The following is a 115,343-nucleotide window of genomic DNA, read 5'->3' on the forward strand; positions in this document are numbered from 1 at the left end:
ATATTGAAACCGTCGAATTCGTAGATAGCGGTGAGCGTATCAGGGGTTTCGGCTGCGTCATCCGGATAGGCGAATTTGCCGCCGGCAGCTACTACGGATTTAGGATTGGAGGCTTTCATACCGTACAGGGCATAATCGATCAGGTGTACGCCCCAGTCTGTCATTAAACCGCCTGCATAATCCCAGTACCAGCGAAAGTTAAAGTGAAAACGGTTCGGGTCAAAGGGGCGCTTTTGGGCGGGGCCCAGCCAGGTGGTATAATCTACACCTGCAGGAACAGCTGTAATAGCCTGTTTAGGCACGGGTTTCATCCAACCCATATAAGCCCAGGCTTTTACCAGCCTTACATTTCCGAGTTTGCCGGAATGCACAAAATCGATCGCATCCTGGAAGTGCTGCATGCTGCGTTGCCACTGGCCCACCTGTACAACCCGGTTATGACGTTGCTGGGCAGCTACCATAGCACGGCATTCCAGAATGGAATTACCGATCGGTTTTTCCACATAAACATCCTTACCGGCGGAACAGGCATCCGTCATTTGCAGGCAATGCCAATGGTCCGGCGTACCTATCACCACTGCGTCAATGTCTTTATCTTCCAGCAGTTTGCGGTAATCTCCGTAGAGTTTTACCTTGATATTCTTTGCCGCCAGTTCAGCCGCGCGTTTGTCCAGCACGTTTTTGTCAACATCACAAAGGGCTACGCATTCTGCCTCGGGGTGATTAAGCAGGGCGTTCAGGTCGCTCCAGCCCATGCCATTGATGCCAATGGCGGCAAAACGGATCCGGTCGCTGGGAGCTATTGCCCGCAGTGAGGAGGGTAACAATGCTGAACCTGCCAGGAAAGCGGAGGTGTTGAGCAGGAAATTCCTTCTGTGCATAAAGTTTTCATTTGGTTAATGACGTGGAAAAATCCTAACCAAGATATAAAATTCAATCAGACAATTATAATTCTTCCTCAGTATCTTCTTCCGTTGTGCTGAAGTTCATCATGGTACCCAGCAGGTCGGAAAAGCGGGTGGAATTTTCAATGGTCTTTTTGCTCAGCAGGGAATAGGCAGAAAGGCCATGTAGTACCATTTCCATCATCAGCAGCGACTCCTGTTTATTGGCTTTCGGGAAAAGCTGTTTAACCAGGTCCGGCAGGCCGGCCACGTTCTGCAAAGCGGCTTCGTACTGTTTATCCGTAGTATCCTGCAGCAGCTGAACGCTGTTGCCTTTATCGAACCACTGAATGATGCCGCGGTATGGGTTTACATCCGCCGCACCTGCTTTGCGTTTCTTGAAAGCATCCGGGTTGGGGAAGTATTGGGCAAAAAGAGTGCGTACGCTCTTTTCCAGCAGGTTTAAAGCTACCTGCAGCGGGCCTTCCTGTTCCCCTTCGTACACCAGTTCTATTTTACCGGTAATGGCTGGTATAATGCCCTGCAGATCGTTGATCCGCACAAAAGTGCTTTTCTCTTTATTGATAATGGCCCTGCGTTCCGCTGCACTGATGGCATTCTCAAAGGCTGCAATGGTGAGCCTTGCGGAAACACCGCTCTTTTTATCCACCCATTCACTGCTACGTGCTTCAAAAGCCACCTGCTCTATCAGTCTTTTAATGATATCCGGCATTTGCACCAGGCCCTGCTGTTCCGCATGCACATTGGCTTCCTGTTCAGTGATCAGCAGGGAGTTTTCCAGTGTTTTGGGATAGTGGGTGATGATCTGGCTTTCTATCCGGTCTTTCAGTGGTGTAACAATGGCGCCACGGTTCGTGTAATCCTCGGGGTTAGCGGTGAACACAAAAAGGATATCCAGGGGCATCCTTACTTTGAATCCGCGGATCTGGATGTCTCCTTCCTGCAGGATGTTGAAGAGTGCTACCTGTATACGGGCCTGCAGATCGGGCAGTTCATTGATCACAAAAATACCGCGGTTGGAGCGGGGGATAATGCCGAAGTGGATCACCCTTTCATCTGCGTAGGTCAGTTTTTCATTAGCTGCCTTAATGGGGTCCACATCGCCGATCAGGTCCGCTACGGACACATCCGGTGTGGCCAGTTTCTCTCCGTAACGTGCTGCGCGGGGCAACCAGTCGATCGGTGTTTTATCGCCCATTTTGGCCACCATGTCCCGCCCGTAATGGGAGAGAGGAGCAAAAGGATTATCGTTTATTTCGGAACCGGCAATGATGGGGATGAATTCATCCAGTAGCTCCGTCATTTGCCTGGCCATACGCGTTTTGGCCTGTCCCCTTAAACCCAGGAACAGGATGTTGTGCCGGCTGAGGATGGCTCTTTCCGTATCGGGGATCACCGTATCATCGTAACCGATGATGCCGGGGAAGGTGCTTTCTTTTCCTTTTAATTTCTCTATGAGGTTCTGGCGGATCTCTTCCTTTACAGTTCTGTATACGTAACCGCTCTTTTTGAGATCGCCGAGTGTTTTGATCTTTTCCATGTCTCGTGTTTCTTGTGATTATACTTTTTTCCTTTTCCCGCTTTCAAAATCATAGAACAGGAACTGCCCTAGCTGATCTGTACCGGAGAAGAAAGCTTTACCATTATTGGTTTCGGTGAATTCATTCACAAACTGCTGCAGCCAGGGATCGGTAGCCACCATAAAAGTAGTGATGGGGATCTTCAGTTTTTTGCACTGTGCTGCGAGGTTCAGCGTACGGTTCAGGATCTTGCGGTCCAGCCCGAAGCTGTTCTTGTAATAGGATTTGCCCTGTTTGAGGCAGGTGGGCTTTCCGTCTGTGATCATAAAGATCTGTTTGTTGGGATTGCGCCGCCTCCGCAGGATGTCCATGGCCAGTTCCAGACCGGCTACGGTATTGGTGTGGTAAGGGCCTACCTGTAGATAAGGGAGGTCTTTGATCTCTATCTGCCAGGCATCGTTGCCGAACACGATAATATCCAGTGTGTCTTTGGGATAGCGGGTGGTGATCAGCTCGCTGAGCGCCATGGCCACTTTTTTAGCGGGTGTGATCCGGTCTTCCCCGTAGAGGATCATGGAATGGGAGATATCTATCATCAGGGCAGTGGAGGTCTGGGTTTTGAAGTCTGTTTCCCTGATCTCCAGGTCGTCCTGCTGCATGGAAAAGGCATCTATGCCATGATTGATCTGGGCGTTACGGATGGAAGCCGTCATATCTATCTGCTCCAGCGGGTCCCCGAACTCATAGGGGCGTGTTTCCGCATTCATTTCATCGCCCATACCGGATTTACGGATGTTATGGTCGCCGATGGAAGATTTCTTCAGTTTCCCGAATATTTCGTCCAACGCGCGCTTTCGGATGGTTTGTTCTGTTTTGGATGTTATTGCAAAATTGCCGTTCTCCTCGTTTTCACGAATAAAACCCTTGTCTTTCAGATCCTGTATAAAGTCCCCTATGCCATACTCGTTGTTGCTCAGCTGGTATTCTTTATCTAACTCAGTGAGCCACTGTAGTGCTTCTGCTACATCACCGCTGGTGTAAGTGAGCAGCTGGGTAAAAATGTCCAGCAGCTTTTCAAACGGCGACTGGCTATTTTCGGACGGATCGTACCTGGAGAAAATAAAGCCTTTCATATCAGGACTAAAATTACGATAAAATGAGTTACCACACCTTTTCTGCTGTTATCCTTGCATTACTGAAAAAAGCCGCTTAATTTTCCAGCATCTTTCATTACGGAAAAATTGATCACGTCTATGATTTCACTGAAAAAAGGCTTGCTGGCAATGGGTTTGATGGCTGCTATGTATGCCATGCCTGCCACCGCGCAGAAAAAAGAAGCTAAATTGGGCTGGAAATTTGGCGCCCAGGCTTATTCATTCAGACTTTTTACCCTGGCGGAGGCCCTGGATAAAATGGATTCCTGCGGACTGCAGTATGTGGAATGTTATCCCGGCCAAAAGATCGGCGGTGGCATTGAAGGGAATATGGATTACAAAATGGACGCCGCCAAGCGTGCCCAGGTGCTGGACCTCCTGAAAAGCAAAAAGAAAACCCTGGTGGCTTTTGGTGTGGTGAACGGCAATAATGAAACAGAGTGGAGGCAGATCTTTGAATTTGCTAAAGCCATGGGCATTAAGAGCATCACTTCAGAACCAGCCCGCAAGGACCTGGACATCGTGTCCAGCCTCTGCGATGAGTACAAGATCAAGCTGGCCATCCACGATCACCCGAAACCGAGCCATTACTGGCATCCGGACAGTGTGCTGGCAGCTATTAACGGCCGCAGCAAATACATGGGTGCCTGCGCGGATATCGGTCACTGGGTACGCTCAGGCCTGGATCCGGTAGAGTGCATCCAGAAACTGAACGGTAAAGTGTACAGCCTGCACTTCAAAGACCTGAACGAAAAGTCGCCTAAAGCGCATGATGTGATCTGGACCACCGGTGTTTCCAATATGGAAGGGGTGTTAAAGGAACTGAAAAAGCAGAAGTTCCAGGGGCTTTTCTCTGCGGAGTATGAGCATAACTGGCAGAACAGCGTACCGGATATCACGCAAAGCGTGAAGAATATCAGGGCTGTGGTCGAGAAATTATAATCTTTTTAAAAGCCATCCTCCGGGGTGGCTTTTTTGTTTAGAAGCGTTCCATAAATTCATTCGGAACAATACGCCAGCCCACTTCATAGAGCTGCCCTCCCAACCTGATATCTTCACATACATACACTCTCGGGCCTCTTTCATTCCCGGTATTATGCCCATGGAAATGTAACTGACCAGCCACCAGCGCCTGGTAAGTAAGCGCAAAAGCGTCGCCGGAAGGGTTATCATGGGCTAGTTGCCTGCCCATCCGCTGATTGTACACATCTTCTGCATAACTGTTATGATCGTGAATGCCCAATGTTACATAACGCATTACTTCCCGCGCATTCTCGTAAGCTTCTCCATAAAAGGCCGTGGCTTCCTCTCCGCATTCCTGTGTACCCCGGCAACCTATCCAGCAATGACCAAAGGCATCTGAACGGTCTTCCGGGATGTATTTGAGACCGGAGAGCGTGGTGAGGTAATTGCCATCCCGGGCAGCAGCATGCAGGTAATCCCATGTTCGGGTACTCATTTCTGCAAAGAGGCCACGCAGGCAGGCAATGTCTTCTCCGGCACCTTCAAAAAGCCCTTCGAAAGGATGAGGGTAAGCCGGGAAAAAAGATGGAGTGCCGCCACCGGAAGGGGTAGGGCCTCCAAAGAAACGGGCAACGGAGAGGCCTGTTTCTGATGTAGCAGAGGTGGATTGTCTTGGGGCGAACATATTGTAATATACGAAATCGGATGATCAGGATAAGATGAAATGTAAACCGGACAGCAACTGTTCGTATCCGGACAAATATATAAATTTGTTACTGTTTAAGCTCGTTATTCAGAATGCCTTCAAATATGGCAGTCTTGTTGTTGTTACCTCAGCACAAAATCAGCCGGAATGTTTAAAAACTACCTAAAGATCGCTTTCAGGAACCTGTTAAAGAACAAGGTGTATTCTTTGATCAACATTTTTGGATTGGCCATAGGTATGGCTGCCTGTTTTTTCATCTTTCAATATATACGTTTTGAATTAAGCTACGATAAATTCCACGTGAACGGGAACAACATATACCGCGTGCCCATCACTTACGCCGGCGGTTTTTCACAAGGCACCAATATCCTGAACCACCCGGCTGTAGGCCCTGCCATGAAAGCAGAATTCCCGGAAGTAGTGGCGCAGGCAAGGATCACACCTACCAGTACCTTTGAAAAGACCATCACTGTTTCGAAAGATGATGGAAATGGAAATGTGATACGGTTTAATGAAAGCAGGATCTTCTCCGCAGACCCTTCTTTCCTCACCATGTTCTCCTTTCCTTTCCTGGAAGGAGACCCTGCCACGGCGTTGAATGATCCGGGGAATACAGTGATCTCGGAAAGTATTGCCCGGAAATATTTTGGTAACAGCAGCGCACTTAATCAAACGTTGAACTTCAACGGATTTCCTTTAAAGGTGGCAGGTGTTTTCAAAGATGTGCCTGAAAACTCGCATATTAAATTTGATCTGCTGGTTAAAATGGGTATGGGCGATGCTAATTTCGGCTTAACAGAATGGGGCTGGCCGGAGTTTTACAACTATGTTCAGTTAGCGCCGGGTACTGATCCTAAAAAGGTAGAGGCAAAATTTCCGGCCTTCGTGAGTAAATACCTGGGTGCAAAAATGAAGGAGCTGAATTTCCAGGTTACATACAGTTTGCAGTCGCTGGGAGATATACATCTCAGATCCAAAAATTCAGGAGAACTGGAAGTGAACGGCAGCCAGAGCATTATTTACTTCCTGGGCATCCTGGGTGTTTTTATCATTGTCATTGCCTGGATCAATTATATCAACCTTTCCACCGCCAAGTCTATGGAGCGTGCCAGGGAAGTAGGGCTGCGGAAAGTGGTAGGTGCTACACGCATGCAACTCACCGCACAGTTCATTTTTGAATCCCTGATCATCAACTGCATTGCACTGCTGATGGCGATGGTACTGGTGATTGCTTTCACGCCGTATTTTGAGCAATTCATAGGCAAACATATCGGAGAAGCTTTCTTTGCTTCCGGTTTGTGGAAACGCTGGTATTTCTGGGCTATCTTCTTCGCTGTTTTTATTGCAGGCGCATTACAGGTAGGGGCTTATCCTGCATTCATCCTATCCTCTTTCAAGCCAATCATTGTATTAAAAGGAAAACTCCTGCCGGCAAAAGGAGGTATCTCTCTCCGTAAAGCATTGGTGGCATTTCAGTTTGTGCTCTCTATCATATTGATTGCAGGTACTATCACGATGTACAGCCAGCTTTCCTATATGCGTAACCAGGAGCTGGGATATAAGCAGGATCAGTTGTTTGTTGTGAAAGTACCTCCACCGGGAGATTCAACCTTTTTTTCAAAAATAAGTTTCTTTAAATCGGAGATAGAAAGGAATCCTGCTATCGGCAGTATGACGGCTTCCAAGGATATACCCGGCAGCCGCATCTATGGGCGTAACGGCGTAAGAAAAGCAGGGGAGGACAAAACAAAGAATTTTGTAATTGGGCTAACGGAAATAGATAAGGACTTTATACCGGTGTACCAAATGAAACTGGCGGCAGGTACCAATATCCCGGAAGATGGGAAAACGAACGTATTCGAAACCAAACAGGCCAAAGTATTGATCAACGAAACGCTGGTAACTAAACTGGGCTATCCAAACAATGAGGCTGCCCTTCATGAAAGAGTGATCTTCACATCCTGGTTTGGTGATATTAACTGCGAGATAGTAGGGGTGGTGAAGAATTATCACCAAAGGTCTTTGAAGGATAAATACGAATCCACGCTCTTTTACTATACCAGCGGCGCTACACCGAATTATTTTTCCATGAATGTGGGTACAAAAGACCTGGCTAAAAACCTCGCTTACGTAGAAGGATTATATAAGAAAACATTTCCCAGCGCTGCATACGAAAGTTTTTTCCTGGATGACCATTTCAACAGGCAATACCAGGCAGACCAGCAGTTTGGCAATATATTCGGCCTCTTTACCATACTGGCTATCATTGTAGCCTGCCTGGGACTCATAGGGCTTTCTACCTATGCCATTAAACTCCGTACCAAAGAGATCGGCATCAGAAAAGTACTGGGTTCCACTACTTATGCTATTGTGTATCTTTTCTCCAAAGACTTCATTCAGCTGGTAGGTATTGCAGCGGTTGTGGCTTTCCCGATCATTTACCTGGGAGCCAATGAATGGCTCAGCAATTTTGCTTTCCATATCAGCCTGAGCTGGTTCATCTTTGCAGGGCCTCCTTTATTACTGCTCATGATCTCTTTGCTCACTATCGGCTGGCAGAGCTTTAAAGCTGCATTAGCCAATCCCGTGAATAGTTTGCGGAATGAGTAATCGGATAGTCCATCAAACTAAAATGATAATCTATTGGATCGGGTAGCGTGGCATCCTAACTTTATCGGATGATGAAAAGGATCTCCACGCTACTCTTTATTGCCTGCCTCAGTTGCAGCGCCATTGCCCAGCAAACTTCCAGGGCCGTTATGGATGGCTTTATGGACAAACGTTTTGGAATGTTCATTCACTGGGGCCCGGTTGCCCTCCGGGGAGAAGAAATAGGCTGGTCCCGCGATAAACAAATATCCAAAGCGGATTACGACCAGTTGTATAAAGAATTTAACCCCGTTTTGTTCAACGCAGATGAATGGGTGAAAACTGCAAAAGATGCAGGCATGAAATATCTCACTATCACTGCCCGCCATCACGATGGTTTTTGTTTGTGGCCTTCTGCCTTTACGGAGTATGATATCGCCGCCACGCCTTATAAGAAGGATATTGTGGGCGCACTGGCCAAAGCCTGTAAAAAAGCAGGCATCAGGTTCTGTATCTATTATTCCGTGCTGGACTGGTACCATCCTGAATACCCGATCCACTCCGCACATGATCAAACGCCGGACCCCAAATCTGATATCAATAAATACATCGTTTTCATGAAGGCACAGCTGAAAGAACTGCTGACCAATTATGATCCCTATATGTTATGGTTCGATGGTGGCTGGGAAAAGCCCTGGACGAATGAAATGGGGAAGGATATGTATGCTTACCTGAAATCGATCAAACCTGATGTGATCATCAATAACCGCCTGGGTAAAGAGATCGCCGCGGTGGAAAATAAAAAGATAGATGCTGCTGCCATGGTTGGTGATTATGATACGCCGGAACAGGTGGTGGGCAGGATGAATATGAACATGCCCTGGGAAAGTTGCTTCACCATCTGCAGGCAATGGGCCTGGAAGCCAAACGATAAAATGAAATCATTGAAGGAATGCCTCTTCATTCTCGAAAAAACAGCCGGTGGTAATGGTAACCTGTTATTTAACGTAGGCCCTATGCCCGATGGCCGTATAGAGGCACGGCAGGTAGCCCGTTTGAAAGAAATGGGAGACTGGCTGCAAAAGAACGGATCAGCAATTTATGGTACCTGGGGCGGCCCTTTTTCACCTACTGATCAATACGCTGCTACCCGGAACGGAAACAAAATATTTATCCATGTCCTGAAAACAGATACTACGCAACTTTCTTTACCTGTTATCGAAGGCCGGAAAATAAATAAAGCTTTTGTGCTGGGCACACAGCAAGCGGTTACGTATAGCCAGCAGGAAGGAAAGATCAATTTAACCCTTACACCTGCTACGCTGAACTATGTGATCGTACTGGAAATGGACGGGGATGTAATGAAAGCGCCTGTTATCTGATCAGGAAGCCTGCCCACTTGTAAAAGCCGCAAATACCAATACGTTTTTTGGTTATAAATTTACAGCAAGGCAGACCTACTATTATATGAAGGATGTGTTATAACAGCAGTTAGCAGATGGTCAGTCATCCGCTTTTACTACTATTTATAATGATTATTATCCCGAATTGTATTTCCATATTGGCATATTAAAATGGAATAATTGAATATGGTATTATATGCAAGAAGCCTGCAACAGATAAAAAACTTATAATACAAAAAATAATTACGAACCGGTATTTTTTTAATACCGGTTCTTCCTTTTTATATGTCTTGATAAAATAGTATCCTAAAACAATTAAATGTAATATAGTACCCGGCAAATATGCATAACTTTCATACTTATAATGATCACCAGCACCCATTCCTAACAAAAAAGCACTTAACAGCGAAACATATCTTATTACAATAAAAAGCGCAATATTAATTATACACAACAATAGAAAAGGCATATATTAATTATTTTACAGTTACTTTAATCCCATATTTTGCCATATTTGAAACAAAATTATTTATGACCTTCTTACTATCTCCTTTATTATTTTGCCAGGATTGAAGAAAAGCGCCCACCTCTTTTGTAAAAGAAGCAGTAGAATGTGCTTCAATCACTTTTTTACCAACATCAGTTGTAAATGCTGCTTTCAATCCTTTCATATTCTTTCCTGAAAGGCCATCAGCTTCATGATCCATTGAGTAGCTATTATCAACGAAAGTATGAAGAAAGCTAGATTGATGAGGGGCAAGATTTAAAACAAACTCAATGACATTATTTGCATCTGCGAATTTATCTAAAGTTTAATTGTTTTATCCTAGACATAGGGTAAGGGTATTGTTTATTTAGGTAAAGATTTTTCGAATTGTAAGTTTACGAGCTTTATTAGATGGTAAAATCATCAAAGGTCCAGGAACAACATTAACAATGTTGAGTGAATAGTAGAAAAAAATTAGGTATGGGTTATTCATTCACTAGATTGTCCGTATTATTGATTTTAGAAATCCGGGTTATTAATCATACTTAAAAATAGTACAAAACCAATAAAAATAGTGCAGGGCCTTAATATTAATTGTAGTGGAATTAAAAAAAGGCCGTCTCAAATAAAGAGACGGCCTTTCCATTTTATTTCTTAGTGCTATCAGGCACCGTGCTGAACTGCTGCCCGGTTTCCTGTTGCTTCAGTGTATCCTTATTACTGAAATCTACTTTAAGCTGTTTCAGCATACCGAGGAATTGCTCGGCACGTTGTGCATCATCCTGCAGATCGTTGGTAAAGAGCCTTGCAGGCAGGCTGCGGTAGTAACGCAGCTGTTGCTCCAGGTCTTTTGTGATCTCTGCAGAGATAGCATCCGCTTTCTTCGCATTACCGGCTATATAGTAAGCATATACTATTTCCATGCTCCAGAGGTTATGCATGTTACCCGGAGAGGTCATGGCATAAGGCATATTGCCGGGCAGGAATACAGAATCCTGCCTGTCCAGCACCTGCAGTGCTTTATCTTTTTTACCTTCTTTTACGAGGGCAACACCGAGTTTGGTATAAGCATTCCGCACGCTTTGCAGCATACGGCGATTAGGCTCGTCGAAATAAACGCCGGCAATGTCCACACTACCATACACGAACTTATCCATGAGGTTGTTGTACATTTTGCGGGTTTGCACCTGGTCGTTCAGGCCGGGCAGCATTTCGTTGGAAGGCAGCCTGCGTGTTGGCACCAGGCGATAGGTCAATCCTTCCACCTGCAGGAACTCGTTAAATCCGAGGTCTACCGGGCTGGTGAAATAGATCGGACGTTTAAAGGCGTTGGCTGCAATGATATCATATACGGCCAGGTCGTTCTTATAGATCACGTTTTTCTTCTCAGGCAGTACGATGGGCACCTGCGGCATAATGCGGCCACTATCCTGGATATCTACCGTACCATTTTTTACCACTTCATTTACATCTACGGGGATGAAGAATTTCTGTGTAGGCAGGTAGTTCACTTTTTCACCATTCTGTAAAGGCACCTTGGCGCCATCATTGTCTTCTCCCACGAACTGGATCACTTCTTTCAGGTTAAAGAAGCTGTTCTGCGGGATCTTACCGTTGTCGTAGTGCATCACGTAATTGCGGTTTTCACCACGGTATTTTTCAGGTCCCAGGATCATTTCAATGGCCGGACTTTGGTTTACAGCTTTACGTTGCTGATCAATGTACCAGTCAACACCCAGTAAGCTGAGGTTGATCACCCGTACATCCGGACGAATGCCTTCTACCTCCTGTGCATACCAGAGCGGGTAAGTATCGTTATCACCCACAGTAAAGAGGATGGCATTTTTATCGCAGGATTCCAGGTAATCGCGGGCTACGTCGCGGGCGATCACTTTCTTGGAACGATCGTGATCATCCCATCCCTGCGCACCCATTAATACGGGTGCAGCGAGAAGGCCGAGGCCTATTGCAACAGGGGCTGCAACGGTCTTTTGTTTCTTCACGATGAAGTTATAGATGCTTAATACACCCAAACCTATCCAGATGGCAAATGCGTAGAAGGAACCCACAAAGGCGTAATCCCTTTCACGCGGCTGGTTACCGGCCTGGTTCAGGTATACTACAATGGCCAAACCGGTAAACAGGAAGAGCAATGCTACAATGATCGCATCTTTCCTGTGGCGGTTGTAATGGAAGAAGAATCCAATGAGGCCAAGGATCAGCGGGAGGAAATAGAATGTATTACGAGCCTTATTGTTCTTCAGGCTGTCCGGCATTTCAGACTGGTCGCCATACAACACATTGTCCAGGGGAGCTATACCGGAAATGGTATTACCATCGCGGGGATTACCAAAGCCCTGCACATCATTTTGTTTACCGATGAAGTTCCAGCCAAAGTAACGCAGGTACATGAAGCTTACCTGGTATTTGAGGAAGAAGTAAATATTATCACCAAAAGAAGGCGCTTCGCCATCTTTTAATCCCAGGAATGCTTTGTAGTAATCAGCATGGCCCTGGTCGTTGCTGGCATCCCATACGCGGGGGAACAGCATTTTATCCTTGGCAGCATATACGGGTACCTGTTTTTTACCCACCACTACATATTCTTTGTTACCACGGGCATACAGGTTGCCTTGCTCTTCGTAAGATTCAGGGCGGGCAGTGAACACCTGGCCATAGATCAGCGGGAAATCGCCATACTGCTCACGGCCCAGGTAACCTACCAGGGATACAGGATTGTCCACATTATACATATCCACGGAAGGGTTCGCGGAAGAGCGCACCATAGTGGTTACGTAAGTGGAGTAACCCATCAGCAGGAACAGGATGCAGGAATTCGCCAGCTGCACCACGTGCCGCAGTTTCTGTGCATTCAGTTCTATGCCGAATAATTTGATGAAGTAAGGGATCAGCAGCACACCAATGCCCACCACAAAGCGGAAAATGAGTACTGCGGCACTGTCACCACCTGTGAAGGCCGGGATCAGCACTACGGTGGCTACAATGATCAGCGGTACATACAAACCGAATTTAGGTTTATAGTAACCGTAGATCAGTAAAGCGATGATGGCTATGAAGTAGAATGCGAAACCGGAGAAGAAAGGCAGGCTCAGGCTGTTCACAAAGAACACGTCCATCATACCGGATGCCTTGATAGTGTCCTGGATGATGAACTTCTGTACCATACCGGTGAGCGCACAACCTATAATAAAGGCCCAGATAGCCCCTGCGGTAGTAGGGGTTTTGGTGCGCTTGTAATAATAGATCATTACAATGGCGGGAATGGTCAGGAGGTTCAGCAAGTGTACCCCGATGGACAGCCCCATCATGTAAGCGATGAAAACGATCCAGCGGTCGCCGTACTTGGTATCTGCTTCATGTTCCCATTTGAGCATGGCCCAGAATACCAGTGCGGTGAAGAGGGAGGAAAATGCGTACACCTCACCTTCCACGGCGGAGAACCAGAAAGAATCGGAGAAAGTATATGCCAAAGCGCCTACAACGCCGGCACCCATTACGGCCAGCAATTGCTGGCTGGAAAGTTCTTCACCGGTTGTGGTGAACATACGGCGTGCAAAGTGGGTAATGGTCCAGAATAAGAACAGGATGGTAAAACCACTGGCCAGGGCGCTCATGATATTTACACCCAGGGCTGCTTCAGAAGGAGAGAAGGGAAGGGTAAAGAGCCTGCCCAGCAATACAAATAAAGGAGCTCCCGGAGGGTGAGGTACCTGTACCCTATAGGCCGCGGAAATGAACTCGCCGCAATCCCACAGGCTTCCCGTGGCTTCCATGGTCATTAAATACACACTACAGGCAATTATACACACGATCCAGCCTGTAATGTTATTAATCCTGTTAAAATTCATAAGGTTGTTTTATATAATTCCGACAAAAATAGAAAAAGTAACCAATTAAGCTAATGTGAACAACAGTTTTAACTTTTTATAAATATTTTAACAATTGGATGGATTGGGGCGATCGGAGGGAAGTACGGTAAATCAGGCTGTTATGGTGTTCTGTTTTCCAGGCTCCAGGCTTCGGGTTTTCCGGTGAACCAGCCTTTAATGGCCGTCCAGGTGTCTGCAAATATCTCCGAGTGGCGGTAAACATCCAGGGCTTCGGTATTTTCCCAGTGGCTGTAGGTGAAATATACCCCGATATGGGTTTTGTCTTTCCAAAGCTCGAGGTGAGTACATCCCGGGAAATGGCGGATATCCGCCTGGCGTTCCGCAAAAAGCTGTTCAAAAGCAGTGGTTTGCGCGGGGTCGAAGGTCAGTTTCACGATCCGGATCATTATTCAAAGATGATTTTCACGGTTTGGTAAAAGGACAGTTGCTGGTAAACACCTTGCTGCAACTGATCTCTCCGGAAGCCCTGCAGGCCAAACAGCCCGGCGGCGTTCCCTTTATTCACAGCTATTTCAAGATACCCGGCAGCATTGAAGAGCGCCAGTTTCTGGCCTTCCGGCACATCTGCATAGGTTTCACTGATATGGGTGATCATTTCATCCCTGCGGAAGAATATGGCGAACTTGCGTCCCTGCTGCTGGGCAATGAATTGTTCCCGGGTGATGTTCACCACTACGTTCTCAAAATTATCGATGTGTATGATCTGCCCTTCGATATAGTCTTCCCCGGTCAGCGGCTGCAGGTTATTTTTCACTGTCAGCTCCGTAACCGGTGTACCTACCTGTTCCATGGATGCGCCTTTTATCATGGCAGCAATGGCCAGGGCCATCACCTTTACCATGTTCAGGGTGTGTTTGTTCTCACCCGCTACCAGGGGCAGGCGTACCACCTGTGTTGGCTTTTCCCCGGCTATCATGGTCACAATACCATTATCTGCACAGCAGATGAACTGGTTATTGTGCCGGGCCATCAGCAGGTAATCTGCTTTACGGTCGAACAGGTTATTCAGCACCAGGTGAAAGGTATCTTCCGGAAAGTATTTAAATGCGCTGCGGCAGATATATGTGGCCTGCGGCAGGTTGAAAGGAGAGATATGATGAGAGATGTCCACTACCTGAGCATCCGCGCAGTGTTGCAGCAGCAGGCCCTTAATGGCGCCTGCGAGGTAATCCTGCAAACCGATATCGGATGTTAGTGTGATAATGGGCATGTTATAGTTTGGGCGCTAAAACCCACAAGGGTATTGCAAATCCTGTGCAAAGAAAGTCATTTTCAATGAGAGTAAGAGAATGTGGAAATTAAAAATTATTCACTTTTTAAAGGAGAGCCCGGTTCCTTTTTAAAGTGATTGAACACCAGCTTATCTGCCAGGCCGGGTAAAAGCTTGCTCAGCAGTACGGTGATCTTGCCTTGTGAAGTTAGTACCAGGCTGCGTTTGCGTTTTAATATAGCCTTGAGCGTATGTTGCGCAACGGTTGCTGCACTCATCAGTTTGTTCTCATTCAAAGGTGTTTCCTGTTGGGATTGCCCGCTTTTATCCAGCGCCGTATTGCGGATATTGGAGGCAGTGAAACCCGGGCAGATCCACATTACATTTATACCTGTATGCAAATTCTCCGTACGTAAAGCTTCCAGGAATCCCTGCATGGCGAACTTAGAAGCGGAATAACCGGTCCTGCCCGGTAAACCCCTGTATCCTGCAATGGAAGAGATACCCACTACGGTACCTTTGTTAGCCAGGATAGAAGGGAAAGCATATTTGGTACAGTATACCGTTCCCCAGAAATTAATATCCACCAGTGTTTTGAGTACTTCCACATCCGCATCATGGAACAATGCCCGCATACTGATGCCGGCGTTATTGATCAGCACGTCTATCTTCCCGAACCGGGCCAGTGCATTTTCTATAAAGGCTTTGCAATCTGCTTCTTTGCTTACATCGGCGGGAAAGGTATGTAAGGCAGGATGGTTCAGTTCCTGCTGCAGGGCATCGAGGGTGCTTTGTTTGCGGCCACATACGGATACATTGGCGCCGGCCTGTAAAAATGCGATGGCCAGTGCCTTTCCGATACCAGAGGTAGCGCCGGTGATCACAACAGTTTTATGCTGAAAGGAATTTTGCATGGCGCAAAAATAGACAGATTTGTTATTATATTTGCATTTCATGAACATTGCCTGACATACCCTCTCTGCCTGTCTCTAACGGCCTGCCTTACATGTAAACATGGAGAGGGTTACCCCTATTTTCAGCAGATATAGACTTTATCATTCAGGAATTATTTAAACATGCAACCTAACTCAGTTATCATTCAACAGGAAACTAAAGTTGATCATAAATTCGTTTTTGAAATACATAAGCAGGCGTTCAGGGGGGAAGAGGAGGCCATCCTTGTAGACCGTTTGCGCACAAGCCCTGTGTATGTTCCGTCACTTTCACTCGTTGCCATCATTGGTCACCGCATCGCAGGGCATATACTTTTTACGGAGATTAAGATCGGTAAAAGGAATGTGCATGCCCTGGCATTAGCACCGCTTGCTGTGTTACCGGAATTTCAGCATCAGGGCATCGGCGGGATGCTGATCAGGGAAGGACTGTCTAAAGCAGCGGAGGCCGGCTATGGTTCCGTGATCGTACTGGGGCACGAACATTACTATCCGAAGTTCGGATTTGTACCTGCTTCCAGGTGGGGGATCACATCACCCTTTGATGTGCCGGATAATGTTTTTATGGGGATGGAATTGTTCCCCGGGGCATTGGATGGTGTTTCCGGCATGGTGGAGTATGCACCGGAATTTTTGCATTAAGGTGCGATTTTTGCACTACATAATACCTCACTAAAATTCAACACCATGTTGCAGGATTTCGTAGTTACCAAGGCACTGGACATTAAAGCACCTGTTTCCAAAGTGTGGAAATTTCTCACCACTCCGGAAGGGATAAAGGAATATCTTTTTGGCACCAATGTAACCAGTGAGTGGAAAGTGGGCAGCCTGATCCGTTTTACCGGGGAGTATGAAGGCAAACCTTATGAAGATAAAGGTACTATTGAAGTGTTCGATAAAGAAAAGGTGTTTGAATATACCTATTACAGCAGCTTCAGTGGTGTGCCGGATCAGGCGGAGAATTATTCCCTGGTACGGATGGAACTGGAGCCGATCGAAGAAGGAACGCGGCTGAAAGTGAAACACAGCAATTTCCCTACGGAAACGGTTTATCAGAACAATGAGAAACAATGGGATATTGTAATGGATACGATTAAGGATAAAACAGAAGAGCGCTATTAGCGCTCTTCTGTGGTTTTAGAATGGTGGATGGAATGATCATGTGGATCATCTGTTAGTCTTTTATTCATTCTATCTTTTTTACATTATCCTCCCGGTTCTTCTCCAACCGCAGTATATCAGGATCCACCACCGCGAGTGCAGGTTTCTCTTTCAGCACAATACGTGTTTGATAACCTTTATACACCATTTTACCTGTATCATCATACAAAGCAATACCCAACCTTTCCTCCGGTGCATTACTCTTTACCTGCAGCTTCACTTCATATTCCCCGGAAGGTAATTTTTTCATGCCGGCCTCCTCTAAGCTAAGGTCATACAGGAACTTTGTTTCCCACCAGCGATGTATCAGTTGGCGTTGTGAAGGTGTGGCAACTGCATAGAAGTTACTAAGCAGGTCTGCAGTAGCAGGCCTTGTTCCCGGCCAGCTATGTGCCTTCAGTAGTCCGCGTAATGCGGCATTGATGGTATCGCTTCCCATTTCAGCCATCATAGCCTGCATAACGATGCTGCCTTTCTGATAATGCACATAACTTTCAGTACGGCTTTCTTTCAATGTTGTTTCCTTATTTGCCCGGGAAGAGATATAAATATTATGTTCGACCAGGTGATACTTCGTGAGCCAATCTTTGCCTTGCAGTTGCTCCGTGATGATCGCCTCTGCATAATTGGCCAGTGTTTCCGTGAGCACTTTGCTGCCTGCTATGCCCAACGGCTCCACCTGGTAAGCCCACCACTGGTGCGCTATTTCATGCGCGGTAACAGAAGTGGCATAATCCATCTTTTTCAGATCAGTACCGAAAATGAAATTCTCTTTAAGGAATACAATACCCGGGTATGCTGTACCTGCACCGGGGTAATGCGGTATTTCCACTATCCTTAGTGTTTTATACTGGTAAGGGCCAAAGATGCGGTTATATGTTGCAAGGGATTGCCGGGCGGCAGTAAGTATTACCGGAACATTCTGCCCGTGATAATAATAGATCTCCACACCATTCACCTGCTGTTGCTGATACTTCCCGGAGGCCAGTGCGAACATGAAGGCAATGGGGCCCTCTGTTTTGTAGTGAAAATATTTTCGCCCGTTCTGTTCCCATTGTTTTTCCAATGTACCTACTGTAAGGGCTGTTTGATCGATAGCAGTACCGATAGTGGTTTCGTAATGCACCCAGCTGTAATGCAGCGCACTATCATCCGGTTCGGTATCATACTCTTTGGTTAAACCCAGGGAAGGGGCATAACCGATGTAGGGAATGTTCTTTTCCAGTTCTATATAAGCACTGTTCTCCTGCACGGAGTTCTCCGGGTTGTAAGGTGTAAAGGCAGATGTGGAGGCTGCGAGAGAAAAGGAGAGTTCGATGGAATCTCCCGGTTGCAAAACGCGTTGTAACCTGAAGCGCCGGAACTTATAATGATCGTCGTTTTCAAGCAGCGTTGCGCCAGGTATGGAAATGTTTATACTGCTCACGCCTGGTGTAATACCTGTGAGTATTTCAGGGATAGGCGCTGCTGTGTTGTTGAGCAGGTGGTAAGTACCCTTTACCGTATATCTTTTTTCCGCAGGATATAACTCAACAGCAGTTTTAACAGAAGTGATCACCGGCTGCGGCAGAGTGGAATAGCGCATATATTTCTCCCGGTATACGTTGCCCCAGTTATCGTCAGAAGATGGGGTCTGGTAAAAGATATAACCGGCAACAAGCAGTGCCGCAATACCTGTTATATACCGCCATACACCAGCCGCCAGCAGCGCGATGCAAACTCCCATCAGCATATACCAGTGGAATGCAGTTTTGTAATGTCCCCATCCGTTCAATGCATCATACTTCATTTTAAATGGTGCAGCAAAATGCCAGAGCGGATGTTTAAGGCCGAAATTATCTCCTTCCAGCAAGAGGTACAAGACAAAAGCAGATAACACCATGCCGATGTATTTGTTGGGAACATGCCGTTGTATGACGAGGAATAATATGCCGAATATGGCCATAGGTACACCACTGTAGTAATAAAGTGATAAATAAGTACCTAAAGCATAATCAGTATAGCCCACGGTGGTTTGCATGATAACTGCAGCTGCAATATTCACTGTAACCAGTAACCCCGCCATCGTGATCATGGTCAGGCATTTGGAGAAGAATAATACACGCCGTGGTGCAGCAGTAGCATCTATCAGATCCTGCATACCTGCCTGTTTTTCCCGCCAGCTGATCTCTGCAGCATAATAGAGCAGTAACAATTCCAGCAGGTGTGTGTCGCGCAGCCGGGCTGCTATTTCTCCCGAATAGGGAATGAACCGCATGCCAAACATGCCCTGCAGAATGGTCTGGTAAAATTCCATGCCCATCATAAAAAGCCATAACAGCACCATGATCAGGAACGGCAGGCTTTTTAGCACGCTTTTGGTACCCAGCCGCCAGGATTCCAGCAGCACGGCCTTTCGGTTACCGGCAGATAAAACCACTGGTGCATAAGGTATGCCCGGTGCAGCAGCCGCTATTTGTTTTTTCTCTTTGCCGGATGCAGTAAAGGAAGCAAAAGAAAACCGGAAATAAGTAAGCGTGAGCAGCAACAGGGAAACGAGTATCCAGCAGATCCTGTTCGCGGTGAAATGAAGGTCCGGCACAATGGTCAGCGTATTCATTTCATCTTCCGTCCATCCTTTGGTTTGGGCTAAGAAAGGCACAAAGCCAAAAGGGTCTGCTAAGGCATATAACAGCGCATGTTCTGTACCTGTGGGAGAAGAGCCTGCCATCAGGGGGGAATTACCGGCCAGCGAAGCCACGAAATACAGGATGTACAGTAATATGCCACCCGCATACACGGATGCCGTACTGCGGAACAGGTTAGCGATCAGGAAGAGGCTGGCAGCACTGAATAACACATTAGGTACGCCTATCAGGCAGAAAGCCTGGAAGTAATAAAGCAACTGCACCGGCCCGCCGGGCTTCACCATTCCGCCAGCGATCATGCCTGCAATACTGGCCAGCAGTATACAGAGCCCGGCTATCATCAATCCTGAAAAGCGTGTAACCAGGTAGGCCTGTTTTGTTATACCGGTAGCATATATGATCTCCTGCATGCGGTATTCGCTATCGCGTAAAACGGCACTGGCGCAGAGGATGGTCATGGCGAATAATGCGGTGATGCTCACAAAGCAGAGGATGAAATGGATGGCATAAGGCCCGTTGTTCCATACTTCTGCCGGGCCAATGTTAGCCTGTGTTATCGCAAAGCCCAGTACGGAGAAGAACAGTATGGCAAAGAGGAACAGCTTCTTTTTATACTGATACGTCCATTCAAATAAGATCAGCATGGTACAGGAGTTTTGGGATAACCATAACGTTCGGAGAAATACACATCTTCAAGAGAAACTTCGGCAGGAGAGAACCCTTCTCCCGGATCATCCGCTGCATATATATGCAGCAGTGTTCTGCCGGATACCATGCGGGCTGTAATAACCGGGTATGCTTTTTCATAATGGGGCAGCGCTGCTTTTGCAATGGTCTTCTGCCATACTTTGCCGGCAAGTGCCGCTATCAGCTCATCCGGCACGCCTTCCTGTATCACTTTGCCATGGCCCAGTATGGCCATACGCGGACAAAGCTCTTTCACATCTTCCACAATATGCGTGGAAAGGATCACTACTACCTGTTCACCGATCTCTCCGAGCAGATTGTGAAAGCGATTGCGTTCTTCCGGATCTAATCCTGCGGTAGGTTCATCTGCAATGATCAGCTGCGGATTACCCAGCAAGGCCTGCGCAATGCCAAAACGTTGCTTCATCCCACCGGAATAGGTACTCACGGCCTTGCGCCTTACAGGGTATAGGTTGGTCAGTTCCAGCAGGGATAAGATCTGTGCCCTGCGTTCCCCCTTGTTATGTATGCCTTTGAGGATAGCAATATGCTGCAACAGGTCATACGCAGAGATGCCGGGGTAAACGCCGAATTCCTGCGGCAGAAACCCCAGTTGCTTTTTATTGACAAGGCCGCCGTTAAAGGTAACGGTGCCACTGTCTGGCAATTGAAGGGTGGCAATGGTACGCATCAGTGTACTCTTGCCTGCACCATTGGGCCCCAGCAGGCCAAACATGCCTTTAGGGATGCTGAGGGTGATGTTGTCCATCGCTTTCACCCCGTTAGAATAGATCTTGGTCAGGTGTTGTATCTCCAGCATTTTTTTATGGCAAGCTACAGGTATGCAGCTCCGCCGGAAAGTAAAAATGATCAGGGTTGTAATTGGGATGATGAAACGTTCATCCGCAAAAATGATCCCTTCATCTCCGGCAGGGGCACCTTAGGCATTTATTTTTTGCTCAACCCATCCGCAGGGCTTATTTTCAATGTTCATGAAACGGGATACCTGGATATACCTTGTAGTGACGATCTGGGCAGCCATCTGGTTTGCAACCTCCTGGCAGCAGTACTTTTCTTCACTGGCCTGTTACGCAGTGCTGCTGTTGCCGCTGATGGCATTTGCATGGTTCAGGCAGGCGCTGAAAACAAAACTCTTATGGTGGCAATATATCGCAGTATGGCTGACCGTATTTGTGGGCTACGCTATGGCAGCAGTTACCATAAAAGGAGGCAATGCGGAGCTGGGCACTTTATTCATCACCTGCTTCTGGCTGGACCTTGTGCTGGAAGCCAACGGGTATATCCATCATTTTAAAGGCCTCCGTAAGATCAGCCTGGACCTGGCCATTCTGCTGGGGATTGTGTTGCTCACAGGCCTGGGTGCTGCGATGGCAGTATCCGGCATAGGAGATCCCCGCTTTGATCACGATGGCATTTTACTGATAGGCGGTGTGTTTGATGCCGGGAAGATCATGGATAATTTTGGCCTGTTCCTGGGCTTCTGGTTGCAGTTCTTCCTGCTTTGGCTGGCCGGCTTCCTCATCTACTATATCAATCATTACTTCCTGGTGCCGCGTTTGCTGAAAGAACGGGGGATAGTATATTATGCTGCAGGGGTTGCAGGAACTGTTGTGGTATTGTATCCTGTATTGGCGCAGCTCATTATCTGGCTGCCTTTTAATGAACGTTTCCAGGTTATCAGTTCACAGCCATTTGATGCAGAGAATGCCTGGGGGGTATTTGCTGTACTCATCGCCACCCTGCCTGTGATCGTAGCTATTCATTGGTTCCGCCAGCACAGCAGGATAGCCACATTGGAAAAACAACAGGTACAGGCAGAACTGGATGTACTGAAGCAACAGATCAATCCGCATTTCTTCTTCAATACATTAAACAACCTTTACGCCCTCAGCCTTACACGCTCTGCTAAAACGCCGGAAGTGATCTTACAGCTTTCTGAGCTGATGCGGTATGTGATCTACGAAGGGCAGAAAGAGCAGGTAACACTCCGTGCGGAAGTGAAGTATATGGAAGATTACCTCCACCTGCAAAAGATCCGCATGCATAAATCCGTGGATGTACAGCTGGACTATGAGGGCTATGATCCTTCCCTGCCGGTTTCCCCGCTCTTGCTGATCATTTTAATTGAAAATGCTTTTAAACATGGTGTGGAACCTGCAGAAGGTGCTTCCTTCCTGCATATTAAACTGCAAACTGAAAAAGATGAAGTATATTTCAGTTGCAGGAATTCTGTAGAGCCTGCAGTAAAAGGAACTGCAAAAGGAATAGGGTTGGAGAACCTGCGCCGCAGATTGCAATTATTATATCCCGGCAATCATACGCTGCATACTGAAACAGATGGCCATACATTTTTCGCTTCCTTAAAATTACAACTGCATGCCGCTGCAAGCCCTCATCATTGACGACGAACCACTGGCCCACGAGGTGATCAGCCTGTATGCCAGGGACATTCCTTTCCTGCAGATAACCGGGCATTGCTATCAGGCCACAGAAGCCCTGGAATACCTCAGTAAACACCATATAGACCTTCTTTTCCTGGACATACAAATGCCCCGCATCAAAGGCCTTGATCTCTTAAAGATCCTGAAGAAGAAACCGCTGGTGATCATCACCTCCGCATATGGAGAATTTGCACTGGAGAGCTTTGAACTGGATGTATGTGATTACCTGTTAAAGCCCTTTGCATTTGAACGTTTCCTTAAAGCCGTGAACAAAGCCATGGAGCAATACCGCCTGCAGCAACCCGCAGAAGTGGCCGTGGAAAAAAGCACAGCACCGGACCAGTTGTTCATTAAAACGGATAAACGTTTTGTGCAGCTGGAGGTGAAGGAGATCTTCTATCTTGAAAGCGCCGGAAACTATGTAAAGCTTTGGCTGAAGGATGCGTTCCTGCTTACACCCCGCACCCTCACCAGCTTTGAGGAGCAATTACCGGCGGGAGATTTTATCCGTATCCATAAATCCTTTATTGTTAATAAACTGCACGTGAATTACCTGGAAGGGAATATGGTAGTGCTGAAGAACGGGAAAACATTACTGGTGGGAAAGAATTATAAGAATGCTTTTAAGTTGTTCACCTAATAGCGTATATTTAATATAGTACTATCCTATCCCTGCTATGACCAACTGCAAGAACTGCCAAACAGCCTTCACCGGCAATTTCTGTCCCCAATGCGGGCAAAAGGCAGACACCCATCGATTTACCACGCATCACCTTGTGCATGAACTGATCCATGCTGTTACACACGCCGATAAAAGTATCTTCGGCTTTATAAAGGCCATGCTTACCTATCCGGGGAAGACTGTTAAGAACTACCTGGAAGGGCAGCGTAAACGTTATTTTTCTCCGTTCACGGCATTCATCCTGATGATCGGTTTTCAATTGCTGGTGCTGAGCCTTACCAAACAACCGGTAAAGCCGGATGCTGATGCATTGAGGGCAGTAAGGATAACGGCGTTCATTCACCATCACCTGAAGTTGTTATTCGTTTTCCTGCTGCCGCTTATATCGCTGCTTACCTGGTTGTTTTACCGCCGGTATAACTATGCGGAACATTTTGTGCTGAACATCTTCAATGCAGGTATGATCTCTTTGCTCTTCGCGCTCCTATATGCCATAGCTGCGCTGGTGTTCCATGTAGATGGAAGGGCGCTGGGGTACTTTAATTTCGCGATCTCGTTTTTGTACCCGGTATGGGTGATGTGGGGCCTCTTTCCTGATATGCCTAAGTGGAAGGTGGTGCTCTACGAATTCCTGATCAGTATTATCTATTACACCTTCAATATGTTACTGGTTTGGGCGATGGTCAGTTTATTTATGCGATAAAAAAAACCGTAAATGATTACGGTCTGTTCTTTTTTGCACCTGGCTGATGATGGAATTTGCGTTTGCCGCCTCCGCCTCCGCTATGATGACCGTGCCTCGGTTTGCCACCACCGCCGCCGGATCTTCTCATCTTGGGCGTATACTGTGGAGCAGGTCCGAGTTCTTCCGGTACAGGTGCTTTTACTACGGGGTGGCCCAGCAGTTCTTCGATCCTTACAAAGCGGTTTTGCTCTTTAGGGCCAATGAACGTATAAGCGGTACCATCTGTAGCAGCCCTGGCCGTGCGGCCAATACGGTGGATGTAATCCTCTCCGTCGTTAGGCACATCATAGTTGATCACCAGGTCAATATCTTCCACATCGATACCGCGGCTCAGGATGTCCGTTGCCACCAGTATCTTCAGTTTGCGGTTTTTAAAGTCAAGGAGCGCCTGTTCTCTTTTTTCCTGTTCAAGGTCTGAATGGATCTCTTCCACGGAAAACCTGGCCCGTTTAAGCACTTGTGTAAGTTGTTTTACACTTTGCTTGCGGGAACAGAAAATGATCACCGTTTCCGTTTTCCTTTTTTCCAGGATCATTTTGATCAGGGGCACCTTTTGTTCTTCATTCACTACAAAGGCTTCCTGGATGATCTTTTCAGGTGGTTTGGAAATAGCAATATTGATCTGCGCAGGGTTCTGCAGGATCTTTAAGGCAAGGTTCCGCATCTTCACCGGCATGGTAGCCGAAAAGAGGAGCGTCTGGCGGTTCCTGGGCAGGAAAGAGATGATCTTCTCAATATCATCGTAAAAGCCCATGTCCAGCATACGGTCTGCTTCGTCCAGGATCAGGTATTTCAACCCTTCCAGTTTCACATATCCCATGTTGAGATGCGCGATCATGCGCCCGGGTGTGCAGATCACAATATCTGCCCCGGAAGAAAGCGCTTTTTTCTCCAGTGCAAAAGAAGCCCCGTCTCCGCCACCATAAACCGCAATAGAGCTGATATTGGTGAAGTAGGACATTCCTTCCAGTGTTTGTGCTATCTGAACAGCCAGTTCCCTTGTAGGCACAATGATCATGGAATTGATCTGCTGTGCATCATGGGTATGCGTGAGGAGATTTTGTATAGTGGGAAGCAGGAAAGCAGCGGTTTTACCGGTACCGGTCTGTGCAGAGGCGATGAGGTCTCTACCGGATAATATGATGGGAATTACTTCTTCCTGTACTGGTGTAGCTGTGGTATAGCCCATTGCATCTATTCCGTCCAGTAAGTCATCGTCAAAATCAAATTCGTGAAAATACAAGTTAATTATGCTTTATTTTTAATATAGGTGTCAGGTAAAGATAACGATAATATGTCAGCATGATAAATAAAAGAGAATTCTTATATTTAGCGCCACAATCCCTAACTATTTAACCCGTATGAAAAAGCTACTCACATCCGCAGTATTGTTCCTGTTGATCTGCAATACCGGCAAAACACAGCAATTCACTCCCAAAAAGGGAAGTGAAGGTTATTACAAGATCACTACTCAGTTGAAACATCGTACAGGAAGCGAAAAAAATACTGCCACCTGGTACTTTAAGGTATTGGAAGTAGCAAAAGACAGCATGGTACTCAATTGTACCCTGCTTAATTATGATGGAGAAGCGGGCGGGCGGCTATTTAATACTGCGCAGCCAGATAAAAGCAGGACCAATAATACAAGGGACCTGGAGGTGCTGGCCTTGCTGAACAGGCCATTCCTGTACCACTATAAGTTTGAGAAAATGAATGAGCAGCCTGGGATCAGGTCCATTTTTAATGAGCGTATTAAAGACTGGCAGCTGGATAAGAACGTGGCAGGAAACATGAAGGGGAATGAAAGGTCGTACCTGGTAAATGAGCTATATTGGATCGTACCATCCCTGCCCGTTACGCCTGATAAATTGCCTGATAGCTGGTTATCCACCGATAGCCTGTCGGTATTTACCGTGCTGGACCGGGACGCTTCTTCTTTGCAATATGGTTTGGCACGGGAAGAGAAGGAGCATAAGATGAAAATTACAGGCCGCCTCTCTTTAGATCTTTCTACCGGAATGATAAGGTCTGCCACCATTGAGAATCACATTGGCGATGATGTTCATTTTGAAAGGTCCTTCAACCGGGTAACTGCGTCTGAAGCAGGAGCCTCTCCGCTCAGCGAGGATGCAAAGGCAGCTATTGCTAAAATGTCCGACTTCAGCGAAGCGTTAAAGAATGAAGATGGGTATGATTCCCTGAAGCTGGAGAAATATTTTGCGCAATACGATCCGCTCATGGGGAATATTACTTTTTACAAGATTGCAAAGGCAGGCATGTTGCAGGGCTCCAATATGAACGATAAGTATTCAAGGTATAATGAAATATTAACACGGATTGAAGACGCTGCTTTGGCAGCCTACCCGCATCATTTACACAATAAACTCCAGGAGGTTAAGTCTATCAGCGTAGACAGTGCTTACAATACCATTCGTTATCTCAGCCGCATGAAGAAGAGTTATGGGGATTGGGTACAATATACCTTCGCGCAGGAATTCCTTCACCAGAGACCCATTGAAGAACTGCAGAGAGCCTGGAGAAAACAAGGCGTTCCTGAAAAGAAGATAGACAAACTAACAAAAGATGTGATCAATGGAAGGCGCATCGCTGATCCGTTGATGGAGAAACTGGCCAATGATGAAGATACGCTGATCCGTAATGAAGTATACCCCATGTACCTGTGGGTACAGGCCATGAAACATTCATCCAGTAAAGATTCCCTGTTAAGGATCGCGCATGAGCTGGAGAATATGAATGGAAGTAAAAGGTATAGTAACCATCATCGTTATGCCTTGCTGGTGTACCGGCAATTGCTGGCATCCGGGCATACTAAAGAGGCGGGCATGCTGCTCAGCCGGCAGATCACAGCCATGGAAAAGAACAGGCTGGATAGTTTGGATGCGGACCGTTTTACAGAACAGAATATGCTGGCATATGCCTGTAAATTAAAAAGCGATGAACTGGCTGCCACCGATAAAAAGCAGGCGATGGCATATTTGTCTAAAGCGGCGATGTATTCTCCTAAAAATGTAAAGGAACGCGCACATTCCAGCTTTTACGATCGTGTGCTCCTGGAATCGAAAGAGAGTTACCGGGCTGACTTTGCGGAAGCGCTGATTGCACAGGGCAACAGCAAAGAAGCCATGAAAGTATTAAGCGAACAACTGAATGCTGATCCTTCAATCTTTGAAGACCTGAAAGCTTCTTTTTCAAAGAACTTTCCCCAACTGGATTTTTACAACTTCTTTCATAATTATATAATAAAGTCCTGGAAAACGGCGCCTGATTTTACCCTGAAAAGCCCCGATGCTAAAACAACATATAAGTTGGCTGACTATCGCGGGAAATGGCTGTTGCTGGACTTCTGGGGCACCTGGTGCCCGCCCTGCAGGGAAGAAATGCCAAAGATCAATGCATTTGCGCAAAAGATAAAAGGCCGTAATGACCTGGCTTTCCTTTCCATTGCCTGCCGTGATCAGCCGGAGACGGTGATCAGCTATCTTGCTGCGCATAATTATGATATGCCTGCTTCCATGTCTGATAACCAGGTACAAAAAAAGTATGAGGTGCCGGGTTATCCCGCCAAGTTCCTGATCAGCCCATCCGGTACAGTATTCAATATCCCTTTTGGGAAAGATTGGGAAAAGGCGGTAGAACAATTCACCGGTCTTCAGGAAAAGAGCAGGGAGGCTAAAGTGCAGACCCACAAGGATTGATGATCCGTTCCGCGTAGGTTTTGATCCGTTTGGCGTAGTATCCGGCATTTGAGGCCGTACTATCTTTGCGGCGTCAAAAGGATAAAAAATGAAAAAGTTAATTCAGTTGTTTGTTTGGCTCGCCTGCTCGCTTACGGTTATTATAGCCGCCGCCAGGCATAGTGATAGAACCCGGCCAACCCCCAAAGCCCCTGTATTGAAGTTGAATATGGATACTAAAAAAGGAATGGGCACCTCTGTTGAGTATCCCACAGGCGCTGCCTATAAATTACCCAAAGGTATTGCGCTGAACATTTCCGGAACAGATAATAAGCGTTGCCAGCTTGGCGCCGGTAGCCTTGTAAGGCTCTGCCTGGCAATGCACAATAAAACACGGGAGCCGGTTACGGTTACACTTCCTGCCGGCCTTATATTCGTTTCCCGGGATGAAAAGATCCAGAACGGCCTGCTGATCAGGGACGAAGCATTTGTACTGGCGGCAGGGGAAACCTTCATTTTCAACCTGGCGTTGTTTTGCCTGAATGAAGACAGAGCAGTGACCAAAGCAAAAGATAAATATAAGATCGGCCCTGTTTCAGAAGACGTGGACATTAAAGCCCTCATAGAACAATTGCAGGATAAGGACCTGGAGGATGAACATTACCAGGCAGCAGCACAGAAAGCTATCTGGAACATTACAAAAGGGTTTGCGCTCACTGCTGCGCAACACAGAGCGATTGCACAGATACCGGGTATCTGATGTGATCGGGTTTAGAAAGGCAATGGCTGCTCCTGTTACCGGGGCAGTCATTTTTATTTTGGAAAGGAGTAACGGTGCAGGATGCTGAGATGATCTTATATAAGTATAAACCAAAATCTCCCCGCACATGCCTAGAATTCTACACGTTATCCTCCTGTGTTGTTTAATGCCGTTCCTGGTTAAAGCCCAGCAGGCTCCCAAAAGGGAATTGCGCGGCGCATGGATAGCTACCTACTTAGGTATAGACTGGCCCAACCGCACGCAAACGCCTGCGCAGCAAAGGGCCGCATTCATCACTATTGCAGATCATCACAAAGCTACCGGGCTCAACGTGTTATACGTACAGGTACGCAGCCAGTGCGATGCGATGTATAACAGTCCTATTGAACCCTGGTCTGCCGACCTTACCGGTACACAGGGTGTTGCACCCGGTACCCCCTGGGACCCCATGGAATTTGCTATTGAAGAATGCCATAAACGCGGTATGGAATTCCATGCCTGGCTTAACCCTTACCGCGCCGTTGGTAACTCCGCCAACCTGCCGGCTTTTGCCGCTACCCACGTAGCTAAACAACACCCGGAATGGCTGCTGAGCCAGGGTACGCTAAGGGTACTCGATCCCGGTTTGCCACAGGTAAGGGATTACATCACCACCGTGGTAGATGACATTGTTACCCGCTATGATGTGGATGGTATTCACTTCGACGATTATTTCTATCCACCTGCCGCACCGGCCGGTACAACACCGTATAACGATTCTGCTTCCTTTGCCGCAGACCCACGTGGTTTTACAGTGAAGGCAGACTGGCGAAGGGATAATGTAAGCCTGCTGATCAAAAGGATCTACGACAGCATCCGTGCTATTAAACCGTGGGTGAAATTCGGTGTATCTCCTTCCGGTATCTACAGGAACAGTACCAATCCTGCTATTGGTACCCCTACATCCGGTCTTGAACATTACACCACACTTTTTGCAGATACCCGCAAATGGTTACAGGAAGGCTGGGTGGATTATATCATGCCGCAGGTATATTGGTACATCGGCCAGCCGGGTGCAAATTATGCCGCCATTGTGCCCTGGTGGAATAACAATGCTTATGGCCGCCATATCTACATTGGCATGGCAGGATATAAGGTGAATGATGCCGCACAGGCAGCACCATGGATGGACCCTAAACAGATCCCCAACGAAGTAAGGATGAACCGGGACAGTCTGTATACGAATATCTTCGGGCAGTCCATTTACAATACCTCCAGCCTGCGTGCCACTACGCGTTTAGGTTTCAGGGATTCCCTGCGGCTGGATTTCTATAAAAAGCCGGCATTACAGCCGGTGATGTTGTGGCGTGATAATGTTGCACCATCAGCACCCATCGCTTTGAATGCCACACCCTACGGCCCGGATTCCGTTGCATTAACCTGGACCAATACCGCCAGCACAACTGATGAAATGGATAAAGCCCGCCAGTTTGTGATCTACCGTTCTGAAGATCCGGTGATCGACACTACTTCTGCGGATAACATCCTTTTTATCACCACAAGGGATCAGACTACTTTTACGGATAAGACCATTGTGCCCAATACCACTTATTACTACGCTGTAACGGCGGTGGACAGGTTTCACAATGAGAGCGGCCTGTCTAACCTCTCTGCTAACCAGGCCCCGGATATCCTTTGCCCGGGCGACCAGGAGTTAACCGCAGATGCATCCTGTACCGCAGCTTTGCCGGACTACCGCTCACTGGCTGTAGTAAATGATCCAAGAGGAGTAACACTTACACAGTTACCTGCCCCGGGAAGTGCTGTGCAACATAACGATATCATCCGCCTGATTGCTACCAATGCAGGGGGCAAAGCAGATACCTGCTCTTTTGCCGTGATCGTGAAAGATACTATTCCGCCACAGATCGCCGGTTTAGCCGCAGATCCGTTCATCATCGCCAATGCGAACAACCAGATGAAGGCGGTAACGCTGAATTACACAGTAGCTGAATGTGGTGCTGTTACAAATGTGATCACCATTACCAGCAACGAAGCGGTGAATGGTGCGCCTGACTGGGAAGTGATAGACGATCATCATATCAGGCTGCGTGCGGAACGTGATATCTTTGGTAATGGACGTATCTACACCATTAAGGTAACTTCAACGGATGCTGCAGGTAATGTAAGTACACAATCAACAGATGTACTGGTGCCATCCAATAAACCGTGGACGCATGGCGATGGCCTGGCAGTGGTAGCAATGCCTAACCCAACCCTTCACCAGTTTGTATTACTGATGGCAAGCAAAGATCCGTTGCCATTGACTATCAGGGTGTACAACAATAATGGTCAGCTGGTTGAGACCCGGAATAATATTGCGCCAAACAGTCTTATTACGATCGGTGCTAATTATCACGGCGGTATCTATTACGCAGAGATCACGCAGGGTACTAAACGTCAGATCCTGAAACTCCTGAAGTTAGGGAACTAAGAGATCTTGAATAAAGCAAAGGCTGCCCGTACATGCGGGCAGCCTTTTTTTTGAAAGGAAAACAGTATCTTCCAAAACATATGTCAGCAGTTCATTTTTCAAAACGCCAGATCTGGGTGGCTGTGATGGCGGCTATCACCAGCTTTGCTGCTTACACTGCCATCTTTGCTTTCCGCAAGGCCTTCAACGTGGCGTCTTATAGCGGGCATACATTATTCGGCATGGACTTCAAAACGGTGCTGGTAGTAACGCAGGTGTTAGGATATATGGCCAGTAAATTCTATGGCATCCGTTTTATATCCGAACTCAAACGTGTCCGCCGTCACTGGCTGATCATTGGGCTTGTTGGTATCTCCTGGCTGGCCTGGCTTTTATTCGCGCTGTTACCTGCTCCCTATAATTTCTGGTGCCTCTTTCTGAATGGTTTTCCATTGGGGTTATTATGGGGTATTGTGTTCTCTTATGTGGAAGGCCGCAGAACAACAGACCTGATCAGCGCAGCGCTGGCGGTAAGTTTCATCTTTGCCTCAGGGCTTGCTAAAAGCACGGCGCAATGGGTGATGAACAGCTTTCATGTAACGGAATACTGGATGCCTTTTGTAGTGGGCTGCATCTTTATGCCGGCCTTGTTCCTGTTTGTATTCCTGCTGGAAAAGATCCCCGCGCCGGATGAAGAAGATGTGGCGCAAAGGATGCACCGGCAGCCGATGTTGAAGGAAGACAGGAAGGCTTTGCTGAAAGGTTTCTTACCCGGCATTGTAGTACTCGTGATCATCTATATACTTGTTACCATCTTAAGGGAAGTGCGGGATAATTTCATGGCGGATATGTGGCGGGAGTCCGGCGAAGTATTCCAGGCGGGTGTATTTGCCAAAACAGAAACTTCTATCTCTATCATCATCCTGGTATTGATTGCCGTGATGATCTGGTTAAGGAACAGCTTTACAGCATTTATGCTGGCCCAGTGCATTATGCTTGCAGGGTTTATTATCTCATTGATCACTACCTGGTTATATGCAAGGCAGCAGCTGCCCATGTATCACTGGATGCTCTTTGTTGGCCTGGGCCTGTACATGGTATACATTCCCTTTAACAGCATCCTGTTCGACCGGTTCATTGCTGCATTCAGGTTTGCGGGGAATGTAGGTTTCCTGATCTATATCGCAGACTCTTTCGGGTACCTGGGAAGTGTGGGTGTTATGCTTGCTAAAACCGTGTTGCAGATACAGACCAACTGGCTGCATTTCTATATGCAGTTAGTAATGGTCACGGGTATAACAGGGGTGGTGGGCACCATTGCCTCCATGTTATATTTTATGCGCAAAATGCATCAGTATCAAAGTGATCAGCGCCGGTAAAGCCTGCACATAGAAGATCTTTTTACTGGCAGTGGCTGCACCATAGATCCCTGCAACAATCACACAGGAAAGGAAGAATACTGCTACATTGAATGCCCAGTGATGGTCCCGGATGCAGAGGCTCCAGATCAGGCCTGCAGCGAGGAAGCCGTTATACAATCCCTGGTTGGCGGCCAGTACTTTGGTAGGTTCAAAGAGATGTTTGGGAATAGAGGAGAAGGACTTAGGGCCTTTGGTGGTCCAGGCAAACATTTCAAGCCAGAGGATATACAGGTGAATGAAAGCCACCAGGCCAATGAGGATCATAACAATGATATGCATATGGTTCTTTTGCCAGCGAATATAATGAATGTTCGGAACCGGACACTTCCTGTACCATAAGCGGACATGATCATCATGTTAATCGTTTGGCAATTAATTCATTATACTTTGACCCGCTTTTTGCTGTGCAGGGAATATAATCCTTAACCTCATGCTGTATAATAACCTTAAGATCGCTTTCCGTTCCCTCTGGCGGAAAAAAACATTTTCTCTCCTGAATATCCTGGGCCTGGCTATTGGGGTGGCTGCCAGCCTGCTGATCTTTTCTGTGATCCGGAACGAAATGAGCTATGATAATTATCACGAAAAAAAGGACAGGATCTTCAGGGTAACCACTACTATTAAAAGTAAAAGTAACGGCGAGGTGGTAACCAGGGAACCAAATGTGCCTAATGCTTTGCCCGAAGCTTTCCGGAATGATTTTCCGCAATTTGAGCAGATCGCTTCCTGCTGGTTTATCGGGCAGGCGCAGTTTTATGTTCCGGGTAAAGAAGAGAAAAGGTTCAAAGAGTACCAGGGCCTTGCCTGGGCAGATCCCGGTTTGTTTGAGATGTTTGACTTCACCTGGCTGGAAGGGAATGGAAAGGAGTTAAAAAATCCCAATACGGTGGTGATCACGGAAAGTGTTGCAAAAGCATTTTTCGGAGGGCATGAGGAAGCTATTGGCAAAACCATCCAGTTATATTCTTTTCGTATACCCCTGAAGGTAGTAGGGGTATTTAAAGATCTGCCGGGGAATACAGATCTCCGGCTCAGGATCTGCCCATCAATTATAACCGCAAGAAAAAGAGAGCCGGGGCTGTTTAGCGATTGGTCCGGTTTAAATGATCATGGCTTGTATGTAATGCTGAAAGAAGGTGTGGCGCCGGAAACCATGATAAAACAGTTCCCAGCCTTTGTGAAAAAGTATTACAAAGAAGAACAGCGGGAACCGCATAACTATAGTACGCTGGGCCTGCAGTCAATAGAGAACATGCACCTCGATAAAAACTTCCGGGTGCCTGCAGGTAGTGCTATTTCCATCCGGGAACTATGGTCCATCGGGTTGATCGGCATCTTTTTACTTTTGGTGGCCTGCATCAACTTTATCAACCTGGCCACCGCACAATCTATCAGCAGGGCCAAAGAGATCGGCGTTCGCAAAGTGCTGGGGAGCAACCGTACACAACTGGTGCGCCAGTTCCTCAATGAAACCGCCGTGATCACTTTCTTTTCCCTGGTCCTGGGTGTAATGATCGCTGTAGCGGCTATACGGCCGCTGGGGCAGTTAATAGGCCGGGAGCTCACTTTTAATCATCCTTCGGTTATCGTGTTCCTGCTGGCTATTGGTGTGGTGGTTACATTGCTTGCAGGATTTTACCCGGCGGTTGTACTCTCCGGTTTTAATCCTGTTGCAGCCATCAAAAGCAAGATCAGCACCCGTACCATCGGCGGCATCTCTTTGCGCAGGGGATTGGTGGTAGTGCAATTTGTGATTGCACAGCTGCTGGTGATAGGAACATTGGTGGTAGTGCAGCAAATGAAATATTTCCGTGAAAAGCCTATGGGCTTTGATAAAGAATCTACCGTACTGATTAATCTGCCCAGCGACAGTGCGCTGGCTACCCGGTATGATTACCTGAAAAACCGGCTGGCATCCGTTAAGGGCGTAGAGAACGTGAGCCTCTGCCTGGAAGGGCCATCCAACAACTGGGGCTGGCAGTCCGATTTCTATTTCGATAACTCAGCAGAAAAACAGACCTTCCTGGCCACCCGGATGTATGGGGACAGTAGTTATCTTGAAACGTTCCAGATTGGGCTGGTAGCAGGCAGAAAACCATTTCGTAGCGATACTGCGGCAGAAGTGATGGTGAATGAAACCATGGTGAGGAAATTAGGCTTATCATCGCCGGAAGCTATACTGGGGAAAACAGTAGCGTTAAGTAATACCGGGAAAATACCGGTAGTAGGTGTATTCCGGGACTTCAACAACAGAACGCTGCGGGAAGAGATCAAACCTATGATATTGTTTTCAGGCAATTATTATGAATATGCTGCCCTGCAGATCCGCCCGGAACAAATGCCGGCCACGCTGCCCGAAGTACAAAAGGTATTTACAGAAGTATACCCTACCTATATGTATGATCTTACTTATATGGACGAAAGGGTGGGTGATTATTATAAAGCAGAAGCCATAACGGGCCTGCTGTTTGAGGTCTTTGCCTTTCTTGCGGTACTGATCTCCTGCCTGGGTTTATATGGCCTGGTTTCCTTTATGGCAGTACAGAAAACAAAAGAAGTGGGTGTGCGTAAAGTGCTGGGAGCTTCCGTGCAAAATATTGTATATCTCTTCTCTAAGGAGTTTACCGTTTTAATAGGTATCGCCTTTTTGATCTCTGCTCCCCTGGGTTATTATTTTATGCAGGGATGGCTGGAAGATTTTCATTACCACATTAATTTAGGCTGGGACGTGTTTGCATCCGCCATGGTGTTGTCCATTGGCATCGCATGGATAACGGTAGGGTATAAGGCCGTGAATGCGGCTCTTGCCAACCCGGTAAAGAGTTTACGCGCAGAATAAAAAATAACCCGCAGGTTTCGCCTGCGGGTTAAAGCATTACTTTTTGCCGAAGAACTTGTGTTTATCACTCTTTGCCGGCAGTAAAGGTTTGATAGCTTCTGCCGCTTCAATGGAAAGATCTGCCTCTATAAAGCTGGCGCCATCTTTAATAATATCCTGGAAGATCTTTTTACGTTGTGCTGCATCAGGCAGTTTGTCTGAACTGGAGGCCGTGGAGATAAAGCACATCACCCCGCGTTTGTTCAGCTCAGCATATAATGGTTTCAGTTCCGGTTTATTATCCGGGCCTACATAAGCCATCATATGCGTAAAGGGTACCTTTGCCGCTTCGTATTCTTCCAATGCTTTCTGTGTTTTCACAAAGGCTTCGAAAAAGATATCCTTGTTGCGTTCATGATAATAAAGGGCTTCTTTGGCAGAATGCACCGTTACCATCACATATCCTTCCGCGTTATTCCTTTTGATGATCGCCAGCGTGGTATCGAAGGGCACATCTTTTTTATCCAGGCTTAGTACTGTTTTACCTTTGGCCCACCTGATCGCTTCTTCCAAAGTAGGAATGCGGGCTTTGGTAACATTGCCATCCACGTCTTTCAGGTAGAGTTGTTTAAGTTCTGCCAGCGTGTAATCGCCTACTTTGCCTTTGCCGGTAGTGGTGCGTTCCAGCGTAGCATCGTGCATTAATACGGGTACGCCGTCTTTCGAAAGGCGCGGATCTATCTCAAACATGGCAGGTGTGTGACGCAGCGTATTGGCAAATGCTTCTATGCTGTTCTCCGGGTAACCTTTGTTGATGCCACCGCGGTGGCCGCTTACAAAAGGAACATCTTTACCGGTGTATTTAAAGAACGCCCGCAGCTCCTGTGCATTTTTGATCTTCAGTACGTTCATCTTTTGTGCCTGTACGTGCATGGACAGTGAAAGGGCCATCCCTATAACGAATATTCTTTTCATAGTTTTGAATTAAGATGTTGTAAAGTGAAATCACCTTCCGCAGACAGCGTGAACATGGTGATGGAGGCATTCTCCTGCACCAGCATCCGGTAGTTCTTCAGCGGCATGCCCAGTTTGTAGGCAAGGTATAAACGGTTCACACCATTATGCGCAGCTACCAGGATATTGCCGGAAGTGTAACGTTGGCGCAGCTCCCGGAAAAAATCATCTACCCGGGTAACGATCTCCGTTCCTGATTCGCCGGTACCGCCTGCTTTATATTTTGCGGGGTCTGCCATCCAGTTATTCCAGAGCAGGGCATTCTCAGCAATGAATTCTTCCTTCGTCTTTTTTTCCCAGGTGCCAAAGTCCGCTTCAATAAGGCGGGCATCCTTTGTTACATGGGTACCACCGGTGGCAATGTTGGCGGTCATAAAAGCCCTTTCCAACGGGGAGGAATAAACGCCATCGAAAGTAATGCCCTTTAATTGCTCCTTTACAGCTTCTGCCTGCCGGATGCCTGTGGCGGTCAGGGAGATGTCCGTTCTGCCGCAGTAGCGGTTGTTATCCGCATTCCAGGCGGTTTGTCCGTGTCTCAGTAAATAAACGTTAAGCATATGTATGACCGGATATGTATCCTTTTTCTTTTAATATTGAAATAAATGCCTGGTAGCTTCTTTCGTAAGCCCGGGCTAACGCGGCATCCGGGTTAACCTGTTTCTCTGTTTGCGTCATAGCTGCTGCTGCTGCCATGATAGAGGAGAAATGTGTTTTAGATGCTGCCAGTATAGCGGCGCCGGAAGCGCCGGTAACATATTTCATTTTATAAATGGGCAGGTTCAGCACATTACTGCGGATGGTGAGCCAGGTTTCACTATTACTGGCACCTCCTGCGGTAAATACGGCTTTCACCTTTTCGCCGGATAACTGTTCGATCACTTCGTATGCATACCGCTCAATATAAGCCACGCCTTCCATGCTGGCGGCGAAGCGGGCTGCATCAGGCAGGCCTGCTGTTTCAAATCCCTTTGCCTGCGGTGCTACAAAGGGGAAACGTTCTCCCTGTTGCAGCAGCGGGTAAATGAGATGGCCGGTAGGGATCAGTTTAGCGGCAGCTTCGTTCAGCGCATCCAGGTTACCGGAGAAGTTTTTACTTACCCAGTCTGCCCCTGTATTGCTGGCGCCGCCGGGCATCCAGAAACCTTCCGGGTGGCGGTGGCAGTACAGCCTGCCTTCCGGATCGCGGATCTCGGAAGTGGTTACACCTTTCACTACCAGGGTAGTGCCAATAGTGGTGTTCCAGTCTCCCGGGTTCACGGCGCCGGAGGCGATCTGCGAAGCGCAGCCATCCGTCATGCCGGCTACTACCATTACGTTGTCAGAAAGCCCCAGTGTTTGCTGCAGGTCTTTATTCAGCCTGCCTACCGGTGTACCCGAAGGCACTACATCCTGTAACCATTCTTCCCGGATGGGCAATGTTTCCCAAATATATTCAGGCCAGCGTTGCGCCGCTACATCGTAACCGGATTTTAACACATTGGTAAAGTCCGTTACGTCATAATTGCCGGAAAGTTTTCCTGTAATAAAATCTGCGGCATGAATGAATTTGTGTAATTGTGCTGCTTTTTCCGGGTGGTTGTTGATAAACCACAGCATTTTTGGAAGCCCGCTGGTAGTATTAAATGCCGTATAGCCCTGTGGTTGGTACTGCATTGCCTTTTCTTTGCAAAGCGCACCTTCCGCTGTTTGCCTGCCATCGCTGTACATAATGGCATTGTGCAAAGGCGCATATTGTTTATCAACCGGGATCACCGTACCGGAAGTGGAAGTAACGGCAATGGCTTTGATGTTACTCTTATCTTTATCTGCCAGCAGGAGTTGCAAAGAGCGTAAACAGGCATCCCACCATTCAGCGGGAGATTGTTCTTCTCTTGAACCGGCACTTAAGGGAAATTGCTCTTCCTCACTGCCCAGTAAATTGCCCGCTGCATCCATCAGCACCACCCTGGCACCCTGTGTGCCGATATCTATCCCTATAAAACTATCCATACTACTTAATTCATGTTCCTGAAATACCCCCTGGTTTTTTCCCATTCTGCATACAAAGTAGCATAATAGGCTTCTTCCTGCGGAGCCACCACATCAATACTTTCATCCATCTGCACCCTGATCTGTAATGCTTCATTACAGATCAATGCGCCACCTACGGCAGATGATTGCTGGTACTCTTTACGTACGTGTACTTTTTTGCCGGTAAGGTTGGCGATCAGCTGGCGCAATACTTTACTTTGTAATCCGCCGCCGCAACCCCAGATGTAATCAGGCGTATGACCTGCAACTTCAGCCAGGATCTTGTAGTTCTTGGCAATAGAACAGGCAATGTCCAGTATCGTAGCCCAAACAAAAGAACTGCGGGTGAGCAGGTGAGAAACGGGTGCCGGAAAAATGAAGCCACCGCGTGTAAGCGATACTTCTTCATCGGCCAGTAAGGAACCCAGGGAAGCCATACAGAAAGTATGTTTGTTCTCTGCCAGTTCTTTCTCGATCACATCATATCCTTCGTTGGGATAAAAGATCTCTTTCAGCCGCTGATAGTTCAATCCTGTAACGCCGGCATTCGCTTCAAATACAAAACGGTCTGCTTCTATGTCCCTGCTCGTCCAGGTACGTTCCTGTTCATCCAGCGTATACATGCCGGTGAGTTTTACGATGGGGGTGGTGGTACCGGATACGATCACCATATCATTCACGGCAGGGCGGGTACTCTTGATGGCCAGCTGCGTATCGCCGCCGCCTACAATGACCTGCACGGTGTTGTTCAGTGATAAGGTGTCTGCAACGTCCTGTTTAATTTTTCCCAGTACCGTGGCAGAAGAAGCGATGCTGCTCAGCAGATCGCCGCTTAGCCCGAATACGGCGCAAAGTTCGGCAGACCATTCTTTACGGGCTACATCATATAGTAAAGTTTCAGAAGCCTGTGAATGTTCGTAACGTGCAATGCCACTTAGCTTGTATTCTATCCAGTTGCTGATACTTAAAAAGGTAGCTGTGTCTTTCCATATCTCTGGTCTTCTTTCACGGATGCCTACCAGCTTCATGGCAGAGAAGAGGGAAGTAGGGTAGCGGCCGGTGAGCTGGTAAACCCTGCTTTTATCTGCTATCAGGTCTTCCCATTCCCTTCCGCGGTGATCGATGTTGGGTAAACCTATCAGCGATCTGCCATCTTTGGAAATGAGCACAATACCTTCCCGCTGGCTGGTAGCTGTGATAGCCCTGACTTCTGCGCCGGGTACTTTTTGCAGTACCTGTTTAGCCAGCCGCAATACCTGTTCCCACAACCGGGTGGGATCAAAATAAATACTATCCGGGTACAGCGCATCTTTGATGTATTGTATATCCTCCCGTGCAACGCCTAATACCTTGCCGTCTTCAGAGGCTGCAGCTACGCGAACATTCCCTGTGCCAATGTCTACTATGATATAGCTCATTAAATATGGATTGTAAGTATTTCTTTATTCGCCAGTTCGGCTATCTTTTTGTTCCCTTTTGCATACCACTGCAGCAACGCTTTATTGAGGATCTCCACATGATGATCTTCCACTTCATGTGTTGCGCCTGCAATGTGCGGCGTAGCAATTACATGCGGCATATCAATAATGCGGTAATCCAGCGCATCCGGTGGTTCGTTGTCAAACACATCCAGGATGGCCCCCCGGATCGCTTTCTTTTCCAATGCATCCAGCAGGTCTTCTCTTTTCACTACTGCTGCCCTGGCCGTATTCACAAAAATGGCATCTTTTTTCATCAGTTTCATCAGGCTGCCGTTGATCATACCTTTTGTTTCATTGGTAACCGGCAGGTGAATGGATACGATGTCGCTGGTTGAAAATACATCTTCGATACCTGTTTTGCGGAAAGCTTTGTCGTGTTCCGTTACGTAGGGATCGAAGAACTGGATCTTACAGGGGTAATCCTTCACCAGTTTGGCAATGAGCTGGCCGATAGCGCCAAAGCCCACCAATCCGATAGTTCTTCCTGCGAGTTCATTGCCTTTGAAGGCGAGGTAGGAATCGTGTGCCCCTTCCTGCCAGTTGCGGCCTTTGAGCCAGTCGATGCCGGGAATGGTGTTACGCAAGAGCATGATCACATTGGAGATGAACATTTCCACTACTGCCTGCGCGTTGCGGGCGGGCGTGAAAAATACAGGGATGCCCATTTCCGTAGCCGTGGCTACCGCTACGTTGGAGGGTGTTCCCCTGCATACACCAATGAATTGCAGTTGCGGGTTTGCGGCAATAACCGTGGCCGTTACATGATCGTGTTCTGTGATCAGTGCATCTGCTTTACTGTTCGCCAGCAGTTCCAGTAATTCTGTTTCGTTGTAAGCACGTCCGTTAGGTTTCCATGATCTGTAAACAACTTCGCCGAACTGTGTTTCCAGTTCTTTCAGGCCTTTCTCATTATAAGGCGCCGTAATTAAAATTCTCATGCTATTTCAGTTTGTAACGTATGATGGTGGAGGGTCTTTGCATTATCCGGCAAAGTGATGAAGCGGGTGAGGATGGCGCTGATCACATACAGTACCGCCAGGATCCATATTACACCTTCTTCACCTACGCCGCCAATGAACAGACCAACAATGGCGGGGCCTACAAACACGGGCAGGCCTGCACCAAGGTTAAGGATGGCCATAGCTGCTCCTTTATCTTTTTTTACAAGGGAGGGCACCAATGCCGTTAAGGGAACATAACCAGCCAGGAATGCGCCCCAGAGTACGCCGCAGGTTAATACCATAAAAAAGCTGCCTTCCCAGATCTGTGGTGCATAGTAAAACAGGAGGGTAGTTACGGCACAGCCCACGCCGCCGAACCACATGATGGTGTTTCGCCAGCCAAAACGGTCTCCCACGAATCCGAAGATGAGGTTGAAGATGATGTTGGCGGTGAAGATAGTGCCCCAGATCTGCAGCCATTGTGTGGTATCAAAACCGTGGCGGGCCATATACATCGGCAGAAAAACGGGGAAAGCAAATTGTGCGGTGGTATTGATCACCCGTACAATACCGCCTAAGAGTACTTTTGGTTCTTCTTTAACGATGGTGAGCCCTTTCAGGAGTTCCTGCATCTGGGAACCTTTGGAAGTTTGCTTTTGTGCAGAACGTTTATTCAGCACCAGTGCAAAGAATGCACCCAGCAATGCCCAGAATAAAGAGGTCCATAAAGTATTGAGATGACCGAACTTCAGGATAGCCCAGCTGGAGTAATATGCACCCAGTACATTCAATCCGCCGGTGAACACAAACCAGAACCAGCCCACTGCGCGGCCCAGCTGTTGCTGTGGACTGCTATACGCGATCCATACCAGGAAGGAATAAGCAAAGAGCGGATATCCGAAACCACGTAACGCATACGTCAGCAGCATCACCGGGAAATTCAATTCCGGCATACCGAAACCCACGAAGCCAACCGTGCCCAGCATGTAAAGGACCAGGCCCAGCAGCATAGTACGCCGCACGCCGAACCCTTCTGCCAGTACGCCGGAAAACCAGGCGGAGATGGCAATGGTGATACCATATACGGTGAACAGGGAGGCTGATTGCTGAACCGTCATACCATGATCTACCAGGTAAGGGCTCAGCCATCCTTGTTCAATACCATCACCCATCATAAAGATCATGATGCCGATGTAACCCCAGAGCAGCTGCCGGGGGATGCCTGCTTTGTCAAAGATTGTTGCGTTGTTAGTTGACATTTGATATCAGTTATTGTGTGATCGTGAAATTAGTTCGTCCAACCTGCATTTTGTTCGAGATTTTTATTCAGTACGATCTCGTTGTAAGGGATCGGATAGTAGTATTTGTAGTCTTCGTATTTGCGTTCCAGGTTATCGAAGAGGATCAGCCGGCCGCTGGTGTTGTTCGATAATTTCACCTGCACTTTATCTACCACTATGTAAGTTACGCCGGGTACTTTTGTAGGAGGAGTGGTTTCCACAAAACTTACATCCATCTTGCCATCTTCGTTCAGGTCCATTAAAGTATTTAATGCGGGAACGTACATGCCGGTGTATTGTTTTGTGAGCAGGCCGCCTGTTTTCCAGCGTTTGAGATCATCATAACGGAAACCTTCGAGTGCCAGTTCTATACCTCTTTCCCGGCGTATTTCCAGTATTACGGGATCGGTGATCAAGGGGAAGTAATTGTCTTTAAGGTAAGTGTCTGCCACCGTGGGAAGGGGAGCAGCAGTGATGCCTGCGCGGGTACGGAGTAAAGCGATGGTATTTGTCCAGTCTGCCGGCGTGAATGCACCGGATTCTGCTCTTGCTTCCGCATAATTCAGTAAAACTTCCGCATAACGGATGAGTGGCAAAGAGTTGGGATTCTCTGCCACGCCATCCGTAGCTTTTGCATCTACGGTGAGTTTGATTGGCATGTAGCCTGTATAGGTATAGGTGAAATCAGGCGGTGCTGCTGCGCCATCGCGCGTATAGTTACCTAAACGGATACTTTGTTTCAGGCGCAGGTCACGGTTCTTTACTTCCTGCACAAAAGTTTGTGTAGCGTAATCCGGTTGTGCGGTGAAAGGTGTTCCGTCTGTTTTCAGGTAAGTGTCAATAAATGTTTTCGTAAAGCTGTAACGTCCGCCATAAGTAGCGCTGGTCCAGTACCAGTTGGCATCATTGAATACACGGAGGCTTTTGCTGCCCACAAAGGCCAGCAGTATCTCTGTGTTGTTAGGTGTTTCATTGATGAACAGGTCCCGGTAATTCTTATCTGCTGCACCGGTAGTGAGCAGTTTGTACTGGTTGCCTTTTATCACCAGGTCTGCCGCGTTGGCTGCTTCCGTGAGCCAGGTATTGGCAGTGCCTGTGAGGTTCAGTTCAGTATGATATTTACGGAAGGTACCTTCAAACAAACATACCCTTGATTTGAAGGCGAGGGCCACCCAACGTGTGATCTGTGAGCAGGTGGCATCTTTGGTATTGCGGATGTTGGCGCAGGCAAAGTTCAGGTCTGCCAGCACGCTGTCCATCACCAGGGTGCGCGGGTCGCGTGGTTTGTAAAGATCGGGATCGCTTACATCGAGTGTTTTATTATAGAAAGGTACAGGCCCGAATTCCTTCACCATTTCAAAATAGAACCAGGCGCGGAAGAAACGGGCAAGACCCATATAGTGGTTCTTTGCTTCGTCTGTGATCTTTGCCTGGCCGGCATGTTCCAGGAAGTAATTCACCTTGCGCAGGTTGGTCCAGGTCCAGCCGGTAGCCTGTGTAGCGCTGAAATTACCATAGATATAATTGGAAGGTGTTCTGCCCACCAGGTAGTCGCTGAGTGCATCTGATTTTACGATGTCAGTTCCTGTAGGCAGGTTCAGGTAAAAAGAATTTGCATACAGCTGCAGGTCCTTTTCGGTATTAAAAGCATTCTCCGGAGAGAGCTTATCAAAGGGCTTCAGATTAAGGTCCGTTTTGCAGGAAGCCAGTAACACAGAAGCGATGATTATATAGATAAAACGTTGCATGACCATGTTATTTGAAGGTGACATTGATTCCTATCGTGTAGGTTTTCAGCATGGGATAGCTCATCCCGTTCCCTGCGCCGGCAGCTAGTTCCGGGTCGGCGCCTTCTATCACTTCGGGGTCCATTGTTTTTACATATTTATACATCGGGCTCCAGGTCCAGAGGTTCTGGCCGCTGAGGTATACCCTTGCATTGGCGATGCCGGCCTTATTGATCCACGAAGCGGGAAGGTTATATCCCAGGCTCAGGTTTTTCAGGCGCATATAGGCTACATTCTGTAAATATTTGGATTGTGGTACCTGTAGTTGCGCTTTGGAATTGAGCGCCGTATAGCCACGCAAACGGGGGAAATAAGCGTCCGGGTTTTGTTCAGACCATACGTTATCCATCACATCCTGTGGCTGCCAGCTGTAAGGCCGGTTGTAAGGGCCCCAGAAAAGTGAGTTGTCCGTACCCGGCCAGAAATCCCTTTTTCCCACGCCCTGCAGGAAAGCGGAGAAGGAGAAACCTTTCCATTCCAGGTTGGTATTAAAGCCGTAAGTATAACGGGGTGTAGTATTACCGATAACCCTTCTGTCTCCCGGATCTGCCAGTGTTCCGGCGCCTTCATCGATCTTTTTATCGTTATTCAGGTCTTTGAACCTGATATCACCCGGCAGTAGTTTATTGATGGCGGATACTTTGATAAAGCTCTGATCTATACCGCGGGTATTAATTTCGTTCTGATCTTTAAAGTAACCGTCCGTTACAAAGCCCCATACATCACCTACTTTCATGCCTGCGTAATAAGTATTGATCAGGCCCAGCGGATTGTTGAAGCGGGTGATCACACTTTGATTATCTGAGAGTACAAAACGGAAATCGTAAGAAAGCGGGTTGCTGCCCTTAGTTCTGTCTCTCCAGCCGATGGATAATTCCCATCCTTTTGTTTCCAGGTCTGCATAGTTGCCTTTCGGTTCGTTCGCACCAAATACGCCGGGCAATGGCAGGCCATCCGTGAACATATTGGTTGTTTTACGGATGTAGTAATCAAAGTTGGCTGTGAGCCTGCTGTTCAGGAAAGCGAGGTCTGTACCCACGTTGAGGGTAGTGGCTTTTTCCCAGGTGAGGCCGTTCGGGATCACGGTGGGCTGCTGTGTATAGTCAGGGCGTATGCCATTCAGCATGCGGGAAGACTGTGCCACCGTCATGGTTTCCAGGAACTGGTAAGGGGATATGTTTCCGTTACCCAAAGAACCGTAGGAAGCACGCAGTTTGAAATCTGAAACAGTGTTTTGCGGCAGTGTCCAGAACTTTTCCCTGGATACACGCCATCCGGCGGATGCAGATGGGAAGAAGCCCCATTGCTGGTTCTGCGGGAATTTGGAAGTGCCATCATAACGGCCGTTTATTTCCAGCAGGTATCTTTCATCGAAGTTATAGTTCAGGCGGAAGAAACCACCGATGGTCCTCCATTCATTACCACCGCCACGCAGCGTAAAGTTCAGCCCGTTGGTGAGAGAGAAGTCCGGCAATGAATTATTGATCAGCCCATCCCGCTGGATGTAACGGCTTTTCAACAGCGAGTTTTCATAGTTATAGCCCACCATGGCTTTGAGATAGTGTTTGCGGAAAGTATGTTCATAATCCGCATAGATATTCGCAGCAATGTAAGTGGTCTTATTATCCGTTTCATTCATTTTGCTTTCACCGCGTTCCAGCATGGTATTTGGTTTCTTGCTGTAGGGAACGGGGGTGTAAAGCCTGCCTTCCACATCGTTCAGTTTCCAGAAAGTATAATCGCCATTCAGCCTCACTTTATTATTAAAGAGGCTGGCGGTGAAGCGGGAGGTGTTACGGATCTGGATCTTGTTCTGCTCGGACTGGTTGTTGCCGGAGATAAAACTACCGAAAACAATGGAAGCATTTTCTGTTAAAGTACCGTCCGGGTTGCGCAGCATGGCAATGGGAAATGCTTCGTCTGAGATCCTTCTCCATACCGGTGTATTGCCGGGATGGTTCAGGATAGGGTAGAAGTAGTCCATCTGGGAAAAGCTCAGGTCGTTCTCGATCTTCAGCCATTTAAAAGCCTGTACGGAACCGCGTGCACGGAGGTTATATGTTTTGAAATTATCCGGGTTGTAACGGAATACCCCTTTCTGGTACATGTATCTGCCGGAAAGGTAATAGTTCAGTTTACCGCTGTTGCCGGATACGCTAAGGTTGTGTTCTGTAGATGGGTTGGCATCTGCATAGAGTTCCTTCAGCCAGTCCGTATTGCCATAATACACATACTCGCCGGTGGCAGGATTGATATCTGTTTTAGGCAGGGAAGGATCCTCGTTCCTGCGTTTCAGTTCATCCAGGTATTCCAGGGAGAATGGAAATACTGAGTTGGCTTTCTGCGGGTGAGAGGCATAATCATTAAAAGCGGTAAAGGCTTCATCGAAATTTTTGGCCCATTGGTAACCGTTAGTCACCATTTTAGGTTTAATGGTGCGTTCATTCATGGAAAAGTTGCCGGTATAGTTCACCGTGGTTTGTTCTTTCCCCGGGTTTTTGGTGGTGATAAGGATCACCCCGAAAGTTCCCCTGGCGCCATAGATCGCAGCAGCTGCCGCATCTTTCAGCACAGAAACGCTTTCAATGTCGTTCGGGTTCAGGAGGTCCGGATCACCGGGTACACCATCTATCAGTATCAGGGCGCTACCGCCTGCGCCGATAGAAGTGGTGCCTCTTACATTGTAAGTAGCGCCGCGGGTAGGTTTACCATCCGTCATGCGGATGTTCAGGTTGGGGATCACTCCTTGCAGGCCGCGGGTAACATTGGTAAGCGGCCGGTTTTCGAATACCTCTTTACCTACCTGGTCTACCGCACCGGTGAGGTTTACTTTTTTCTGCGTACCATAACCTACTACCACCAGGCCTTCCAGGTCTTTGGCGCTGGAACTGAGCTTTACATCAATAGTATTGCGGGTGCCTGCAGCAATTTCCTGTTCGGCAAACCCTATGAAAGAAAATACAAGTATAGATTGATTGTTGGGTACAGCCAGCTGATAGCGGCCGTTTTCACCGGTGGTAACCCCGGTATTGCTTCCTTTGATCCTCACATTTACGCCAATAAGGAGTTCACCTTTATCACTTGTTACCAATCCGCCTACGGTTCGTGCTGTTTGTGCCTGTACAAGGGAGGGCAAAACAAGGAGCAGTATGCCAAGTAAAAACTTACGGCACATCACCCGGTTGCAAAGATTGTTCATGATTGTTTTTGTTTACAGTTCTAACATGGAAATAAAAATGGAATAAGATGAAGTGGTTGACGTCTTTAATCAGCTTATAAGTGATATGCTAAAGTAGAAATTAAACTTAATTAAACAAAATTAAATTAAAGTTAAACAAATTGCTCCCCTGATTTAAGTTATATTAAACCTAATGAAATAGTAATTATTCGATTGTGAAACAGCAATATGTGGGACAAATATCCGCAATCCCTTGCCTGATAATAACTTTAGGTTAATTCTTGCTAAAATTTTGCGGAAAAACACTACATTTGACGAAAGCTATTTAAATATAAATAAGATTACCACCCTAACGGTTTCCAGATGAACATTACAGACAGGCATCAGCTCATTCTCCAGAAGTTGCAGGAGAATGGCAGGGTTGATATACAGGAATTAAGTGATTCCCTCCAGGTTTCAGGTGTCACTATCCGCAAGGACCTGAAATTGCTGGAAGAAAAGAAGTTGTTGTTCCGCACTAAAGGAGGCGGTTCTACCCAGAACCCCTATACGATAGAAAGGCCCATTAATGAAAAGGAATTCATTAAAACCGAGGAGAAGAAGAAGATAGCGAAAGCGGCGGTAGCCCTGATAGGGATGAATGATTCCATCATTATCGGTTCCGGCACTACGGTGTTTGAATTAACCCGGGTACTGCATCCCTCCAAACATCTCACCGTGATCACACCTGCCCTGAAGGTGGCCATGGAACTTTGCAACAAACCCTTTGTGGATGTGCTGCAAATAGGCGGCCTTATTCACCAGAGTTCTTCCTCCGCAGCCGGTTCATTTGCTGAGCGCCTGCTGGACGATATTTCCTGTGGGGTATTGTTTGTAGGGGTGGATGGAATTGACCCGGAATTTGGTCTTTCCATTACCAACCTGGCAGAAGCCAGCCTGAACATGAAAATGATCAACCTGGCGCAGACGGTGGTTGTAATGGCGGACAGTTCTAAGTTTGACCGCCGGGGTATCGGCCGGATCTGCAGCCTGGAGCAGGTGGACTACATTATTACAGATAACCTGGTAGCGCCGGACACTGTTCGTATGCTAACGGACAGAGGCGTAAAAGTGATCATCGCAGAATAAGAAGTAACCGATTATAAACACCTAAGAGGGTATTCCATCCGGAATGCCCTTTTTTTATTCTCTTCACCCCGCCAACCCACATAATTACTCTTATCTTTGCAATTAACCAGCGAATAACAAAATATAGGGTCAAAAACCTATAATTTTTGAGGTACCCTTATAACCTTACACAAGTGGATATAGGTAAAACATACAAATGGTTGGTACAAGGAGGCATAGACAAAACCGAAGACCTGGCTGAAAAAGCGCGCATCAAACTGACCAACAACATTTCCCTGATCCTGGCTATTATATCACTGGCTTTCGGTGTCATATATTACCTGGTCGCTGGTCGTATCGAGTTTATTATCGCCACTAACATTGAAGCGGTTTGCTTTGCTTTTATTATCTATCTGAACCATCGCGGCCAGCCCCTTTGGGCAGGTGTTGTGCTACAGGGTATTGTTACTGCAGCCGTGATCTATTTCGGGGTAGTGTTCGGCAAGGCCATTGAAGTATATGTATTAGCTGTTTTCCTGTGTGGCGGATCGCTTGCATTTATGAAGGCCTCTGTTGCCCGTTATGTTTTCCTCTGTGTGGGTGCATTGGTGATCACCGCTATAGAGCTTAATAAATACTATGCGTTAATCCCATCTTTCACTTTTACTGAACAGGAATTCAGTTTTATAAAATATTCTTCCGTAACCGTTGTGATCATACTCACGCTTTTTGCTATCGGGTATTATGTGAATAATAACAATAAATTGCTAAAGGAACTGAATGAACAAAAAGAACATCTGGAAGATGAAGTGGATATCAAAACGGAAGACCTGCGGAAGGTAGTGAATGCAAAAAGTATTTTCATCAGGGAGTTAACCCATGAACTCAGAACTCCTCTCAATACTATCCTCTCAATTGCCCAGTTTAAGATCAAGCCGGATTATGTGGAAGACCGGACTGATTCTGTTAACCTCTATGCGGCCTGTTACAATACCCTGCAGATCGTGAACAACACGCTGGACCGTTTCCTGCTCGACAATAACAGGAAACCCGCCATTGCCCGCCAATGGATCAATATCAATGAATTTGGCAAGGAAATGCTGCAGGCGTTCCATTACATTGCTGTTTCTGCGGAAGTAGAACTGGAATTGTACGTGGCGGAAAACATGCCCCGCACGGTATATGAAATTGAACCTTATATCCGGCAGATCATCAGTAACCTTTTAGGGAATGCTATCAAGTACACCACGCAGGGAACAACCGTAAAGCTGCATTTCAGTTTAGCGCCTGCAGGTGATAAGTGGATAGTGGAGGTGATCGACAACGGACCCGGCATCCCTCCTGAAAAGCAAAGCGTAATATTTGAAGAATATGCACGCGTAGGTGAAAATGCAGTGGAAGGTACCGGTGTTGGGCTGGCTAATTCAAAGAGCTATGCTGTTCTGCTGGGTGGGGATATTGAAGTAAGGAGCAGTGTGAATGCGCCCGGCGAAACCACGGAAGAAACCGTGTTCACCGTGACCCTGCCTGTAATAAAATTCAACGATGGCTCACAGCCATCCACCATTAAGAACTATCCGATAGCCACCGTGAAATTCAATGGCCTTACGGCATTACTGGTGGAAGACGACCGGATGAACAGGGCATTACAGAAACGTTACCTGGAAGACCTGGGCTTTACCATCCTCGAAGCAGTGGATGGAGAGAAAGGATTAGCCCTGGCAAAGGAATATCATCCGGATATTATTGTTACGGATGTGCGTATGCCTGTTATGAACGGAAGAGAACTGCTGCAGCATGTGAGAGCAGATGCTGTAATTAAAGATACCCCCATCATTTTTTGTACCGGAGAAAGCGGGTTTGATCTGAATCTTGAACTGGACCCGCTGAGCAAATGTGTGCCCAAACCATTTAGTTTTTCCGTATTGCACAGAGCCATACAGGAACTGTTGTTAGCCGAGCTCGTTAGTATAAAATAATAAGAAAAAATCCCATGTGAATGAGGCCTGTCAGGGCTTTATAGTTTTTTGTTAATGCCCATTCTACTCCGCTTTATATTATGTTAATTTATCTTATGCGCAAATATAATAGTGTAAATTAGTTAGCGTAAGACACACAATTTTTCTTAACCATTAAAAGTACCCGCAGATGGAAACAATCACTTCCATCCCGGATCTGTATTGCCCGTACCCCTCTCGTATGAGTCCATACGTGGAAGAGGTGGCAGCAGCTACAGATGCCTGGATGAAACGTTTTGCGCTGTTCCCGAGTGAACAGGCATTCACTGAATTCTCCAATTACAAAATGGCCTGGATGACATGCAGGACCATTCCGGACGGAGATCTTCCTTTACTTATCACGATCAACAATTTTTACTCCTGGCTTTTCGTCCTGGATGAACAATTGGATCACATCAGCCCGGAAACAGCCGCGATCCGGGACAAGAATTTCCTGCAGAACTTTATCAGCGGTTTTGTGAAGATCCTGCGTAACGATCAGTTTGTGAGCATTGCTGAAGGTGGTAACGTACTCGCCGCATTCAGCGATATCTGGCAAAACCTGATCCCCGCCAGCAGGGCAAGCTGGCAATGCCAATTTACCATCTCTTTGAAAGCCACTTTTGAAGCGGCGATCTGGGAAGCCGCCAATGCCAACAGTGAAACGCCACCCACTGTGAAGCAGTACATGCGGATGCGCCCTTACTTTTCAGGTGCCAACCTGGGAACCGATATCAACGAACTGGCAACCGCCACCAGCCTGCCGGTGTACGTATTGCAGGACCAGGATTTTGTAAGGATCGTAGATCTCTGCCGCCGTGTGGTTTGCTGGGCCAATGATATCTTTTCACTGGCAAAGGAGATCGCGCATGGCGACAATCACAACCTGGTAATGGTGCTGAAGTACAACGAGGACCTGACGATGGAAAAAGCACTGAATGAAGCAGCGCGCATTCACGATTACGAAATGCACCAGATCGAACAGTTGAGGCGTAAACTGCCGGACTTCGGCCCTCAGCTGAACAAGGATGTGAAAGCCTACCTGGACGGACTTGAAACAATGGTTTCAGGATTCTTCTGGTGGAGCCTGGAGGATACGCCGCGGTATATGAGTCACCTGCAGGAAAAAGTAGTATAAGTGTAAACAAGTGAATGCTTCCTAAGGAACCCGGGGCTGCTTCTTATTCGGGAGGCAGCCCTTTTTCGACATAAGTGCTTAACTTCAATTTTAATATGAAAAGGCCCAACAGAAAACCAGGAGAACCGGATGTTAGTTTTAAGGAAAGGATGGCCGCTTTGCGTAACCTGCCTTCATTTTTCAGGCTCGTATGGCAAACCAGCCCCTGGATGGCGTTGGGCAATGCCATCCTGCGTACCGCTCAATCTGCCACGCCACTCGCATTGCTGTATGTGGGCAAACTGATCATTGATGAAGTGGTGAAAATGACGCATACACCCGGTGAACCTTCCTATCAATATCTCTGGGAGCTTGTAGCGGTGGAATTTGCCCTTGTGATCATTACCGGCGTGCTGGGCCGTTTGATTGGCCTGCTGGATGGATTACTGGGGGAGAAGGTGGGCAACCATACCTCTGTGCGGATCATGCAGCATGCCGCTACGCTGGACCTCGATCAGTTTGAAGACTCCACATTTTACGATAAACTGGAACGTGCCCGCCAGCAAACTGCCGGCCGTACCGTATTGCTCTCACAGGTACTCAGCCAGGTGCAGGACATCATTACCATGATCTTCCTCGCAGCTGGTTTAATGACCTTCAGCCCCTGGCTCATTTTATTATTGTTTGTGGCCGTACTACCTGCATTTTTTTCTGAAACCTATTTTAATGATAAGTTCTATGCACTGGCATGGGGGCAAACCTCAGACCGGCGTGAGCTGGATTATATCCGTTATCTCGGCGCCAGTGATGAATCTGTGAAAGAGGTGAAGATCTTTAATTTATCCAATTACCTGGTAGACCGCTTTAAAACATTATCTGATAAATTCTATAACGATAAAAAACAGCTCACCTTACGTTATCAAAGCTGGGCAGTGGTATTTGCCATTGTAGGCAGCGCAGGATATTACGGTGCTTATGTATTCATCATCCTGCAAACTGTAAAGGGGCAGCTGAGCATAGGTGACCTGGCTTTCCTCGGTGGTTCTTTCCGGCAGCTGAGAGGTTTGCTGGAAGGCGTGCTGATCCGTTTTACGAGCATTACGCAGGGCGCTATTTACCTGAGAGACCTGTTTGAGTTCTTTGAAATAGCACCGCGCATCACCCAGAGGGCTAATGCAAGACCTTTCCCTAAGCCCATCCGGGAAGGCTTTACATTTGAGAATGTAGGTTTCAAATATTTAAATTCAGAAAGATGGGCTAACCGCCACCTGAACTTCACCTTACATGCCGGAGAAAAACTGGCGCTGGTAGGAGAGAACGGGGCCGGGAAAACCACGCTTGTAAAACTACTGGCACGCCTCTACGATCCCGTGGAAGGCCGCATTTTGCTGGACGGCCATGATCTTAAAGAATATGACCTGCAGGAATTACGTACACAGGTGGGTGTGATCTTCCAGGATTTTCAGCGTTACCAGATGACGGTATCGCAAAACATTGCCGTAGGCAATATCAGGGAACTGCACAACCAGTCACTGATTGAAAACGCAGCACAGAAAAGCATGGCGGATGAACTCATGGAACGCCTGCCGGATAAATATGACCAGATGCTGGGACGAAGGTTTAATAAAGGCGTGGAACTATCCGGCGGGGAATGGCAAAAGATTGCGCTGGCAAGAGCATATATGAAGAATGCGCAGTTGCTGATCCTGGATGAACCTACCGCCGCACTGGATGCACGTGCGGAATATGAAGTGTTCTTACGCTTTGCAGACCTTACGCGCGGAAAATCTGCGGTACTGATCTCTCACCGTTTCTCTACCGTAAGGATGGCAGACCGGATACTGGTGCTTGAAAAAGGGGAGCTGACAGAGATAGGGAACCATGAGGAACTGCTGGCTAAGAACGGGAGATATGCGGAGTTGTTCCATCTGCAGGCCAAAGGGTATAGGTAATAAATTAAACTATATATGGAATCATTGAAAGGGAAAAAAGCCCTGATCACCGGTGGTGGTAAAGGGATAGGCAGGGCAATCGCTATTGCGCTCGCAAAAGAAGGCGTGGATATTGGATTGATGGGGCGTACTTCTTCGTCTTTGGAGGCTACGGCAAAAGAAGTGGCTGCATTGGGAGTGAAAGTAACCTATGCCACAGCAGACGTTGGAGATATCAATGCGGTGAATGCTGCTGTACAACAGGTCACTAAAGATCTGCCGGAGATCGACATCCTGATCAATAATGCAGGGATTGCCTCTTTTGGTGGCTTTATGGATCTTGAACCTGCCGATTGGGAAAATATTGTGCGCGTGAACCTGCTGGGTGTATATTACGTTACAAGGGCTATTTTACCGGGTATGATCGGGCGTAAGTCCGGAGATATTATCAACGTATCTTCCACTGCGGGTCAACGGGGTGCGCCGCTAACAAGCGCATACAGTGCTTCCAAGTTTGGGCTGCTGGGCCTGACAGAATCCCTGATGCTGGAAGTACGGAAACATAACATCCGCGTAAGCGCTTTAACACCCAGTACCATTGCTACGGATATGGCCATTGAGTTAAAGCTCACAGATGGTAACCCGGAAAAAGTAATGCAGGCAGAAGACCTGGCGGAATTTGTAGTGGCGCAGCTGAAACTGAACAGGAGAGTGCTGGTGAAATCTGCGGGGTTGTGGTCTGTGAATCCGTAAAGCAACCATGGTGCTTTGTTGGGTACAGTCTATATGAAATTGTTTACTAAAACCAAAGGGCCCCCGGCTGGTCCGGGGCGCCCTGATTCCCATAATTGGACCTTTTTAAGTGATAGCAGAAGCAACCCATACATCTCTTATGATCCGGAAACCGCTACAAAAGCAACTGCGTTGTAGGACCCGTTACCAATGAGATAAAACTGTCCGTTTACCTCCTGGTAAAACGAAATACCAAGTGCGAGGATCAAAGGTGCTGTGCTTGCTGCCGGCAATTGTACTTCCAGCGGAGTTGTAACAACACCTTCATTACTCATTATCAAATATTGCCCTGCATGTTGAGCCACCAGGTGATAGCCTGTGGTAAAGTCGATCGATGCTCCGGCAATAGTGAGCCTGAAATGACTGGCCCCCTGGGGTTTTGCGAGCAGTGAAGAAGTGATCAAAGCAGGGAAATCTACTCTCATTAAACCGGAGGCCCGGTCTATGGATGGTACAAAGGATGCTTTGAATGCAGTAGTAAGCGGCATGTCTGTATTTACATCCAGCCCTTGCAGCAGTTCGATATCACCGTCTGCGATGTTTCGGAAGCCACGCGGGCTTACCGGATCTGCTTTTACTACCCTGGCCATTTGACTGTTCAGCCTGCGGGTAAAGTAAAAATCCCTGATATCACTTATGATAGACGCAAATGTTTTGCGGACCAGCCTGGCCCCACTGGCGGCGCGGCCAAACTCCGACATGTTTTCTTTAGTCCGGTCATTGGTGATGGCTTTGGATTGCGATTTTAGACGGACTATGAAGCCGTCTTTCGTTTTGTAGAAGGTGAAATTTCCTACTGTCCCTTCCAGTTGCATTGGGCCTGTTTGTTTTGCCATTGTATTAAGATTTTATTTTTTTGCGATAAAGGAACTGTTTCTAAGGCCAGTTCCGTTTGCCTGGTGATACAGAACGCCGGCGACGTCTTTCCTGCATTCCGTGTATCCGGTACCGATAGTGCAAAGGTTAGCCGGAAATTCACCGTTAGAAAATCAGCGGGATGCTTTTGAGGGATTTTGTGAGATTATGCGGGTTTTGAGGGAAAAAGGGGGATTTGAGGGGAATTGATGGGATTTGATGGTTTCTGCAGGGGGGAGAGGCTGTCATTATTACTTGATTAGTATATCAAAATGGCAGTGGGTGGGGGTAACTACGCTTTTGATACGCTTTTGGTGTGCTTTTGATATGCTTTTGATACACTTTTAGTGGCAGGCGGCTTCTTAATTTGATAGTGGTTAATTTCCTCTGTTCTTTATGGCAACATTTAATCGATGCGGTTTTTGTTTTACTTTAGGTGATGAACGCAACTTTTTACAACCGCTAAAAATATAAAGTGAAAATAATTCCTTCCTGTATCATCCTATGCTTCTTTATTCCAATTGCTATTCTGGCTAAGCCTGGTGAAGTGAAGGTCGAAAGACTTACCTGCGAATATCTTTCAAACCCAATAGCCATTGAGAACATGCAACCCAAACTTAGCTGGCAATTGGCGTCTGACTACAAAGCAAAAAAACAAACTGCTTACCGGATCATGGTAGCAAGCAGTATTTCTTTGCTGCAACAGAACAAAGCAGATTATTGGGATAGTGATAAAGTAAATTCGGGTAATTCCGTAGGCGTTGAGTACCGCGGCAAACCTCTAACATCGCGAAAAAAGCTGTATTGGAAAGTGATGGTATGGGACGAGAAAAATTCACCCTCCGCATGGAGCGGGGCGGCCTCCTGGTCAATGGGCCTATTACATCCTTCAGACTGGCAGGGCAAATGGATTGGGGCTATGGAGGATCAATATCCTGATTCTGCCATCACCTATCCGGCCCCTTTCTTTCGTAAGGAGTTTACTGTCGGTAAAAAGATAAAGCAGGCGGTAGTTTACGTGAGTGGCCTGGGTTTTTATGAACTCTTCCTGAATGGAAAAAAGATTGGAGACCAGGTGTTGGCTCCGGCAGTTACTAATTATGATAAAAGACCGCTTAAAAATTTACTTTACCCATATGATGATCAGTCTACCCAGCGTGTGTTGTACAATACTTTTGATGTCACAGAAAATATCACCCAAAAGCGTAATGCCATTGGTATACAGCTGGGTAACGGATGGTATAATCAGAGGGACAGGAGGGTAGAAGGGGATATGTGGTATGATGTTCCGAGGCTGATCTTCCAGCTTGAAATAACCTATGCAGACGGAAGTAGTAAAATGATCGGTTCTGATGATTCCTGGAAAACAGCAGGCGGGCCATTATTAAAGGATGGCATTTTTACAGGTGAAATATACGATGCACGATTGAAATTGGGAGAATGGAATAAGGTGGCGTATGCTGATGCAAAGTGGAAACCTGCTGTGCTGGTCAGGCCACCTACGGGTAATTTACATCTCCAAACGGCCCCGTTTGATAAAATTACACGTACACTTATTCCCTCTTTTGATGGTAAAACAAAGGACACTGTATATGCTTATCATCTGGATGAAACGATATCAGGTTGGGCATCTATAAGCGTTAAGGGCAAAGCAGGAAGCCGCCTGAAGATCAGGTATGTTAGCGAGGAAGGGCAGGACTATGGCCAGTTTGATACCTATATCCTTAAGGGGGGAGGGCTGGAGACCTGGGAGCCAAAATTTACCTGGCATGCATTCAGGCGGATTGAAGTGATTGCTGAGGATGTTGACCTGGATGAGAATAGTGTAAAAATAAAAGTGGTCCATACGGATGTGCCATCAAATGGGAGTTTTGAATGTTCTAATCCCTTCCTGAATAAGATAAATGAAGCGTATATTAAAACGCAGCATGCAAACTTTCATGGCAGTGTGAGCAGTGATTGTCCGCATAGAGAAAGATTAGGTTATACCGGCGATGGCCAGGTGATCGTAGAGAGTGCTATCTATACCTACGATATGCGGCAATTTTACCGTAAGTGGCTGGACGATATGGAAGATGCCCGGAATAAGCAGACGGGGTTTGTTACGCATACGGCACCTTTTGGAGGTGGCGGAGGCGGTCCTGCATGGGGATCGGCATACGTGATCATGCCTTGGGCGTATTTTTCTTATTACGGCGATAGTACAATATTGGCCCGGCATTATGCAGGGATGAAACAATGGGTAGACTACCTGGAAACAAGAACGGACAAGGATGGGCTGGTAACCAGGGAAGAACCAGACGGCTGGTGTTTGGGAGACTGGTGTACACCTGCAAAGGTAGAGGTCCCGGCTTCTTTTGTAAATACAGCATACTTCTATTATGTAACCGATATCATGAGTAAGGTAGCCAGGGTGCTGGGGAAAAAAGAAGATCATACAAGGTTTGCAGATCTTGCCGAAGGAATAAAAGTAAACTTTAACAAGGCCTGGTATAATGCTTCCGAAAAGCGCTACTGGGAAGGCAGGCAGGGTGCTAATGTCTTTGCTTTAGCATTTGGTTTAGTGCCTGAGGAACATTATGATCTTGTTTTTAATTCTTTATTAGCCCAATTAAAGGCGCTTAATTACCATTTTGATACGGGTATTTTAGGTACACCACTGTTATTGAAGGTGCTTTCTCAAAATGACAGGGATGACATTGCCTACCAGATCATGAATCAAAAGGATTCTCCGGGTTTTGGATATTTGCTCGATGATAAAAACAGCACGTTATGGGAAACATGGAATGGGAAAGGTTCAAGGTGCCACCCTATGTTTGGAAGTGTGGTGGAATGGTTCTATTCCAGCATCGGGGGGATAAAAGCTGACCCCAAAAGTGCCGGTATGCAGCATTTCATAATTGAACCGAAGCCCACAGGAGACCTGGGCTTTTGCAGATCATCCTATAACAGTTCTTTTGGGAAAATACGTTCAGAATGGGAAAGAACACCTGGTGGGAAACTCCGGATATTAATTGAAGTACCGGAAAATACATCTGCAACTTATGTATTACCGCTTAATAAGCAGCGGATCAGGAATGATGCAGGTAAGGAGATCTCAGGTGCCGAAGTAAATGGCAAATATCAGCTAACGTTTCAATCCGGGTTGTACCGGTTTGAGGTGTTGTAATACGCCTGATTTTTGATGCCGTAAAGAAAGAAGGTGCCGGCTCAAAAGAAAGAGCCGGCTCTTTTTTATTATGAGGGTTCACAGCGTTTTTAGCATTAAACAGTTTTTTCAGAGGATCCTTTTGGTAATGGAAAGCCCCACCCGCCAGTAATCGCCATCCACAAATGGATTGTTGATGCCCCCGGGTCCAACGATGAACCCGAACTCCGTAGTCCGCCGTTTGCCGGCGTAGCCGCTGAAACCAAACATGAAATCAATTCTTTCTTCATCATAATAGTCGCTGCCGTTTGAAGCGTTCGCTTTATAGCCTGCAAACATTTCATGGCCCAACCGGAAAAGCAGGTAACCGAAGCCAAATTTGCCGTTGGATCGGGTGGATTGTGGCAATCGCCGCATGTCTGTTGCATATGCATTCAGCACGCCGAGATACCAGCGGACTTCAGGGCTGAATACTGCTCCTGCGGAAGCAACATCAACGTTATCGTTGCGCTGTTGGTAGCCCAGAGGCCGCTGGTACCGCAACTGAACAGGAGAAAAATATACTTTGTTCAGAAACACGCCCGGCGTCAGGTGAACCTTATAACTGCCGGGGAAATAGGTGTTGGGAAAATCAAGGTTAACATCTACTCCGCCAGTGAGAGAAAGCCCGAAATTGTTATTCGTAAAAGGAAGCGAGCGGCCGCGGCTGAACCAGAAATTGTGTGTGTACAGCAGGCTGATAGTATTGTCACTTACGATCTGTGGTACTCCATCATATTTTTGACTGCCAGCCCCTGTATAACGTGCAGCCTCCTCCGAAAGGAAAAGTGCTGATGCCGTTAGTTTTACTCCCAGTGTGTTGTTGAGCCAGGGCTCTTTGCTGTATTGCGTGGCTTTAGTGCCCGGAGTGAGCGAGGCAAACCCTTTTTCACTTTTCTCTTTTACCATATCCACAAACTCGCCGGGTACGGTGATGTTCAGATTCCGGTTATAGGCTTTCCTGTTATATTTGTTGTAGAGCTGCAGCATGCGGTTGCTGTTAACAAAATCGCCGTTTTGCAATGCAGTGTACGCCATAACCAGGTAAGAAAGGGAATACTTAGGATAGTATACCATGGCTTGCTCCGCCTGGTCGAACGCATTGCCGTAACGAGCTTCACCGAGTTCCTGTACAGCCCCCTGGAGCAACTGTATGGATTGTTTTTGCCGCCACATTTTACTGGTCTGACCTTCTTTTATGGAATTGGAAATGGCACCGGCCAGCATACCGGTAGCGTGCCCAAGATCATTGTATGATACCTGGGCCTGTAGTGACGGGCTTCCGGCGGTTAGCATAAATGCCAGGAGTAATTGTTTCTTCATGATAGGTGTTTGGTTTGAATTATTTAATGATGGAATAGGAGAGTTCCCAGGCCGGCCGCTCGCCACGTATCTCCGTCCAGAAGTAACCTGTATTGATATGTTCTCCGGGAGGAAGCTCGCCATTCCAGGATATGTAAAAATTGTTCCAGAAGGTAGACGCGTCCCGGTCGAGCCCCAGGCAACGGCCGGTTTCTCCATGAGGGGTAATGTGTGTTTTGGCATTAAGGCCGGGGCTGCCCATTATATAACCTTTGAGGGCCAGGCGCCGGCCTTTTTTGTTGATAACAGTGCAGGTTGCTTTGTAATAGTATCCGCAGAACGGAATTACCTCATTTGCGGTGTTGATGTAGGTACAGGACCTGCTGTCTTTAACGGAGAGTGTATACCGCACGGTCAACAGCGAATCGTCGTAGAGCACTACATCATAGTCTCCTCCGCCGCAGGCAATTGTTTTGCTTTTTTCCTTTTCCCGTTCCAGCGCTTTGAGAAAGCCTTTTTTAGCGGTTTCTTTCAAATCGGCTTCCTGGTCTGCTTTTTCATCTGCCAGGTCCGCCAACTGCTGGTCCAGCTCCTTGCTCTTGCTTTCGCTTTGTTGTATGCCGCTGCTGAATCCGGAAGAAAACATCTCGCCGTCTGCCTGCGTGAAAACAGGTTTGGGCTGAGGTAGCGGCGGAAGGGCAACGGTTGGCCTGTTTGCCTGCGGTGGGCTGGGGGAAACGATGCGGACAGGTTTTTGGGGCGGCGGTACCGCAACATTTGCTGGCCTGGGAGTTCTGTCGGGCTGCGCTGTTGTGGGTTGTGTATAAGTTGCCGGTTTCTTTGGCGAAGCTGATCCGGATTGTTTATACCCGGGAGCTGGTTTGTCTTTGGCCAGGGTCGCTTTTTGGGCCAATGCCTCCCCGGGCTCATAAAATAATGCGCCGATAAGGAAAGAAAATAGTATTTTTTTCATGATCTTTATATCAGAATAAAAGTAAAACCGTTGTGAGCAGGGGACAATAGCCATTTATAGCTATTGGAGTACACCTTTAACCATCACCTATGAGCAAAGAAGTTTCACGGGGTGGCCAGTTCGAACAAACATTCGAAGGGCACCTGCAAAGCATCTGCTACGAAAACGACAAGATCAATGAACCGGATGTTCGTGCAATAGTTTCCGGATTAGACAGTTTCGGTGCCGGTATCCTTCACACCAAACCTTTGTTTTACGTAATCGACTACACGAAAGCCAGGTACTGCGTAATGTCCGGCGCCGTACGTGAAATAACCGGCGAGCCACCTGAAGCCTTCCTTGAAGGCGGTATTCCAAAATTGCTGGACGTTTATAACGGCGAAGATTTCAAAGTGTATAATGAACATGTGTTTAGCACCAATATGTCTTTCCTGCGCTCGCAACCGGTGGAAGATCATCAGCAGTTTGTTTTTTCATACAATTTTAGAGTACGCCACCGCAACGGGCACTATGTGCCTATCTACCAGCGGGGATGTTACCTTACTTCCCCGGATACGGGGCTGCCGTTGTACAGCCTTGGCATGGTAATGAACATTACGCCTTTCAAGAAGGATTTTTTAATGCACCATACCATTGAGAAAGCCAGTGCTGCGGGTTGCAAAATGCTGGCGGAGTACACCTATTTCCCGCATGAGGAGGACAAATTGCTTACCCGCAGGGAGCGGCAGATCCTCCAATACATGGCGGAAGGCTGGTGCAGCAAACAGATAGCAGACCGCATTGATATTGCGGAGAATACCATTGCAAACCACCGGAAAAATATGCTGAGGAAAACCGGCGCCAGGAACGTGGCAGAGCTGGTAGCTTTTGCCTGCAAAAGCGGGCTTATTTAATTCTTATACATTCCCAATATGAAATTATCGGTTTCAGTAAAAGGCAATGGGCGCAAGGCGCTTATATTCCTTCACCAGGCCTGTGGTTCCCGCCGTACCTGGGATAAGCAGGTAAACGATCCTTTATTTGAACAATATACCCGTATCTGCGCAGATTTTCCGGGGCATGGTGCATCCGGTCCTGCCGAAGCATACAGCCTGCCTGTGTTGGGCCAGGCATTGGCGGATACCTTGCAAGAACTGGACCTGGACAGTTATATTATTGTTTCCCTCTCCATGGCCGGTAATATTGCTGCGGAAGCGCTGCCCCGGCTAAGAGGCTGTAAAGGCCTGTTCATAGCTGGCGGCTGCCTGTTAGGCGGCGAGGTTACTCCCCTCACTGTTATGCACCCATTCGAACACGGTGCTGCACTGTTCGAAGCGGAACCCTCTGAAGAGCGGCTGCAAGGGTATGTGTCCGGCCTGGTGGCGGTACCGGCTACTGAAGTATTAGAGACGCTTATTGCAGATTACCGGAACACGGATCCGGCATTCAGGGCCGGCCTCGCCGCTTCACTGGGCAGGGGAGAGTGGAGTAACCAGATCCTGCACGTGGAAGAATCGGGAATTCCGGTTGCATTTGTATACGGGGAGCAGGAACGCATCATCAACAACAACTATCTCAATTCCGTTCTTCCGGGAAAATGGAGGGGAACGGCGCATACGCTGCCTTCCGCCGGCCACCTGGTCAGCCTCGATCAACCAGCGGAATTTAACAGGTTGCTGGCGGTATTTGCAAATGAAATATTCAGCAAAGAATAAATGTGCGCTTAGGTTGCAGAAAGTTACTGATATCAGGCTTTCAAAATGCCCCAAATTGCTGCCGGTAATGTAACGGACTTACCTGCATTTTGGCTTTGAACATTTTATAGAAATGGGATATATCGCCAAACCCGCTGTCGAAACAGATGGCCGAGATCGTTTTATCTGATTGAATGAGCTGTTGGGTGGCATAATTGATCCGGTATTCAATCACAGTTTCCATAAAGGTTTTACGGGTGATCCGTTTGAAGTATTTACAAAATGCATTCGGCGTCATGCCGGCAATTGCGGCCGCTTTGTTCAGCGAAACCTCCCGCCTGAAATTTTCCACCAGGTAAGCAAATATGGGGTTGATCCTGGTCTGATTGGATGGAGACAGTTCCGCTATCAGCCTTTGCTGATCAAGCAATACATATTCTTTTGAAACAGCCAGTTGCTGTAATATTTCCAGTAAACGTATCAGTTGTTTGAAATTATTCTTTTCCTCCGTAAGTTGCTTTATCTGTTCCTGCACCAGTGGGGGTGTACTCTTTATAAACTGTATGCCGCTGCTGCTCCTTTGGAACAATTGATGGATATTGGCCAGTTCTGCCCTGGAGAAAAAATCATTCCCCAGGAAATCAGCTGTGAACTGGATCACTACAGAACGTGCAACAGATCTGTTTTTTCCGGTTGGCTGCAGTTTCCAGCAATGAGGTACGTTTGGGCCTAATAACACCAGGTCCCCATCTGAAAACCCAGCCATATTACTCCCCGCATACCGTTTGCCGTTTCCTTTTACGATCCACGTTAATTCATACTCCGGGTGAAAGTGATACGGGGCAGTGAACCCCGTTCTGCCAAATGTTCTTACCAGGAAGGAATGATTGCCCGGGGGCTGCAAAACTTCATAGGAGGCTTTTAGCATTGTCTTTTTTATTATAAAATAAGCCAATTTTCCCGCAAGTGGATAAAATACCCCAATAAATGACCAGTTCCTGCATTTTTTCCCTGCCTGCTGATGCCTTACTTCGTAATACTAAAACTTGCCAGTATGCATACGATCACTACCGCTTTGCCGGAATTAAATGATACCAGGGAAATTTCTCCTTCACAGGCAGAAGCCTTTCGTAAAAACGGACATATACTCATCAGCAATGTGCTCAACACAGATGAAGCAGTTGCATACCGGGAGGTGATTGCGGATGCTGCCAACCAGTATAATACAGAGAAACGCAGCATGGAAGAAAGGGATACTTACGGCAAAGCATTTTTGCAGATCATGAATTTATGGTGTGTAGATGAACGGGTGAAGAAATTTGTACTGGCCAGGCGTTTTGCAAAGATGGCAGCGGACCTGATGGGTGTATCCAATGTACGGATCTATCACGACCAGGCGCTGTTCAAAGAACCAGGCGGCGGCCCTACGCCCTGGCACCAGGACCAATACTACTGGCCTGTTGATACGCATAACACCGTTACCATGTGGATGCCCCTGGTAGATATCGATGTAGAGATGGGTATGCTCACCTTTGCTACCGGCTCACACAAAAATGGTGTGGTTTTCGATTATGAAATATCTGATGAATCTGAAGATGCGTTCAATAAATATGTAGCCGAGCACCAGTTCCCCATCACCCGGGCATCCACTATGAAAGCCGGAGATGCCACCTGGCATTACGGTTATACCATCCATAGCGCGCCGGGCAATAATTCCCCCAATATGCGTGAAGTAATGACGGTGATTTATATGGCTGAAGACGCAAAGATCACGGCGCCTAAACACAAATGGCAGCAGAATGATCATGCTACCTGGCTGTTGGATCTGCCCATTGGCGGGCCGGCTGCTTCTGCACTGAACCCACTGGTCTTATAAAAAATGACCCCGTGTAAAGTTTGCAATAACACCTTTCCCGGAAGAAAAAGCTGCATATCCTGGTGTTACAAAACGTGCCGGCCCGGTGGAAAGGTTAACCGCCGCGCCCGTTATCTGCAAACAGGGGCAACACCTTTTGCGTAAGGAAATACCCGGGAGGCTGACGAGGATCATTTTCCATCCGGCTATTACATACTAGCTTTGCGGCATGGAAAATAAGCCGCTGAAATCTGTAAAAAGGCTCCGGGTAATAGGCCTGCTGGAAGGTATTTCCTTCCTGGTATTGCTTTTCATAGCCATGCCCCTGAAATACTTTGCAGACGAACCCTGGTTAACCAGGCAGGTGGGGATGGCGCATGGCGTGTTATTTGTGCTATATGTGATCCTCGTCATAGAAGTGAAGCTGGCCATGGACTGGTCCATCAAAAAGATGCTGATAGCACTGGGCGCCTCCGTGATCCCCTTCGGTACTTTTTATATTAACAATAAATTTATCTCCCGCAAGTAACTTTCGGAATATCCGGACCGTTTAGCATATGTATCAACCCAAATACGATCCTTATGCTAAGAACTGTTACACTCCTCCTGGCAGCAATTGCTTTCTGCGGTTGCGATTTCCGCCTTTTTGAATTACGTGCGCCCAAGGACCCTCCTGTTGGCATTGTGGATACTTATGTGCCCGTATATGCCACAGACGGCGCAGAAGAATTGAAGATCACCAACCTTGCGGCCCGGCCCACCGGAAAAGCCGGCAAGATCTTCGTGATGGGCAGCAGGTTGTACCAGGTAGAAGAAGATTCCGGCATTCACATCATTGATTATTCAGACAAAGCTAAACCAGTAAAAGTAGGTTTTCTAAATGTACCTGGCTGCAAAGAGGTAGCACTCAAAAACGGGAACGTTTACACCAATAACTTCGAGGATATGATCATACTGGACCTTAGTGCTTATCCTGGCATAAATGTAAAAAGCCGGATCCCGAATGTATTCCCCGAACTGAAGCATCCTCAATTGTTACAGCGTGATCCCGGCGTCCGCTATTTTGAATGCCCGGATTATACAAAGGGAACGATCGTGAGATGGGAAGTAAAAAAAGTTAATAACCCTAAATGCCGTTTCTGATGAAAAAATATTACTACCTGTTATTGCTGCTGATCACGTTTTCCTGTAGTAAAGAAGGTGCCAAAACTTCGGACTATGGTTCGGGAGGCGGCAAAGGAGGCTCCCTTGCAAGGTTTGCCATTGCAGGCAATTATCTCTATGTAGTGAATCAAAGTACGCTGCAGGTGTTTGATATTGCAAACCCTGCGGCACCTGTTCGTAAAGGCATTACTAATTTGAACTGGGATATTGAAACCATTTTTTCTTATGATAATAAGCTGTTCATTGGCTCAGGGTCCGCTATGTATATCTTTGATATAACAGATCCTGCCAAACCCAAACAGGAGAGCCGTGTAAATCACTTCAGAAGCTGTGATCCCATAGTTACACAGGGCACTACCGCTTTCGTAACCCTGAGAGGAGGGAATGCCTGCGGAGGAAACGTTAATGCATTAATGGCATACAATGTAAAGGATACTAAAAACCCGGTCCTTAAAGCGCAATTGCCACTAAATGGGCCTTATGGCCTGGGTGTGCAGGATAGTGCGCTGTATGTTTGCGATGGTGCAAAAGGACTGGCGGTGTTCAATATCAAAAACCCTGAGCAACCCAAATTGCTGAAGTACCTGGAAGATGGGGAAATTTATTATGATGTGATCCCGTACCAGGGTGTGCTGATTGCATATGTGAAGAGCGGTGTGCGTTTCTTTGATATCAGCAAACCACAGGAACCGGCGTCTTTATCTGCGCTGATGAATTAGTTATGGTATTAAGGCTGCCTCAGTAAGGCAGCCTTAATATTATTTTTTTGCCTGCAACAATTCAGACATTTTCTTCTTATTCGGACTTTCAATGGTTGAAGGGGCCGCTAAATACTTTTGAAGGGAGGCCAATTGATCAATAGCAGCTTCCCTCATCATTTCGTACCGTTCTTTCTTACCGACCCCCTGCCTGATCCAGACGGCATTAAGGTTTTCAAGATTTGAAAGAACAATGAGGCTATGAGTGTCTGCGCAATCTCTTATTGTTTTATGCCCGGATGCAATTTCCGGATATTGCTCTTTCCACTGTTTTGCAGTAAGGCCGAACAGGGCCAGGTTTACCAGGTCCGCTTCTTCAGCATAAATATATACATCACTTTTTTGTGGCGTGTCGCCCCATGGGATCAATTTTTCTTTGATAGCATCTGTTTGGATCCTGTAGTTGGTTGCTGCTAAGCTCCTTCTGAAGTTCCATTCAAGTTGATGCGTATTGCTTTCAATTTCCTTTAGTCTCTGAAATTCTTTAATCAGGTATAACTTGAATGCGGGGCTTATCCATGAGCCAAACTCAAAGGCAATATCTTTATGAGCATATGTACCCCCATATCGGCCTGCTTTCGCGATTAATCCAATTGCGTTGGTCTTAGCTGCCCATTCTTTTACGCTGATCTTGAATGAATTAAGGCCGGCATGGCTTTTAATTACATCGAATTCGACGTAATTAAAATTTGGATTGTTAATACTTTCCCATATTCCAAGGAATTCTACTGTATTTCTATTCCTTAGCCAGTGTTCAACGAAAAAATTTCCCTTCTTAGCTTTGATCATATCTGTGATAGAAATGTAATCACTATTATTATGGTCAACAACAGCAATGGGAATATTTTGTACATTAATTTCTCTTTTTTTAGCCATCATCCTTTAATTAATAGTTATAAATACCAGATCATGAGATATAGCTATAGCTGAAGGCTTGGGTATAACAATTAACTTTTCACTGTGTCAGGTTAACCTTGAAATTGCAGATACATAAAATTAGCATAATCATTTGGGTAAAAAAAAATATATGGAGGTAGCGGCTGCTCAACAGTGTTGAACAGCCGGCTACCTAAAATTTATTTCTCTCTACATTCCATCTGCACTAGGCCCGTAACTGCCCGGGATAGGCACATCCAGCAAACGAAGGAAAACACCCAGCTGCGCACGGTGATGCACGATCTGGCTGAAGCTCATACGGATGGCTTCTTCTTTGCTTAGTTGTGCATAAATATTATCCCCTGCACGCATGGTCCATGTTTCTGGTAAGATGCGCTCATTCGCGGCGGCCAGGTGTGCTTTACTGTCTGCCAGGGTTGTTTCAAAGTACTGCAACAGTTCTTCCTTGTTATTGATCTGCACCGGTTGGTAGGGTTGCACATTAAAATCCAGTTCATCCGTGGTTACCGCCAGGGAGGCAAAAGTGGGCATTTCCGCAATATGCGTGGCCAGCTGGCGAACGGTCATGCTTTTGGGATGTGGCTGCCAGTCGAATTTATCTTCCGGTACAATAGACAGCATTTTGCGGGTAGTAATGGATTCCTTTTCCATTTCTTTAAGGAAGCTTGAAATGATTGACATATAATTGCGTTTTTGTTTGTGGTACAAAGGAACCACGGGGGTATGACAACCCTATGTCAGCAGTATTCCGTACTTTTATAAAATAACCGAAACATGCGTATATGAGAACTGCTATAGCCTTTGTAATCCTGCTCTCTGCCTGCAACCAGGCCGGTACCGGTAGTAAAAATGATTCCTCCGCCACAGAAAACACCACGCCGCAGGGTGCCGTTGCTTCCTGTTATAATAAGATCAACGGCCGGGATACTGTTAAATTATCCCTGGTAGTGGATGAAGACAAGGTGAACGGCACGCTGGAATACAACATTTATGAAAAGGACAAGAATACAGGGGTGATAACTGGTACTATGGAGGATAATATCCTCAGGGCTACTTATGAGTTCCAGAGTGAAGGAGTGAAAAGCACCCGGAATGTAGTGTTCAAGATCATGGGGGACCAGGCATATGAGGCACAGGCAGACAGCCTTACGTCCGATGGCCTGCCCGTTTTCAACGGAGATGCTACCCTGTTGAAGTTTGAACCATCACCGTTTAAGAAAATCCCTTGTGAATAAGCAATGGATGCAGATATCCATACGCTTTATACTTCTGACTACTACCGGATCATGGATTTCCGGTGCAGGTGTACAGATTGCCGCACTTCCAAACCGGAACAGAGCGACCGGTTCTGTATCAGTTTTGTAAGGAAAGGGAATTTCCTTTTCAACGTTTTCCGGAATTCGCTGGATTCCTATAGCGGCTGCATCCTGATCACCAAACCGGAATATGAACGCACGGTTACCCATACACATGCTGTTCCGGACGAATGCACCATCTTCGAAATATCTCCTGAGCTGTTAAGGCAGCTGAAAGAACAGTATGCCCATACCAAATTCTTTAGTGATCCTGACCTTCATTCCACGCTGATCCGCACCAATCCTGAAACGGAGTTCCTGCATTTCTATATCACCCAGCTGGTGCTTACCCGTACAGGCAGTAAACTGCATATCGACCAGCTGATCTTTGATATGATCCGGAAAGTGCTGAACAGCATTACGGACTATGAACCGGATGAACGTATTCATGCTAAACTGAAAAAGAACCATCTCACTACCATAGAACGTGCAAAGGAATACCTTACACAGCATTTCATGGAGGATATTTCGCTGAAAGAAATAGCGGAATATAGTTATGTAAGTCCTTTCCATTTTTCCCGGATCTTCAAAACCTTTACCAGTTATTCTCCCTACCAGTTCCTGCAGGATATCCGCCTGCAGCATGCCGCCCTTTTACTTGAAAATACGCCTGCACCTTTATCCGATGTAGCTTATACCTCAGGATTTATGAGCATGGAGTATTTCAATGCAGCGTTCCGCAAGAAATTTGAACTGCCGCCGGCCAAATACCGCCACGAGAAAATGAGCAGGATATCTTAATCCTTTCTTTTACCTGCGTGGTAGTTTTGGAACATGAAAGCACAACTATTAAAACACCTGGAAAGCTCCCGGGCCTATACTTTAGGTGTGGCGGAGCTAATGCCTGAAGAGGCTTACGATCTGAAACCCGTTGAGGGCATATGGAGCTTTGGCGAACAACTGAACCATATTGCTTACGGTATTCACTGGTGGTCTGAAATGTTCATCCGTGGTGAGGAAACGGAATGGACTCCTCCGAAACCTGTAAAAGGAAAGAAAAAGATCATGGCAACGCTGGAAAAGGCGTACGAAGCATTAAAGAAAACTTATGAGGAAAGTAATGGCAAAGAAGGCGGCTTTAATGCTACGCTGGACCATATTACGCATCATCGCGGGCAATTGATCGTGTACCTGCGTACAAAAGGTATCCAGCCTCCGGAGTATGTTTATTAAACCAGGATGTGCCTGCGGTTATAAGGTACTCAGCCGCCATTTAAACCAGGCAGTTCTCATGGTAATTCACCAGCTGGATGGGTGTTCTCTCCATCTCAAAACCATCGTAGGTGCGGAGCACTTCATCCAGTACTGCTTCTATCTCCGGCACGGTATTAAGCGTTACCAGGCGGGTACGGAATTCTTTGATATTGGGTAAACCTTTCAGGTAGTTAAGGTAGTGACGGCGCATGGCATACACGCCGGCTCCATCCCCTTTCCACTGCAGGGATTTGCATAAATGCTGTTTGCAGACCTCCACGCGTTCTGCTACGGTAGGTGGCGCCATTTCTTCCCCGGTGTTGAGGTAATGCCTGATCTCCCGGAAGATCCAGGGGTAACCGATGGCGGCACGCCCTATCATAATACCATCCACGCCGTAACGGTCCTTATATTCCAGCGCTTTCTGCGGACTGTCTATATCCCCGTTCCCGAAAATGGGGATGTGGATCCGCGGGTTATTTTTCACTTTGGCAATAAGGCTCCAGTCTGCCTCGCCTTTATACATCTGGCAGCGGGTACGGCCATGGATGGTAAGGGCTTTGATCCCCGCATCCTGCAGCCTTTCTGCCACTTCTTCAATGTTTTTAGTATTGTCGTCCCACCCCAGCCTTGTTTTAACGGTTACCGGCAGGGTAGTGGAGCGCACGCATCTTTCTGTGAGCCGTACCATCAGGTCAATATCCTTCAGTACACCGGAACCTGCACCCTGGGCTACGATGCCTTTTACGGGGCAGCCAAAATTGATGTCCAGCAGTTCGGGGTTGGTTACATCCACGATCTTCGCTGCCATGGCCAGCCTTTCTTCATCTCCGCCAAACAGCTGTATACCTACCGGCCTTTCTTCGTCAAAGATCTCCAGTTTGCGGCGGCATTTGATGGCATCGCGTATCAGCCCCTCGCTGGAAATGAACTCGGTGAACATGAGGTCTGCCCCGTTGTGCTTGCAGACCACACGGAAAGGAGGATCGCTGACATCCTCCATAGGCGCCAGCAATAACGGAAAATCCGGAAGGGTGATATGATCGATCTTTACCATTTGCGGGCACAAAAGTACGAAAAAAAACAGGGCCGTATGCTTTTGCTACGGCCCTGTTTTTATTAGTAGGTGATATCAGGAAAGCTTTATTTGCCCCAGATGGCGCTGAAGCGCCCATTATCATCGTAGTTCTGTACTTTGATCAGGCGCAGGCCTTCTGAGCTGGCCTGGTTGAACTTAGTCTGGTAAGAAGCGGAGGTCATACCATAGTATGCGGCGTAATTGTTCTTTTTAGGACGCCATACACCACCCACAGTATTGCCATTTACATTGATGCTTTTCAGTTCCCAGTTTTTGTACAGTTCATCGAACTTTTTGTCGAAGTCTGTGCCGGACATGCCATAATAGAGGTAGAAGCCGTTGTCGTTTGGCTTGTTCACAAAAACAGCCGCATGATAACGTTTACCACCTACGGTATAATCCACATGTTCCTGTACATGCCATTTCTTGGTTTCTACATAGTTCTTCCAGGTAGCTCCGAACAATGCATCATCCTGGTTATGTACAGATGCGGCAGACTGGCCGGCGGGTTTCTTTTCCCAGATGGCAGAGAAACGGGGATTGCCGCTGCCGTCTTTGGTAACAGAGATCTGGCGGGGTCGGTAACCTTGTGCGTCGTAAGTGTTAAAGTAAGTTTGGTAGGTAGTGCCGGTCATATAGAAACGTGCATACCATGATCCGGGAATACCCCATTGGAAAGAACCTGCAGCATACAGGGTGCTGCCGCTCTTATCCACACTCACGGTTTGAAGTGCCATGCCCATGCCGGTATAATAGCCCCAGTATTTATTCACGAGGTCCAGCGGAACATTGTGGAAGCTGGGATAGAAGGGTGCAAATAAACGTGCATAAGGGGTAGTGGCATCCAGGTCATAACAATCCACGCCTCCGTGGTTGTAAGAACCATAAGGGTCTACCAGTACCCATTCTCCGCTGTGCCCTGCGCGGGTATCCAACACACGTACTTCAAAATGCAGGTGTACGTTGTAGGAGCGGGTGTTAGCATCTTTAAGTGTGCCATCATCTTTCAGGATCACGCCAATACCTCCGGAGCCGGTGTTTCCTGCATAAGCGAGGAATTGTCCCGCGCTTACATTATCACCTTCTTTTACCGCGATCTTTTGGGTATTGGTACCCCAGCACAAATTGCTGTTGGTACCATTGGTGGCAAATGTTTTGTATTTGCCGGAAGTACCTTTGGCTTTGGCCCTGTCGTTATCATGGCCATTGCGCAAATGAAGATGTGTGCTGCGGTATTTATAACCGTCTGGTGCGGTATGTTCAATGGTAATATAGTTACCACCACCGTTAGACCATTTTACATCAATCACTTTTCCCGGTGCAATGGCGTATACGCCAAAGGTGGGATCTTCATTTTCCGCTACAGATGTTTTGCCATAATCAATGGCACGATGGGCATCTTTCTTGCCATCGCCATCGTTGTCCCAGCTGTAGTAAAAGCCCTGCCAGAGGCCGGTAGTGCTGTTCTTGAAAGGCAGGTACAGTGGCATGTGCGCTTTCACGGAACTGTAAACAGGTTCCAGCGCAGCTTCTACTACCGGTTGTGCACAAACACCCGCACGTTCCATTTTAGCAATGCCCGGTGCATCTGCTTCAATAAAGATCAGTTGTGTGATGGGCTTGATACTACGTGTAGCCGTGAACGATTTAAGCGGGCCTACTTTCATCCGGGCTGGATTTTCATCTCCATCCGGACCTTCGGGAGGAGCTACTGCAGGCCTTTTCACTTTCTGGTAAAGAATTTCGGAAGCATTTTCTTCTTCCTGGGGAATCTGCTGTGCATCAGCATGTAAACAAACAAGAAGGGTCGCCATGGCGAGGAATACGCATTTCATAATCAGTAATTTGGTGTTAACATTAAAATCGGTTGGCAAGCTACCCAGAATAGGAGCGGGGAAAAAACGGGACTTCGTATATGGTATGATTTAACCGATAGCTGGTTGATTTGATCGGTTAACGGGTTAGTTGTTATAACACTTAAGGATTCCTGCCTTTCTCGCCGGGATAGAGTTGTTGCGGTGGATCACTCTGGATCACTTTTTTTGAATCGATGTCCAGCGCAGATAACTTTCCGTAAAAAGCAGCACCTGTATCTACGTTCCAAAGGTTCGCTGCTTTCATGGGGGTGAATTTATTATAGTTAATAGTAGGCGTGTGGCCGATGTAGATCTCATGGAACAACTGTAGCCGGCGGGGATAGAGCAATGAGTTCTTTGACAAACGTTTGTTCATACTGCGGGCTGTTTCCCATAAAGTTCTGTCCCAGAGGAAACTGGTCTCATAACGTTCATGCTCCGGCCCGTGCATGGAAGCAAAACCTGCATGAATGAACAAACGGTTCTTATCATCAATATAAAAAGGCCGCAACCGATTGTAGAACCTGATATGTGCGCTTTTCTCTGCGGTGCTGATCCCTTCATAGCTTGCCACGGTAGACCTTCCGCCGTGAAATAACCACACCGGGTCTGCCGGGTTGCCCATTAACCAGGATTCACACCATTCATCGTGATTGCCTTTCATAAAGATGCAGTTGTACTGTGCATCCAGTTCCATGAGCCGGGAGATCACCTGGGCGGATTGAGACCAGCCATCTACGTAATCTCCGAGAAAGATCAATTTGTCTTCTGCCTTTGGTTTGATCTTTTGTATAAGCTGGTCCAGCGCTTTTAACGCGCCATGAATATCACCGATCACAAACGTTCTTGCCATAAATACATTTACCGGAATGGTGTTAGCAGGGAATAGATAATGGTATCCATAAACCTGCCTTCATAAAACAGGTTCTCTTTAAAATAAGCGTCTTTTGTAAAATTATTCTTTTCCAGCAGTCTGGCGGAAGCAATATTGGCCGGATCTATCAATGCAGCAACGGAGTGTAGCTTCAGGACACGGAAGCCATAATCCAGTACGGCAGCCAAAGCCTCTGCCATAATACCTTTTCCATGCCAGTTATGGTGCAGCAGGTAACCTACTTCACAACGGAGGTTTTCCGCTTCAACATTAAAAAGCCCTATCATCCCTATCAGTTTGTCTTCTTCCTTAACGGTAATGGCCCAGTTAATGGCTTCGTTCCGCTGGATGAGTTCCAGGTTGCTTTGTATTAATGTTTTGGCATCTTCCCTGTTCTTTTGCAAGGGGCGTGGGATGTATTGCATCAGTTCCCTGTTGGAGCGGAGGTAAAACACCTCATCTGCATCGCTTTCCCTTAGCTTCCGGAGCACAAGGCGTTCTGTGGTGAGAACGGGGTAAGGATCAAAGTTTAGCGTTAACATTTATTGAAAATAAGGGAAACCGGGCTAAAAACAAACAGGAGGGGGCAAACATTGCCGGCAGGGTAAAAAAAGGCTGTGAACAATAGTGTTCACAGCCCTGAATAATCTATGGTATCAGCGTGGTAGTACCTGCATTTGTTACAACGCCGGAAGTTACATTCACGTTAATTGTTGAATCCCTGAAAGCAGGCGCCTGTGCATCAAACACTACTTTCCAGCTGCCAGCGTTGAGGCCGCCGAAGAAATAATAACCTGTGAGCACATCAGGAAGCGCCAGTAAAGTATCAGTGTTCTGAATTGCCCATACCTGTGCCAATGCTTCTTTGGGCAGCACAAAACCTTTCAGGCTGCCACCTGTTGCTTCAGCATAAGTGCGGATCACCGGCTTGAGGATGTATTGCCCGCTGTTACCTGCAGTTACTACAGAACGGTTGGCATCAAAGTCGATGTACAAACGGTAAAGGATACCTGCTGTGAGGTCTGCCTTTAGTTTTAGCTTTAACCCGGACTGCTGGGCGGAAGGCGTTTTCAGCTCATGTTCCACCCCTGCTATCACCACTGAATTATTGGGACCAAGTATTAGCCTGATCTGGTTGATGCGGCCTGCAGGTACTTCCATATCTGCCAATACAGTATCTATTCCATTTCTGAAATCCAGCAGATTGTAAATGCCGGGATGTAGCATCGGTAATTCTATCCAGCCTTGTGTTGTGGAAGTATCCCCGGATGTATTGATCATCACTTTCTGAATGTCGATATTCACCGCATCATAAGCTGCAGGAGCGTCTGTAAGCCTTACCTGCAGACGGGCCTTTCCTTCATTGTTTTCAGATGAATCTTTCTGACATGCAATAACACCAGTAATTAGCGACAGTACGATCAGTGCAGCGCTGAGGAATTGTTTTTTCATTCTAACGGTTTTAAAGATATGATTGCCGGTTAGACGAATTGTTTACAGGAAAGTTTAACAGCTCTCTAATGTTTTTTATGACCTTTCCCTTTATTCCCCTTGTGTTTATTAACATTTCCCTTGCCGTTCATCGGATGGCCTTTCACTACATAGTATCTCGAATCGCGGCTATCTCTTATAACGGCCTGTTTGCCATACCATCCCTTGTATTTGCCGTATTTTTCACGATAAACATCCGGTTTTAAATAAGGCCTCGGCTCATTAACAATCACCTTGTATCCGCTGTAAAGATCATAGTGATAAGAAGGTGGCAGGGCACGGGCAAATACCCATTTGTTACCATTTAAATAGATGAACTGGCGGTCCGGAATATAATAGTAGGCATCTACATCCGGTAAATAGTAATATTCAGCATAATCGTATCCCGCAGGGCCCCAGACAGGCTGACTACCAATGTTCACATTTATTTTAACCTGTGCGGATGCCGTATTCGCAAAACCGGCAAGGATAAAACAAATCCCCAAAGCTATCTTTTTCATAAAAAAAAGTTTATGTTCCCTATACTGTATCCAAATAAGGTGCCAACCGGAAAAATTTAGCAAGCCGGCTACGTATAATTAACCCATTAAAGTGTCTTAAAATGGAACTATTTTGTAAATATGATGACAAACAGAAAACCACTACAGGCGTTGCTTGCGTTCAATACCTCCCAAAGCGTTGCTGATGCTCAGCATGACGGAGCAGGATGGTACAAAGAAGCTAAATCCCTTATATTTATCCATTGGGCTAAACAGGCTGCCATGCGGAAAATCTTCTTACTTACTTTACTTTGTTCCGGCCGGTTAATGGCACAGGAAAAACTGCAGGCAGATGTGATCGTGTACGGGGGAACGGCAGCAGCAGTTACAGCCGCGGTACAGGTACAACAGATGGGCAAATCCGTGATCATCGTTTCACCGGATATACACCTCGGCGGATTATCCGCCGGTGGCCTGGGCTTCACTGATACCGGAAATAAATCTGTGATCGGCGGCCTGGCCCGGGAATTCTATCACCGTGTATACATGCACTACCAGCAACCCAATGCATGGGTATGGCAGGCAAAAGAAGCTTACGGCAACAAAGGGCAGGGCACACCTGCCATGGATGGAGCAGAGCGCACCATGTGGATCTTTGAACCGCATGTGGCAGAGCAGATCATGGAGGACTTCATCAAAGAACACCAGGTAAAAGTATACCGGGACCAGTGGCTGGACAGAAGCAAAGGTGTGGTGAAAAAAGCTGGTCGCATTGTTTCTATCACCACGCTGCAAAAGAAAACCTTCTCCGGTAAAATGTTCATAGACGCTACTTACGAAGGTGACCTGATGGCCGCTGCCGGTGTAAAATACCACGTAGGCAGAGAAGCCAACAGTGTATACGGAGAAGAGTGGAATGGCGCACAAACAGGCATCCTGCATCACCGTCACCATTTTTTAACGAACATCAGCCCGTATAAGATAGAAGGAGATAAGAGCAGCGGTTTATTACCCCGGGTGTCCGATAAAGATCCCGGCAAAAGGGGAGAAGGCGATGATAAGATCCAGGCATACTGTTTCCGTATGTGCCTTACCAATCTGCCGGAAAACCGGATCCCCTTTCCTAAACCGGAAGGTTATGATCCCATGCAGTATGAGCTATTGCTGCGGGTGTTCAAATCAGGCTGGCGGGAAACCTTTTCCAAGTACGACCCAATTCCTAACCGTAAAACGGACACCAATAACCACGGCCCTTTCAGCACGGATAACATTGGTATGAATTACGATTACCCGGATGCCACGTACGAGCGCCGGAAGGAGATCATCAAAGAGCATGAGCAATACCAGAAAGGGCTCATGTACTTTATGGCCAACGATCCCCGCGTGCCGGAAGATGTACGCTCAGCCGTCAGCAAATGGGGATTGGCAAAAGACGAATTTAAAGACAATGGCGGCTGGCCGCACCAGCTCTATATCCGTGAAGCCCGCCGTATGATAGGGATGGCGGTAATGACAGAACATGAAACCCTCAGCAAAAAAGATGTGCCTAATTCTGTTGGCATGGGATCCTATACCCTGGATGCGCATAACGCACAACGTTACGTGAAACCGGATGGTTTTGTGCAGAACGAAGGTGATATAGGGGTGGATGCTCCCAAACCTTATCGTATCAGCTATGGCTCCATCGTTCCTAAAAAGAAGGAATGTGAAAACCTGCTGGTTCCTGTTTGTGTGTCCAGCTCACATATTGCCTATGGTTCTATCCGGATGGAACCGGTATTTATGATCCTGGGGCAAAGTGCTGCCACTGCTGCAGTACAGGCTATTAATGGTAAAATAGCGGTGCAGGATGTGAAATATGAAACACTTAAATCGCAATTATTAAAAGATAAACAAAGACTGGAATTACCATGAAATTGATCAGTATCCTTTTAGCTTTTTTCCTGCTTTCATCTGCGCAGGCCAATGAACCATCCGGGTTAACAAACCTGCAATGTGAATACATGAAAGATCCTATTGGTATTGATACAAAACTGCCCCGCTTCAGCTGGGTTATGCTCAATCCCCTAAAAGGTACCATGCAGAAAGCATATGAAGTATTTGTATCCACTACGCGCGATGGAAAAGGGGACATCTGGAAGTCCGGAAAGGTGAACTCCTCTTCCGCGTTTGCTGTATACAAGGGGAAGGATTTACTGCCTTTTACCAGGTATTACTGGAAAGTAGTGACATATGACCAGTCTGATAAAATGCTTTCTGCAGGGGCCACATTTGAAACCGGCATGATGAACATGCAGAACTGGCAGGGCGCCTGGATCAGCGATGGAACAGACGTAAAGGTGAAACCTGCTGCACAGTTCCGCAAAGAATTCGAGGCAAAGAAGAAGATAAGGTCCGCCAGGGCCTATATTGCCGTGGCCGGATTATATGAGTTGTACATCAATGGAGAACAGATCGGCAAACAACGGCTGGACCCCATGTATACGCGCTTCGACCGCAGAACTTTGTATGTTACGCATGATGTAACAGAACAGTTGAAGGCCGGTAAGAATGCGATCGGTGTGATGCTGGGTAATGGATGGTATAACCACCAGTCCACCGCCGTATGGTATTTTGATAAAGCACCCTGGAGAGGAAGACCGGCTTTCTGCATGGACCTCCGCATTACTTATGAAGACGGATCAATAGAAACCGTCAGTTCTAAAAAAGACTGGAAAACCGCATTAGGACCTGTTATTTTCAATAGCATCTATACAGCCGAGCATTATGATGCCAGGCTGGAACAGGATGGCTGGAATAAGGCTGGATTTGATGATAAGAAGTGGAGAGAGGTAACACTCCGTTCCGCACCTTCTAAGAACATTGTGGCACAGGTAATGCGCCCGATTGAACAGGTAGAAGAGATCCCCGCAGCTAAACTGAATAAGATCAATGATACTACTTATGTATTTGACCTGGGCCGGAACATTGCCGGTGTAAGTAAAATAAAAGTAAAGGGAGAAGCCGGTACCGTACTCCGGTTGAAACATACAGAGCTATTGAAACCAGATGGCATGGGCGATATGTCCAATATAGACATGCACTACCGCCCAACGGATGATAAAGATCCTTTTCAAACAGATATTTACATCCTCAGTGGAAAAGGAGAAGAAAGTTTCTCTGCGCGTTTCAACTACAAGGGTTTTCAATACGTGGAAGTGACCAGCAGCAAACCCGTTTCGCTTACAAAGGAAAGCCTGGTTGGTTATTTCATGCACAGCAATGTACCTGTGCTGGGGCATGTATCTTCTTCCAATCCCATGATCAATAAATTGTGGGCAGCTACCAACAACGCATATCTTTCCAACCTCTATGGCTATCCTACAGATTGCCCGCAGCGGGAAAAGAATGGCTGGACGGGTGATGCGCATATTGCCAGCGAAACCGGCCTCTATAATTTTGATGGCATTACCGTATACGAAAAATGGCTGGCTGATCACCGGGATGAACAACAGCCTAATGGTGTACTGCCTTCCATCATTCCTACCGGCGGATGGGGTTATGAATGGGGGAACGGACCGGATTGGACGAGCACTATCGCTATCATTCCCTGGAATATCTATCTCTTCTACGGCGATACTACTTTGCTCGGTGCCTGTTATGATAACATCAAACGTTATGTAGACCGTATCGCTACAGATTACCCATCCGGCCTAACCACCTGGGGGCTGGGAGACTGGGTGCCGGTTAAATCTAAAACACCGGTAGAGCTTACTTCCACGGCGTATTATTTTGCGGATGTAACTATCCTTTACAAAGCGGCAAAACTGCTGAACAAAACTGCGGACCATCAGCAATACAAAGCGCTGGCAGAGAAGATCAAAACTGCTTTTAATGAAAAGTACCTGAATAAGCAAACCGCCATTTATGGAGAAGGTGTGCAAACGGCCATGAGTGTTCCTTTATATTGGGGACTAGTGCCTGAAGAGCTGAAAGCCAAAGTAGCAGCAAACCTTGCCAAAAGGGTGGAAGCAGATAATTTCCACCTGGATGTTGGTTTGCTGGGCACAAAAGCGATCTTAAGTGCCTTAAGTGATAATGGTTATGCAAACGCGGCATACAAAATAGCCAGCCAGGAAACCTTCCCTTCCTGGGGATGGTGGATCGTGAACGGCGCTACCACTTTACCCGAGAACTGGCGCATAGAAAGTAAGAACGATAATTCACGGAACCACATTATGTTCGGAGAGATCGGCGCATGGCTGTACAAAGGCCTGGCAGGTATCAAACCGGATGAACAGGCGCCGGGTTTCAGGAATGTTATTTTAGAACCGCATTTTGTAGAGGGCCTGGATCAGTTTGAAGCAAGGCGCCAGCTCCTGGTATCTTCCTGGAAAAGGGAGGGTAACAGTATTGTTTATGATGTGATTATTCCGGCTAACAGCACGGCTACCGTTCGTTTTGATGCAGGCAAAAGTATTACGCTGAATGGCGTACCTGTGAAAGATGTCGTAGCATTAACGTCCGGGAACCACCGTTTTATATTAAAGTGATGGCTGAAGGAATGAGCCATCAACAATGAATAATTTTGCGCCCGTATCCGTGAAAGAACGGTGGGAGCTAAGATCATCCGTTACCTGGTAGCTCATTCCTTTTTTCATGATATGCAAACTGCCATCGGCCAGTTCTGTGGTCATTTCTCCTTCCAGGCAATAAATGATATGCCCTTTCTGACACCAGTGGTCTGCTTTATATCCTTTGGAATATTCCACTACACGAATGCGCAGATCGCCGAGCTGTACTGTACGCCAATAGGCTTCACCGGTTTCTCCTTTATGGATGGTAGGTGCGATCGCATCCCAGTCTGTTGTATGAAAATCGATGTTCATAATACAAGGATAAGTGTGCCGCCAATGATGCACAGGGCACCAATGGCTGTTTTAATAGTGAGCGCTTCCCCCAGGAAAACAACAGAGAAAACGATGGCGAGCGCAACGCTCAGTTTATCTACAGATGCCACCTGCGCCACTTTGCCCAGTTGCAGGGCACGGAAGTAAAAGATCCAGGAAAGCCCTGTGGCTACACCGGATAAACCTAAAAAGATAAGATTGTTCCTGGTAAGCAGCTGGATGCCGTTTGTGGCACCCCTGAAGTAAGCAATGCCCCATGCCACAAAAAGGATCACTACCGTACGGATAGCGGTAGCCAGGTCAGAATCTACTCCCTTCATGCCTACCTTCGCAAAAATGGCCACCAATGCGGCAAAAAGTGCTGATAATAATGCATAGACCCACCACATATGAACGGTTATTTGATGTAATGTTTTTTAAACTCACTCGGATTTTCTCCCTCCAGTTTCTTAAACACTTTATTGAAATAAGAAAGCTGCTCAAACCCTGTGCTAAAGCAGGCTTCACCTACCGATCTGTCCTGCAGCAGGAGGTTCTTTGCCTGGTTGATCCTGCAGCGGTTCACAAAATCTGTAAAGGTTAAGCCCGTTTGTTTTTTGAAGTAACGGCAGAACGCAGCGGTTGTCATGTGCACTTCTTTTGCAATGAAGTTCACATCCGGCTTCAGGTGATAATTGGTATCCACATAATCGTAGATGGCAGACATGCGCTCTTTCTCTTTATGCTGCTGGTTCACTTCCTCATTCAGCTGCACCACTTCCTTGCTGGTGGCCATGATCTGGAAGATCTCCAGTAAGGTCATTAACTGCCCGAAGTGATCTTTGGGTTGCATGGCCTTCAGTTTTTCTGCAACAGTTGCTTTTGTTTGCCCTGTAAAAGACAGGCCGTATTTTGCTTTCTGAAAGAGGGCTTTAACAGCGGATAGTTCAGGGGCATTCAGAAAAGCATCGCCCAGGAAGTCTTCCTTCAGCTGTACCACTATCTGGTTGATCTCGTAGCCCAGCCCATAATCAAAATTTAAATGAGGTACATCAGGCCCTATGAAAATGAGATCGTTATCCACATAGCCGGATAAATGCTGCCCAACATGGCGGGTACCGGAACCACCTTCCACATACACAATTTCATACTCCGGGTGAAAATGCCAGAAAAAGCTCTTTTTGAAGCAGGAAGTATTCAGTTTGAAAGACTTACCGGAATCCGGCCTGATCTCTTCCAGTTGAATTTTGCTCATAGGGGCAAAATTAAGGCATTTTAAGATCAATGGAGTGCAAATAATGATCATTATAGGAGTAGGGAAACTTTCTATCGTGTAATAATTTTGTGGGCAAATGCAACTCTCGAATACCTTACCATTATCACTACCGGTCCCAAGGATCTACCGGATAGCCTTAAGCATCTTCTTTTTTGTACAGGGGCTGATCTTTGCCAGCTGGGCCAGCCGTATACCGGATATTAAACTGAAGTTCCATTTGAACGACGCGGAACTGGGCAGCCTGTTGTTTGCATTACCTGCCGGGCAAATGGCCGGTATGGCGCTTTCCGGTTATCTCGTGTCCAGGTTTGGTAGCCGGCTGATGTTATTGATAGGTGTGGTGTTATACCCCGGCACATTGATCCTTTTAGGTGCAGCGCCTACTGTAGTGTTGCTTGTTTCAGCATTGGTTTTCTTCGGCCTTTGTGCCAACCTTATCAATATCGCGGCCAACACCCAGGCCATTAGTGTGGAAGGGCTTTACCGCAAAAGCATTATGGCCAGCTTCCACGGGCTGTGGAGCCTGGCAGGGTTTACAGGAGGGCTGATAGGAAGTTTTATGGCGGCACATAAGTTTACGCCCTTTGTGCATTACTGTGCCATCTTTGCACTCACGCTACTGCTTGCACTGTTAGCCGGCCCTTATCTGCTGCCAAGGGATGCATCCCGTAAGAACAAACAAACATCCATCTTCGTAAAACCGAACAGGAATATTATTTTACTGGGTCTGATCACCTTTGCCTGTATGATCTGCGAGGGTACCATGTTTGAATGGAGTGGTGTGTATTTTCAGCAGATCGTGCATGCACCGGCAAAACTGGTGGGCCTTGGATTTACGGCCTTCATGAGTACCATGGCAGGCGGGCGTTTTGCAGCAGATTATTTCATCACAAAATTTGGTGTGAAGCGCATGCTGCAGATCAGCGGCGTTACTATTTTAACCGGTTTGCTGACAGCCGTGATATTACCTACCATTGTACCTGTTACCATAGGATTTTTATTAGTGGGAATTGGAGTGGCTTCTGTTGTACCCATGACCTATAGTTTAGCTGGCCGTTCCCGTACTATCCAGCCTGGTGTAGCATTGGCGATGGTATCCTCCATTGGTTTCCTGGGCTTTCTGCTGGGGCCGCCGTTAATTGGTTTTGTGGCAGAGGCATTCGGCCTCAGGTGGTCTTTTACCATGATCGCTGTATTAGGATTAGGGACTACTTTACTGGCAGGCAGCATTAAAAACGAGGAGTAATGGATTCACCGAAGCGGGCACGTATAGCTATTACATTATTTTTCTTCCTTTCCGGTTTCGGATTTTCTTCCTGGGCTTCCCGTATCCCGGATATTCAGCACAGGCTGCAACTGAACAATGCAGCATTAGGCGTTGTATTATTCTCATTGCCTTTGGGCTTATTATGTACCATGCCCGTAACAGGTGTACTCCTGCAACGTTACAGCAGCAGCAGGATCATGTTCATTGGGGCTTTGGCGTTTAATGGCATGTTAAGCATACTGGGATTTGTAACATCCGTATGGCAACTGGTGATAGGTTTATTCTGCTTTGGTGCATCCCGCAACCTGCTGAATATTTCCATGAATGCACAATCCGTAGGTGTGCAGGCTTTATATCAGAAGTCTATCATTACTACTTTTCATGGCGTCTGGAGCTTAGCCAGTTTCTGTGGTGCAGGTTTAGGTGGTGCCATGGTATATTTCAGGGTAGGCACTGCATGGCATTTTCTGATGGTAGGCATACTGATGGTGATACTGGGTTTCATTGCATATCCCGGCAGTTTAAAACAACCGCCTGCCACCAGCGGGAGAGGGCGTTTTGCATTACCGGACAGAGGACTGTTGAAATATGGCCTGATCTGTTTCGCCGTAATGTCCTGCGAAGGCACTATGATCGATTGGAGCGCCATTTATTTTAAGGAAGCGGTAAAAGCGTCTGAAGAAATGGTGACTGCAGGATTTGTTGTGTATATGGCAGCCATGGCCACAGGGCGTTTCTGCGGAGATAAGCTCCTGCATAAAATAGGGATTGTATCTATGATCAAATACAGCGGACTGCTCATCTTCAGTGGCTTGTTACTGGCGGCACTGATGCCGCATCCCATTTCTGCAGGTATTGGTTTTATGATGACGGGGGTGGGCGTTTCCTGCGTAGTGCCTTTGGTTTTCAGCATGGCGGGGAAATCTACTACAATGGCCAATGGCCCTGCTATTGCAGCGGTTTCTACGATCGGTTACCTTGGTTTTTTACTGATACCCCCGGTGTTTGGTTTTATGGCAGAAGCAGCTGGCCTGAGATGGACCTTTGCTATGATGGCGCTCTTTGGATTAGTGATCACCGCTTTGATCATCATCAGTTCCAGTTCGCGATCTTCAGCTTCTCAAAAAACTCCGCTTCCTGCATCTCCTGCACACCACCCGGCGGAAGATCACCCAGTTCCAGATCTTCAATAGATACCCTGATCAGCCGCTGGCAGGGATGATGTATTGATCTTACCATCTTGCGCACCTGGTGGTATTTTCCTTCCATCAAAGTAATGAGCAGCCAGGTATGCGGATAATCGTCGCTTAATTCACCAACACGGTCTGCCAGGTTCGCAGGTTTCTGCACTATTTCTACTTTGCAGGGAGGTGTTGTGTACATCTCACCACCTGCTATCCTGATAGGAACCCCTGTGCGCAAACGTTCCAGGTCCACCGGCTTTATTACATTCTTTATCCTTACCAGGTAAGTTCTGCCATGGGGTTGCTCGCCCTGGAAAAGCAGGCGTGTTACTTTTTTATTGGTGGTGAGTATCAGCAAACCTTCTGAATGATTATCCAGCCTGCCTACCGCATGGGTGCCTTCCGGAAAATCATAATCCAGTTCGCCGATCTGCCTTTCAGTCTGCCGCCCGCCCGTAAACTGTGAGAGCATATTGAAAGGTTTGTGAATAATAAAGTAACGGTTCATGCCTGCAAAGAAAGGAAATTTTTAACAGGGGGCCGGCCATCTATTGCCCCGGAAGCATGCCTGAACCCCGCCGTATGCCTCTTTTTATTTAGCAAATCGTTTAGCAGCCGGACTTTCAGCTTTACCACTCCTCAAGAATAATTTGAACCGGAAAAAAACTATTTATATTTTGCGACCATGGTACTAAGATCGAAAAACAGTTTTTTAAGCCGGTCATGGATCGGCTTTTTATATGTATGCGGTGCCGGGCTGATCATTACTCAGCCGGCCTTCAGCCAGTCTGGCCAGATCCCGCTGCAGGACTTTTCTTCTTTTAAGAATCCCTCAGGCAGCTGGCAGATAGCAGGAGATGTGTCCGCCAGCCTGTTGAAGCCCAATGTGCTCAACATTGCCAAAGGCACCGGTATCCTTGTGAACATGCCCGGTAAAAAGGCACATGGGGAAGACCTCTTTTCCAATATGGAACACGGGGATATAGACCTTGAGCTGGATTACATGATGGCATCAGGCTCTAATTCCGGGATCTATTTCCAGGGCAGGTACGAATTGCAGTTGCTGGACAGCTGGGGTGTAAGGTCTCCCAAACCAGGAGACAACGGTGGTATCTATGAACGCTGGGACGATAGCAAACCTGAAGGTCAGAAAGGCTACCAGGGTTATGCCCCCCGCCAGAACTCCAGCAAAGCTCCCGGTTTATGGCAGCACCTGAAAGTATCTTTCCAGGCACCCCGTTTTGATGCAAGCGGCAAAAAAACAGAAAATGCCCGCATTATCCGTGCTGAACTGAATGGCGTGGTGATCCACGAAAATGTTGAATTAATGGGCCCCACCCGTGGTTCCATTGGCGGCGGTGATGAAAAAGCCACCGGTCCATTGCGGATCCAGGGAGATCATGGTGCTGTGGCATTTAAGAATATCGAGATCAAACAATTTGATCAGCCTGTTCCTGAACTCACAAACCTGCAATACAGCGTTTATAAAGGCCGCTACGATGCCAATGTGAACCTCGCAGCTCAAAAAGCGGAGGCACAGGGTACTGTGGCAAAACTGACTGCTAACGCAGGCCCTTTAAGCCAGGAATACCAACTCCTGTATAAAGGCACCCTCAAAGTGAAAGCAGCAGGAGAATATACCTTTGTCCTGAACGGACAAGGCGGCGGCGCCCTCGTAAAGATCAATAACCAGGTGGTGGTACCATTTGGTCAACGGGGTGGAAAAGCTAACTTATCCGCCGGCGATCTGCCCGTAGAGATCATTTATGGCAGAGCAGGCGACAGGGGGAATCCCGCTTTGGGCATTACCATCGCAGGCCCCGGCATCCGTGAATTTTACACCGGAGATGCCATCACCCCGGATGATACCGATCCCATCCTTGTAACCGCAGAAACAAACACTATCCTGCGCAGCTTCATGGATATCGGCAACCGTACAAGAGTGGTACATGCCGTATCTGTAGGCAGCCCTGAAAAACTGCACTACACTTACGACCTGGATAAAGGAATGATCGTACAATTGTGGAGGGGCGACTTCCTGGAAACCACACCTATGTGGCATGAAAGAGGAAATGGTACCGCCCGCGCACAAGGTGTTAAACAACTTTTCGGCATGCCTTATTTCACTTTAGGCAGGTTAGCCAGCCAGCAGGATGCATGGAAAACTGATTCTGCAGGTACCAGCTACCGCCCGAAAGGATATGTGCTGGATGAAAAGGACAGGCCAACTTTCAAATACCAGATCTTCGGTTCCAACGTAACAGATGCTATCCGTGTTTCTGAAGACGGACATGGTATCTCCCGTGAGATCACGGTTACTGACCCTGCCGGCGATCTTTACGCTAAACTGGCGGAAGGTACACAGATTGAAGTAGGGGAAAAAGATCAGTATGTAATAGATGGGAAGCAGTATTACCTGCAGTTACTGGATGCCGGTGGCGCCAAACCTGTGGTACGTGATGCCGGCAACCGCAAAGAGTTGATCATACCGGTGAAAGGCAAGTTGAGCTATTCCATCCTTTTCTAAACATTTACAGAACTGACGCAATGAAAAATATCATAAAGAAAGCTGCATTATACTTACTTCCTTTCTGCGCTGCTGCTTCAGCATTTGCACAGGAAACGCCGAAGGAAGAAGATTACTTCAGGATAAATAAAGTGAGCTCGCCGGAAGGCACCCTGCTGGAAGTAGGCGGTCTTACCGTTCTGCCGAATGGCGACCTGGGTGTATCTACCCGCCGTGGTGATGTGTATATCGTGGAAAACCCTACCAGCAGAAGACCTTTCTTCCGCAAGTTTGCCACCGGCCTGCACGAGATCCTGGGCCTTGCCTGGAAAGACGGTGCCCTCTATTGCGCGCAAAGAGGTGAACTCACCAAACTGGTAGACACGAATATGGACGGTAAGGCAGATGTATATGAAACCGTATACGCATGGCCTATTTCCGGTCACTATCATGAATATTCCTTCGGCCCTAAATTAGCGCCGGATGGTTCCTTTTTTGTATCCGCCAACGTAGCGTTCGGTGATGAAGAATGGTGGCGCGGTGAAAGCCGTGTTCCCTGGAGAGGATGGATCATGCACATCTCCGCAGATGGTAGCAAAATGGAACCATGGGCAACAGGTATGCGTTCCCCTTGCGGTATCAGCATGGTGGATGGTGAACTGTTCTACACAGAGAACCAGGGAGACTATATGGGCTCCGGTGGTATATGGCGTGTAAAGAAAGGTGATTTTGTGGGTCACCCTGCCGGCCTCCGCTGGACAGGTGAAGCTAATTCCCCCCTCAAACTGACCGCAACGCAATTCAATGCAGTAGTGGACGAACGCAAAGTGAGAAATGCACAAGGCAGGATGATCAAACCAGAGAATGTGATAGATGAAAAATTCATCACCATGTTCGAAGCAAAGAAAACCATTCCTGAATTAAGACTGCCTGCTGTATGGTTACCCCACGGTGTACTGGGTATTTCCAACTCTGAAATGGTAAAGATCCCTGAAGGTGCATTCGGTCCCTTTGCCGGTCAAACACTTGTGGGTGATCAGGGTCAAAGTAAGATCATGCGGGTAGTGATGGAAAAAGTGAAAGGCGAATACCAGGGTGTGGCATTCGACTTCCGCAGTGGTTTCCAATCCGGCGTACTGCGTATGGCATGGGGTCAGGACGGTTCTCTCTTTGTAGGGGAAACCAACCGCGGATGGGGTTCTGCAGGTGATGCCAATGAAGGTTTGCAACGCCTTGTATGGAATAACCGCATTCCTTTCGAAATGCAAACCGTAAAAGCTATGCCTGATGGTTTTGAAATTGAGTTCACTTTACCGGTTGATAAGAAATCAGCAGAAGACCTGGCTTCTTATGCTGTATCCAGCTTTATCTACAAATATCATCCTGTATATGGCAGCCCTACCGTGAACATGGAGAACTGTGATGTAAAGGGTGTGAAAGTGTCTGATGACGGCCTGAAAGTACGTGTGATCGTAGATAATCTCCGTCAATATTATATTCATAACATTACACTGGAAGGTATCCGTTCAAAAGATAATTTCTACTCTCTCGTACATCCAACAGGATATTATACCCTGAATAATATTCCGGATGGTAATAAACTGGCTATGAGTGGCGTGAGCACCCGTAACTCTGCAAAGGAAGCGGCGGCTAAAGAAGCTGCTGAGAAAGCAAAGCCTGCTGCCTCAAAAGCTGCAGCTGCAAAGCCTGGTACCAAAGCTGAAGCAGCCACCACTGGTGCTGTTAAGCCAGCTGCCGCTAAAGCGCCCACATACGAAGAAGTGAAACCATTGCTGGCCAAATATACCTGCGCCGCCTGCCATAATGCAGATAAAAAGCAGGTAGGTCCGGCGTTTAAGGACATTGCTAAAAAGCGTTACACTAATGAAATGATTGTGAAGCTGATCTACAATCCTAACCCGGAGAACTGGCCTGGTTATGCAACAGAGATGCCTCCGATGCCACAGGTTCCAAAGGCAGATGCCCTGAAGATTGCCGGCTGGATCAATTCTTTAAAGTAACAGAGAACAACTTATATAAACAAAGGCTTCCCATTAATGGGAGGCCTTTGTTTTTCATCATCGTTGCGCGCCTGTATTCCAGCTATATACCCTTTTGATCGCCGTGTTTTTTTTCAGCTGATCGATAGCAGCGGCAGTGATGTTTGTTTCATTTAAGTTTAAAGCCTCCAGGTGTTTTAATGTTATCAGCTGATGACTGATCTTGTCGGTTACAGGATTCTTATCCAGGCGCAGCTTCTCAAGATTAATGAGTGCAGGCAGAAAATCCAGGTCATCATCCGTAAGGCCATTGCCGGATAAATTCAGCCAGATGATATGTTTGGCGAGCTTGTGGATTTCAGGCTTTATAAGGGCTGCTTTGACGCCGGAGCCTGTTGGCAGGGTAACATCGAGCATAAGCGGTTGCAGTAACATCAGCCGCACATGAAGCCCTGTTTTGCGTAAGTTAGCGATCAGCGATGTATCCGTTGATATGGGTATACCAGGATTGATATGTTGTGTAATATTTACGGCTTGCTGTGTTTCCATACCTAAGTATTGTGCTACCATTGGTTGCAGAATAACACTGTCCAGGGAAGCAACCGTTTTTCCCTGTGCAGCTTTTCCTTCTTTCACCCACCACCGGATCAGGCGTAATTCATTTTTTGTGAGCGGAGGTTTTCCGTCTGCCGGCATAAAATCCTTGTGATCTTCATCCAGCATAATGCGCCGGATCAGCTCACTGGAATCTGGGTTGCCGGGAATAATGGCAGGCCCGCTTTTACCTCCTTTCAGGATATCTTCCATATTTTCAAGCGATAGGTCTCCTTTACTTTTTCCATCCCGGTGGCATTGCACACATTTGTTCTGCAGGATAGGTTGTATCACATCTTCAAACAACAACGCTTCCTCAGCGCTGGAAGGTTTCACCCTTTCTTTTTGTAAGAGCACCTGCATCGTGAGATAGTCGCTGCCATGCGTAAGACTGGCGCCCTGGTGCCCGCTATAGCTCATGAGTATTACCAGCCCCGTAAGCAATAAAGAAAATAAAGGGCGGGGAAGGGGGATCTCTTTCAGAAAGAATTTAGTGGTGGTGAAATACAGAAGGCCTGCAATAGCAGCAAGAGAAATGCCGGACAGTTTATGTTTACTTAGTGCATCCGTATCATAATCTCCTTTTAAAGAAAGCAGGTAGCCAAAGATACAGGCTAACACGGCGGCTATAAAACCAATGAGCAGGGTGATGGGCACCGCCTGTTTCAGATAAGCGAACCGCTTTGCGTAAGACAGCAGGTTGAAGAGTGTGGCCAGCAGAATGAAACCTATCGGCAGGTGAACGATCAGGGGATGCAGGTGGCCTGAAAATGTAAAGATGTCTAATAATTTCATGCGTTGGTTAATATGTCCTTTACTACTTTCCCTTCTACGTCTGTTAGCCTGAAGCGCCTTCCCTGGAACTTATAGGTTAGCCTTTCATGATCGATGCCCATCAGGTGCAGCAGGGTAGCCTGGAAGTCATGTACATGCACAGGGTCTTTCACAATGTTATAGCTGAAGTCGTCTGTTTCCCCGAAAGAGAAGCCGGGTTTTACACCTGCACCTGCCATCCACATCGTGAAACAACGCGGATGATGATCGCGGCCATAATCGGTGGGCGTGAGTTTGCCTTGTGAATAAACAGTACGGCCAAATTCACCACCCCATATCACCAGTGTATCTTCCAGTAAACCTCTGCGTTTGAGATCAGTGATCAGTGCCCCGGTGGCCTGGTCAATGGAAAGGCATTGTTTAGGCATATTAGCCGGCAGGCTGCCGTGATGGTCCCATCCCTGGTGATAAAGCTGCACAAACTTTACATCTTTCTCCAGCAGTTTACGTGCCAGCAGGCAATTCGCGGCATAAGTACCAGCATCCCGCGAGCCGGGACCATACAGGTCAAATGTTTCGTCTGGTTCATCTTTTACATCAATTACATCAGGAACGGATGTTTGCATGCGGAAAGCCATTTCATATTGTGCAATGCGCGCATCTATTTCCGGATCGCCATACGTGTTGTGCTGCAGCTGGTTTAGTTTGGAAAGATATTCCAGCATTTCCTTCCGGTCTGCTCCATCATAACCTTCCGGGTTATTGAGGAAGAGTACAGGATCTTTGCCTGATCTGAACTGTACGCCCTGGTATTCTGAAGGCAAAAAACCGTTGCCCCATAACCTGGCATATAAAGGTTGGTCTTTGGAGGCATCTTTGGAAACCAGTACGATGAAAGTGGGCAGGTTCTCGTTATCTGACCCCAGCCCATAACTTAACCAGGAACCAATGGATGGCCGCCCGGGAAGCTGGTTCCCTGTTTGCAAAAAGGTAATGGCAGGATCGTGATTGATTGCTTCGGAATGGATGGACCTGATAATGCAAAGCTCATCTACCACCTTGGCAGTATGCGGTAACAGCTCACTGATCCAGGTACGGCTCTCTCCATGCTGATTGAATTTGAATGCAGAAGGCACAACAGGCAGCAGGGCCTGTCCGGAGCTCATACCGGTAAGGCGTTGGCCATTCCGGACAGAATCCGGGAGGTTCTGGCCTCTCAGCTTTTCCAATACAGGTTTGTAATCAAACGTTTCAAACTGTGATGGCCCGCCTGCCATAAAGAGATATACCACCCTTTTTGCTTTTGGGGCAAAGTGAGGAATGGCGTTTAGTATTTCCTGCTCTGTAGTTACATTGCTGAATAATTTATTCCCTAACAAAGAACTCAGCGCCAGGGCGCCAATACCCATGGATGTTTTGGTCAGGAAATCACGGCGGCCCAGTTGCTTGTTCAGTTTGTTGAAATCAGGCGTATTGATCCTGAAATTATGTTCATCGCACATGTGCTTATCTTTTTATGAGTGATGCATCTGAATTCAGAATAGTGCTGGCCACTACCGTGTTGGCCGCCACTACGGCACTATCTATAGCTCCGCTGAATTTATATTGCCCTGCATACAGCCAGCCTCTTTGCTTTTGCGGATACTGCCTGAATTTTGCCAGTGTTGTTTGTTGTAATTGTAACAGCAATTCCATTTCTGCCATTTGTGGTGAACGGCCCGTTAGTTTCTTAAACGTAAGCGTAATAGCCTGTTTGTTATCGGCTTCCTTTGTCATCTGTTCTCCCAATACCTTTGCGGCCTCCAGGTAAGTAGGATCATTTAGGGTGACCAATGCCTGTAAAGGCGTATTTGTTTTCTGCCGTCTTACGATGCAATAACTGCGGGAAGGCGCATCGAAAGTAGCCAGTGTGGGATTGGGCACAGATCTTTTTACGAACACATACAAACTCCGTTTGTACACCAGGCTGCCGGTATCCTGGTGATATGTTTTGCTGTTTATTTCCCAGAGCCCGTTTGGCTGATAAGGTTTTATACTGCTGCCACCCACTTCAGGGTTCAGTAAACCACTTGCCTGTAATGCATTATCCCTTACCATTTCTGCAGACATACGGTAGGCCGGGCCGTGAGACAGTAAACGGTTATCCGGATCTTTTTCCTTTGCCGCTTTTCCTGCACGGGAATCCTGGCGATACGTGGCGGACATTACAATGAGCTTATTGATCGCTTTTACATTCCAGCCCGAGTCTATAAAGGTAACGGCAAGCCAGTCCAGCAATGCAGGATGGCTGGGTATTTCGCCCTGGTTGCCGAAATCTTCTGATGTTTTCACCAGTCCTGTACCAAAGTAATTCTGCCAGTACCGGTTCACGGCTACCCTTGCAGTTAAAGGGTTGTCAGGGTGGGTGAGCCATTGTGCAAGACCATACCTGTTTTTAGGAAGGTCTTTTGGATAAGGTAATAAACTTGCCGGCGTATTAGGAAATACCTGTTCACCCGGCATATCATAATTGCCGCGTTTGAGTAAGAATGTTTTTTTAGGAACGGGCATTTCCTGCATCACCATTAATTCTTTTATGGTGGCAACAGTATCCGCCAGTTTATTGCGTAACCGTACGAGTTCCTTTTGCAGCAAAGTGTCCGTAACAGACTGGTAATATTGTTTCAAAGCAACGGGATCAGGTTGAGCTGCAATGGCAGCCCAGGATGTTTTCTTTGCCAGGATGCTTATTTCCAAAGGGCTGAGATTACGGTTATATACCACAAGATCATCCACCAATGTATTGGTAATGCCAAAGCCACGGTCCCAGCCGCCAATCTGTAATCCCGCTTCATTGGGGCCATTCCCGAAGTTGATATCTTTTCTCAGCTGGTCCATGGTAGTTTCCATACGCATGGGCACTCCATCCAGGTAAAGATTAAAACCTGCTGCGGTAGAAGACCCATCGTAGGTTACGGTGAGCTGGATCCATTTATCGCGCGGCACAACGTCTTTGCTGATCCTGGTGATGGCATCTGAAGGTGCTGTATGCGCCATCATGATCTCCAGTTTATTGTCCCTGAGATATAAATGATAACCTCTGAAATTATACAAACGCTCCCTGTCTCCTTTATGAAAGATCACCCCTTGCGTTAAGGCGTTAGGAATGTTTATCCATAATCCGATGCTAAAGGGTTGTGACTTGCGGAACACCCCAACAGGCTTTACATCCAGCCAGTTATCACCGTTTAATTTCATGGCTTTGCCGGTTCCATTGGCTGCAAAATTAGTACCATCGCCGGGAATGCCCCTGATCACACCTTCCTGTTTTTTATTCAGGGTATTTTTAAAGTCTGCATGATCAAATGTGAAGCAGGCCTGTAAGTTATCTTTCGGGATCTTATAATTCGCCAGCTGCTGATAAGCCTTGCTGCTCATCCATTGTTCAAAACCGGAAGATGTGCGTGATAACAGCGCAATGCTGTCTTTGATAGCTTGTACAGATCGTTCTTTTTCTGCAGTAGGCAATAATAATGTGGGAGTGGGCATGGCGCCATCAAATGAGATCTGGCCGGCCTCCTTCACGTTGTTAAAGAAGCTGAACAGTTCATAATAGTTCTTTTGGGTGATGGGATCGTATTTGTGATCGTGGCACCTGGCACAGCCGATCGATAAGCCCAGCATGGCATCCCCGAATGTATTCGTTCTGTCTACCACATATTCCGTTTGGAATTCTTCTTCCACAACCCCGCCTTCCATATTCTGCTGATGATTCCGGTTAAAGGCTGTGGCGATGATCATCTCTCTGCTGGCTTGAGGGAAGAGGTCGCCTGCCAGTTGCCATTGCAGGAATTTATCGTAAGGAAGCCCGGTATTAAATGCTTTGATCACCCAATCGCGGTAGGGAGACATATCCCTTTCATCATCTATGGAATAACCGTGTGTGTCTGCAAACCGTGCGGCATCCAGCCAGTCCACCGCCATTTTTTCACCAAAGTGTGCGGAGTTCAGTAAACGGTCTACCTGTTTTTCGTATGCATTGGGAGAGCTGTCCCGGATAAAATCATTGATCTCTTTTAAGGTAGGTGGTAAACCTGTAAGGTCCAGTGATACCCGTCTTAATAATAATTCTTTATCAGCTTCCGCTGCGGGCAACAAGTTTTCTTTTTGCAGTTTCGCCTGGATGAAATTGTCTATGGGATTCACCTGCACGCCTTTAACCCGCGGTACTTTTGGTTTCTCCGGTTTAACGAAAGCCCAGTGTGCTTTGTATTTCGCTCCGTCTTCGATCCATTTTATGAGGATGGCTTTTTCTGTGGCTGTGAGGCTCAGGTGGGATGCCGGTGTGGGCATTAAATACTGAGGGTCAGTAGAAATGATCCGGTGGAACAGTTCACTTTTATGCAGGTTGCCGGGTGTAATGGCTACTTTCCCTTTATTCTCCGGAAGGTCCGCATAGGCATGGTCTGCTATATCCAGCCGCAAGCCTGCTTTTTGTTTTGCTTTATCCGGCCCATGGCAGGCAAAACATTTGTCGGACAGGATGGGCTTTACATCGATATTATAATCCAATGGCCCGTTCAGGGCATCATAGGCAGCCTGTACATCATCCGGCATATCCGGTGTTGTGGAAGAAAATACAAACACACTCATCCCTATCACAAATGCAAGCAATAGCAGTATAATAATGATCCGCCGCATTAAAAGATGTTTTACGTGGATAAAAGCGACTTATTTGGTTGTCCATAAATTTAATAAACCCTTATTGTAACAGCAATACACAAACACAACTTATATTTGTACAAATCCGACTTTATGAATTCCTTTACGTTATTGAATACGGATTATGTGCAGCTGAACAAAAGCTGGCATTACAGCAATATAAAAAGCATCTTCTATCGCTTATATTATATAGATGGAGGAGAGGGAAAGCTGTATAATGATACAGGAACCGTGACACTGGAAGACGGCCATTTATATCTCATTCCCAGTTTTACTACCTGCAACTATGAATGCCGGAGCAAGCTGAGCCAATATTATGTACAATTCATGGAAGGATCGGCGGACGGTATTTCCCTGTTTGCCGCCAACCGCAGGATCTTTAAAATACCTGCCAGTGCAGAAGATATTAATTGCGTAAAACGCATCCTTTTACTAAATCCCAACCGTGCTATCAAAACTTCCTATAACCCCAGGGACTATGAGAAGAACGACATCCTGAGGAGTTACCAGGACATGAACAACCTCATACCACCTTCCGTATTTATGGAAACCTGCGGGTTATTAATGCAGTTGCTGTCGAGGTTCATGGCGGCAGATAACTTTCAGATCGCAGAGAGAACAATGATCCATCCGAAAGTGATGGATGCCATCAACTTTATCCAAACCAACCTGCTCAGCAGTATTACGGTAGAAGGATTGGCACAAAGGGCCAATCAGCACCCCGATTACTTTTCACGGCTTTTCCTGAAGAACACCGGGGAGCGGCCATTGGCCTACGTGCAATTGAAGAGGGTGGAACGGGCGCAATTGTTACTTATCACCACAGATCTCCCTTTTTATAAAATAGCGGAGGAAACCGGTTTTGAAAGTCTTTCTTACCTGTCCCGCATATTCAGGAACCATACAGGGCAAACACTAAGTGATTACAAGCGGCAGAATTTAATCAGCCAGTCCGGTTAATAACCGAACACTTCATGTACCAAAAACGAACAGGTGTTAAAAATAGAGATATGTATAATATTGAATAAAACGTTTTTTATTTTCAGGCATTCTTTTAGTAACTGAACGCGCAATAACCTGTTAAAGATGTTTAAAACAACCTGGCGCCACCTGATCAAAGACCGTCAATTCACTATCCTTAACCTTGCAGGCCTTTCTACGGGCTTAGCATGTGCATTGCTGATTGGTTTCTGGATCTACGATGAATTGAGCATAGATAAATTCCACCGGAAGAATATTTACCAGGTAATGCTGAATGAAAACCCCGGAGGCCGTATTGCCACTACGGAAGGTACCGGCAGCAATGTAGGGGACATCCTCCTTAAAAACCTACCTGAAGTAGAACATACGGTAACTACCACACCAGCGGTATGGTTCCGGAATTTCAACCTGTCATGGAAAGAAAATACCCTCAGTGCAAAAGGTAACTTTGTTAGCAAAGATTTCTTTTCCGTTTTTTCCTACGAGTTGCTCCAGGGCGATAAGGTGTTGGAAAATAAAAGCAGTATTGTAATATCTGCGCAGCTGGCTAAAAAATTATTTCATTCAGTGGATAGTGCAATAGGAAAGGAGTTATCCTGGAAATGGCAGGCCTTTGATAAACCATGCATCGTATCGGGTGTTTTCAAGGATTTTCCTGTTAACTCCACTATGCAATACGATTTTGTATTGCCGCTGGAAGCCTGGTACGATATCGTTCCTGCATCTAATACACTTACCGGGCCTTTTAATACCTATATCGTATCAACTGCCGGAATACCGGGCAACAAGATCACAGAATTGCTGCATGCAAACCTGAACGATAAAATAACAATGCCATTCCTGCGGCCTTATGCAGAAGGTTACCTGTATGGCAGATACGAAAATGGAGTGCAGGCCGGCGGAAGGATAGGGTATGTAAAACTGTTTACTGTTATTGCTATTTTTATCCTGTTGATCGCTTGTATTAATTTCATGAACCTCTCTACTGCCAAAGCTTCGCGGCGGATAAAGGAGATCAGCGTTAAAAAAATATTGGGAGCCGGCAGGTTTTCGCTGGTGCTGCAATTCCTGGGAGAATCCATATTAATGAGCCTGGCCGCCTTACTGATAGCTTTGCTGATGGTGTGGGCATTACTGCCGCAGTTTAATCAGCTTACAGGAAAAGTGTTTGTATTCGATCCGGTATTGCTGCTGGCTGTATTGGGTATTACTTTATTAACGGGCATTGTTGCAGGAAGTTATCCAGCATTTTACCTTTCACATTTAAGCTCACTGAAAGGTGCTATCCATCGTTCTGCAGGAGAGCTGTGGGCAAGGAAAGGGCTTGTTACTTTCCAGTTCACGGTATCCGTAGTGTTCATCATTGCCGTATTAGTAGTATACAACCAGATCAGTTACGTACAAACTAAATCGCCCGGTTATAGTAAAGACAATATACTCTGCTTTGAGCTGCAGGGCAGGGCTGCAGAAAAGGCCACCACCTTCCTGGCTGAAGTAAAGAACATTCCCGGTGTGCTCAATGCATCCAGCATAGAGCAACAGATCATTTTACCCAGTTATGAGCCTAGTGGAAGTGTACGATGGGAAGGAAAGAACCAGGACGCGAGGATCCGTTTTTACCAGATGCCTGTGAATTACGACCTCATAGAAACACTGGATATGCAAATGATGAAAGGCCGGCCTTTTTCAAGGAACTACACTTCAGACACTGGTTCCGTGATCCTGAATGAAACCGCGATCAAAACAATGGACCTGAAAGACCCCATCGGTAAAACCATCAGTCTTGGTTCAAGGGAAAAACGCATCATAGGCGTAGTAAAAGATTTTCATTTCAATTCACTACACGAAGCCATCAGGCCCTTTATTTTCAAACTGGCCCCGCAGGAAACCATGCTGGTGATGGTTAAGATCAAAGCAGGGCAGGAAGAGGCCACCATTGCCCGTATTAGTGGATTATGGCAGACATTCAATCCCGGGTTCTTCTTTGACCACCGCTTCCTTGATAATGACTACCAGGTACAATATGCCTCAGAGAAACTGGTGGCTACCATTTCCCGGTATTTTGCCGGGCTGGCCATTATCATCTCCTGCCTTGGGCTCTTTGGCCTGGCTGCTTTTACGGCAGAACGCCGCCGGAAAGAAATAGGCATACGGAAAGTGCTGGGCGCCACCGTTAGTAACCTTGTACTGATGTTATCAAAGGATTTTATGCAGCTGGTGCTGATAGCCATACTGATTGCCTTCCCGCTTGCATGGTGGGCTATGACGCAATGGCTGAACGATTTTGCTTATCACGTTCCGCTGGGCATGTCTGTTTTCATTGCCGCCGGTAGTGCTATCATACTCATCACTTTGCTGACGGTAGGATACCAGGCTATCCGGTCAGCATTAGCCAACCCGGTGAACAGCTTGAAAGCAGAATAAACCGTCAGTTGATAACAACCGGCCTTGTATATGTAGCCTTTTCATTCGTGATACGGATGATATAATATCCTTTCCCCCATTTGCCCAGATCAATGTTAAGCAGGCTATTGGCAGTAACGTTGTCATAGCGCACCTTTCCATTTACGTCCAGCACCTGCACCCTGGCTTTTACAGGAGTGTTTAAGTTGATGGTTACAGGGCCGTTGGAAGGATTGGGATATACAAGCGGTCCGGAAGTTTTACTATCCTGCACAGGTGGGCTAACCGCAAGCAAAGAGGATGAAACATCTGTAAACGACCATTTAAAGTTCTCATAGTTGAGCCATTCGTATTGCACGATATCATCGCCATTGGCTGTTCCGTTATTGTTCACGGCAAGGCATTTAGCGCTATGCCTGGCTACGATCTTGTAATAACCTCCTCCTATGTCAATAATGCTGAAACGTTCATGGTCCTGGGCATAGTCGTCCCATATAGAAACACCAGTGCTGTTTGCCAGGGATACCATGTTTACCTGCAGTACTTTGGATGCAGCATAGGAAGGAGCAATCTTATAACCGTTTGCAGTAAGCGTAACAATGAATTTTTCGTTTGCCTGGTTTAACCAGTCCCATTGTTCTGCCAAGGCACCGTTTGCAGTGGAGTATCCCGCAATGCTCATTACTTTATTACTGTGTTTGGCGGTGATCCTGTATGTACCGTTGGCAATTGGATTGCCGGCCAGGGTAACAGGGATCACAAATGTTGTGATGGACTGGGCAGGAGCAGAATAACTGTATATATTATTGGTTGCGGCGATATTGGTGAGCTGGGCACAATCTTCAGTACTGGTGGTGCGATATACGGCTGCAGAACCAACAGTGCCAAAAAGGTTCATATCCAGCTTATAGGATGTACTGGCTGTTGCCGTATTAATGAGCACCATTACCAGTTCGTTATTTGCAGGGTTAAGCGCTGTAACTGAATTTTCATTGCTGTACAGGATCGAATAACCGGGTTTAATATATTTTGAAAATTGCTTCCTTACATAGTAGGGCTTTACTTTTTGATAGGTTTTGGCAGCAACATTGTACGTCCATAATCCCCAGCGGTTATCCGGTGAAACGGCCTGCCAGTCTGCCCAGATCACAGCCTTCATCTCTTTCAGGTCCTGCACGATACGGCTGGCCATATACAGGTAGTTGTCCATGCCACTAGAGGCAATCCCTAAAGGACCGCTTTCTGTTTGCCATACTTCTTTACCCTGTGCAAACGCGGCATTGTATAACTGAGCGCGTTGCGTGCCACCATAACTATGAACGGCAATATCAGCCACTTTACTGATTATCCCATCAGCAACATAGTTATTAAGTCCTGTAAGGCCCTGATCTATCGTATTGGCATCCATGGCAGCAATGCTGCACCAGGAAAGCATGTTCTTGCTGTTTAACCGGTGATATACGGAATCGATCAGCTTTTTCTGATTGGCCCGTGAAAACATGCAGCCTTCCTGCGCGCCCAGTGCTTTCCACCAATTGGAGAACGGTTCGTTAAATGGTTCCAGCTTGCTGATGTTGATGCCTTCCACATCTTTGAAATGTTTCACAATATCAGTAAGGTAATCTGCATAAGTACCGTAATCAGCATCCAGCAGGTTGTCCGAACCATCTGTGTTGCCGGCAGTACAACCACTCTTTGTCATCCAGAAAGGAGGGGAATAACCTGCCATTTCGTAAATGGCACTGCTTTTTAAGGCATAGATCTTTTGCAGTACCCTGATCTGGTTGGAATCAGCCAGCCAGTTGTATGCAGCGGTACGGCTGGATTTATAACCAGGCATAGCGCCGCCTGTCTGTGTTATATGGTTGTGTGCCGGAGTATCGCCACCGCCGATATTGAACCGGAAATAATTAAAGTTCAGCTCGCTGCTGCTGGTAAGGTCGCTGCAGACTGAAGTGATAGCCGTGTTGCCCCAGCCACCCATGATATTGGCCCACCAGGAAAGCGATACGCCGAATCCTTTTATCGTCTGGAATTTTCGGTTAGGGTCAACAACTACTGTGGTTTGGGTAAAGCCGCATCGGGCGATCAGCAGGCTGATCAGAAAGAGTAGAATTTTCTTTTTCATAACGGTAGATATTTGAAACAGGAAGAACTTCCCGCTCAAATGTATCAAGTACCGTGTTCTGCACGGATGGAAGATATGGGGGTTTTGATGGATAATATTATTATAAATCCGTATCTTGATGTACAAACCACCCCATTAGATGTCCCTGAGCCAATACTTCTCTGCATCGTATTTTTATGGAATAGCGATTAATGAGTACGATGAAGCTATGATCGCAGACCTGCGCACTCCTTTGTATGATGTACGAAGCATTAGCCGGCAATTAGAGCGCCCACACAACGGTTTTCAAAGTAATATCCTGGAAGGCAATGATACCACCGCAACCGGTATCAGGAACTTCCTGGAAGGAATGGTGAACACCGTCAACCAGAAAAACAACCGCCTCGTATTCTACTTTGCAGGCCATGGCAAAACACTCGAGAATGCAGATGGTTCTGCTATGGGATATATTATTCCTAAAGAAGGCAGGGCAGACGACGCATCCACCTGGATCAGTATGGATCAGCTGCTGGAAACATTCTATAAAATAGAATGCCGGCACGTGCTGATCATTTTAGACTGCTGTTTTGCCGGAAGCCTGGAATGGGCGGCTTTTAATACCCGGCACCTGAACACAGGCCCCAAAGAAATATACAGGCAGCATTTTCAACTATACATACAAGACAAGGCCTGGCAGGTGATCACTTCCGCTGCCTTTGATCAAACTGCCCTTGACTATGGCTGGCGAAACCGGCAGGAGACAAATAACTCTCCCTTTGCCAGTGCCCTCGTTTCTGCATTGGAAGGAGCTGCAGATCTGTTGCATAATGGATTGATCACTGCTTCCGGATTGATCGTTTACCTGAGAGATGTAGTGGAGAGCCTGGCATTGGATAGGAATATCAAACATCGCCAGACCCCCAGGTTATTTACACTTAAGAACCATGATAAGGGTGAGTTCCTCTTCTTAAACCCCAACAGTAAATTATCCCTGCGGGATGCAAAAGAAGCTACACGGGAAAATAACCCCTTTAAAGGATTAGAGGCATACGGGGAAAAGGATAAGGATAAGTTCTATGGGCGGGAAAAGGTGATCTCCGCTATTCTGAACATTATTAAGGAACGGCAATCAAATATATTGATCGTAACAGGGGTTTCCGGTTCCGGCAAAACCTCCGTGATCAAAGCCGGTGTTAAACCAGCCCTTGAAAAAGAAGGCTGGACCTTCCTGGAAACCATCCGCCCGGGAGAATATCCCCTGGAGATGCTGAAAAAGCTGCTATTGCCTGACAGTACGATCAAAACCGTGATCTATGTGGATCAGCTCGAAGAGCTGGTTACCCAGGCCCGGAATAAAGAAGATGCGGAAACATTCCTGAACCAGTTATATGAACAGTATCTGCAGCATGAGAACGTTTTCCTGATCGCTACGCTGCGCTCAGATTTTCAACACCTGATCAATAAAGGCAGGTTGGGAAAGCTATGGAAGGATAGCCTTTATAACATCCCCTGGATGAGCCGAGAAGAATTAAAGGATACCATTATGCGGCCTGCCATTGACATGGCTTTTTTCTATGAACCACCGCAGTTGGTAGATACTATCATAGATGATGTATTACAGTATCCGGGAAGCCTTCCTATGTTATCCGTATTGCTGAGTGAGCTGTATATAAAGTCCATGGAGAATAATCGTGGCAGGCTGTTGGAGGCAGAGGATTATTACAATACTATTGGCGGCGTATCCGGTGCCTTGCACAGTAAATTAAAAGCCCTGCTCGGTGAACATAATGAAAATGAACAGGCGCTGAAACATATCCTGTTACGGATGGTGAACATAGAGGGAGATATCTACAGCAAAAAGAGCGTAACTGCGGCAGACCTTGTTTTTACGGATGAAACCCTGAACAGCGCTATAAAGGAACAGATTGATGTATTAAGGGAAGAACGGATCATTTATTCCCTGAATGATAATGGAGCATGGGAGCCGGTGCATGATGCTGTGGTGAGATGGCGCTATATAAAACAATGGATAGAAGAAACAGGGATCGCCAGAATGGCCATGCAGAAAGAATTGGAAGATGATATACGGGTATACCTGGCCAACGGTAAAAGTAAAAATTACCTCTGGGACAGGAATGAGCAGTTGGGGGCTATGGTGAAAGAGCTGGATAAGGAAAACTCGCTGCTTAATAAGAAGGAAAAAGAATATGTAAGGATCAGTGAGGGCATCCGCACAAGGAAGAAAAGGATAGCGTGGATGGCTGCGCTGGGTGCTATTGCCGCATTGGTTGTTGTGGTGATCTGGATCTCCATATTAAATGGTCGGGCTAATGATCAAAGGGACAGGGCCGAGCAGAGTTTGAAACAATACCAGATAGCCCGGTTCAGGGAAAATATACAGAATGGTAAGATCTACCAGGAAGCAGATGAAACAGACCTTGCAACGATTGAGTTTAAAAGTGCCTATGAGATATATAAACTATACCCAAATGATACGGCATTGCTTGCAGAAAGCAGGCAAAGCGATTTCACCGGCATCATCAAAACATTCAACCTGGATAAATGAAATATAGAAGCGTACTTCTTTTAACCCTTTTAACCGGGTATGCTTTGGGTCAGTCAAAACCGGATTGCATCAGGATAAAGAATGCAGCAGCAGCTGCACTTGAAAAAGGTGCGCTGCGGGACGCCTTGGTTAAACTAAGGGCACTTAAAGTATGTGATCCTTCCTTAAATACCTTTGTAGATAACAAGATCATAGAAGTATACGATAGCATACGCACGCAGAAGGAGAGGGCAGAAGAGGCGCAACGCAGAGCAGAAGATGCTTCGGAGGCAGAACGGAAAGCAAAAGAAGATGCGAAGACTGCACAGCGTAAAGCGGAAGCTTCAGCAGTGTCCGAGAGGAAGGCGAGGGAAGAAGCAGAACGGCAAACAACAATAGCAGAAGGACGCCTGAAAACAATGGTTTCGCGGAAATTGGCCAGCACTGGCCTGGCGGTTCAAAGTGAAACAGATCCTGAATGGCATCTGAGTTTATTACTGGGCCTGGAAGCGATGGGGCTTTCTTATTCATCGGAGGCGGACCATGTTATACGTAACGCAATGGATCACCTGCCGGCACTCATTAAGAAATTCCCCTGTGGAGTACCTGTTTCCGATATGATACTAAGTCCGGACGGCAAACATTTTGTTGCGATCAATGATAAACTTACGCAGGTTTGGCAGGTGAAAACAGGCAGGGCGGTATTTAAAATGCCCGGTAATGCGGGCAAGTCTGCTCTTTTCACAGCAGATGGGAGTAAGCTGATCCTGGCCTCTGAGGACTATAAGGCCTTTATAATAAAATTGCCGGAGGGTAAACTGATCGATTCCCTGGTGCATAAGCAAAAAGAAGTGGAATTGCTGGCAGTAAGTGAGGACCAACGTTTTCTTGCAACACTGGATCATGATATTGAAAATGGGTTTATGCAGGGTGCTGGCGAAGTAATGATATGGGACCTTCATTCCCGGAAGATCATTCATCGTTTTTCTCCCGGGAATACACTTGGCAGCAGTCATGGCAAAGGCTGTTTCACACGTGTAGCGGATAAGCTGGTATTTCTTGCAGCAAATCTGGAGGCCTGGGAGATCGATGCCGGAAAAACAAAAGCAGCAGAAACATTCGCAGGATACCTGACGAATGATGGGAAATATATACTGAGACTTCTGCAGGAGAATAAGGGATTTACCCTGCATCGTTTTTCTGACGACAAACTTCTTTTAAAGGGAGATAAAGAAGTAAGGGATTTTAAGACATCAAAAGGCGGAAGATATTTAATCATCTCCAATCAACAATATTTCCAGGTCTGGGATGTTGCAGACCGAAGAATGTTGTATGAATGGATTGGCAGTAGTTCGATGAGCGCAGATGATGTTGTGTTTTCGGATAATGAAAGATATTTTTCATTCACGAATTCCACATCAGTATGGAACACTTCCTCCGGAAAAGAGATTGTTAAAACATTCTGGTCGGAGGCTACTAAAACTGTTCAGGTGGGAAGCGATGGAGCCCAGTCTACAGTACCTATACATGAGCTGGAATGGAGCGACCCTGCATATTGTGTGGGATTTTCTCCAATGGGAGATACATTGTATACAAAAACACGAAGCGGCGATCTTCATCTTTGGCAGATAACACCAGGCGGCGCCATAGCCATTGCCACCACACCCATGGCAGTCACAGATCTTTATTCAGCAGCAGATAATACACAATATATCTCTGATTACCAGGGTGTATATAAATGGGATAAGAGTGGGCGTTTAGATACACTTCGCCATATCAGGAGATTTGTATACGCTTTAGCTGTGAATGAGAAAGCCGGGCTTTTGGCCTTTGGTGGAAATTCAGAAGTGATAACCCCGGAAAAGATAGGTGTCAGGACCATAAATCTCGCAAACAGAGATACAGGTTTTATTCCGCTGATGGCTACCGTAAGTACAATAGACCTTGATCAGGCAGGGAAACTGGCCTTGGTAGGTACAGCTACCACTATGATGAATAACGAAGAAAGGGGATTGTGGATCATTGATCTTGAGAGTAAGGCTAAGAAAAGGATAGACAGTTCAGAGCTGACCTATTACAAAGCTTTTTTCTGGAAATCACGGAATAAAGTATTATTCGCAGGAGGGTTTAATATCCAGTTAAAAGATCTGGAAAAAGATACCGTCATCTTCAATGAATTATACAGTAATACAAAGGCAATGTCAGTCGATAAGGATTTTAAACGTATTGCCCTGGGTACCAAAGAACGGGTTTCTGTATACACAATGGATAAAGATGATAAGCCCTCATCACCTGTTACAAGGCATTTTAGCGGAGATATAGTTTCAACGGATTTTTCAGCTTCAGGTGAATATTTATTGATCGGACTGCAATTGAAGGATTATTATAAAGGAGCGCTGGTGATCTGGAATTTGAAGGATAATAGTATTGCATTGCAGATCACAACGGCCAAATTAGATAAAGCTGTTTTTAACCGTGCTAATAATGATCTCATTATTGCGGCTGAAGGGCAGCATATAAAAGTTTATGAATGGAAGGAAGCTGCTTTGCTAAAGAAAGCAGCCCCCATGGTCTTGCGGCCATTGACAAAAGAAGAATGGGATGCTTATGTGGGAAACGAATTCCCGTTTCATATGAAAAAGTAAAAATGCCGAAACTGCTCTTTTTGCTAATACTCCTTTTCCCCCTGTGTGCCTATGCGCAAACGGGGAAGGAATGCCAGGCTATTATGCAAAAAGCAGATGCCGCGATACTCAGGCAGGATTATACTTTGGCGCTTACAAAACTCCGGGCCTACAAAGTATGTGATCCATCCAAAGTTACACAGGCCGATGATAAGATTGCCTATGTGTTCAACAAAATTAAGGAGCAGCGCGATCGTGCCGGGATAGCCAGGGATGAGGCTGTGAAACAAACAGGAATAGCCCGTGTTCAAAAAGCAAGAGCGGAAGCGGCACAAAAGAACGCGGAGCGTCAGACTCATTTGGCACAGTTATCTGCTATGACCGCTAATGTATCCTTGCTTAGTAATGATAATCCTACACTGGCTTTCAGGTTATCCTGCCTGGCTTATGAAAGCAATCCTTCCCTGGAAAATGCAGAAATATTAAACAGGATCGTCAGCGACACTACTAACGTAATGTTTCATTCTAAGATCAATAATTTCTTAATGAGTTTTGTTTACGACGATAGGAGGAGCATTTTGTATGGAAGTAATAGCATGTATATATTTGAATATGATGCTAACGGGAATCAGATCAGGGCTTTTCCATTGCCGGGAAGCCCGGTATCCACGGCATCCTGTTCTGCCTACACTGTTGCATTGAAACAAAATTCAATTTCCCTGTACAGGCATGCAGATTATGCAGAAAAAGAGATCGCCCGGCCTGCTCAAGGGAGTACGGCAGTACGTTGGTCCCGGGATGGTGCTTATATATTGCTTTCGGGAGGAAGTGAAATTCATATTCTGGATACGCTGTTGAATGAAGTATATAAACTCTCCACGGGGTTTATGATAACTTTCGATGTGAGTCCGGGAATGAATGCCGTTGCGGTGAGCAATGGAAGTGAAGTACTGCTCTATGATCCGGCAGAACCGCTTTCTATAGATACGATCCCGGAACCAAACGTGAATTGCCTGGCTTTCTCCGGCGATGGCAGAAAACTATACACCAGCAAAGGCATAGATAAAAAGATAAAAATATGGGATAGCGGGAGCGAAGAACCGTTCGTGTTTGAAGGGCACACGGGAAGGGTACTGTCCATGAACCTTAGAGCTGTTCCTGCTGAAAAAGATACCATCCTTTCCATATCGGACGATGGCGCCAGTATTTTATGGACGGAAGAGGGCCAGATCATCAGGTCTCTTAAGAACAAAGCAGACCGTACAATAGAAGCTGTTCTTTCCACTGAAGGGAAACGGGCCGTAACGAAAACTGAAAAAGGGTTGAATACCTGGGAGTTTCAGAGAAACCCCTTTGGTATTGTTTCAACGCTTTACCCCAATAGGAACGTTACGGACTATATAAAGGGCATGGTAGTTCTGCCGGGAGACAGCAATGTATTTAGCATTATTACACCAGATACTCTAAGAAGGCTATCACTTCCTCCACCGGATGCCTTGTTCGATGTTTCGATCATAGATGGGAAAGACCTGTTCCTCTTAATGGGCACAAATGACATTTCGCTTTTGAATATTAAGACCGGGGAAAGGAAAATATTGTTGGATGGTGAATACAGATGGGCAAACACCCTCATAAATACAAATGGAAAGATATTGTGCTGGAAGGATAGTACACTCTTTTATTTCAATAAAGTTGGTGCATTGATCAAAAAGGAAAAATTTCCCTACTTTATTCAGAATATAGGTATGCCACCGGGTAAGGATGAGGTGCTTGAAATATATTATGATGAAGCAAGACTGACCAATATCCTGACCGGAGAGATAAAAGGTAAATGGAGAAAAGATAATTTAAGAGGTTTGTATTTAAAAGGCTTGCAGTATTCTCCATCAGGAGACTATATTGTAGGGTGGACGAGCAGGAATGCCTTTTTATTTGACACAGCCTGGCATCAGTTAAGAACATACGAACACGGCAATATAACCAGGGTCAAATTCTCAGAAACAGGAGACAGTCTGTACTTTTTAGGCATGGGAGTTGAAACCCGCTATACACTGGAAGGATTGAAAAGGTCAAAAGATATTTATGATCTCACGATTGCAGATAAGATCAGGTATAATGTTCCTGGTTTTATAAAAGAAATAGTGGCCAGGGGAGATTGGACGGAGTTTGAAGCATGTGTCAGTTATTTTACAACGGATTACTTTACTTCTGTTAATGAAGCAAATATCGAACAACTCAATTACCTGGAATCTCAATCTCATCGATTCTTCAGAAAAAGTAGTAGTTATTATTATATGCTGGATACCAGGATCAGTTATATAAATTCATATATTCAATTTACCGAAACACACAACTTCAAATCCCTGAAAAAAGTACTACAGAAAATAGCAGGTAATCTTACTAAAGAAAAGAAAATGCTCTCTACACACTATGGCAAAAAATAAACATCACTGTTATGAATAAAGTTTCCATCCCTAATTTCCATTAAACTTAATAATCTCTTAGCATTGCAATATCCCCATGCCCCCTACCTTTACATAAAAAGACAATGCAGCGGAAATTAGGCACAATCACCACCCCCGAAAACTTCAACGAGATCATCGACCTCCTCGACCGGAAAGGACTCCCCATGCCGCGCCCCGAAATAGCCAACTGGGTGCAGGAAGTATTCGAGGTGAAAGAAGACAATATGCTGGAACGCGTATTCGCCTCTATAGATAACATGCATAATACAATCACCCTGGACGATGACAACGAATACACAGACGACGCAGACGATCTCCGCATGAAGTAAAAATTCCTCTAATATATAGATATAATCTATTCATCATGTGTCCGTGGCTTTTTCGTAAATTGAGAACATGCCTTTGCAGACACACATATTCACTTACACAGGAAAGTTCGGCGATACCATCGGTTATAAGCTGAATGGAAAGCATTTCCTCAAAGCCCTGCCGGCTAAAGTTCGCCGTACTCCAACCAGTTGCCTGGCGGCAAAGGACTTCGGCAGAGCCAGCAGGCAGGCTAAGATCATCCGCCACGCCCTGCCCAACCTCCCCAATGACTATACCTGCACTAACCGCCTCAATAAAGTAATGATCGAAGTGGTCAATGCGGATAATACACGGGCTAAAGGCTACAAACACGTTCTTCCAGCTAACCTTACCAAACTCAAAGGTTTTCACTTCAACAGGAGTAAAAGCATCAGCACACCATATGCCATCGATAAGGATGAACAGGGCAATATCCGTGTCAAAACAGAACCAGGCATAAAAGCCTTTGCCCTCACCATGAATGGCGAGCTCAAAACCGCGGAAGAAGGGATCATTCCCAACAGCACCATATTGGAACCGACACTTATTATACTGCAGCAAGGAGAGGCCATGGATATCATAGATGTACTATTCCCCCAATGCTACGTTGTAAAGGAACCTAAGTTCAAAAGAACCTGGACGCTCTCCCCGCATCATAGGTATTCCTTCCGCATCCCACGATACCAGTCCAAAAGCTCCCCACCAACCCGGTGATTTTACGGGTGCAAAGATCTGAGGAGAACTATAGTTCCCTTAGCGCAAGCTCTGCCCGGCCGGCAGGGAATTTTACAGGAAAACACGCCAACAGCCCGGCCAGGCACTCCCTCCCTTAAAAAAGAACAAAAAAAGGAACTCCACCACTGGTATAAGGATCCCTTAAGGAGCCTATACCTATCCCCTAAGGAACAGAAGATATCAATCCATCTGTCTGACAACGGAATAATATAATCGTTCCAGCAAACGCATATCCCTGGTAATGATCACTGCCTGTGCCTTTAATCCATTTTTGTATTGTATGGTTTTATGCTGGTTGGTAACAAGCTGGCTGTTCAGGCGAACAGTTCCCAGGAAAACACTGTCTACCGCTACATTTGAGATATAATCCAATGTACCTGGCAGAAATCCCGTTTCCTGGTACGGATAGGCATCAAACCTGAGCTGTACCTTCATACCCGTATCTACCTTGCCAAAATTTTTCTGTTCAAGTTTTATCTCCATGTAGTATTTACTATCAGATGGATTAATGTAACCCAATAGTTTTCCTTCTTCAAGATGTTGCCCTTGCTGTAAGGGAAGGGCCAGTACAATCTTCCCGCTCACCGGGGCCTGTATGGTATACCGCCTCAGCCATTCGCCTACACTGCTTCTCAGGGTTTGTAATGCCTGTTCGAATGTTTGCTGCTGCTGCAGGATGTCGTGGTCCAGCTGGTCTATTTCTTTTTGTTTATCCCGTATCTGGTTTTGCTGAGAGATGATGCTGACATCATTTTGAGGGATAGATAATTGTTTGTTGAGTAAATTGGTTTGTGCTTTTCTGAATTCTTCCAGTGAAATAACCTTTTGCTCATACAGCGATTTGTACATCTCAAACGTTTGTGAAGCAATTGTATGGTCTTCTGTGCGGATGTTTTTTTGTACAGCCAGTTTTTCCCTGATGCCTTGCAGCGACGCAATGTCTGTTCCAAGGAACTTTTTCCGCCGTGCATAGAAACCACTGATCAGGTAATCATTATACTGCTGCCAGGCTGTAATAAAGGTTTGGTAGGAAACCTGGAGTTCTCCCAGGTTGGAAAATCGTTTGTTAAATAATCCGGCAATCAATTGAGGCTGGCGGCTTTCTATCATTTTTACGCTGCTATCCAATCTCATCCTCAGATCAATGATCTCCTGCGGATCGGCGCCGGATTCCATCCAGCCTATGATCTCTCCCTGTTTAACATCCTGGTTATTGGTGGCGAAAAGTGCAGTAAGCCTGCCGGTTTGCCGGGGAATGATCGCTTTAGGCGCATTACTGCCTGTTAATATAGCTTCTGCCTTTATAATGTCAGGATATTTAATGAACCAGGTACATAATGTTAGGAATAACAACAGTACTAAAAAGAACAGCATCGCCCATTTCTCAAAAAAATCAGGTTTCCTGCTGATAATTTCCTGGGCAATGTCCGAACGCTCTTCAAAATTACTGCTGAGCGTGATCATAGCCTGGTTATCCGGCGACAGGTCCTGGTATGCAGCAATATTGTTATTCATATCCGGTTTGTTTTTCAGTTACCTAATTCCAGCTGATTTTTTACCAGTTCATAATATTTCCCTCTCAGTGCTGTGAGGGAGTCATGTGTACCTTCTTCAGCAATCCTTCCCCCGTCCAGCACTACGATCTTATCTGCATTTTTAACGGTACTTAAGCGATGCGCTACTACTACCACGGTTTTTCCTTTGAAAAATCTTTCCAGGTTCTCTACGATATCTTTTTCATTATTGGCATCCAGTGAATTGGTAGCCTCGTCGAAGTAGAGGTATTCGGGATTTTTGTAAACGGCCCTTGCAATCAGTATCCGTTGTTTCTGTCCCTGGCTGATGCCGGTGCCTTCAGCTCCCAGTTTTGTGTAATATCCGTTGGGAAGCTGTTCTATAAAGGCATGTATGTTGGCTATCTTGCAGCTTTTGATCAGCCTGTTATAATCGATGGTTTCATCTGCTACAGCAATGTTCCGGGCAATACTGTCATTAAAGATATAGCCATCCTGCAATACGGCTCCGCAAACATTTCGCCAGTAGGAGGGGCTGATGTGCGTGAACTTAATGCCGTCTTTACTTTGCAGCTGAGGAGCTCCTATCCTGAGTTCCCCCTCGTACTGTTCATATACTTTTAAAAGCAGCTTGATCAGTGTTGTTTTTCCACTGCCGCTGGCACCCACTATGGCAGTTATTTTATTTTCGGGGATCAACAGGTTAATGTTTTCCAATACGGGATCGTTTCCAATTCCCGGATATGTAAAGCTCACATTGTTAAATACAATAGATCTGTTTTCAGGCAGCTGCGTAACATAATTTTTTTCTGCATTTTCTTCATCTTCCATCTGGTGTATCTCATTGAGACGTTCCATACTGATCCTGGCATCCTGGGCATTTTGTACAAAGCCTACCCATTGCTGAATAGGCCCGCTTAATTGACCAATTACATACTGTATGGCTAACATGGCGCCAAGGGAAAGTTGCCCGTCGATAACAAGTTTAGCCACAATGAAACTGATGAAGATGCCCTGCATGCTATTGATGAAAGTGGCGCCTGCCTGCTGGATCTGGCTGAAGTTGAGGCTTTTGAATCCCAGTTTAAAAACATTGGCCTGGATGTTCTCCCATTCCCATCGTTTCTGTTTTTCTGCGTTGTTGAGCCGTATCTCCTGCATGCCCTGTATAAGCTGTAGTGTGGTGTTGTTTTCCCTGGCGGAGAGATGAAATGTTTCGTAGTTGATCTTCCTTCTTACCCGGAGGAAGATCTGCACCCAGGCAAAGTAAATAATGCTGCCGGCACAAAAAACATAAAATAGTTCTGCACTGTATATTACCAGCACAATCGCATAAACGATAAAATTGAAAAAGGAAAAGATAGTGTTCAATGCAGTGCCGGTAAGGAAATTTTGTATCTGCCGGTGATCACCGATCCTTTGAAGTGTATCGCCGGTATGGTGTATATCAAAATAGGAGATGGGGAGGCGGGTGAGTTTGATCCAGAAATCTGAGAGGATCTGTATATTCAGGATATTCGAGACCCTTAGCAGCAAACGGCTCCTGATAAAGCTCACTACCGTTTGACTAAACGTGAGCATTGTTTGAGCAAGCAGCACAATCACTACGTAATGCAGGTTTTGTGTATTGATGCCTGTATCTACAATGCTTTGGGTAAGGAAAGGAAAAATGAGGGACAGGAGGGAAGTAACCAGCAGTGCGATAAATACCTGGGTGATCTGCCACCTGGCACTAAGAAGGTATTGGGATACCAGCGACCAGCTCAGTTTCTTTTCCTGCTGGCTTTCCTTTTCATAGAAAAGAGGCGTAGGTTCCAGCAGCAATGCAATACCGGTATCTGTGCCATTTTCATTTTTAGAGGAAGCCCAATGTTTTAAAAACTCACTGTTCTTAAGGGTAAGAATGCCTTTGTCGGGATCGGCTATCTCCGCTTCCTTTTTTTTGATGGATGTTAACACAACAAAATGATTCTGGTCCCAGTGCAGGATAGCAGGTAGTGCTACTTCTTTCAGCTGTTCTTTACTGATCTTCACACCACGGGTGCGAAAACCTATTTTTTCTGCAGTATTGCTGATCCCCAGTAAGGACACGCCGCTTTTACTGAAGCCGGTCATCTGCCGCAGACTGTCTGCACTAAAGTATTTGCCATGGGCTTTTGCCACCATCTTAAGGCAGGTGGGGCCACAATCCATTGCATTCAGTTGTTTATAATAGGTAAAACGCTTATTTAATATAGCCACAGGTTACAAACGTTTTTAAAATGAATTCGGGTCTTTATTACTAGCTTATCATCTTTTTCCGGGGTGACGGTACTTTATAAAAATAAAAACTTAATTGTAAAAAAAAAATGTGTTAGATATTTTTATTTACCTATTTTTAAATGGAAATATAGACAATGTTGCCCGATAAATGATAAGCAGGAACCCGAACCATAAGAACTATTCTACGTATTAGACACCGAGGACCAATTTACTTTTAGAAAAAAAAACTTTATGTCGTTTTTAACCCAATTGCTCGTTCCGCTGCAATATTGCGAGGATGCAGCTATACAGCTTTGTAAAAAGATGCGGTTACCCGTTACGGCTACCACTATCCGTAAAGACCTTTTGGACCATGCAGACTATCCAAGCCTTACCTCTATCATGGATGTTCTGAAAAGCTACGGCGTCCGGAATGAGGCCTATAAGCTGGAAAAGGAATATCTGAATGAATTGCCGCTTCCCTTCATTGCCCATATCAGTGGCGATAAATTGAAACACCATCTTTTCGCGCCGGTATGGAAGGTTACCGGAGATACTATTGAATTATACAACCCGGAGACCCGCAAACAGGAGCGCTGGGAAAAGGAACGTTTCGCAGAAAGGTACCAGGGTGTAATATTGGCTGTGGAAGCGGGAGAACATGCCGGAGAAAGGGAATACAAAAAGGCGCTGAAGGAAGAGAAACAACGGGAAACCATCTTCAGTTTGCTTGCCTTCGGATTGCCTGTATTAATGCTGTTGTTATGCCTGCTGGCTATTTTTAAAATTCCCGCCAGTCTTAGTTTTGCCCCGGTTGTTTTTTCTTTATTTACACTGGCTGGTTGCATGGTAACTGCATTGCTCCTGTGGCATGAGGTGGACGAGTATAATCCGGCCCTGAGGCAGATCTGTACGGCTGGAGGCAAAGTTAACTGCTCGGCTGTTTTAAGGTCAAAGGGTTCAAAAATATTCGGCCAGAGCTGGAGCAGCATTGGTGCTTGTTACTTTTTTGGGATGCTCATTGTGCTGATGACAGCGGGCTTAACCAATAAGCCTATCCTGCAGCTGTTAGGCTGGGTCAATCTGCTGGCCTTGCCCTATATAGGTTTTTCTATTTATTACCAATGGAAAGTAGCCAAACAATGGTGCACGCTGTGCCTCCTTGTGCAGGGCCTGCTGCTGTTACAGTTCATTGCAGCACTTGCCGGTGGTTTTTATATGCTTGTTCCGCTTGCTGATACCCAGGCCAGTGCTTTCCTCTCCGTTATAACTTCCTTTGTGTTCGTGTTCATGGTTATATCCCTGTTAATGCCTGCATTGGAAAAGGCAAAAGAAGGTGGTTTTAAAAGTGCGGAGCTTCGGCGCATAAAGCATAACCCGCAGATATTTGAAGCCTTGCTGGCCAAGGAAAAAACCATCACGCATCCCACCGAAGGATTGGGCATTACCCTGGGAAAGCCGGATGCCAGGTACAAAGTGATCAAAGTCTGTAATCCCTATTGTGGCCCCTGTGCCAGCGCACATCCCGTAATTGATGAGCTGATCGAAAACAATGAAGAAATTCAGTTGCAGATCATTTTCACCGTTACCCAAAGTGAAAAGGACAGCCGGATCAAACCCGTGACACACCTGCTTGCAATTGCAGAAAACGGGAACAGCGAAGAAATAAGGATGGCGCTGGACGACTGGTACCTGCCCGAAAAAAAGGAATACAATACTTTTGCCTCCAAATATCCCATGAATGGTCAGCTTCAACAGCAGGGAGAGAAGATCAGATCAATGGAGGATTGGTGCAAAACCAATGAAATAGTATTTACACCCACTTTTTTTATCTCTACAGAATCAGGTGACAGCTTATACCAGTTACCCCGGTTCTACAGTATCCATGATCTCAAATACCTGCTTACTCCCTGAATAAAACACCATTTTTAGCTTATTAAACCATTGTGCTTATGTCTTTAGTAAAAACAAGTAACCGGCTTGAGTTTGTTAATTATCTGTTGAAGAAAAGAACAACCGGCGACCTGGAAACCTTTGCCCGCAGAAATGGGCTCTCTAAAAGAGCCATGACGGATTTCCTGCGACAGATGAAAGAGATGGGGGCTGATATCCGGTACGACAGGCAACGGAGAAGTTATTATTACGGCAGGAATGGAGAAATGACAAGCTGCAAATTTATTGAGTACGGACAAGCCCTGACAAGGGAAGAAGCAAACGGGGTTGGCAAACCGGAGGATCTGTGCTTTTCAGAAAGAGCAGTTTTTGTTCCCTGTAAAGATATCTGAAAAGCTTTTTCGTGGCAGATCAACTGCCACGTAGTGTTCTAGATTTGAAGCGGTGATCATTTTTATTAATCCTCAAAATCAGGACCAATGAAGAAACTTAAATTAAACCTTCATCACATTGAGAGCTCCCAGGTTCTCACAAGGGAACAATTGAAAAAAGTGTTGGGTGGTGCGGTCAATACTACTACACAAGGAGGGTACTGCTCGGCTAGCGTGGATTGTGGCAATGGAACAACCGCCAGCTGTACGGGTACAGGAAACAGGTGTTATCACAATGTAACCTGTGCAAACGGTGCTGCCGGGGTTAGATGTGATGAAGGGGAAATGCTCTGCTGTGCCGCCGATTAACACTGTTCTTCAGAAAGAGCAGTTTTTGTTCCCTGTAAAGATATCTGAAAAGCTTTTTTCGTGGCAGATCAACTGCCACGTAGTGTTCTAGATTTGAAGCGGTGATCATTTTTATTAATCCTCAAAAATCAGGACCAATGAAGAAACTTAAATTAAACCTTCATCACATTGAGAGCTCCCAGGTGCTCACAAGGGAACAATTGAAAAAGGTATTGGGCGGTACGGTCAATGTTACCACACCAGGTAACTGTACGATCAGCAAGGCATGTTCCGATGGAAAAACGGTTAGCTGTAATGGGAATGGATCAGCTTGTAAATCCATAACCTGCGAAACCGGCGCTCCCGGCGTTCAATGCAATGATGATGATGCAAGCTGCTGCGCCGTTGATGAAGGCTGATCTGATGAAAGAACATGTTCCCTTTAAATAACTTTGAAAAAGAATTTTCATGGCAAATTAACTGCCACGTAGTGTTCTAGATTTATGTGGTAATCATTTTTTATTAATCCTCAAAAATCAGGACCGATGAAGAAACTTAAATTAGACCTTCACAACATTGAAGGATCCCAGGTTCTTACAAGGGAACAATTGAAAAAAGTATTAGGCGGTGTAGCCAATGTTACTACAGCAGGTAACTGTTC

89 protein-coding genes (2 of these 89 running past the window's edge) are annotated in these 115,343 nt (G+C 46.6%); 46 read left to right on the forward strand and 43 right to left on the reverse strand.

What is annotated here, in order from left to right; translation table 11 throughout:
- From BUR42_RS04985 to BUR42_RS04995, 3 genes are all read right to left on the reverse strand, one after another.
- A protein-coding gene (locus BUR42_RS04985) for a Gfo/Idh/MocA family protein (RefSeq protein WP_074238172.1) crosses the window boundary here: on the reverse strand, window positions 1-881 show its 5' portion. 406 nt of this gene lie to the left of the window's left edge; 881 of the gene's 1,287 nt are visible here — the first part of the coding sequence; it begins with the start codon at window positions 879-881; its stop codon lies off the left edge, out of view.
- A 64-nt stretch (window positions 882-945) separates the two neighbouring features.
- Entirely contained in the window at window positions 946-2,445 is a 1,500-nt protein-coding gene (locus BUR42_RS04990) for a magnesium chelatase ATPase subunit I (RefSeq protein WP_074238173.1), read from the reverse strand.
- 18 nt (window positions 2,446-2,463) lie between these two features.
- Entirely contained in the window at window positions 2,464-3,558 is a 1,095-nt protein-coding gene (locus BUR42_RS04995; protein WP_074238174.1) for a vWA domain-containing protein, read from the reverse strand.
- 120 nt (window positions 3,559-3,678) lie between these two features.
- Between BUR42_RS04995 and BUR42_RS05000 the strand changes: the two genes are divergently transcribed.
- Entirely contained in the window at window positions 3,679-4,521 is an 843-nt protein-coding gene (locus tag BUR42_RS05000; RefSeq protein WP_074238175.1) for a sugar phosphate isomerase/epimerase family protein, read from the forward strand.
- A 37-nt stretch (window positions 4,522-4,558) separates the two neighbouring features.
- Here the strand turns inward: BUR42_RS05000 and BUR42_RS05005 are convergent, their stop codons facing one another.
- A complete protein-coding gene (locus BUR42_RS05005) occupies window positions 4,559-5,227 on the reverse strand; it encodes a hypothetical protein (protein WP_074238176.1) in 669 nt (222 codons plus the stop codon).
- A gap of 168 nt (window positions 5,228-5,395) precedes the next feature.
- On the opposite strand from BUR42_RS05005, the gene BUR42_RS05010 reads away from it, so the two are divergent.
- Window positions 5,396-7,858 (forward strand): ABC transporter permease, encoded by a 2,463-nt coding sequence (locus BUR42_RS05010; RefSeq protein ID WP_074238177.1) that lies wholly within the window; start codon window positions 5,396-5,398, stop codon window positions 7,856-7,858.
- A gap of 68 nt (window positions 7,859-7,926) precedes the next feature.
- The gene (locus BUR42_RS05015) at window positions 7,927-9,219 is read left to right on the forward strand and encodes an alpha-L-fucosidase (RefSeq protein ID WP_074238178.1); all 1,293 of its coding nucleotides are present in this window, start codon (window positions 7,927-7,929) and stop codon (window positions 9,217-9,219) included.
- A 497-nt stretch (window positions 9,220-9,716) separates the two neighbouring features.
- Here BUR42_RS05015 and BUR42_RS05020 read toward each other — a convergent pair whose 3' ends face one another.
- The 5 genes from BUR42_RS05020 to BUR42_RS05040 form a co-directional block, all read right to left on the reverse strand.
- Window positions 9,717-9,947: a hypothetical protein gene (locus tag BUR42_RS05020; RefSeq protein ID WP_074238179.1), complete on the reverse strand. Its 231-nt coding sequence runs from the start codon at window positions 9,945-9,947 to the stop codon at window positions 9,717-9,719.
- Between the two features lie 427 nt (window positions 9,948-10,374).
- Entirely contained in the window at window positions 10,375-13,596 is a 3,222-nt protein-coding gene (locus BUR42_RS05025) for a glycosyltransferase family 117 protein (protein ID WP_074238180.1), read from the reverse strand.
- A gap of 140 nt (window positions 13,597-13,736) precedes the next feature.
- Complete coding sequence (locus BUR42_RS05030) at window positions 13,737-14,024, reverse strand: putative quinol monooxygenase (RefSeq protein WP_200798215.1); 288 nt, start codon at window positions 14,022-14,024, stop codon at window positions 13,737-13,739.
- Window positions 14,024-14,848, reverse strand: coding sequence for an SAM hydrolase/SAM-dependent halogenase family protein (locus tag BUR42_RS05035; RefSeq protein ID WP_074238182.1), 825 nt, complete (start codon window positions 14,846-14,848; stop codon window positions 14,024-14,026). Before BUR42_RS05035 ends, BUR42_RS05030 begins: the two co-directional genes overlap by 1 nt.
- Window positions 14,849-14,943: 95 nt before the next feature.
- Window positions 14,944-15,762, reverse strand: coding sequence for an SDR family oxidoreductase (locus tag BUR42_RS05040; RefSeq protein WP_074238183.1), 819 nt, complete (start codon window positions 15,760-15,762; stop codon window positions 14,944-14,946).
- 162 nt (window positions 15,763-15,924) lie between these two features.
- Between BUR42_RS05040 and BUR42_RS05045 the strand changes: the two genes are divergently transcribed.
- Both BUR42_RS05045 and BUR42_RS05050 read left to right on the forward strand, forming a co-directional pair.
- Window positions 15,925-16,443: a GNAT family N-acetyltransferase gene (locus BUR42_RS05045; RefSeq protein WP_074238184.1), complete on the forward strand. Its 519-nt coding sequence runs from the start codon at window positions 15,925-15,927 to the stop codon at window positions 16,441-16,443.
- Between the two features lie 45 nt (window positions 16,444-16,488).
- Window positions 16,489-16,923: an SRPBCC family protein gene (locus BUR42_RS05050; RefSeq protein ID WP_074238185.1), complete on the forward strand. Its 435-nt coding sequence runs from the start codon at window positions 16,489-16,491 to the stop codon at window positions 16,921-16,923.
- A 64-nt stretch (window positions 16,924-16,987) separates the two neighbouring features.
- Here the strand turns inward: BUR42_RS05050 and BUR42_RS05055 are convergent, their stop codons facing one another.
- Window positions 16,988-20,233 carry a M1 family aminopeptidase gene (locus tag BUR42_RS05055; RefSeq protein WP_074238186.1) on the reverse strand — a complete coding sequence of 1,082 codons (3,246 nt, stop codon included), beginning with the start codon at window positions 20,231-20,233 and terminating at the stop codon, window positions 16,988-16,990.
- A complete protein-coding gene (locus tag BUR42_RS05060; RefSeq protein WP_074238187.1) occupies window positions 20,227-21,096 on the reverse strand; it encodes an ABC transporter ATP-binding protein in 870 nt (289 codons plus the stop codon). The genes BUR42_RS05055 and BUR42_RS05060 overlap by 7 nt, the downstream gene beginning before the upstream one ends.
- A gap of 172 nt (window positions 21,097-21,268) precedes the next feature.
- On the opposite strand from BUR42_RS05060, the gene BUR42_RS05065 reads away from it, so the two are divergent.
- The 3 genes from BUR42_RS05065 to BUR42_RS05075 are packed head-to-tail and all read left to right on the forward strand — an operon-like array spanning window position 21,269 to window position 24,123.
- A complete protein-coding gene (locus tag BUR42_RS05065; protein WP_159442218.1) occupies window positions 21,269-22,699 on the forward strand; it encodes a sensor histidine kinase in 1,431 nt (476 codons plus the stop codon).
- On the forward strand, window positions 22,674-23,378 hold the full coding sequence (locus BUR42_RS05070) for a LytR/AlgR family response regulator transcription factor (RefSeq protein WP_074238189.1): 705 nt from the start codon (window positions 22,674-22,676) through the stop codon (window positions 23,376-23,378). The genes BUR42_RS05065 and BUR42_RS05070 overlap by 26 nt, the downstream gene beginning before the upstream one ends.
- 37 nt (window positions 23,379-23,415) lie before the next feature.
- Window positions 23,416-24,123, forward strand: a complete 708-nt coding sequence (locus BUR42_RS05075; protein WP_074238190.1) for a DUF3667 domain-containing protein — start codon at window positions 23,416-23,418, stop codon at window positions 24,121-24,123.
- Window positions 24,124-24,139: 16 nt separating this feature from the next.
- On the opposite strand, the gene BUR42_RS05080 is transcribed toward BUR42_RS05075, so the two are convergent.
- Window positions 24,140-25,408 carry a DEAD/DEAH box helicase gene (locus BUR42_RS05080; protein ID WP_200798216.1) on the reverse strand — a complete coding sequence of 423 codons (1,269 nt, stop codon included), beginning with the start codon at window positions 25,406-25,408 and terminating at the stop codon, window positions 24,140-24,142.
- A 118-nt stretch (window positions 25,409-25,526) separates the two neighbouring features.
- Here BUR42_RS05080 and BUR42_RS05085 point away from each other — a divergent pair, with 118 nt between their 5' ends.
- From BUR42_RS05085 to BUR42_RS05100, 4 genes are all read left to right on the forward strand, one after another.
- Complete coding sequence (locus BUR42_RS05085) at window positions 25,527-27,881, forward strand: TlpA disulfide reductase family protein (RefSeq protein ID WP_074238192.1); 2,355 nt, start codon at window positions 25,527-25,529, stop codon at window positions 27,879-27,881.
- An 88-nt stretch (window positions 27,882-27,969) separates the two neighbouring features.
- Entirely contained in the window at window positions 27,970-28,620 is a 651-nt protein-coding gene (locus BUR42_RS05090) for a hypothetical protein (RefSeq protein WP_074238193.1), read from the forward strand.
- 127 nt (window positions 28,621-28,747) lie between these two features.
- Window positions 28,748-31,093, forward strand: coding sequence for a family 10 glycosylhydrolase (locus tag BUR42_RS05095; RefSeq protein ID WP_084185409.1), 2,346 nt, complete (start codon window positions 28,748-28,750; stop codon window positions 31,091-31,093).
- Between the two features lie 80 nt (window positions 31,094-31,173).
- On the forward strand, window positions 31,174-32,451 hold the full coding sequence (locus tag BUR42_RS05100; RefSeq protein WP_074238195.1) for a DUF5690 family protein: 1,278 nt from the start codon (window positions 31,174-31,176) through the stop codon (window positions 32,449-32,451).
- On the opposite strand, the gene BUR42_RS05105 is transcribed toward BUR42_RS05100, so the two are convergent.
- Window positions 32,401-32,772, reverse strand: a complete 372-nt coding sequence (locus BUR42_RS05105; protein ID WP_074238196.1) for a DUF1304 domain-containing protein — start codon at window positions 32,770-32,772, stop codon at window positions 32,401-32,403. The two genes, BUR42_RS05100 and BUR42_RS05105, sit on opposite strands and share 51 nt — an antisense overlap.
- 151 nt (window positions 32,773-32,923) lie before the next feature.
- Here BUR42_RS05105 and BUR42_RS05110 point away from each other — a divergent pair, with 151 nt between their 5' ends.
- Window positions 32,924-35,332, forward strand: coding sequence for an ABC transporter permease (locus tag BUR42_RS05110; protein WP_074238197.1), 2,409 nt, complete (start codon window positions 32,924-32,926; stop codon window positions 35,330-35,332).
- A gap of 36 nt (window positions 35,333-35,368) precedes the next feature.
- Here BUR42_RS05110 and BUR42_RS05115 read toward each other — a convergent pair whose 3' ends face one another.
- Genes BUR42_RS05115 through BUR42_RS05150 form a run of 8 tightly spaced genes read right to left on the reverse strand, consistent with a single transcriptional unit; the run spans window position 35,369 to window position 47,023 of the window.
- Window positions 35,369-36,286, reverse strand: coding sequence for a glycerophosphodiester phosphodiesterase family protein (locus BUR42_RS05115; protein ID WP_074238198.1), 918 nt, complete (start codon window positions 36,284-36,286; stop codon window positions 35,369-35,371).
- A complete protein-coding gene (locus tag BUR42_RS05120; protein ID WP_074238199.1) occupies window positions 36,283-36,882 on the reverse strand; it encodes a histidine phosphatase family protein in 600 nt (199 codons plus the stop codon). Before BUR42_RS05120 ends, BUR42_RS05115 begins: the two co-directional genes overlap by 4 nt.
- Window positions 36,875-38,314 (reverse strand): FGGY-family carbohydrate kinase, encoded by a 1,440-nt coding sequence (locus tag BUR42_RS05125; protein ID WP_074240455.1) that lies wholly within the window; start codon window positions 38,312-38,314, stop codon window positions 36,875-36,877. The genes BUR42_RS05120 and BUR42_RS05125 overlap by 8 nt, the downstream gene beginning before the upstream one ends.
- Window positions 38,315-38,319: 5 nt before the next feature.
- Window positions 38,320-39,753 carry an FGGY-family carbohydrate kinase gene (locus tag BUR42_RS05130; protein WP_074238200.1) on the reverse strand — a complete coding sequence of 478 codons (1,434 nt, stop codon included), beginning with the start codon at window positions 39,751-39,753 and terminating at the stop codon, window positions 38,320-38,322.
- A complete protein-coding gene (locus tag BUR42_RS05135; protein WP_074238201.1) occupies window positions 39,753-40,754 on the reverse strand; it encodes a 2-hydroxyacid dehydrogenase in 1,002 nt (333 codons plus the stop codon). Before BUR42_RS05135 ends, BUR42_RS05130 begins: the two co-directional genes overlap by 1 nt.
- Window positions 40,751-42,016 (reverse strand): MFS transporter, encoded by a 1,266-nt coding sequence (locus tag BUR42_RS05140; protein ID WP_074238202.1) that lies wholly within the window; start codon window positions 42,014-42,016, stop codon window positions 40,751-40,753. Before BUR42_RS05140 ends, BUR42_RS05135 begins: the two co-directional genes overlap by 4 nt.
- Before the next feature lie 29 nt (window positions 42,017-42,045).
- Window positions 42,046-43,785, reverse strand: a complete 1,740-nt coding sequence (locus tag BUR42_RS05145) for a RagB/SusD family nutrient uptake outer membrane protein (protein ID WP_074240456.1) — start codon at window positions 43,783-43,785, stop codon at window positions 42,046-42,048.
- Window positions 43,786-43,792: 7 nt separating this feature from the next.
- Window positions 43,793-47,023, reverse strand: coding sequence for a SusC/RagA family TonB-linked outer membrane protein (locus tag BUR42_RS05150; protein WP_143197338.1), 3,231 nt, complete (start codon window positions 47,021-47,023; stop codon window positions 43,793-43,795).
- 342 nt (window positions 47,024-47,365) lie between these two features.
- Here BUR42_RS05150 and BUR42_RS05155 point away from each other — a divergent pair, with 342 nt between their 5' ends.
- The 5 genes from BUR42_RS05155 (at window position 47,366) to BUR42_RS05175 (ending at window position 53,907) form a co-directional block, all read left to right on the forward strand.
- Entirely contained in the window at window positions 47,366-48,130 is a 765-nt protein-coding gene (locus tag BUR42_RS05155; RefSeq protein WP_074238204.1) for a DeoR/GlpR family DNA-binding transcription regulator, read from the forward strand.
- 146 nt (window positions 48,131-48,276) lie between these two features.
- Window positions 48,277-50,088, forward strand: coding sequence for an ATP-binding response regulator (locus BUR42_RS05160; RefSeq protein WP_143197339.1), 1,812 nt, complete (start codon window positions 48,277-48,279; stop codon window positions 50,086-50,088).
- A gap of 220 nt (window positions 50,089-50,308) precedes the next feature.
- Window positions 50,309-51,244, forward strand: a complete 936-nt coding sequence (locus BUR42_RS05165) for a terpene synthase family protein (protein WP_074238206.1) — start codon at window positions 50,309-50,311, stop codon at window positions 51,242-51,244.
- A gap of 95 nt (window positions 51,245-51,339) precedes the next feature.
- Entirely contained in the window at window positions 51,340-53,175 is a 1,836-nt protein-coding gene (locus tag BUR42_RS05170; RefSeq protein ID WP_074238207.1) for an ABC transporter ATP-binding protein, read from the forward strand.
- 15 nt (window positions 53,176-53,190) lie between these two features.
- Window positions 53,191-53,907 carry a 3-ketoacyl-ACP reductase gene (locus tag BUR42_RS05175; RefSeq protein ID WP_074238208.1) on the forward strand — a complete coding sequence of 239 codons (717 nt, stop codon included), beginning with the start codon at window positions 53,191-53,193 and terminating at the stop codon, window positions 53,905-53,907.
- A 137-nt stretch (window positions 53,908-54,044) separates the two neighbouring features.
- On the opposite strand, the gene BUR42_RS05180 is transcribed toward BUR42_RS05175, so the two are convergent.
- On the reverse strand, window positions 54,045-54,782 hold the full coding sequence (locus tag BUR42_RS05180) for a hypothetical protein (RefSeq protein ID WP_074238209.1): 738 nt from the start codon (window positions 54,780-54,782) through the stop codon (window positions 54,045-54,047).
- A 566-nt stretch (window positions 54,783-55,348) separates the two neighbouring features.
- On the opposite strand from BUR42_RS05180, the gene BUR42_RS05185 reads away from it, so the two are divergent.
- Complete coding sequence (locus tag BUR42_RS05185) at window positions 55,349-57,970, forward strand: family 78 glycoside hydrolase catalytic domain (RefSeq protein WP_200798217.1); 2,622 nt, start codon at window positions 55,349-55,351, stop codon at window positions 57,968-57,970.
- A gap of 108 nt (window positions 57,971-58,078) precedes the next feature.
- Here the strand turns inward: BUR42_RS05185 and BUR42_RS05190 are convergent, their stop codons facing one another.
- Both BUR42_RS05190 and BUR42_RS05195 read right to left on the reverse strand, forming a co-directional pair.
- On the reverse strand, window positions 58,079-59,311 hold the full coding sequence (locus tag BUR42_RS05190; protein ID WP_074238211.1) for a hypothetical protein: 1,233 nt from the start codon (window positions 59,309-59,311) through the stop codon (window positions 58,079-58,081).
- A 19-nt stretch (window positions 59,312-59,330) separates the two neighbouring features.
- A complete protein-coding gene (locus tag BUR42_RS05195) occupies window positions 59,331-60,263 on the reverse strand; it encodes a hypothetical protein (RefSeq protein WP_074238212.1) in 933 nt (310 codons plus the stop codon).
- 89 nt (window positions 60,264-60,352) lie between these two features.
- On the opposite strand from BUR42_RS05195, the gene BUR42_RS05200 reads away from it, so the two are divergent.
- Together BUR42_RS05200 and BUR42_RS05205 are read left to right on the forward strand one after the other, a co-directional pair.
- On the forward strand, window positions 60,353-61,156 hold the full coding sequence (locus tag BUR42_RS05200) for a LuxR C-terminal-related transcriptional regulator (RefSeq protein WP_074238213.1): 804 nt from the start codon (window positions 60,353-60,355) through the stop codon (window positions 61,154-61,156).
- An 18-nt stretch (window positions 61,157-61,174) separates the two neighbouring features.
- Entirely contained in the window at window positions 61,175-61,957 is a 783-nt protein-coding gene (locus tag BUR42_RS05205; RefSeq protein WP_074238214.1) for an alpha/beta fold hydrolase, read from the forward strand.
- 40 nt (window positions 61,958-61,997) lie between these two features.
- Here the strand turns inward: BUR42_RS05205 and BUR42_RS05210 are convergent, their stop codons facing one another.
- The gene (locus tag BUR42_RS05210) at window positions 61,998-62,864 is read right to left on the reverse strand and encodes an AraC family transcriptional regulator (protein WP_074238215.1); all 867 of its coding nucleotides are present in this window, start codon (window positions 62,862-62,864) and stop codon (window positions 61,998-62,000) included.
- A 126-nt stretch (window positions 62,865-62,990) separates the two neighbouring features.
- Here BUR42_RS05210 and BUR42_RS05215 point away from each other — a divergent pair, with 126 nt between their 5' ends.
- The 4 genes from BUR42_RS05215 (at window position 62,991) to BUR42_RS05230 (ending at window position 65,674) form a co-directional block, all read left to right on the forward strand.
- Window positions 62,991-63,812: a phytanoyl-CoA dioxygenase family protein gene (locus BUR42_RS05215; protein ID WP_074240457.1), complete on the forward strand. Its 822-nt coding sequence runs from the start codon at window positions 62,991-62,993 to the stop codon at window positions 63,810-63,812.
- Between the two features lie 208 nt (window positions 63,813-64,020).
- Entirely contained in the window at window positions 64,021-64,320 is a 300-nt protein-coding gene (locus BUR42_RS05220; RefSeq protein ID WP_074238216.1) for a DUF3817 domain-containing protein, read from the forward strand.
- Window positions 64,321-64,373: 53 nt separating this feature from the next.
- Complete coding sequence (locus tag BUR42_RS05225) at window positions 64,374-64,934, forward strand: LVIVD repeat-containing protein (RefSeq protein ID WP_074238217.1); 561 nt, start codon at window positions 64,374-64,376, stop codon at window positions 64,932-64,934.
- The gene (locus BUR42_RS05230; RefSeq protein ID WP_074238218.1) at window positions 64,934-65,674 is read left to right on the forward strand and encodes an LVIVD repeat-containing protein; all 741 of its coding nucleotides are present in this window, start codon (window positions 64,934-64,936) and stop codon (window positions 65,672-65,674) included. Before BUR42_RS05225 ends, BUR42_RS05230 begins: the two co-directional genes overlap by 1 nt.
- A 39-nt stretch (window positions 65,675-65,713) precedes the next feature.
- Here BUR42_RS05230 and BUR42_RS05235 read toward each other — a convergent pair whose 3' ends face one another.
- Window positions 65,714-66,589, reverse strand: coding sequence for a KilA-N domain-containing protein (locus BUR42_RS05235; protein WP_084185631.1), 876 nt, complete (start codon window positions 66,587-66,589; stop codon window positions 65,714-65,716).
- A 210-nt stretch (window positions 66,590-66,799) separates the two neighbouring features.
- The gene (locus tag BUR42_RS05240; RefSeq protein ID WP_074238220.1) at window positions 66,800-67,291 is read right to left on the reverse strand and encodes a DinB family protein; all 492 of its coding nucleotides are present in this window, start codon (window positions 67,289-67,291) and stop codon (window positions 66,800-66,802) included.
- A 101-nt stretch (window positions 67,292-67,392) separates the two neighbouring features.
- Here BUR42_RS05240 and BUR42_RS05245 point away from each other — a divergent pair, with 101 nt between their 5' ends.
- From BUR42_RS05245 to BUR42_RS05255, 3 genes are read left to right on the forward strand one after another with little or no spacing between them, the layout of a single operon-like run.
- Complete coding sequence (locus BUR42_RS05245; protein WP_074238221.1) at window positions 67,393-67,845, forward strand: hypothetical protein; 453 nt, start codon at window positions 67,393-67,395, stop codon at window positions 67,843-67,845.
- A gap of 3 nt (window positions 67,846-67,848) precedes the next feature.
- Complete coding sequence (locus BUR42_RS05250; RefSeq protein WP_074238222.1) at window positions 67,849-68,706, forward strand: helix-turn-helix transcriptional regulator; 858 nt, start codon at window positions 67,849-67,851, stop codon at window positions 68,704-68,706.
- A gap of 33 nt (window positions 68,707-68,739) precedes the next feature.
- The gene (locus tag BUR42_RS05255) at window positions 68,740-69,138 is read left to right on the forward strand and encodes a DinB family protein (RefSeq protein ID WP_074238223.1); all 399 of its coding nucleotides are present in this window, start codon (window positions 68,740-68,742) and stop codon (window positions 69,136-69,138) included.
- A 40-nt stretch (window positions 69,139-69,178) separates the two neighbouring features.
- On the opposite strand, the gene dusB is transcribed toward BUR42_RS05255, so the two are convergent.
- From dusB to BUR42_RS05285, 6 genes are all read right to left on the reverse strand, one after another.
- On the reverse strand, window positions 69,179-70,216 hold the full coding sequence (dusB, locus tag BUR42_RS05260) for a tRNA dihydrouridine synthase DusB (RefSeq protein ID WP_074238224.1): 1,038 nt from the start codon (window positions 70,214-70,216) through the stop codon (window positions 69,179-69,181).
- Window positions 70,217-70,302: 86 nt separating this feature from the next.
- Complete coding sequence (locus tag BUR42_RS05265; protein ID WP_143197341.1) at window positions 70,303-72,072, reverse strand: peptidoglycan DD-metalloendopeptidase family protein; 1,770 nt, start codon at window positions 72,070-72,072, stop codon at window positions 70,303-70,305.
- A gap of 142 nt (window positions 72,073-72,214) precedes the next feature.
- The gene (locus BUR42_RS05270) at window positions 72,215-72,946 is read right to left on the reverse strand and encodes a metallophosphoesterase family protein (RefSeq protein WP_074238226.1); all 732 of its coding nucleotides are present in this window, start codon (window positions 72,944-72,946) and stop codon (window positions 72,215-72,217) included.
- 8 nt (window positions 72,947-72,954) lie between these two features.
- Window positions 72,955-73,509 (reverse strand): GNAT family N-acetyltransferase, encoded by a 555-nt coding sequence (locus tag BUR42_RS05275; protein ID WP_074238227.1) that lies wholly within the window; start codon window positions 73,507-73,509, stop codon window positions 72,955-72,957.
- Window positions 73,510-73,615: 106 nt separating this feature from the next.
- Complete coding sequence (locus BUR42_RS05280; protein WP_074238228.1) at window positions 73,616-74,419, reverse strand: DUF4382 domain-containing protein; 804 nt, start codon at window positions 74,417-74,419, stop codon at window positions 73,616-73,618.
- A gap of 65 nt (window positions 74,420-74,484) precedes the next feature.
- The gene (locus BUR42_RS05285) at window positions 74,485-74,958 is read right to left on the reverse strand and encodes a hypothetical protein (RefSeq protein ID WP_074238229.1); all 474 of its coding nucleotides are present in this window, start codon (window positions 74,956-74,958) and stop codon (window positions 74,485-74,487) included.
- A 120-nt stretch (window positions 74,959-75,078) separates the two neighbouring features.
- On the opposite strand from BUR42_RS05285, the gene BUR42_RS05290 reads away from it, so the two are divergent.
- Entirely contained in the window at window positions 75,079-76,851 is a 1,773-nt protein-coding gene (locus BUR42_RS05290; protein ID WP_234979609.1) for an FAD-dependent oxidoreductase, read from the forward strand.
- Window positions 76,848-79,469, forward strand: a complete 2,622-nt coding sequence (locus BUR42_RS05295) for an alpha-L-rhamnosidase (RefSeq protein ID WP_074238230.1) — start codon at window positions 76,848-76,850, stop codon at window positions 79,467-79,469. Before BUR42_RS05290 ends, BUR42_RS05295 begins: the two co-directional genes overlap by 4 nt.
- Here the strand turns inward: BUR42_RS05295 and BUR42_RS05300 are convergent.
- From BUR42_RS05300 to BUR42_RS05310, 3 genes are read right to left on the reverse strand one after another with little or no spacing between them, the layout of a single operon-like run.
- Window positions 79,461-79,805: a DHCW motif cupin fold protein gene (locus tag BUR42_RS05300; protein ID WP_074238231.1), complete on the reverse strand. Its 345-nt coding sequence runs from the start codon at window positions 79,803-79,805 to the stop codon at window positions 79,461-79,463. The genes BUR42_RS05295 and BUR42_RS05300 overlap by 9 nt on opposite strands.
- A complete protein-coding gene (locus tag BUR42_RS05305; protein ID WP_074238232.1) occupies window positions 79,802-80,215 on the reverse strand; it encodes an EamA family transporter in 414 nt (137 codons plus the stop codon). Before BUR42_RS05305 ends, BUR42_RS05300 begins: the two co-directional genes overlap by 4 nt.
- 8 nt (window positions 80,216-80,223) lie before the next feature.
- Window positions 80,224-81,060, reverse strand: coding sequence for an AraC family transcriptional regulator (locus BUR42_RS05310; protein ID WP_074238233.1), 837 nt, complete (start codon window positions 81,058-81,060; stop codon window positions 80,224-80,226).
- A 97-nt stretch (window positions 81,061-81,157) separates the two neighbouring features.
- Between BUR42_RS05310 and BUR42_RS05315 the strand changes: the two genes are divergently transcribed.
- Window positions 81,158-82,327, forward strand: coding sequence for an MFS transporter (locus tag BUR42_RS05315; protein ID WP_074238234.1), 1,170 nt, complete (start codon window positions 81,158-81,160; stop codon window positions 82,325-82,327).
- A complete protein-coding gene (locus tag BUR42_RS05320; RefSeq protein WP_074238235.1) occupies window positions 82,327-83,541 on the forward strand; it encodes an MFS transporter in 1,215 nt (404 codons plus the stop codon). Before BUR42_RS05315 ends, BUR42_RS05320 begins: the two co-directional genes overlap by 1 nt.
- On the opposite strand, the gene BUR42_RS05325 is transcribed toward BUR42_RS05320, so the two are convergent.
- Window positions 83,441-84,040 (reverse strand): pseudouridine synthase, encoded by a 600-nt coding sequence (locus tag BUR42_RS05325; RefSeq protein ID WP_074238236.1) that lies wholly within the window; start codon window positions 84,038-84,040, stop codon window positions 83,441-83,443. The genes BUR42_RS05320 and BUR42_RS05325 overlap by 101 nt on opposite strands.
- 177 nt (window positions 84,041-84,217) lie before the next feature.
- Between BUR42_RS05325 and BUR42_RS29945 the strand changes: the two genes are divergently transcribed.
- Together BUR42_RS29945 and BUR42_RS05335 are read left to right on the forward strand one after the other, a co-directional pair.
- Window positions 84,218-86,059, forward strand: coding sequence for a 3-keto-alpha-glucoside-1,2-lyase-like domain-containing protein (locus tag BUR42_RS29945; protein ID WP_074238237.1), 1,842 nt, complete (start codon window positions 84,218-84,220; stop codon window positions 86,057-86,059).
- 20 nt (window positions 86,060-86,079) lie between these two features.
- A complete protein-coding gene (locus BUR42_RS05335; RefSeq protein ID WP_200798218.1) occupies window positions 86,080-88,059 on the forward strand; it encodes a c-type cytochrome in 1,980 nt (659 codons plus the stop codon).
- A 57-nt stretch (window positions 88,060-88,116) separates the two neighbouring features.
- Here the strand turns inward: BUR42_RS05335 and BUR42_RS05340 are convergent, their stop codons facing one another.
- Genes BUR42_RS05340 through BUR42_RS05350 form a run of 3 tightly spaced genes read right to left on the reverse strand, consistent with a single transcriptional unit; the run spans window position 88,117 to window position 94,086 of the window.
- Window positions 88,117-89,427, reverse strand: a complete 1,311-nt coding sequence (locus tag BUR42_RS05340; RefSeq protein WP_074238238.1) for a c-type cytochrome domain-containing protein — start codon at window positions 89,425-89,427, stop codon at window positions 88,117-88,119.
- On the reverse strand, window positions 89,424-90,908 hold the full coding sequence (locus BUR42_RS05345) for a DUF1501 domain-containing protein (RefSeq protein ID WP_074238239.1): 1,485 nt from the start codon (window positions 90,906-90,908) through the stop codon (window positions 89,424-89,426). Before BUR42_RS05345 ends, BUR42_RS05340 begins: the two co-directional genes overlap by 4 nt.
- A gap of 4 nt (window positions 90,909-90,912) precedes the next feature.
- A complete protein-coding gene (locus BUR42_RS05350; RefSeq protein WP_084185412.1) occupies window positions 90,913-94,086 on the reverse strand; it encodes a DUF1553 domain-containing protein in 3,174 nt (1,057 codons plus the stop codon).
- A gap of 114 nt (window positions 94,087-94,200) precedes the next feature.
- Here BUR42_RS05350 and BUR42_RS05355 point away from each other — a divergent pair, with 114 nt between their 5' ends.
- Entirely contained in the window at window positions 94,201-95,067 is an 867-nt protein-coding gene (locus tag BUR42_RS05355) for a helix-turn-helix domain-containing protein (protein WP_074238240.1), read from the forward strand.
- A gap of 126 nt (window positions 95,068-95,193) precedes the next feature.
- Window positions 95,194-97,512 (forward strand): ABC transporter permease, encoded by a 2,319-nt coding sequence (locus BUR42_RS05360; protein WP_074238241.1) that lies wholly within the window; start codon window positions 95,194-95,196, stop codon window positions 97,510-97,512.
- A 4-nt stretch (window positions 97,513-97,516) separates the two neighbouring features.
- Here the strand turns inward: BUR42_RS05360 and BUR42_RS05365 are convergent, their stop codons facing one another.
- Window positions 97,517-99,619 (reverse strand): RICIN domain-containing protein, encoded by a 2,103-nt coding sequence (locus tag BUR42_RS05365; RefSeq protein ID WP_074238242.1) that lies wholly within the window; start codon window positions 99,617-99,619, stop codon window positions 97,517-97,519.
- Window positions 99,620-99,758: 139 nt separating this feature from the next.
- On the opposite strand from BUR42_RS05365, the gene BUR42_RS05375 reads away from it, so the two are divergent.
- The 5 genes from BUR42_RS05375 (at window position 99,759) to BUR42_RS05395 (ending at window position 108,294) form a co-directional block, all read left to right on the forward strand.
- Entirely contained in the window at window positions 99,759-102,164 is a 2,406-nt protein-coding gene (locus BUR42_RS05375; RefSeq protein WP_084185413.1) for an nSTAND1 domain-containing NTPase, read from the forward strand.
- Complete coding sequence (locus BUR42_RS29510; RefSeq protein ID WP_074238245.1) at window positions 102,161-104,788, forward strand: hypothetical protein; 2,628 nt, start codon at window positions 102,161-102,163, stop codon at window positions 104,786-104,788. The genes BUR42_RS05375 and BUR42_RS29510 overlap by 4 nt, the downstream gene beginning before the upstream one ends.
- 20 nt (window positions 104,789-104,808) lie before the next feature.
- Window positions 104,809-107,211, forward strand: a complete 2,403-nt coding sequence (locus BUR42_RS05385; RefSeq protein WP_234979611.1) for a WD40 repeat domain-containing protein — start codon at window positions 104,809-104,811, stop codon at window positions 107,209-107,211.
- A 104-nt stretch (window positions 107,212-107,315) separates the two neighbouring features.
- The gene (locus tag BUR42_RS05390; protein WP_074238247.1) at window positions 107,316-107,561 is read left to right on the forward strand and encodes a hypothetical protein; all 246 of its coding nucleotides are present in this window, start codon (window positions 107,316-107,318) and stop codon (window positions 107,559-107,561) included.
- 67 nt (window positions 107,562-107,628) lie between these two features.
- The gene (locus BUR42_RS05395) at window positions 107,629-108,294 is read left to right on the forward strand and encodes a hypothetical protein (RefSeq protein WP_074238248.1); all 666 of its coding nucleotides are present in this window, start codon (window positions 107,629-107,631) and stop codon (window positions 108,292-108,294) included.
- Window positions 108,295-108,495: 201 nt separating this feature from the next.
- Here the strand turns inward: BUR42_RS05395 and BUR42_RS05400 are convergent, their stop codons facing one another.
- Both BUR42_RS05400 and BUR42_RS05405 read right to left on the reverse strand, forming a co-directional pair.
- Window positions 108,496-109,830, reverse strand: coding sequence for an HlyD family secretion protein (locus BUR42_RS05400; protein ID WP_074238249.1), 1,335 nt, complete (start codon window positions 109,828-109,830; stop codon window positions 108,496-108,498).
- A gap of 14 nt (window positions 109,831-109,844) precedes the next feature.
- Window positions 109,845-112,070 (reverse strand): peptidase domain-containing ABC transporter, encoded by a 2,226-nt coding sequence (locus BUR42_RS05405; protein WP_234979612.1) that lies wholly within the window; start codon window positions 112,068-112,070, stop codon window positions 109,845-109,847.
- 252 nt (window positions 112,071-112,322) lie between these two features.
- On the opposite strand from BUR42_RS05405, the gene BUR42_RS05410 reads away from it, so the two are divergent.
- The 5 genes from BUR42_RS05410 to BUR42_RS05420 all read left to right on the forward strand — a co-directional run.
- A complete protein-coding gene (locus BUR42_RS05410; RefSeq protein WP_074238250.1) occupies window positions 112,323-113,984 on the forward strand; it encodes a vitamin K epoxide reductase family protein in 1,662 nt (553 codons plus the stop codon).
- A gap of 38 nt (window positions 113,985-114,022) precedes the next feature.
- Entirely contained in the window at window positions 114,023-114,355 is a 333-nt protein-coding gene (locus BUR42_RS05415; protein WP_074238251.1) for a hypothetical protein, read from the forward strand.
- An 87-nt stretch (window positions 114,356-114,442) separates the two neighbouring features.
- Entirely contained in the window at window positions 114,443-114,703 is a 261-nt protein-coding gene (locus tag BUR42_RS29515) for a hypothetical protein (protein WP_143197342.1), read from the forward strand.
- 137 nt (window positions 114,704-114,840) lie between these two features.
- Window positions 114,841-115,101, forward strand: a complete 261-nt coding sequence (locus BUR42_RS29520; RefSeq protein WP_143197343.1) for a hypothetical protein — start codon at window positions 114,841-114,843, stop codon at window positions 115,099-115,101.
- Between the two features lie 126 nt (window positions 115,102-115,227).
- Window positions 115,228-115,343, forward strand: the start of a protein-coding gene (locus BUR42_RS05420) for a hypothetical protein (protein ID WP_074238252.1). 145 nt of this gene lie beyond the right edge of the window; the window shows 116 of its 261 coding nt (coding positions 1-116); it begins with the start codon at window positions 115,228-115,230; its stop codon lies off the right edge, out of view.

The sequence above is a fragment of the Chitinophaga niabensis genome, assembly GCF_900129465.1.
In the GTDB taxonomy this organism is placed as follows: domain Bacteria; phylum Bacteroidota; class Bacteroidia; order Chitinophagales; family Chitinophagaceae; genus Chitinophaga; species Chitinophaga niabensis.

Bases quoted from the DNA above. Each gene is read 5' to 3' on its own strand.
- BUR42_RS29515 (WP_143197342.1), top strand. From the start codon at position 114,443: ATGAAGAAACTTAAATTAAACCTTCATCACATTGAGAGCTCCCAGGTT.
- BUR42_RS05215 (WP_074240457.1), top strand. From the start codon at position 62,991: ATGCATACGATCACTACCGCTTTGCCGGAATTAAATGATACCAGGGAA.
- BUR42_RS05300 (WP_074238231.1), bottom strand. From the start codon at position 79,805: ATGAACATCGATTTTCATACAACAGACTGGGATGCGATCGCACCTACC.
- BUR42_RS05040 (WP_074238183.1), bottom strand. From the start codon at position 15,762: ATGCAAAATTCCTTTCAGCATAAAACTGTTGTGATCACCGGCGCTACC.
- BUR42_RS05205 (WP_074238214.1), top strand. From the start codon at position 61,175: ATGAAATTATCGGTTTCAGTAAAAGGCAATGGGCGCAAGGCGCTTATA.
- BUR42_RS05400 (WP_074238249.1), bottom strand. From the start codon at position 109,830: ATGAATAACAATATTGCTGCATACCAGGACCTGTCGCCGGATAACCAG.
- BUR42_RS05020 (WP_074238179.1), bottom strand. From the start codon at position 9,947: ATGGATCATGAAGCTGATGGCCTTTCAGGAAAGAATATGAAAGGATTG.
- BUR42_RS05340 (WP_074238238.1), bottom strand. From the start codon at position 89,427: ATGAAATTATTAGACATCTTTACATTTTCAGGCCACCTGCATCCCCTG.
- BUR42_RS05180 (WP_074238209.1), bottom strand. From the start codon at position 54,782: ATGGCAAAACAAACAGGCCCAATGCAACTGGAAGGGACAGTAGGAAAT.
- BUR42_RS05165 (WP_074238206.1), top strand. From the start codon at position 50,309: ATGAGTCCATACGTGGAAGAGGTGGCAGCAGCTACAGATGCCTGGATG.
- BUR42_RS04995 (WP_074238174.1), bottom strand. From the start codon at position 3,558: ATGAAAGGCTTTATTTTCTCCAGGTACGATCCGTCCGAAAATAGCCAG.
- BUR42_RS05035 (WP_074238182.1), bottom strand. From the start codon at position 14,848: ATGCCCATTATCACACTAACATCCGATATCGGTTTGCAGGATTACCTC.
- BUR42_RS05190 (WP_074238211.1), bottom strand. From the start codon at position 59,311: ATGAAGAAACAATTACTCCTGGCATTTATGCTAACCGCCGGAAGCCCG.
- BUR42_RS05195 (WP_074238212.1), bottom strand. From the start codon at position 60,263: ATGAAAAAAATACTATTTTCTTTCCTTATCGGCGCATTATTTTATGAG.
- BUR42_RS05295 (WP_074238230.1), top strand. From the start codon at position 76,848: ATGAAATTGATCAGTATCCTTTTAGCTTTTTTCCTGCTTTCATCTGCG.
- BUR42_RS05345 (WP_074238239.1), bottom strand. From the start codon at position 90,908: ATGTGCGATGAACATAATTTCAGGATCAATACGCCTGATTTCAACAAA.
- BUR42_RS05050 (WP_074238185.1), top strand. From the start codon at position 16,489: ATGTTGCAGGATTTCGTAGTTACCAAGGCACTGGACATTAAAGCACCT.
- BUR42_RS05120 (WP_074238199.1), bottom strand. From the start codon at position 36,882: ATGCTTAACGTTTATTTACTGAGACACGGACAAACCGCCTGGAATGCG.
- BUR42_RS05225 (WP_074238217.1), top strand. From the start codon at position 64,374: ATGCTAAGAACTGTTACACTCCTCCTGGCAGCAATTGCTTTCTGCGGT.
- BUR42_RS05230 (WP_074238218.1), top strand. From the start codon at position 64,934: ATGAAAAAATATTACTACCTGTTATTGCTGCTGATCACGTTTTCCTGT.
- BUR42_RS05145 (WP_074240456.1), bottom strand. From the start codon at position 43,785: ATGCAACGTTTTATCTATATAATCATCGCTTCTGTGTTACTGGCTTCC.
- dusB (WP_074238224.1), bottom strand. From the start codon at position 70,216: ATGGTAAAGATCGATCATATCACCCTTCCGGATTTTCCGTTATTGCTG.
- BUR42_RS05090 (WP_074238193.1), top strand. From the start codon at position 27,970: ATGAAAAAGTTAATTCAGTTGTTTGTTTGGCTCGCCTGCTCGCTTACG.
- BUR42_RS05305 (WP_074238232.1), bottom strand. From the start codon at position 80,215: ATGTGGTGGGTCTATGCATTATTATCAGCACTTTTTGCCGCATTGGTG.
- BUR42_RS05240 (WP_074238220.1), bottom strand. From the start codon at position 67,291: ATGTCAATCATTTCAAGCTTCCTTAAAGAAATGGAAAAGGAATCCATT.
- BUR42_RS05355 (WP_074238240.1), top strand. From the start codon at position 94,201: ATGAATTCCTTTACGTTATTGAATACGGATTATGTGCAGCTGAACAAA.
- BUR42_RS05070 (WP_074238189.1), top strand. From the start codon at position 22,674: ATGCCGCTGCAAGCCCTCATCATTGACGACGAACCACTGGCCCACGAG.
- BUR42_RS05100 (WP_074238195.1), top strand. From the start codon at position 31,174: ATGTCAGCAGTTCATTTTTCAAAACGCCAGATCTGGGTGGCTGTGATG.
- BUR42_RS05015 (WP_074238178.1), top strand. From the start codon at position 7,927: ATGATGAAAAGGATCTCCACGCTACTCTTTATTGCCTGCCTCAGTTGC.
- BUR42_RS05320 (WP_074238235.1), top strand. From the start codon at position 82,327: ATGGATTCACCGAAGCGGGCACGTATAGCTATTACATTATTTTTCTTC.
- BUR42_RS05360 (WP_074238241.1), top strand. From the start codon at position 95,194: ATGTTTAAAACAACCTGGCGCCACCTGATCAAAGACCGTCAATTCACT.
- BUR42_RS05315 (WP_074238234.1), top strand. From the start codon at position 81,158: ATGCAACTCTCGAATACCTTACCATTATCACTACCGGTCCCAAGGATC.
- BUR42_RS05170 (WP_074238207.1), top strand. From the start codon at position 51,340: ATGAAAAGGCCCAACAGAAAACCAGGAGAACCGGATGTTAGTTTTAAG.
- BUR42_RS05055 (WP_074238186.1), bottom strand. From the start codon at position 20,233: ATGCTGATCTTATTTGAATGGACGTATCAGTATAAAAAGAAGCTGTTC.
- BUR42_RS05410 (WP_074238250.1), top strand. From the start codon at position 112,323: ATGTCGTTTTTAACCCAATTGCTCGTTCCGCTGCAATATTGCGAGGAT.
- BUR42_RS05280 (WP_074238228.1), bottom strand. From the start codon at position 74,419: ATGAAAAAACAATTCCTCAGCGCTGCACTGATCGTACTGTCGCTAATT.
- BUR42_RS05245 (WP_074238221.1), top strand. From the start codon at position 67,393: ATGAGAACTGCTATAGCCTTTGTAATCCTGCTCTCTGCCTGCAACCAG.
- BUR42_RS05065 (WP_159442218.1), top strand. From the start codon at position 21,269: ATGAAACGGGATACCTGGATATACCTTGTAGTGACGATCTGGGCAGCC.
- BUR42_RS05220 (WP_074238216.1), top strand. From the start codon at position 64,021: ATGGAAAATAAGCCGCTGAAATCTGTAAAAAGGCTCCGGGTAATAGGC.
- BUR42_RS04990 (WP_074238173.1), bottom strand. From the start codon at position 2,445: ATGGAAAAGATCAAAACACTCGGCGATCTCAAAAAGAGCGGTTACGTA.
- BUR42_RS05335 (WP_200798218.1), top strand. From the start codon at position 86,080: ATGAAAAATATCATAAAGAAAGCTGCATTATACTTACTTCCTTTCTGC.
- BUR42_RS05030 (WP_200798215.1), bottom strand. From the start codon at position 14,024: ATGATCCGGATCGTGAAACTGACCTTCGACCCCGCGCAAACCACTGCT.
- BUR42_RS05175 (WP_074238208.1), top strand. From the start codon at position 53,191: ATGGAATCATTGAAAGGGAAAAAAGCCCTGATCACCGGTGGTGGTAAA.
- BUR42_RS05125 (WP_074240455.1), bottom strand. From the start codon at position 38,314: ATGGATAGTTTTATAGGGATAGATATCGGCACACAGGGTGCCAGGGTG.
- BUR42_RS05110 (WP_074238197.1), top strand. From the start codon at position 32,924: ATGCTGTATAATAACCTTAAGATCGCTTTCCGTTCCCTCTGGCGGAAA.
- BUR42_RS05200 (WP_074238213.1), top strand. From the start codon at position 60,353: ATGAGCAAAGAAGTTTCACGGGGTGGCCAGTTCGAACAAACATTCGAA.
- BUR42_RS29945 (WP_074238237.1), top strand. From the start codon at position 84,218: ATGGTACTAAGATCGAAAAACAGTTTTTTAAGCCGGTCATGGATCGGC.
- BUR42_RS05135 (WP_074238201.1), bottom strand. From the start codon at position 40,754: ATGAGAATTTTAATTACGGCGCCTTATAATGAGAAAGGCCTGAAAGAA.
- BUR42_RS05155 (WP_074238204.1), top strand. From the start codon at position 47,366: ATGAACATTACAGACAGGCATCAGCTCATTCTCCAGAAGTTGCAGGAG.
- BUR42_RS05235 (WP_084185631.1), bottom strand. From the start codon at position 66,589: ATGGCTAAAAAAAGAGAAATTAATGTACAAAATATTCCCATTGCTGTT.
- BUR42_RS05095 (WP_084185409.1), top strand. From the start codon at position 28,748: ATGCCTAGAATTCTACACGTTATCCTCCTGTGTTGTTTAATGCCGTTC.
- BUR42_RS05075 (WP_074238190.1), top strand. From the start codon at position 23,416: ATGACCAACTGCAAGAACTGCCAAACAGCCTTCACCGGCAATTTCTGT.
- BUR42_RS05210 (WP_074238215.1), bottom strand. From the start codon at position 62,864: ATGCTAAAAGCCTCCTATGAAGTTTTGCAGCCCCCGGGCAATCATTCC.
- BUR42_RS05010 (WP_074238177.1), top strand. From the start codon at position 5,396: ATGTTTAAAAACTACCTAAAGATCGCTTTCAGGAACCTGTTAAAGAAC.
- BUR42_RS05285 (WP_074238229.1), bottom strand. From the start codon at position 74,958: ATGAAAAAGATAGCTTTGGGGATTTGTTTTATCCTTGCCGGTTTTGCG.
- BUR42_RS05310 (WP_074238233.1), bottom strand. From the start codon at position 81,060: ATGAGCAAAATTCAACTGGAAGAGATCAGGCCGGATTCCGGTAAGTCT.
- BUR42_RS05270 (WP_074238226.1), bottom strand. From the start codon at position 72,946: ATGGCAAGAACGTTTGTGATCGGTGATATTCATGGCGCGTTAAAAGCG.
- BUR42_RS05045 (WP_074238184.1), top strand. From the start codon at position 15,925: ATGCAACCTAACTCAGTTATCATTCAACAGGAAACTAAAGTTGATCAT.
- BUR42_RS05005 (WP_074238176.1), bottom strand. From the start codon at position 5,227: ATGTTCGCCCCAAGACAATCCACCTCTGCTACATCAGAAACAGGCCTC.
- BUR42_RS05350 (WP_084185412.1), bottom strand. From the start codon at position 94,086: ATGCGGCGGATCATTATTATACTGCTATTGCTTGCATTTGTGATAGGG.
- BUR42_RS05390 (WP_074238247.1), top strand. From the start codon at position 107,316: ATGCAGCGGAAATTAGGCACAATCACCACCCCCGAAAACTTCAACGAG.
- BUR42_RS05275 (WP_074238227.1), bottom strand. From the start codon at position 73,509: ATGTTAACGCTAAACTTTGATCCTTACCCCGTTCTCACCACAGAACGC.
- BUR42_RS05085 (WP_074238192.1), top strand. From the start codon at position 25,527: ATGAAAAAGCTACTCACATCCGCAGTATTGTTCCTGTTGATCTGCAAT.
- BUR42_RS05365 (WP_074238242.1), bottom strand. From the start codon at position 99,619: ATGAAAAAGAAAATTCTACTCTTTCTGATCAGCCTGCTGATCGCCCGA.
- BUR42_RS05290 (WP_234979609.1), top strand. From the start codon at position 75,079: ATGATGACAAACAGAAAACCACTACAGGCGTTGCTTGCGTTCAATACC.
- BUR42_RS05025 (WP_074238180.1), bottom strand. From the start codon at position 13,596: ATGAATTTTAACAGGATTAATAACATTACAGGCTGGATCGTGTGTATA.
- BUR42_RS05375 (WP_084185413.1), top strand. From the start codon at position 99,759: ATGTCCCTGAGCCAATACTTCTCTGCATCGTATTTTTATGGAATAGCG.
- BUR42_RS05265 (WP_143197341.1), bottom strand. From the start codon at position 72,072: ATGAAATGCGTATTCCTCGCCATGGCGACCCTTCTTGTTTGTTTACAT.
- BUR42_RS05105 (WP_074238196.1), bottom strand. From the start codon at position 32,772: ATGCATATCATTGTTATGATCCTCATTGGCCTGGTGGCTTTCATTCAC.
- BUR42_RS29510 (WP_074238245.1), top strand. From the start codon at position 102,161: ATGAAATATAGAAGCGTACTTCTTTTAACCCTTTTAACCGGGTATGCT.
- BUR42_RS05255 (WP_074238223.1), top strand. From the start codon at position 68,740: ATGAAAGCACAACTATTAAAACACCTGGAAAGCTCCCGGGCCTATACT.
- BUR42_RS29520 (WP_143197343.1), top strand. From the start codon at position 114,841: ATGAAGAAACTTAAATTAAACCTTCATCACATTGAGAGCTCCCAGGTG.
- BUR42_RS05415 (WP_074238251.1), top strand. From the start codon at position 114,023: ATGTCTTTAGTAAAAACAAGTAACCGGCTTGAGTTTGTTAATTATCTG.
- BUR42_RS05250 (WP_074238222.1), top strand. From the start codon at position 67,849: ATGGATGCAGATATCCATACGCTTTATACTTCTGACTACTACCGGATC.
- BUR42_RS05130 (WP_074238200.1), bottom strand. From the start codon at position 39,753: ATGAGCTATATCATAGTAGACATTGGCACAGGGAATGTTCGCGTAGCT.
- BUR42_RS05000 (WP_074238175.1), top strand. From the start codon at position 3,679: ATGATTTCACTGAAAAAAGGCTTGCTGGCAATGGGTTTGATGGCTGCT.
- BUR42_RS05060 (WP_074238187.1), bottom strand. From the start codon at position 21,096: ATGCTGGAGATACAACACCTGACCAAGATCTATTCTAACGGGGTGAAA.
- BUR42_RS05325 (WP_074238236.1), bottom strand. From the start codon at position 84,040: ATGAACCGTTACTTTATTATTCACAAACCTTTCAATATGCTCTCACAG.
- BUR42_RS05395 (WP_074238248.1), top strand. From the start codon at position 107,629: ATGCCTTTGCAGACACACATATTCACTTACACAGGAAAGTTCGGCGAT.
- BUR42_RS05115 (WP_074238198.1), bottom strand. From the start codon at position 36,286: ATGAAAAGAATATTCGTTATAGGGATGGCCCTTTCACTGTCCATGCAC.
- BUR42_RS05140 (WP_074238202.1), bottom strand. From the start codon at position 42,016: ATGTCAACTAACAACGCAACAATCTTTGACAAAGCAGGCATCCCCCGG.
- BUR42_RS05150 (WP_143197338.1), bottom strand. From the start codon at position 47,023: ATGAACAATCTTTGCAACCGGGTGATGTGCCGTAAGTTTTTACTTGGC.